The 115343-nt window shown below is 68.3% G+C and carries 113 protein-coding genes and 1 tRNA gene (1 of these 114 running past the window's edge); 46 read left to right on the top strand and 68 right to left on the bottom strand.

All coding sequences use genetic code 11. The features are described 5' to 3' along the window. Window positions 1–505, top strand: the 3' portion of a protein-coding gene (locus tag QH168_RS04470; RefSeq protein WP_280233119.1) for an SIMPL domain-containing protein. It extends 173 nt beyond the left edge of the window; 505 of the gene's 678 nt are visible here — the last part of the coding sequence; its start codon lies off the left edge, out of view; its stop codon occupies window positions 503–505. Window positions 506–635: 130 nt separating this feature from the next. Here QH168_RS04470 and QH168_RS04465 read toward each other — a convergent pair whose 3' ends face one another. Continuing rightward, complete coding sequence (locus QH168_RS04465) at window positions 636–2030, bottom strand: class I SAM-dependent RNA methyltransferase (protein WP_280233118.1); 1395 nt, start codon at window positions 2028–2030, stop codon at window positions 636–638. 28 nt (window positions 2031–2058) lie between these two features. Further along, the gene (locus QH168_RS04460; protein ID WP_280233117.1) at window positions 2059–4047 is read right to left on the bottom strand and encodes an APC family permease; all 1989 of its coding nucleotides are present in this window, start codon (window positions 4045–4047) and stop codon (window positions 2059–2061) included. Window positions 4048–4239: 192 nt separating this feature from the next. On the opposite strand from QH168_RS04460, the gene QH168_RS04455 reads away from it, so the two are divergent. Both QH168_RS04455 and QH168_RS04450 read left to right on the top strand, forming a co-directional pair. After that, complete coding sequence (locus QH168_RS04455; protein WP_280233116.1) at window positions 4240–4905, top strand: potassium channel family protein; 666 nt, start codon at window positions 4240–4242, stop codon at window positions 4903–4905. A 3-nt stretch (window positions 4906–4908) separates the two neighbouring features. Then, window positions 4909–5580, top strand: a complete 672-nt coding sequence (locus tag QH168_RS04450) for a potassium channel family protein (RefSeq protein ID WP_280233115.1) — start codon at window positions 4909–4911, stop codon at window positions 5578–5580. Between the two features lie 74 nt (window positions 5581–5654). Here the strand turns inward: QH168_RS04450 and QH168_RS04445 are convergent, their stop codons facing one another. The 3 genes from QH168_RS04445 to QH168_RS04435 all read right to left on the bottom strand — a co-directional run bounded on the left by QH168_RS04445 (window position 5655) and on the right by QH168_RS04435 (window position 7551). After that, on the bottom strand, window positions 5655–6290 hold the full coding sequence (locus QH168_RS04445) for a sigma-70 family RNA polymerase sigma factor (protein ID WP_280233114.1): 636 nt from the start codon (window positions 6288–6290) through the stop codon (window positions 5655–5657). A 127-nt stretch (window positions 6291–6417) separates the two neighbouring features. After that, entirely contained in the window at window positions 6418–7143 is a 726-nt protein-coding gene (locus QH168_RS04440) for a DUF3159 domain-containing protein (RefSeq protein WP_280233113.1), read from the bottom strand. Window positions 7144–7146: 3 nt separating this feature from the next. Further along, a complete protein-coding gene (locus QH168_RS04435; protein WP_280233112.1) occupies window positions 7147–7551 on the bottom strand; it encodes an OB-fold nucleic acid binding domain-containing protein in 405 nt (134 codons plus the stop codon). A gap of 124 nt (window positions 7552–7675) precedes the next feature. Between QH168_RS04435 and QH168_RS04430 the strand changes: the two genes are divergently transcribed. Further along, complete coding sequence (locus QH168_RS04430) at window positions 7676–8371, top strand: alpha/beta fold hydrolase (RefSeq protein ID WP_280233111.1); 696 nt, start codon at window positions 7676–7678, stop codon at window positions 8369–8371. 45 nt (window positions 8372–8416) lie between these two features. On the opposite strand, the gene QH168_RS04425 is transcribed toward QH168_RS04430, so the two are convergent. Next, window positions 8417–9373 (bottom strand): DUF3710 domain-containing protein, encoded by a 957-nt coding sequence (locus QH168_RS04425; protein WP_280233110.1) that lies wholly within the window; start codon window positions 9371–9373, stop codon window positions 8417–8419. A 4-nt stretch (window positions 9374–9377) separates the two neighbouring features. Further along, window positions 9378–9878 carry a dUTP diphosphatase gene (gene dut / locus QH168_RS04420; protein ID WP_280233109.1) on the bottom strand — a complete coding sequence of 167 codons (501 nt, stop codon included), beginning with the start codon at window positions 9876–9878 and terminating at the stop codon, window positions 9378–9380. Between the two features lie 73 nt (window positions 9879–9951). On the opposite strand from dut, the gene QH168_RS04415 reads away from it, so the two are divergent. Then, a complete protein-coding gene (locus QH168_RS04415; protein WP_280233108.1) occupies window positions 9952–10467 on the top strand; it encodes a DUF3093 domain-containing protein in 516 nt (171 codons plus the stop codon). An 87-nt stretch (window positions 10468–10554) separates the two neighbouring features. On the opposite strand, the gene QH168_RS04410 is transcribed toward QH168_RS04415, so the two are convergent. Further along, a complete protein-coding gene (locus QH168_RS04410) occupies window positions 10555–10857 on the bottom strand; it encodes a DUF4193 domain-containing protein (protein WP_163823125.1) in 303 nt (100 codons plus the stop codon). A 111-nt stretch (window positions 10858–10968) separates the two neighbouring features. After that, a complete protein-coding gene (locus QH168_RS04405; RefSeq protein WP_280233107.1) occupies window positions 10969–11247 on the bottom strand; it encodes a hypothetical protein in 279 nt (92 codons plus the stop codon). Between QH168_RS04405 and cei the strand changes: the two genes are divergently transcribed. Beyond that, complete coding sequence (gene cei / locus QH168_RS04400; RefSeq protein WP_280233106.1) at window positions 11231–11908, top strand: envelope integrity protein Cei; 678 nt, start codon at window positions 11231–11233, stop codon at window positions 11906–11908. The two genes, QH168_RS04405 and cei, sit on opposite strands and share 17 nt — an antisense overlap. A 10-nt stretch (window positions 11909–11918) precedes the next feature. On the opposite strand, the gene QH168_RS04395 is transcribed toward cei, so the two are convergent. Then, window positions 11919–12851, bottom strand: coding sequence for an inositol monophosphatase family protein (locus tag QH168_RS04395; RefSeq protein WP_280233105.1), 933 nt, complete (start codon window positions 12849–12851; stop codon window positions 11919–11921). 168 nt (window positions 12852–13019) lie between these two features. On the opposite strand from QH168_RS04395, the gene ppgK reads away from it, so the two are divergent. Then, a complete protein-coding gene (gene ppgK / locus QH168_RS04390; RefSeq protein WP_280233104.1) occupies window positions 13020–13778 on the top strand; it encodes a polyphosphate--glucose phosphotransferase in 759 nt (252 codons plus the stop codon). A 170-nt stretch (window positions 13779–13948) separates the two neighbouring features. Next, window positions 13949–15310 (top strand): RNA polymerase sigma factor, encoded by a 1362-nt coding sequence (locus QH168_RS04385; protein WP_280233102.1) that lies wholly within the window; start codon window positions 13949–13951, stop codon window positions 15308–15310. 67 nt (window positions 15311–15377) lie between these two features. Here QH168_RS04385 and QH168_RS04380 read toward each other — a convergent pair whose 3' ends face one another. From QH168_RS04380 to QH168_RS04350, 7 genes are all read right to left on the bottom strand, one after another. After that, complete coding sequence (locus QH168_RS04380) at window positions 15378–16154, bottom strand: MHYT domain-containing protein (RefSeq protein ID WP_280233101.1); 777 nt, start codon at window positions 16152–16154, stop codon at window positions 15378–15380. 398 nt (window positions 16155–16552) lie between these two features. Beyond that, window positions 16553–17374 carry an ethanolamine ammonia-lyase subunit EutC gene (gene eutC, locus QH168_RS04375; RefSeq protein ID WP_280233100.1) on the bottom strand — a complete coding sequence of 274 codons (822 nt, stop codon included), beginning with the start codon at window positions 17372–17374 and terminating at the stop codon, window positions 16553–16555. After that, on the bottom strand, window positions 17371–18795 hold the full coding sequence (locus tag QH168_RS04370) for an ethanolamine ammonia-lyase subunit EutB (protein ID WP_280233099.1): 1425 nt from the start codon (window positions 18793–18795) through the stop codon (window positions 17371–17373). Before QH168_RS04370 ends, eutC begins: the two co-directional genes overlap by 4 nt. Next, on the bottom strand, window positions 18792–20192 hold the full coding sequence (gene eat, locus QH168_RS04365; protein ID WP_280233098.1) for an ethanolamine permease: 1401 nt from the start codon (window positions 20190–20192) through the stop codon (window positions 18792–18794). The genes QH168_RS04370 and eat overlap by 4 nt, the downstream gene beginning before the upstream one ends. Window positions 20193–20276: 84 nt before the next feature. Then, the gene (locus QH168_RS04360; RefSeq protein ID WP_280233097.1) at window positions 20277–21455 is read right to left on the bottom strand and encodes a cation:proton antiporter; all 1179 of its coding nucleotides are present in this window, start codon (window positions 21453–21455) and stop codon (window positions 20277–20279) included. Between the two features lie 4 nt (window positions 21456–21459). Next, window positions 21460–21942, bottom strand: a complete 483-nt coding sequence (locus QH168_RS04355) for a cation:proton antiporter regulatory subunit (protein WP_280233095.1) — start codon at window positions 21940–21942, stop codon at window positions 21460–21462. 9 nt (window positions 21943–21951) lie between these two features. Beyond that, window positions 21952–22650, bottom strand: a complete 699-nt coding sequence (locus tag QH168_RS04350) for a GAP family protein (protein ID WP_280233094.1) — start codon at window positions 22648–22650, stop codon at window positions 21952–21954. 109 nt (window positions 22651–22759) lie between these two features. Here QH168_RS04350 and QH168_RS04345 point away from each other — a divergent pair, with 109 nt between their 5' ends. Together QH168_RS04345 and QH168_RS04340 are read left to right on the top strand one after the other, a co-directional pair. Then, window positions 22760–23980, top strand: a complete 1221-nt coding sequence (locus tag QH168_RS04345; protein ID WP_280233093.1) for a sensor histidine kinase — start codon at window positions 22760–22762, stop codon at window positions 23978–23980. After that, entirely contained in the window at window positions 23977–24624 is a 648-nt protein-coding gene (locus QH168_RS04340) for a response regulator transcription factor (protein WP_280233092.1), read from the top strand. Before QH168_RS04345 ends, QH168_RS04340 begins: the two co-directional genes overlap by 4 nt. Window positions 24625–24628: 4 nt before the next feature. On the opposite strand, the gene QH168_RS04335 is transcribed toward QH168_RS04340, so the two are convergent. After that, entirely contained in the window at window positions 24629–24988 is a 360-nt protein-coding gene (locus QH168_RS04335; protein WP_280233091.1) for a DUF952 domain-containing protein, read from the bottom strand. Between the two features lie 273 nt (window positions 24989–25261). Between QH168_RS04335 and QH168_RS04330 the strand changes: the two genes are divergently transcribed. Continuing rightward, window positions 25262–25456, top strand: a complete 195-nt coding sequence (locus QH168_RS04330) for a DUF7455 domain-containing protein (RefSeq protein ID WP_029903635.1) — start codon at window positions 25262–25264, stop codon at window positions 25454–25456. A gap of 97 nt (window positions 25457–25553) precedes the next feature. Here the strand turns inward: QH168_RS04330 and QH168_RS04325 are convergent, their stop codons facing one another. Beyond that, complete coding sequence (locus tag QH168_RS04325) at window positions 25554–26312, bottom strand: TetR/AcrR family transcriptional regulator C-terminal domain-containing protein (RefSeq protein ID WP_280233090.1); 759 nt, start codon at window positions 26310–26312, stop codon at window positions 25554–25556. Between the two features lie 132 nt (window positions 26313–26444). On the opposite strand from QH168_RS04325, the gene QH168_RS04320 reads away from it, so the two are divergent. Together QH168_RS04320 and QH168_RS04315 are read left to right on the top strand one after the other, a co-directional pair. After that, window positions 26445–28208 (top strand): DEAD/DEAH box helicase, encoded by a 1764-nt coding sequence (locus tag QH168_RS04320; RefSeq protein ID WP_280233089.1) that lies wholly within the window; start codon window positions 26445–26447, stop codon window positions 28206–28208. Continuing rightward, window positions 28208–28768, top strand: a complete 561-nt coding sequence (locus tag QH168_RS04315) for a hypothetical protein (protein ID WP_280233088.1) — start codon at window positions 28208–28210, stop codon at window positions 28766–28768. The genes QH168_RS04320 and QH168_RS04315 overlap by 1 nt, the downstream gene beginning before the upstream one ends. 272 nt (window positions 28769–29040) lie before the next feature. On the opposite strand, the gene QH168_RS04310 is transcribed toward QH168_RS04315, so the two are convergent. Then, complete coding sequence (locus QH168_RS04310; protein WP_280233087.1) at window positions 29041–29781, bottom strand: SDR family oxidoreductase; 741 nt, start codon at window positions 29779–29781, stop codon at window positions 29041–29043. Between the two features lie 105 nt (window positions 29782–29886). On the opposite strand from QH168_RS04310, the gene QH168_RS04305 reads away from it, so the two are divergent. Continuing rightward, window positions 29887–30501, top strand: coding sequence for a TetR/AcrR family transcriptional regulator (locus QH168_RS04305; protein ID WP_280233086.1), 615 nt, complete (start codon window positions 29887–29889; stop codon window positions 30499–30501). A gap of 12 nt (window positions 30502–30513) precedes the next feature. Here QH168_RS04305 and QH168_RS04300 read toward each other — a convergent pair whose 3' ends face one another. Next, a complete protein-coding gene (locus QH168_RS04300) occupies window positions 30514–32241 on the bottom strand; it encodes a DEAD/DEAH box helicase (protein WP_280233085.1) in 1728 nt (575 codons plus the stop codon). A 167-nt stretch (window positions 32242–32408) separates the two neighbouring features. Here QH168_RS04300 and QH168_RS04295 point away from each other — a divergent pair, with 167 nt between their 5' ends. Continuing rightward, window positions 32409–33542, top strand: a complete 1134-nt coding sequence (locus QH168_RS04295) for a YihY/virulence factor BrkB family protein (protein WP_280233083.1) — start codon at window positions 32409–32411, stop codon at window positions 33540–33542. Window positions 33543–33573: 31 nt separating this feature from the next. On the opposite strand, the gene QH168_RS04290 is transcribed toward QH168_RS04295, so the two are convergent. After that, a complete protein-coding gene (locus tag QH168_RS04290) occupies window positions 33574–33810 on the bottom strand; it encodes a DUF3039 domain-containing protein (RefSeq protein ID WP_280233082.1) in 237 nt (78 codons plus the stop codon). A gap of 144 nt (window positions 33811–33954) precedes the next feature. Between QH168_RS04290 and QH168_RS04285 the strand changes: the two genes are divergently transcribed. From QH168_RS04285 to QH168_RS04275, 3 genes are all read left to right on the top strand, one after another. Then, window positions 33955–34305, top strand: a complete 351-nt coding sequence (locus QH168_RS04285; RefSeq protein WP_280233152.1) for a DUF3099 domain-containing protein — start codon at window positions 33955–33957, stop codon at window positions 34303–34305. 67 nt (window positions 34306–34372) lie between these two features. Then, on the top strand, window positions 34373–35893 hold the full coding sequence (locus QH168_RS04280; RefSeq protein ID WP_280233081.1) for a DUF7059 domain-containing protein: 1521 nt from the start codon (window positions 34373–34375) through the stop codon (window positions 35891–35893). Window positions 35894–36077: 184 nt separating this feature from the next. Further along, entirely contained in the window at window positions 36078–37046 is a 969-nt protein-coding gene (locus tag QH168_RS04275) for a sigma-70 family RNA polymerase sigma factor (protein WP_280233080.1), read from the top strand. A 186-nt stretch (window positions 37047–37232) separates the two neighbouring features. Here the strand turns inward: QH168_RS04275 and QH168_RS04270 are convergent, their stop codons facing one another. Both QH168_RS04270 and QH168_RS04265 read right to left on the bottom strand, forming a co-directional pair. Continuing rightward, complete coding sequence (locus QH168_RS04270) at window positions 37233–39908, bottom strand: bifunctional GNAT family N-acetyltransferase/acetate--CoA ligase family protein (protein WP_280233078.1); 2676 nt, start codon at window positions 39906–39908, stop codon at window positions 37233–37235. Continuing rightward, window positions 39901–41169 carry an acetoin utilization protein AcuC gene (locus tag QH168_RS04265; RefSeq protein ID WP_280233077.1) on the bottom strand — a complete coding sequence of 423 codons (1269 nt, stop codon included), beginning with the start codon at window positions 41167–41169 and terminating at the stop codon, window positions 39901–39903. Before QH168_RS04265 ends, QH168_RS04270 begins: the two co-directional genes overlap by 8 nt. 186 nt (window positions 41170–41355) lie before the next feature. Here QH168_RS04265 and QH168_RS04260 point away from each other — a divergent pair, with 186 nt between their 5' ends. Then, complete coding sequence (locus QH168_RS04260) at window positions 41356–42042, top strand: metal-dependent transcriptional regulator (RefSeq protein WP_280233076.1); 687 nt, start codon at window positions 41356–41358, stop codon at window positions 42040–42042. A 3-nt stretch (window positions 42043–42045) separates the two neighbouring features. Beyond that, the gene (gene galE, locus QH168_RS04255) at window positions 42046–43026 is read left to right on the top strand and encodes a UDP-glucose 4-epimerase GalE (RefSeq protein ID WP_280233075.1); all 981 of its coding nucleotides are present in this window, start codon (window positions 42046–42048) and stop codon (window positions 43024–43026) included. Window positions 43027–43055: 29 nt separating this feature from the next. Here the strand turns inward: galE and QH168_RS04250 are convergent, their stop codons facing one another. Beyond that, window positions 43056–44300, bottom strand: coding sequence for a DUF4192 domain-containing protein (locus tag QH168_RS04250; RefSeq protein ID WP_280233074.1), 1245 nt, complete (start codon window positions 44298–44300; stop codon window positions 43056–43058). 588 nt (window positions 44301–44888) lie between these two features. Continuing rightward, complete coding sequence (locus tag QH168_RS04245; protein WP_280233073.1) at window positions 44889–45608, bottom strand: DUF5642 family protein; 720 nt, start codon at window positions 45606–45608, stop codon at window positions 44889–44891. Window positions 45609–45876: 268 nt separating this feature from the next. Here QH168_RS04245 and QH168_RS04240 point away from each other — a divergent pair, with 268 nt between their 5' ends. The 4 genes from QH168_RS04240 (at window position 45877) to speD (ending at window position 51805) form a co-directional block, all read left to right on the top strand. Then, window positions 45877–46836: a PAC2 family protein gene (locus QH168_RS04240; protein ID WP_280233072.1), complete on the top strand. Its 960-nt coding sequence runs from the start codon at window positions 45877–45879 to the stop codon at window positions 46834–46836. 42 nt (window positions 46837–46878) lie between these two features. Further along, the gene (locus tag QH168_RS04235; RefSeq protein ID WP_280233071.1) at window positions 46879–49377 is read left to right on the top strand and encodes a DEAD/DEAH box helicase; all 2499 of its coding nucleotides are present in this window, start codon (window positions 46879–46881) and stop codon (window positions 49375–49377) included. Between the two features lie 97 nt (window positions 49378–49474). Beyond that, window positions 49475–50587, top strand: coding sequence for a type III PLP-dependent enzyme (locus tag QH168_RS04230; protein ID WP_280233070.1), 1113 nt, complete (start codon window positions 49475–49477; stop codon window positions 50585–50587). A 9-nt stretch (window positions 50588–50596) separates the two neighbouring features. Further along, the gene (gene speD, locus QH168_RS04225; protein ID WP_280233069.1) at window positions 50597–51805 is read left to right on the top strand and encodes an adenosylmethionine decarboxylase; all 1209 of its coding nucleotides are present in this window, start codon (window positions 50597–50599) and stop codon (window positions 51803–51805) included. A 90-nt stretch (window positions 51806–51895) separates the two neighbouring features. Here speD and QH168_RS04220 read toward each other — a convergent pair whose 3' ends face one another. Further along, entirely contained in the window at window positions 51896–52804 is a 909-nt protein-coding gene (locus QH168_RS04220) for a hydrogen peroxide-inducible genes activator (RefSeq protein ID WP_280233068.1), read from the bottom strand. Between the two features lie 130 nt (window positions 52805–52934). Between QH168_RS04220 and QH168_RS04215 the strand changes: the two genes are divergently transcribed. From QH168_RS04215 to QH168_RS04205, 3 genes are all read left to right on the top strand, one after another. Beyond that, window positions 52935–53522, top strand: a complete 588-nt coding sequence (locus tag QH168_RS04215; RefSeq protein ID WP_280233067.1) for a peroxiredoxin — start codon at window positions 52935–52937, stop codon at window positions 53520–53522. 18 nt (window positions 53523–53540) lie between these two features. Beyond that, window positions 53541–54080 carry a carboxymuconolactone decarboxylase family protein gene (locus QH168_RS04210; RefSeq protein WP_280233066.1) on the top strand — a complete coding sequence of 180 codons (540 nt, stop codon included), beginning with the start codon at window positions 53541–53543 and terminating at the stop codon, window positions 54078–54080. 140 nt (window positions 54081–54220) lie between these two features. Beyond that, a complete protein-coding gene (locus QH168_RS04205) occupies window positions 54221–54895 on the top strand; it encodes a PhzF family phenazine biosynthesis protein (protein WP_280233065.1) in 675 nt (224 codons plus the stop codon). A gap of 15 nt (window positions 54896–54910) precedes the next feature. Here the strand turns inward: QH168_RS04205 and QH168_RS04200 are convergent, their stop codons facing one another. From QH168_RS04200 to QH168_RS04190, 3 genes are all read right to left on the bottom strand, one after another. Then, window positions 54911–55549 carry a DUF5134 domain-containing protein gene (locus tag QH168_RS04200; protein ID WP_280233064.1) on the bottom strand — a complete coding sequence of 213 codons (639 nt, stop codon included), beginning with the start codon at window positions 55547–55549 and terminating at the stop codon, window positions 54911–54913. A 168-nt stretch (window positions 55550–55717) separates the two neighbouring features. Further along, window positions 55718–56941: an aspartate aminotransferase family protein gene (locus tag QH168_RS04195; protein ID WP_280233062.1), complete on the bottom strand. Its 1224-nt coding sequence runs from the start codon at window positions 56939–56941 to the stop codon at window positions 55718–55720. Next, the gene (locus QH168_RS04190) at window positions 56941–57594 is read right to left on the bottom strand and encodes a Pr6Pr family membrane protein (RefSeq protein ID WP_280233061.1); all 654 of its coding nucleotides are present in this window, start codon (window positions 57592–57594) and stop codon (window positions 56941–56943) included. The genes QH168_RS04195 and QH168_RS04190 overlap by 1 nt, the downstream gene beginning before the upstream one ends. Window positions 57595–57818: 224 nt before the next feature. Between QH168_RS04190 and hrpA the strand changes: the two genes are divergently transcribed. After that, window positions 57819–62195, top strand: a complete 4377-nt coding sequence (gene hrpA / locus QH168_RS04185; protein ID WP_280233060.1) for an ATP-dependent RNA helicase HrpA — start codon at window positions 57819–57821, stop codon at window positions 62193–62195. 50 nt (window positions 62196–62245) lie between these two features. On the opposite strand, the gene nrdR is transcribed toward hrpA, so the two are convergent. The 3 genes from nrdR to QH168_RS04170 form a co-directional block, all read right to left on the bottom strand. Continuing rightward, window positions 62246–62716 (bottom strand): transcriptional regulator NrdR, encoded by a 471-nt coding sequence (gene nrdR, locus QH168_RS04180; protein ID WP_280233059.1) that lies wholly within the window; start codon window positions 62714–62716, stop codon window positions 62246–62248. A 207-nt stretch (window positions 62717–62923) separates the two neighbouring features. Then, the gene (locus tag QH168_RS04175; RefSeq protein WP_280233058.1) at window positions 62924–64183 is read right to left on the bottom strand and encodes a hypothetical protein; all 1260 of its coding nucleotides are present in this window, start codon (window positions 64181–64183) and stop codon (window positions 62924–62926) included. Between the two features lie 158 nt (window positions 64184–64341). After that, window positions 64342–64872 (bottom strand): hypothetical protein, encoded by a 531-nt coding sequence (locus tag QH168_RS04170; RefSeq protein WP_280233057.1) that lies wholly within the window; start codon window positions 64870–64872, stop codon window positions 64342–64344. Window positions 64873–65161: 289 nt separating this feature from the next. Between QH168_RS04170 and lexA the strand changes: the two genes are divergently transcribed. Continuing rightward, window positions 65162–65893, top strand: a complete 732-nt coding sequence (gene lexA, locus QH168_RS04165) for a transcriptional repressor LexA (protein ID WP_432421026.1) — start codon at window positions 65162–65164, stop codon at window positions 65891–65893. Between the two features lie 32 nt (window positions 65894–65925). Next, window positions 65926–66600 (top strand): histone deacetylase, encoded by a 675-nt coding sequence (locus QH168_RS04160; protein ID WP_280233056.1) that lies wholly within the window; start codon window positions 65926–65928, stop codon window positions 66598–66600. Between the two features lie 359 nt (window positions 66601–66959). Here QH168_RS04160 and QH168_RS04155 read toward each other — a convergent pair whose 3' ends face one another. Then, complete coding sequence (locus QH168_RS04155) at window positions 66960–67838, bottom strand: helix-turn-helix domain-containing protein (RefSeq protein ID WP_280233054.1); 879 nt, start codon at window positions 67836–67838, stop codon at window positions 66960–66962. 94 nt (window positions 67839–67932) lie between these two features. On the opposite strand from QH168_RS04155, the gene QH168_RS04150 reads away from it, so the two are divergent. Both QH168_RS04150 and QH168_RS04145 read left to right on the top strand, forming a co-directional pair. Beyond that, window positions 67933–68724, top strand: coding sequence for an SDR family oxidoreductase (locus QH168_RS04150; protein WP_280233053.1), 792 nt, complete (start codon window positions 67933–67935; stop codon window positions 68722–68724). Between the two features lie 10 nt (window positions 68725–68734). After that, the gene (locus tag QH168_RS04145) at window positions 68735–69817 is read left to right on the top strand and encodes an NAD(P)H-dependent amine dehydrogenase family protein (RefSeq protein ID WP_280233050.1); all 1083 of its coding nucleotides are present in this window, start codon (window positions 68735–68737) and stop codon (window positions 69815–69817) included. Window positions 69818–70164: 347 nt separating this feature from the next. Here QH168_RS04145 and QH168_RS04140 read toward each other — a convergent pair whose 3' ends face one another. The 7 genes from QH168_RS04140 to QH168_RS04110 all read right to left on the bottom strand — a co-directional run bounded on the left by QH168_RS04140 (window position 70165) and on the right by QH168_RS04110 (window position 77666). Further along, window positions 70165–71310 (bottom strand): acyl-CoA dehydrogenase family protein, encoded by a 1146-nt coding sequence (locus tag QH168_RS04140; protein WP_280233049.1) that lies wholly within the window; start codon window positions 71308–71310, stop codon window positions 70165–70167. A gap of 149 nt (window positions 71311–71459) precedes the next feature. Beyond that, on the bottom strand, window positions 71460–72449 hold the full coding sequence (locus tag QH168_RS04135) for a lysophospholipid acyltransferase family protein (RefSeq protein WP_280233048.1): 990 nt from the start codon (window positions 72447–72449) through the stop codon (window positions 71460–71462). 114 nt (window positions 72450–72563) lie between these two features. Then, the gene (hflX, locus tag QH168_RS04130; protein WP_280233150.1) at window positions 72564–74084 is read right to left on the bottom strand and encodes a GTPase HflX; all 1521 of its coding nucleotides are present in this window, start codon (window positions 74082–74084) and stop codon (window positions 72564–72566) included. Between the two features lie 88 nt (window positions 74085–74172). After that, entirely contained in the window at window positions 74173–75051 is an 879-nt protein-coding gene (gene dapF / locus QH168_RS04125; protein WP_280233149.1) for a diaminopimelate epimerase, read from the bottom strand. Window positions 75052–75115: 64 nt separating this feature from the next. After that, the gene (locus QH168_RS04120; RefSeq protein WP_280233047.1) at window positions 75116–75949 is read right to left on the bottom strand and encodes a TrmH family RNA methyltransferase; all 834 of its coding nucleotides are present in this window, start codon (window positions 75947–75949) and stop codon (window positions 75116–75118) included. Further along, a complete protein-coding gene (gene miaA / locus QH168_RS04115) occupies window positions 75946–76944 on the bottom strand; it encodes a tRNA (adenosine(37)-N6)-dimethylallyltransferase MiaA (protein WP_280233046.1) in 999 nt (332 codons plus the stop codon). The genes QH168_RS04120 and miaA overlap by 4 nt, the downstream gene beginning before the upstream one ends. Continuing rightward, window positions 76911–77666 (bottom strand): hypothetical protein, encoded by a 756-nt coding sequence (locus QH168_RS04110; RefSeq protein ID WP_280233045.1) that lies wholly within the window; start codon window positions 77664–77666, stop codon window positions 76911–76913. Before QH168_RS04110 ends, miaA begins: the two co-directional genes overlap by 34 nt. A 265-nt stretch (window positions 77667–77931) precedes the next feature. Between QH168_RS04110 and QH168_RS04105 the strand changes: the two genes are divergently transcribed. Then, complete coding sequence (locus QH168_RS04105; protein ID WP_280233044.1) at window positions 77932–79305, top strand: DUF349 domain-containing protein; 1374 nt, start codon at window positions 77932–77934, stop codon at window positions 79303–79305. A 99-nt stretch (window positions 79306–79404) separates the two neighbouring features. On the opposite strand, the gene QH168_RS04100 is transcribed toward QH168_RS04105, so the two are convergent. Then, the gene (locus QH168_RS04100) at window positions 79405–79992 is read right to left on the bottom strand and encodes an Rv2732c family membrane protein (RefSeq protein ID WP_280233148.1); all 588 of its coding nucleotides are present in this window, start codon (window positions 79990–79992) and stop codon (window positions 79405–79407) included. 263 nt (window positions 79993–80255) lie between these two features. Then, window positions 80256–81815, bottom strand: coding sequence for a tRNA (N6-isopentenyl adenosine(37)-C2)-methylthiotransferase MiaB (miaB, locus tag QH168_RS04095; RefSeq protein WP_280233043.1), 1560 nt, complete (start codon window positions 81813–81815; stop codon window positions 80256–80258). Between the two features lie 305 nt (window positions 81816–82120). Between miaB and QH168_RS04090 the strand changes: the two genes are divergently transcribed. From QH168_RS04090 to QH168_RS04075, 4 genes are all read left to right on the top strand, one after another. Then, window positions 82121–82849: an amino acid ABC transporter ATP-binding protein gene (locus tag QH168_RS04090; protein ID WP_280233147.1), complete on the top strand. Its 729-nt coding sequence runs from the start codon at window positions 82121–82123 to the stop codon at window positions 82847–82849. Between the two features lie 57 nt (window positions 82850–82906). After that, entirely contained in the window at window positions 82907–83746 is an 840-nt protein-coding gene (locus QH168_RS04085; RefSeq protein WP_280233041.1) for a glutamate ABC transporter substrate-binding protein, read from the top strand. 99 nt (window positions 83747–83845) lie between these two features. After that, on the top strand, window positions 83846–84526 hold the full coding sequence (locus tag QH168_RS04080; protein WP_280233040.1) for an amino acid ABC transporter permease: 681 nt from the start codon (window positions 83846–83848) through the stop codon (window positions 84524–84526). Next, the gene (locus tag QH168_RS04075) at window positions 84523–85422 is read left to right on the top strand and encodes an amino acid ABC transporter permease (RefSeq protein WP_280233038.1); all 900 of its coding nucleotides are present in this window, start codon (window positions 84523–84525) and stop codon (window positions 85420–85422) included. Before QH168_RS04080 ends, QH168_RS04075 begins: the two co-directional genes overlap by 4 nt. A 232-nt stretch (window positions 85423–85654) precedes the next feature. On the opposite strand, the gene recX is transcribed toward QH168_RS04075, so the two are convergent. The 4 genes from recX to QH168_RS04055 form a co-directional block, all read right to left on the bottom strand. Beyond that, complete coding sequence (gene recX / locus QH168_RS04070) at window positions 85655–86236, bottom strand: recombination regulator RecX (RefSeq protein WP_432421029.1); 582 nt, start codon at window positions 86234–86236, stop codon at window positions 85655–85657. A 370-nt stretch (window positions 86237–86606) separates the two neighbouring features. Further along, window positions 86607–87644 (bottom strand): recombinase RecA, encoded by a 1038-nt coding sequence (gene recA / locus QH168_RS04065; RefSeq protein ID WP_280233036.1) that lies wholly within the window; start codon window positions 87642–87644, stop codon window positions 86607–86609. A 130-nt stretch (window positions 87645–87774) separates the two neighbouring features. Continuing rightward, a complete protein-coding gene (locus QH168_RS04060) occupies window positions 87775–88224 on the bottom strand; it encodes a nuclear transport factor 2 family protein (RefSeq protein ID WP_280233035.1) in 450 nt (149 codons plus the stop codon). A 21-nt stretch (window positions 88225–88245) separates the two neighbouring features. Then, the gene (locus QH168_RS04055) at window positions 88246–88497 is read right to left on the bottom strand and encodes a pyridoxamine 5'-phosphate oxidase family protein (RefSeq protein WP_280233034.1); all 252 of its coding nucleotides are present in this window, start codon (window positions 88495–88497) and stop codon (window positions 88246–88248) included. Between the two features lie 153 nt (window positions 88498–88650). Here QH168_RS04055 and QH168_RS04050 point away from each other — a divergent pair, with 153 nt between their 5' ends. Further along, the gene (locus QH168_RS04050; protein ID WP_280233033.1) at window positions 88651–89163 is read left to right on the top strand and encodes a CGNR zinc finger domain-containing protein; all 513 of its coding nucleotides are present in this window, start codon (window positions 88651–88653) and stop codon (window positions 89161–89163) included. 164 nt (window positions 89164–89327) lie between these two features. On the opposite strand, the gene QH168_RS04045 is transcribed toward QH168_RS04050, so the two are convergent. The 4 genes from QH168_RS04045 to QH168_RS04030 form a co-directional block, all read right to left on the bottom strand. Continuing rightward, on the bottom strand, window positions 89328–89522 hold the full coding sequence (locus tag QH168_RS04045) for a DUF3046 domain-containing protein (protein WP_280233032.1): 195 nt from the start codon (window positions 89520–89522) through the stop codon (window positions 89328–89330). A 58-nt stretch (window positions 89523–89580) separates the two neighbouring features. Beyond that, entirely contained in the window at window positions 89581–90738 is a 1158-nt protein-coding gene (locus QH168_RS04040) for a glycosyltransferase (protein ID WP_280233031.1), read from the bottom strand. A gap of 45 nt (window positions 90739–90783) precedes the next feature. Further along, window positions 90784–91494, bottom strand: a complete 711-nt coding sequence (locus tag QH168_RS04035; RefSeq protein WP_280233030.1) for a PIG-L deacetylase family protein — start codon at window positions 91492–91494, stop codon at window positions 90784–90786. A gap of 86 nt (window positions 91495–91580) precedes the next feature. Continuing rightward, a complete protein-coding gene (locus tag QH168_RS04030; protein ID WP_036538118.1) occupies window positions 91581–91754 on the bottom strand; it encodes a hypothetical protein in 174 nt (57 codons plus the stop codon). 192 nt (window positions 91755–91946) lie between these two features. Here QH168_RS04030 and QH168_RS04025 point away from each other — a divergent pair, with 192 nt between their 5' ends. Then, the gene (locus QH168_RS04025) at window positions 91947–92474 is read left to right on the top strand and encodes an OsmC family protein (RefSeq protein ID WP_280233029.1); all 528 of its coding nucleotides are present in this window, start codon (window positions 91947–91949) and stop codon (window positions 92472–92474) included. Window positions 92475–92507: 33 nt separating this feature from the next. Here QH168_RS04025 and QH168_RS04020 read toward each other — a convergent pair whose 3' ends face one another. Then, the gene (locus QH168_RS04020; RefSeq protein ID WP_280233028.1) at window positions 92508–93194 is read right to left on the bottom strand and encodes a TetR/AcrR family transcriptional regulator; all 687 of its coding nucleotides are present in this window, start codon (window positions 93192–93194) and stop codon (window positions 92508–92510) included. A 135-nt stretch (window positions 93195–93329) separates the two neighbouring features. On the opposite strand from QH168_RS04020, the gene QH168_RS04015 reads away from it, so the two are divergent. Beyond that, window positions 93330–94475, top strand: coding sequence for an acyl-CoA dehydrogenase family protein (locus QH168_RS04015; protein ID WP_280233027.1), 1146 nt, complete (start codon window positions 93330–93332; stop codon window positions 94473–94475). Between the two features lie 68 nt (window positions 94476–94543). Here QH168_RS04015 and pspM read toward each other — a convergent pair whose 3' ends face one another. The 5 genes from pspM to pgsA form a co-directional block, all read right to left on the bottom strand. Then, on the bottom strand, window positions 94544–95419 hold the full coding sequence (pspM, locus tag QH168_RS04010) for a phage shock envelope stress response protein PspM (protein ID WP_280233026.1): 876 nt from the start codon (window positions 95417–95419) through the stop codon (window positions 94544–94546). Window positions 95420–95549: 130 nt separating this feature from the next. After that, window positions 95550–96383 carry a phage shock protein PspA gene (pspA, locus tag QH168_RS04005; protein ID WP_280233025.1) on the bottom strand — a complete coding sequence of 278 codons (834 nt, stop codon included), beginning with the start codon at window positions 96381–96383 and terminating at the stop codon, window positions 95550–95552. Between the two features lie 236 nt (window positions 96384–96619). Next, window positions 96620–97060, bottom strand: coding sequence for a helix-turn-helix domain-containing protein (locus QH168_RS04000; protein WP_280233024.1), 441 nt, complete (start codon window positions 97058–97060; stop codon window positions 96620–96622). Window positions 97061–97173: 113 nt separating this feature from the next. Further along, window positions 97174–97677, bottom strand: a complete 504-nt coding sequence (locus tag QH168_RS03995; RefSeq protein WP_280233023.1) for a CinA family protein — start codon at window positions 97675–97677, stop codon at window positions 97174–97176. Next, window positions 97674–98330 (bottom strand): CDP-diacylglycerol--glycerol-3-phosphate 3-phosphatidyltransferase, encoded by a 657-nt coding sequence (gene pgsA, locus QH168_RS03990; RefSeq protein WP_280233022.1) that lies wholly within the window; start codon window positions 98328–98330, stop codon window positions 97674–97676. Before pgsA ends, QH168_RS03995 begins: the two co-directional genes overlap by 4 nt. Window positions 98331–98572: 242 nt before the next feature. On the opposite strand from pgsA, the gene QH168_RS03985 reads away from it, so the two are divergent. Beyond that, window positions 98573–99055 (top strand): amino-acid N-acetyltransferase, encoded by a 483-nt coding sequence (locus QH168_RS03985; RefSeq protein WP_280233146.1) that lies wholly within the window; start codon window positions 98573–98575, stop codon window positions 99053–99055. Between the two features lie 37 nt (window positions 99056–99092). Beyond that, window positions 99093–99380 (top strand): YciI family protein, encoded by a 288-nt coding sequence (locus tag QH168_RS03980; protein WP_280233021.1) that lies wholly within the window; start codon window positions 99093–99095, stop codon window positions 99378–99380. Window positions 99381–99428: 48 nt separating this feature from the next. Here QH168_RS03980 and QH168_RS03975 read toward each other — a convergent pair whose 3' ends face one another. Continuing rightward, on the bottom strand, window positions 99429–100406 hold the full coding sequence (locus tag QH168_RS03975) for a TerC family protein (protein WP_280233020.1): 978 nt from the start codon (window positions 100404–100406) through the stop codon (window positions 99429–99431). Between the two features lie 655 nt (window positions 100407–101061). Between QH168_RS03975 and QH168_RS03970 the strand changes: the two genes are divergently transcribed. Then, a tRNA-Tyr gene (locus QH168_RS03970) sits at window positions 101062–101144 on the top strand. A 112-nt stretch (window positions 101145–101256) separates the two neighbouring features. On the opposite strand, the gene QH168_RS03965 is transcribed toward QH168_RS03970, so the two are convergent. The 3 genes from QH168_RS03965 to dapA form a co-directional block, all read right to left on the bottom strand. Next, complete coding sequence (locus QH168_RS03965; RefSeq protein WP_280233019.1) at window positions 101257–103881, bottom strand: DNA translocase FtsK; 2625 nt, start codon at window positions 103879–103881, stop codon at window positions 101257–101259. Window positions 103882–104103: 222 nt separating this feature from the next. Then, a complete protein-coding gene (locus QH168_RS03960) occupies window positions 104104–106116 on the bottom strand; it encodes a ribonuclease J (protein ID WP_280233018.1) in 2013 nt (670 codons plus the stop codon). Continuing rightward, complete coding sequence (gene dapA / locus QH168_RS03955) at window positions 106113–107036, bottom strand: 4-hydroxy-tetrahydrodipicolinate synthase (RefSeq protein ID WP_280233017.1); 924 nt, start codon at window positions 107034–107036, stop codon at window positions 106113–106115. The genes QH168_RS03960 and dapA overlap by 4 nt, the downstream gene beginning before the upstream one ends. 208 nt (window positions 107037–107244) lie before the next feature. Between dapA and QH168_RS03950 the strand changes: the two genes are divergently transcribed. Then, window positions 107245–107748 carry a hypothetical protein gene (locus tag QH168_RS03950; RefSeq protein WP_280233016.1) on the top strand — a complete coding sequence of 168 codons (504 nt, stop codon included), beginning with the start codon at window positions 107245–107247 and terminating at the stop codon, window positions 107746–107748. Window positions 107749–108038: 290 nt separating this feature from the next. Here QH168_RS03950 and QH168_RS03945 read toward each other — a convergent pair whose 3' ends face one another. The 7 genes from QH168_RS03945 to dapB all read right to left on the bottom strand — a co-directional run bounded on the left by QH168_RS03945 (window position 108039) and on the right by dapB (window position 114252). Next, window positions 108039–109250 (bottom strand): winged helix-turn-helix domain-containing protein, encoded by a 1212-nt coding sequence (locus QH168_RS03945; protein ID WP_280233014.1) that lies wholly within the window; start codon window positions 109248–109250, stop codon window positions 108039–108041. Between the two features lie 106 nt (window positions 109251–109356). After that, window positions 109357–110376 carry a hypothetical protein gene (locus tag QH168_RS03940; protein WP_280233013.1) on the bottom strand — a complete coding sequence of 340 codons (1020 nt, stop codon included), beginning with the start codon at window positions 110374–110376 and terminating at the stop codon, window positions 109357–109359. After that, complete coding sequence (locus QH168_RS03935) at window positions 110369–111691, bottom strand: ATP-binding protein (RefSeq protein WP_280233012.1); 1323 nt, start codon at window positions 111689–111691, stop codon at window positions 110369–110371. Before QH168_RS03935 ends, QH168_RS03940 begins: the two co-directional genes overlap by 8 nt. Then, the gene (locus tag QH168_RS03930) at window positions 111655–112356 is read right to left on the bottom strand and encodes a response regulator transcription factor (RefSeq protein WP_432421028.1); all 702 of its coding nucleotides are present in this window, start codon (window positions 112354–112356) and stop codon (window positions 111655–111657) included. The genes QH168_RS03935 and QH168_RS03930 overlap by 37 nt, the downstream gene beginning before the upstream one ends. Before the next feature lie 154 nt (window positions 112357–112510). Continuing rightward, entirely contained in the window at window positions 112511–112963 is a 453-nt protein-coding gene (locus tag QH168_RS03925; protein ID WP_280233011.1) for a flavodoxin family protein, read from the bottom strand. A gap of 24 nt (window positions 112964–112987) precedes the next feature. Further along, the gene (locus tag QH168_RS03920; RefSeq protein WP_280233144.1) at window positions 112988–113434 is read right to left on the bottom strand and encodes a hypothetical protein; all 447 of its coding nucleotides are present in this window, start codon (window positions 113432–113434) and stop codon (window positions 112988–112990) included. A gap of 65 nt (window positions 113435–113499) precedes the next feature. Further along, entirely contained in the window at window positions 113500–114252 is a 753-nt protein-coding gene (gene dapB / locus QH168_RS03915) for a 4-hydroxy-tetrahydrodipicolinate reductase (RefSeq protein ID WP_280233010.1), read from the bottom strand. A 243-nt stretch (window positions 114253–114495) separates the two neighbouring features. On the opposite strand from dapB, the gene QH168_RS03910 reads away from it, so the two are divergent. Then, window positions 114496–114891, top strand: coding sequence for a VOC family protein (locus QH168_RS03910; protein ID WP_280233143.1), 396 nt, complete (start codon window positions 114496–114498; stop codon window positions 114889–114891). Between the two features lie 98 nt (window positions 114892–114989). Then, window positions 114990–115343: DUF4440 domain-containing protein (locus QH168_RS03905; protein ID WP_280233009.1), on the top strand; the 354-nt coding region annotated here is incomplete at its 3' end.

Genomic DNA, 115343 nt, shown 5'->3' with positions numbered 1-115343 from the left:
GCTGCGTTCGGACGGCGTCGCGAGTGCCGATATCGCCACCAGCGGACTGTCGGTGCGCACCGAGACGGTCTGGGTGGAGGGCGGTGGCAACAAGATCACCGGCTATCTGGCGAGCACCTCGCTCACCGTCGCGCTGCGTGATATCGGCGACGAGGCCGATCCCGGTCCGGCCACCGTCATCGCGCACTGCGTCGACGCCGGCGGTGACGATGTCCGCCTCGGCGGTCTGGAACTGACCTTCGCCGATCAGGACACCCTGCTCACCGCCGCGCGCGATGCGGCATGGGACAACGCGAAGGCCAAGGCGCAGCAGTACGCCGACCGCGCCGAGCGCCCTCTCGGTGCGGTCGTGGAGATCACCGAGAACACCTCCGCCCCGGCACCGGTCCACCGCCCCCGGGCCCGCGGCGCCACCGAGATCGCCTATGCCGCCGCACCCGTCCCGGTGGAACTCGGTGAATCCGAGATCTCCGCCGACCTGCGCGTCACCTGGCAACTCGACTGATCCGCGGCGCATCCGGACCTCGATGGCATCGATCGGGGATCTGCCGCATCGATGCGGAACACGGCCCGGCACTGCCCGGACGGATCCCATCGACGCTGTATACGGCCGTCACCTATGCAGCTCCCGTCGCTCAACGCTCCAGCAGCGCGAGGCATTCGACGTGATGGGTCGCCGGGAACGCGTCGAAGGCACGTAGGGCGGTGAGTTCATAGCCCGCGGCGCGGTAGAGACCGAGGTCGCGAGCGAAGGAGGCGGGGTCGCAGCCGATGTGGACGATCCGGTCCGGCGCCGCCGCGGCGACCGCCCCGATGACGACTTTGCCCGCTCCGGCACGCGGCGGGTCGAGGACGACGACCTCCGGTGCCGCACCGGTGTGCTCGGCGACCCAGCGTTCCACGCGCCCGCCGCGCAGGTGCAGATGCGTCAGATCGGTCAGCGCGGCGGTGCCGTCGGCGACGGCGGTGCGAGCGGATTCGATCGCGCGCACCGCACCGGTCGGGCCCACCTGATCGGCCAGCCGCGCCGCGAAAACACCGACGCCGCTGTAGAGATCCCATGCGGTGGCACCCGGAGCGAGCGCCGACCACTGCGCGACCACATCGGAATAGCGTTGTGCGGCATCGCGATGCGCCTGCCAGAACCCGGTGGCCGACAGCTCCCAGCGACGGCCCGCCACATACTCCACGGCCCGCCCGCTGCCCTCGATCAGCCATTCGTCGCGCACCGCATGCGCCGCGGCACGATGTGCGGCGGCGCGTTGCCGTTCGGTATTGCGGGGGCCCGCCGCACCGCGGCGACCCCGCGGTCCACCGCCCTTGCCATGATGCGGCCGGTCTCCCGCGCGCCCGCGCCCCGGGCCCTCGCGTTCGCTGTCGCCGGTGTCGCCGCGCCGGTCGCGCCCCCGACCGGTGCCGGTGTCGACCGGTGGTGCCAACTCCACGATGTGGCGCACGCCGTCGCCGTCGACGGCGATCACCAGGTCCGCGCCGGGCGTCCACAACCGGTCCGCGATCCCGTCCAGCGCGCCCGGCACGGGTTGTGGGCAGCGCAGATCGGCGATCACCTCGGTGCTGCGATAGCGGTGCGCGCCCGCCCGGCCCGCCGCATCGACCGGTAGTCGCACCCGCGTCCGCCAGCCGCCGGTCGCGGTGCCCGCGTCGAGCGGTTCGACCGTGATCTCCCGATCGATACCGGCGATCCGGTGCAATTGCTCGGCCACCACCGATGCTTTGAGTCCGCGCTGCGCGGCGGGTGTGGCGTGTGAGAAATCGCAGCAGCCCGCCCCGCCGGGTCCCGATACCGGACAGGTGGCGGGTACTCGGTCCGCCGAGGCCTCCAGGATCTCGATCGCATCGGCTCGGCAGAACGAACCGCCCGCGTCCTCGGTGACCCGCGCACGTACCAGTTCGCCGGGAAGCCCGTGCCGGACGAACACCACCCGACCGTCGTGCCGCCCGACACAGAACCCGCCGTGGCCCGGCGGTCCCAGCCGTACCTCGAAGGTCTGCCCGCGCCAGTCGCTCATCCACGCCGTCCCGGTTCACGCATCGCACTCACGTCCGGTCGTCATAACCACGCCGTACCGCACCGGGCGCGTTGGTCACCCCGGCCGCTCTGGCCTTCGCGGAGGAACTCAGCTGCCACGGCACACTCGTCACCATCACACCCGGTTCGAACAGCAGCCTGCCCTTGAGCCGCAGCGCGCTCTGGTTGTGCAGCACCTGCTCCCACCAGTGACCGACGACGTACTCCGGGATGAACACGGTGACCACATCGCGCGGTGCGTCCTTGCGCACCCGCTTCACGTAGTCGAGCACGGGTTTGGTGATCTCACGGTAGGGCGATTCGATCACCTTGAGCGGCACGTTGATATCGCTGCGCTCCCATTCGCGCACCAGCGCCCTGGTATCGGGATCATCGACATTGACGGTGATCGCCTCCAGCGTGTCGGGCCGCGTGGCCCGCGCGTAGGCCAGCGCCCGACGGGTCGGCAGGTGCAGCCGCGAGACCAGCACGATCGAATGTGTCCGGCTCGGCAGCACACCGTCCCATTCGTGTTCGTCCAGTTCGCGGGCCACCGAATCGTAGTGCCGCCGAATCATCCTCATCACGATGAAGATGGCGACCATCACCGCGATGGCGATATAGGCGCCCGCAAAGAACTTGGTGATGATCACGATCACCAGCACCGCGCCCGTCAGCGACAGGCCGATGGCGTTGATCACCCGCGACCGCTTCATCCTGGAACGCTGCGCGGCATCGGTTTCGGTGCGCAGCAGCCGGGTCCAATGCCGCAGCATGCCGGTCTGGCTCAAGACGAACGAGACGAACACACCCACGATGTAGAGCTGGATCAGCTTGGTCACCTCGGCGCCGAACAGGACCACGAAGGCGATGGCGGCGCCGGACAGGAACAGGATGCCGTTGCTGAAGGCCAGCCGGTCGCCACGGGTGTGCAGCTGCCGCGGCAGATAACGGTCCTGGGCGAGCACCGAACCGAGTACCGGGAAACCGTTGAACGCGGTGTTCGCGGCCAGCACCAGGATCAGCGCCGTCACCACGGTCAGGAAGAAGAACCCGATCGGGAAACCTTCGAACACCGTCTCCGCGAGCTGGGCGATCAGCGTCTTCTGGTGGTAGTCGGCGGGCGCCCCGACCAGATGGTCGGGGTTGTGCGCGTAGACGATCCCGATCTTCTGCGCCAGCATGATGATGCCCATCAGCAGGGTGATCGAGATGACGCCGAGCATCAGCAGGGTGGTCGCGGCATTGCGCGACTTCGGTTTCCGGAACGCGGGCACACCGTTGCTGATGGCCTCCACACCCGTCAGCGCCGCACAGCCGGAGGAGAAGGCGCGTGCGATGAGGAACGCGAAGGCGATGCCGTACAGATGCTCGTCCTCGGCCTCGAGGCCGAAGGTCGCCGATTCGGCGGTCAGCTCCTCGCCGAAGACGTAGATGCGGATCAGACCCCAAGCGAGCATGAAGAACATGCCGATGATGAACGCGTAGGTGGGGATGGCGAACGTCTTGCCCGACTCGCGGACACCACGCAGATTCACCGCCGTGAGCAATGCGATCGCCACCACCGCGAACAGCACCTTGTGCGTGGCGACGAACGGAATCGCGGAACCGATATTGGAAGCCGCCGACGAGATCGAGACCGCGACGGTGAGCACATAATCCACCAGCAGCGCGCTGCCGACCGTCAGTCCGGCATTGGGGCCGAGATTGGTGGTGGCGACCTCGTAATCACCGCCACCGGACGGATAGGCGTGCACGTTCTGCCGATAGCTGGCGACCACGACCGCCATCACCACCGCTACCGCCACACCGACCCAGGGCGCGTACACGAACGCGGAGATCCCGGCCGCCGACAGCACGAGGAAGATCTCCTCGGGTGCGTAGGCGACCGACGACATGGCGTCGGAGGCGAAAATGGGCAGGGCGATTCGCTTCGGCAGCAAGGTATGACCGAGCGAATCGCTGCGGAACGGCCTGCCCAGCAGCATCCGCTTCGCCGCTGTCGTCAACTTGGACACTGGAGCGAGCATAGGCCCCGCCCCGTCGCTGTGCCCCGGGACGTCACGGTAGTTCCCCGGTTCGATGCGGTGCTGACATGTTTGATGTGACCTGGCGGGGGGAACGTGGGTCTGGGAACACGTGGCGAGTACGGTTCGATCCCGGACGGACGAACAGACCGGACGCCACGGTTCCAGGAACGAGGTTGCACGGTGTACGTAGTGATCATGGGGTGCGGACGCGTCGGTTCGTCGCTCGCGCGTGCCCTGGTCCGGATAGGTCACGAGGTCGCCGTGATCGATCGCGATCCGAGCGCGTTCCGGCGCCTCGGCCCGGACTTCCCCGGCGAGCGGGTGCTCGGCGTCGGATTCGATCGAGACGTGCTGACCCGCGCCGGAATCGAACGCGCGGGCGCGTTCGCCGCGGTGTCCTCCGGGGACAACTCCAACATCATCTCCGCGCGCGTGGCCAGGGAGATGTTCGGCGTCGAACGCGTGGTCGCGCGGATCTACGACGCCAAGCGCGCCGCCGTGTACGAACGGCTCGGCATCCCCACCATCGCCACGGTGCCGTGGACCACCGACCGGTTCCTGCACACCCTGATCGGCGATGCGGGCACCACCACCTGGCGCGACCCCACCGGCACGGTGGCCGTCGCCCAGCTCACCCTGCACGAGGATTGGTACGGGCGCACGGTGCGCGATCTCGAACGCACCGTCGGCGCCAGGGTGGCCTTCATCATCCGCTTCGGCCAGGGCGTACTACCGGAGAACAAGACCGTGGTGCAGGCCGAGGACATCATCTACGTGGCCGCCACATCCGGGTCGGTCGGCGAAGCCGTCGCCCTCGCCGGTAAGCCCCCAGCGAACGAGGACTGAGATATGAAGGTCGCCATTGCCGGGGCCGGAGCCGTCGGCCGATCCATCGCCAGGGAGCTGCTGCGCAACGGGCACCAGGTGATGCTGCTCGAACGCCAGCTCGACCACATCGACCCAGCGGCCATCCCGGACGCGATCTGGGTGCACGCCGACGCCTGCGAACTCGCCCTGCTCGAGGACGCCGGACTGGAAACCTATGAGGTCGTCATCGCCGCCACCGGCGACGACAAGGCCAATCTGGTGCACAGCCTGCTGGCCAAGACCGAGTTCGGGGTGCGCCGGGTCGTCGCGCGGGTCAACGATCCGCGCAACGAATGGCTCTTCGACGAATCGTGGGGGGTCGACGTCGCGGTATCGACACCGCGGTTGCTGGCCTCACTGGTGGAGGAGGCGGTCTCGGTCGGCGATCTGGTGCGGCTGATGACCCTGCGCCAGGGCCAGGCCAACCTGGTCGAGCTGACGCTGCCTCCGGACACCTCGCTCGCCGGTAAGCCCGTGCGCATGTTGAAGTTGCCGCGCGATACCGCGTTGGTGACGATCCTGCGCGGCGGACGCGTCATCGTGCCCGAGGCCGACGATCCGTTCGAGGGAGAGGACGAATTGCTGTTCGTCACCTCCCCCGAGGGCGAGGACGAGCTGCGAGCGGCGCTGGCCGCGCACGGCGCCAACGCCTGACGCAGACTTGCGCGCTGTGCCCGCATGGCCTACGTGGGGTGATGCTGCGCCACCGCCTCCGGCCCCACACCGCATCAGGCAGCAACCTTCAGCTCGGCGCGCAGTTTGTTCAGCGCCCGATGCTGCATCACCCGCACCACGCCGGGGCTGGTGCCGATGGCGTCGGCGGTCTCGGCCGCGGTCCAGCCGAGGATGATTCGCATCACCAGCACCTCCCGATGCACGGGTGCGAGCACCTCCATCAGCCGCCGGGTCTCGCGCTGACGTTCGGAGGCCAGCGCCCACTCCTCGGGACCGGCCGCCTGCGAGGCGGTATCGGGCAGCTCATCGGTGGGATAGGCCGGATGGGTCTGTGAGCGGCGGAAGGCATCGGCGACCTTGTTGGCCGCGATCCCGTAGACGAACGCCAGAAACGATTTGCCCTGATCCCGGTAGCGCGGGATGGCGTGCACGGTGGCCAGCAGGATCTCCTGCACGACGTCATCGGCGGTGACCTGCAAATGCGCGGTATTGCCCAGCCGGGACCGGCAGTAGCGATGCACCAGCGGGTGGATCAGGCGCAGGATATCGCTGACCGCACGAGAATCACCCGTGGCGGCGGGACCGATCAGCTTGTTCAGCTCGGCCGATACCCGGCGGCTCTCCGACAGGGCCGGATTGGTCTGCCTGCGTCGGGTGCGGGTGCTGGCGGTGATGTGCTCGGTAGCCAATTCGCCGGTCCTCTCAGCGATCGTTGCTGGTGATGAAACGATCGTCTGCCGAATGCGCGGCCGCGGCCAGGCACCCAAGGGTGGAGACCACCCCACCTTCGCGGCGAGTCGACGCCGACCCGCGCGATCAGGCCTTATCGGCCGCGGCTTCGCGGGTGACCGGCAGATGCCCGGCCCTGCGCACCGCCCAGACCGTCACGGCCAGCACCACCGCCGTCAGCGGCCAGCCCATCGCGATGCGGGCGACAGCGAGCCATCCCGTGTGATCGGTGTCGTAGAGATGCGACTGCACCAGGTATCGGGAACCGAACACCAGCACCCAGGCCAGCGTGGCGAGATCGTAGAGCCGCACCACCCGGCGGTCGGAGCGCCATTCGGTGCCGTGGCCGTTGAGCACACCCCAGATGACGCCGACCAGCGGCCACCGCAGCAGGATCGAGGCGAGGAACACACCGCCGTACACCAGGCTGGTGTAGATGCCGAACAGGAAGAACCCCTTGGCCTCCCCCATCCGGTAGGCGATGAAGGCGCAGATGCCTACGCCGATGAACCCGGAGATCGCCGGTTGCACCGGATCCCGCCGCACCAGCCGCCAGATCAGGATGGCGGCGGCGACACCGAGCGAGGCCCAGACCGCGACGGTCAGCCCGGCGACGGTGTTCACCGGGACGAAGACCAGGACCGGGAGGGTCGAATAGATCAAGCCGCTGAAACCACCGAGCTGTTCGAGCAGCGTCTGCTGGCGGGCGACCTCCGCATCGACCTCCGCACCGGCGGTGCCGTCGGGCGCAGGCCCCGGCGCGGTCGTGGTGAGATCGGCGGGCGTCGGTGCGTTCTCGTCGCTCGATGGCATACGTCAGTTGTTCCCGCGCAGTTCGTAGTAGGGGTTGTACATGACCTTGCGGCCGTCCCGGTCGCCCACGCGACCGCGGACCATGATCCGCCGCCCGGACTCGATACCGGGAATGCGTTTGCGCCCGATCCACACCAGGGTGATGGCATCGGTGCCGTCGTAGAACTCCGCCTGCACACTCGCGCCTGCGGACTGTGGGCACGCCTGCACACTACGGAGACGTCCCAGCATCGTCGCTTCGTCGCCGCGGCGACACTCCGATGCCCGGCAGGCTCCCGAGGCGTCGGCCGTTTCGGCCAGCTCCTCGGCGTCGAGCTGATCGATGTCCTCGGTCAGTCTGCGTCCGAGCCTGCGAAAATATCCCGAGGCGGGGTTCGAAGCCGCCCTTCTTCCTCCGAAGGAAGACATTGCTCGGTCTCCTGTAGAGCTGATGGACGTGGGTCGCACGACCATCTCGTTGTTCGCACGACCGTCTGCGGCCGTACAACGCCACTGTAGATGGGCAACCAGCGCACCGCTACGCTCGGTCCCGATGTTCGACTCACCCGCGCCCGCCGTCGTTGTCGGGCTCCCAGGTACCGGCTCCGACGCCCATTTCGCGCGGCGCGCGTTCGGCCCGGCGTGCGCCGAGCGCGGACTCGAACTGATCGCCGTCGAACCCGACCCGCGCGCGGTGGTCGAGAGCTATATCGCGGCGTTGGACGCCGCCGCGCGACGCGGTCCGGTACTGGCCGCGGGGATCTCGCTCGGCGCTGCCGTCGCCGTCGAGTGGGCCAGCGCGCGACCGGAGGCCGCGGCCGGGGTGCTGGCCGCGCTACCCGCGTGGACCGGACCGGATACCGGTGGCTGCCCCGCGGCCGCGAGCGCGGCGAGCACCGCCGCCGCCCTGCGCGCCGATGGTCTGGAGGAGGTCGTGGCGCGGATGCGGGCGGGTAGTCCGGCATGGCTCGGTGACGCGCTCGACCGCTCGTGGCGCGCACAATGGCCCGCGCTGCCCGAAGCGCTGGAGGAAGCGGCCGCCTATACATGGCCGGAGCCGCGGCGGCTGGAGACCCTGCGCACTCCGGTGGCGGTGGTCGGCGCGCTCGACGATCCGGTACACCCGTGGCCGGTGGCCCAGGAGTGGGCCCGGCTGATTCCCGAATCCGTGCTGGAAGAACTCACCCTCGACGAACTGGGTGCCGATCCGAGCCTTCTGGGACGACTCGGATCGGCCGCGTTCGGCTGAGTCCGGCGGGCGATACCCGCCGGACTCGTCGACGAGTGCTCCGGTTCAGTTGCGACCGAGCTGCTGCATGGCCGAACCGTCGGCCCCGCGGCGCGGCTGGTCGGGTGCAACCGGCCTGCCCATGCCCGGCGAGATTCCCGGCACCACACCCGGTGTGCCCTGCTGGGCGGCCAGCGCCTGCTGCTGGGCCGCGACGGCCTGCTGCTGCGCCTGCACCTGTTGCTGATGTGCGGCGGCGAGCTGATCGGCCAGCTCCTGCGGCAGCACCACGGGAAGGGGTTCGCGCACCGGCAGCGGATCGGTGCCGCGGCGGATCACCGTCTCACCGAGGATCGTCCGGGCCGCCGCCACCAGCGGGCTGTCGGCGTCCGCGGCGCCCGACGGGCCCGCCGCGACCAGCCGCACCATCCAGCGATAGCCATCGACACCGATGAAGCGCAGATCCGCGCCCTCGGTGACGGCGAACAGCTCCCGACCCCACGGCCCGGTCTCGATGGCGACCTTCGCACCGTCCTTGCGCAGCGAATCGGCCAGATCCGAGGCGACGGTGCGCCACTGGCCCGGCGATTTCGGCGCCGCATAGGCGGCCACGGTGATCCGGCCGTGGTCGGTGGCCAGATGCACGGCCTGCGGGGTGCCCTCCGGGGTCATCTCGACCTGGAGCTGCCCGCCCGGCGGCACCGGCAAGATCACCGAGCCGAGATCGAGCCGTTGTTCGGCGACGGCGTCGAGCAGCTCGGAGACGTCCTCGTAGTCATAGGGTCCGGTGCGTTGCTCGGCGTCGTCCTCGGCCGCCGCGTCGTCGGCCCGGTGGTAGCCGGAGTCCTCGTAGTCCTCGTCATAGTCCTCGTCGTCGGCGAGCGCCTCGGCGAAATCGTCGGAGTACTCGGGGTATTCGTCGGTGTCGTATTCGTCACCGTCGAACTCGGTGTACTCGTCGGATTCGTCGTAGCGGTCATCGTCGACGGGTCTGTCCCGGCGGACCTTCTTCTTCCCGAACATCGCGTCATTCCTCCTTGCCGGTCGCCGACGGCGCGGCGTCGACGGATGCGCTCAGACTCGCGTGTCCACCGCTGGAGCCGTAACCGCCCGCACCGCGCGTGGTTTCGTCCAGCCGGTCGACCTCGGCGAAATCCACCAGTTCCACGCGCTGCACCAGCAGCTGGGCGATCCGGTCACCGCGGCGCAGCTCGATGCGCGTACGCGGATCGTGGTTGATCAGGCACACCTTGATCTCGCCGCGATACCCCGCGTCGACGGTGCCGGGGGTGTTCACCACCGACAGTCCGGTCTTGGCGGCCAGCCCCGAACGCGGATGGATGAGGCCGACGGTGCCCACCGGGAGGGCGACCGCGATGCCGGTGCCGACCAGCACCCGCTCCCCCGGTTCCAGGATGACGTCCTCGGTGGTGCACAGGTCCACGCCCGCGTCGCCGGGATGGGCACGCGTGGGCACGGGGATGCCGGGATCGAGCCGCAGCAGAGGTATCGGTGAAAGGGCGCTCACGTAGCACGAGCCTACGCGTTTCCCGGTCGTACCTGTGCGGAGTCCCGGCGAGCCGCTGGCTTACTCTTGAGTTGTGTCCGACCAGCCCGTACCAGCCGATACCGAGCGCACGACCCGGCCGGGTCCGCCCGTCTACCGAGAGCGTCTGTGGGTACCGCTGTGGTGGTGGCCGGTGGCATTCGCCATCGCCGGTCTGCTGGCCGCGGAGATCCATATGGGCGCACCTGGCGTGCGGGCATGGCTGCCCTACGCACTGCTGTTCCCGGTGCCGGTGTGGGTGCTGCTGTGGTTGAGCAGACATCGGGTGGCCGTGGCCGCCGATGCGAACGGCGCACCGGAGCTGCGCGTGGATCGCGCGCATCTCCCGGTCGAATTCATCGCCCGCGCGGCCGAGGTGCCCGCGAGCGCGAAGAGCGCGGCGCTGGGTCGTCAGCTCGACCCCGCCGCCTATGTGCAACATCGCCCGTGGATCGGATCGATGGTGTTGCTTGTCCTGGACGACCCGGACGACCCGACTCCGTACTGGTTGATCAGTACGCGTCGGCCCGAACGGGTCCTGGCCGCGCTGGGGCTGTCGAGCGCGGACTGAGGTCCTCGCCCGACGGCGCGGTCTGCCGCCCCGACGACGGGAAGTGCGATCCCGGGTCGCGGGGCCGTGGCGTTATCGGGCGCGCGCTCAGGCCGCGCAGTCCATGCAGATCATCTGGCCGCCCTTATCGCTGGCCAGGCGGCTGCGGTGATGCACGAGGAAACAGCTCGAGCAGGTGAACTCGTCGGCCTGCTTCGGCACCACCCGTACCGTCAGTACTTCTTCGGACAAATCCGCGCCGGGAAGCTCGAACGACTCCGCGGTATCGGATTCGTCGATATCCACGACGGCGGACTGAGCCTCGTTGCGACGAGCCTTCAGCTCCTCCAGCGAATCCTCCGACACCTCGTCGGATTCGGTGCGCCTCGGTGCGTCATAGTCGGTTGCCATGTCGTCTTCCCCTCGTCCTTACTCCGTATATCCCGGATCGGCGCGGACATTCCTGTCGGTTGTCCACACCGCCCCGCCGGTGGCACACATCACACGTGTACCGGTCCCCTATCAGGGCAGATTCTGAGGTTCTGCACCGGATAGCAGTCGGACAACGCTGAACATGCCCTGCTTGTTCCCGCGACCAACCACCGATTTTCGGACCGGCGTTTCGATCTGGGCCGCCAGACAATAGCGGACCGCCGGAGAAAAGTCGCAATCAAAACACAGCCGAGTCGAAACCGTCGGGGAATCGACACCATCGACGTCACGGATCGAGACCAACGGCACGGCGGCTGCATGGATCGGCCGGACATTTTCGTAGAGTGTCCTGGTGGTTTCACTGATCACCGAAGGCAGCGCATCGGATTCACGGGGTCGACCCTTCATCCGACGGCGCCTACAGCCATGGCTCGTCCTGGTCGCGGTACTGGCCCTGATCTGCACGATCGTGTGGATCAAGGCGCTGACCACCGAAGACACCGACTACACGGCGATGGCGTGCAACTCGCCGAGCCCGGCCACCGAGCCGGGCGCCGAACCGCAGCCCGCCTTGGGTCAGCGCGTCGGTGCGAGCCGACTGGAGGATGTGGAACCGGCCGCCCTCGCCGACACCAAGGTGCGCGTACTCAACGCCAACAACCAGCGCGGGCAGGCCGCCCACGCCGCGGCCCAGCTCGGGGACCTCGGCTTCGGGAGTGTCCCGGGCGAGCCCTATGGCAACGATTCGGTATACGTCAACGGCGATCTGGAATGCATGGGCCAGATCCGCTTCGGTGTGGACGGCCGCCGGGCCGCCGCGGCCGTACAGCTGGCCGTGCCGTGCGCCGAACTGATCGAGGACAAACGCGCCGACGACACCGTCGACCTCGTCCTCGGTTCGCTGTTCCGCGATATCCAGCCCTCGAACGACGCCGAAGAGGTGCTGCGTTCGCTGAAGAACCCGGCCTCCGGCGCCACCCCCGCCCTCGATATCGAGCTGCTCGACGCGGCCAGACACGCTCGCTGCTGAGCGAAACCGCCTAGGGCTCGGGGATGGGCGCGCTCACCCCTAGCTCGTCCAGCAGGGCCAGCAGCTCCTCGGCGATCCCCGGCGCGGCCGCGACGACCAGCTCTCCCGCGGCGCCGCCGGTGGTTGCCGGTGGATGGATCACCCGGGCACCGGCCTCGGTGGCGATCAGCGCACCGGCGGCCCAGTCCCACGGATTGAGACCGTGTTCGTAGTGCGCGTCGACCCGGCCCTCGGCCACCATGCACAGATCCAGCGCCGCCGCCCCGATCCGCCGGATATCACGCACCCGCGGCAGCACCTCGGCCACCAGCGCGGCCTGGCGGGCACGCCGCGCCACGCCGTAACCGAATCCGGTCGCGACCAATGCCATGCGCACCGATTCCACCGGCGTGCAGCGCAGTGGATGCACCGAGCCGTCGGCGTCGACGCGTTCGGCGCCGAGCCCGAGGGCGGCACGGTAGGTCTGTGCGGCGGCGACGTCGACCACCGCGCCCGCGATCGACCGGCCCGCCCGCATGGCGGCCACCGATACGGCGTAGGCCGGTATCCCGTACAGGAAGTTGACGGTGCCGTCGATCGGATCGACCACCCAGACCACGGTGTCGTCGTCGGCGCGGCCGAGATCGCCGCCGCCCTCCTCACCGAGGATGTGATCGGCCGGCCGCAGCCGGGCCAGCATGGTCCGCACGACCTGTTCGGTCTCGGTGTCGACCACCGTCACCGGATCGGTCGGGGTGCTCTTGGTCCGCACGGCGCCTTCGACCTCGGTGGCGGCGGGTCCGAAGACCTGCGGTCTGCGGGCGCGCACATGCGCGGCGGCCGTCTCGGCCAGCTCGACCGCGACGCGGCGCAGCTCGGCCGCGTCGGACGGGGTGGTTTCGGGATCGTCGGTGGTCACGGCAGCGGAGCTGCGCGACGATATCGGTTCCGGCACGCACTCCATCGCACCACAGATCCTGCGAACCGCCCAGCGACCACCGGCCACTACTCTTGTCGTGCACGACACAATGCCGTCGTCGGGCACCCGTTCGCGCGCCCGCAGGCGGCCGCGATGCCCCGGTGCGGCGGCACGGAATCCGTACTGGCCAGGCACAGGGAACGAGGAACCGTCATGTCCGCTCGGGGGCACGCATTCGGGATCGATATCGGTGGCAGCGGCGTGAAGGGCGCCGCGGTGGATCTGGCCACCGGCGAACTCGTCCATCAGCGCATCAAGATCGCGACCCCGCAACCGGCGACGCCCCATGCGGTAGCCGAGACGGTCGCCGATCTGGTCGCCCAGGCGGGCTGGAAGGGCCCGGTGGGGATCACCCTGCCCTGCGTGGTGCTCGACGGTGCGGCGCGCACCGCCGCCAATGTGGACCCGGCCTGGATCGGCACCGACGCCACAACGCTGTTCAGCGCGGCGCTCGGCGGGCGCGAGGTGACCGTCCTCAACGACGCCGACGCCGCGGGGCTGGCCGAGGACCGCTACGGGGCGGCCAGGGACTTCGACGGCCTCGTGCTGCTGCTGACCTTCGGCACCGGTATCGGCTCGGCGCTGCTGTACGACGGCACCCTCGTACCCAACAGCGAGCTGGGCCATATCGAGATCGGCGGGATGGAGGCCGAGCATCGCGCCGCCGCATCGATCAAGGATCGCGACGGCCTGTCGTACCAGCAGTGGGCCAAGCAGGTGAGTACCGTGCTGATCGGCCTGGAGAACCTTTTCTGGCCGAAAGTGTTCGTCGCGGGCGGCGGGATCAGCCGGGATGCAGCGCAGTGGATACCCTTGCTGACCAACCGAACTCCGGTGATCGCGGCGAATTTGAAGAACACCGCGGGCATCGTCGGAGCGGCCATGGCCATCGATGCGGGGATCGCACCTTAGCGGTTCCCGGCATCGGAGGCGAGACCATGCGGGTCCGATCGTTACAATGGAACTGCCCGGCGGTGAGCCGGTGAAACCCGACCGGCGCTGGCCGGTGCAACCCGACAGACCGCTCCGCCGGAAATCTACTCTGGCGTGACGCCGCACGAGACCGTCACGAAAGGGCGTACGTGGTAGCCACGAATACCCGTCAGACCGCCGAATCGGCCGACGCCGACTCCGACGATGTAACCGAAGCACGGCCGGTTCGCAAGGCTGCCGCCAAGAAGGCTCCGGCGAAGAAGGCCGTCGCCAAGAAGGCTCCCGCCAAGAAGGCCGCGGCGAAGAAGGCACCGGCCAAGAAAGCCGGGGCCAAGAAGGCCGCGCCCAAGGGCAAGGACGGCGAGGAGCATCTCGACGACGAGTCGATGGATGTCGAGGATCTCGGTGATCTCGAAGTCTCCGAGGACGACCTGACCGACGAGGGCGAGGAACTGGTCGAAGAGGTCGCCGAGGAGACCGAGGAGGCGGCCGAGGAGCCGTCCGCCGCGGACAAGGCCTCCGGCGATTTCGTCTGGGACGAGGAGGAATCCGAGGCCCTGCGCCAGGCCCGCAAGGATGCCGAACTCACCGCCTCCGCCGACTCGGTGCGCGCCTATCTCAAGCAGATCGGCAAGGTCGCGCTGCTCAACGCCGAGGAGGAGGTCGAACTCGCCAAGCGGATCGAGGCCGGCCTGTTCGCGGCGGAGAAGATGCGCGAGTTCGCCGAGCAGGGCGAGAAACTGCCGGTGGCCACCCGCCGCGATTTCAACTGGATCATCCGCGACGGCAACCGCGCCAAGAACCATCTGCTCGAGGCCAACCTGCGCCTGGTGGTCTCGCTGGCCAAGCGCTACACCGGTCGCGGTATGGCGTTCCTGGATCTGATCCAGGAGGGCAACCTCGGCCTGATCCGCGCGGTGGAGAAGTTCGACTACACCAAGGGCTACAAGTTCTCCACGTACGCCACCTGGTGGATCCGGCAGGCCATCACCCGCGCCATGGCCGATCAGGCCCGCACCATCCGCATCCCGGTGCACATGGTCGAGGTCATCAACAAGCTCGGTCGCATCCAGCGCGAGCTGCTCCAGGACCTGGGCCGCGAGCCCACGCCGGAGGAGCTGGCCAAGGAAATGGACATCACGCCGGAGAAGGTGCTGGAGATCCAGCAGTACGCGCGTGAGCCCATCTCGCTGGACCAGACCATCGGCGACGAGGGCGACAGCCAGCTCGGCGATTTCATCGAGGACTCCGAGGCCGTCGTCGCGGTCGACGCGGTGAGCTTCACGCTGTTGCAGGATCAGTTGCAGTCGGTGCTGGAGACGCTGTCCGAACGTGAGGCGGGCGTGGTCCGGCTGCGCTTCGGCCTGACCGACGGCCAGCCGCGCACCCTCGACGAGATCGGCCAGGTCTACGGGGTCACCCGCGAACGCATCCGCCAGATCGAGTCCAAGACCATGAGCAAGCTGCGTCACCCGAGCCGCTCACAGGTCCTGCGCGACTACCTGGACTAGACCGTCCGATAGCGGCCCGCGTCTCGCCCTTCCGAGGGCGAGGCGCGGGCCGTTGTCGTTCGGTTGGTCACTCCCGGGTCGGCCAGTACTGGGCCGGGCGCCGCGGGCGGGTCGTGCGGGTCTCCGGTTCCCCGGCGTCGGTCATGGCCAGATGCAGCAGTAGTACGACCGTCAGCATGCTGACACCGACGGTCAGCGGTGTCAGCAGTTGTCCCGCGCCCGCGCCCGACGGTTGATGGGTATGCGCGACATCGTGCACGCGCATGGCGAACATGCCGGTGTAATGCATCCCCGACACCGCGACACCCATGACGGCGGCGGCGCCGACGGTCGCGAGAGTGCCGCGCACATGCAGGGTGAACCACAGTGCCGCGGTTGCGGCGATCACCGCGATCACCATGGACGCCAGGACGATCCAACCGTTGTAGGCGAGCGCGGCATCGGATTTCATCGCGTACATACCGCAGTAATGCATGGTGCCGACCCCCGCTCCGGTGATCGCACCGCCGATCAACAGGGCGCGCGGACCCCAGGTGCGCCGCTGCGCCACGCCGAGCCCGATCCACACCACCACCATGGCGATGAGCGCGCTGACCAGCGTTATCGGCACGTTGTAGCGAATCGAGGCGCCGTCGATGGTGAAGCCGAGCATGGCGATGAAGTGCATGACCCAGATGCCGGTACCGCCGATGGCGACGGCCGCCGCGACCATCCAACCGTCGCGCATCGACGCCGATCGCGCCCGCGCCATGCAGCGTAGCCCCAGCAATGACCCGGTGAACGACATGAGGTACGCGACGACGGGTGTGAGCCACCCATAGCTGAAGTGATCGATCGTGGGCACACGAGCTCCCTAGCTTGGCCTGACCCGAACCACGCCACGGCATGACCCGAGCCTTCGATGAACAAGGATCCGCAGGTAGGAAATTTACAGTACTAGTTTCCTTTTAAACAGGATGACGTTCGATCGAAGAAGGGACGGCCGAATACGGCAGAAGTCCGGCACAGCAGCAGGCCGACTCCCGCGATCCTGCACCCGCGGCCCACGAGAGATCTACCGTCTGTCCCACCCACGCCACCGGCAACTCATCGGCGTGCCCCGGCGGCGCTGCGTTTGTCGCTCGACACGTGACCACCGATCGCGGATGACCGCCTACGTGGCGGCACCCAGCCGAGAGCGACGATGCACCCGAAGGCAGCTGGTAGGCCGGAAGAGCGGACCGCCCGTCGCCGCTGGGGTGGTCAGTGTGGTGCGTCGGGGACGGCGGGGCGGTCGGCCGAGGGCAGGCCGGAGTCCGACAGGTCCTTCAGGTCCACACCCGAACGGCCCAATCGGCGCGCCCCGGCCACCAGTCCCGCGACGATTCGCGCGGCCTGCCGGTAGCCGAGTCCGTTCGGGCGGTGGATATTCGACACGCAGTTGCGGTCGGCGTCGGTGCGGCCGGGCCGCGGGTGGTGGGTCAGGTAGACGCCGAGGCTGTCGGCCACCGAGAGGCCGGGGCGTTCGCCGATGAGGACGAGCACCGTCGCCACGCCCATGGCGGCGGCGATGTGATCGCCGAGTGCGACACGGGCCTGGGTCGCGATCACCGGAGGCGCGAACGACGCGTGCGGCCCGAATTCGGCGATCAACGCGTCGACCATCGCCGGGCCGTGTGCGGTGAGCGCGCCGGGCGACAGCCCGTCCGCCAGGACGATCCCGATCTCGGCGGTAACGCTGCCGGGTGCGGCGGCATGAGCGTCGGTGAACGGCCACGGCTCGGCGGGTATTCGGCCCAGATCCGGGCGGCGCAGATATTCGGCACGATCGCGGGCCCGGCTGTGCACTCGCAGCGGCTCGCCGAGCCCGGCCGCGGCGAGCCGCTCATGTAGGGCGTCGACGTCCAACGCGGTGTGCACCGCGTCGCGGGCGGCCGCATGGGCCGCACGGAATTCGAGCACGCGCGTGGTGGGTAGGGCATTGCCGCTACGCCCCAGCCCGATGCGGGCCTGCGTGGTGGCGCGCAGTTCGGCCCAGAACCGTTGCTGGGGATCGGGATCCGACACCGGATGAGCTGCGCTCATCGCCGGGCTCCGGTCAGTGCGCGCAACGGTGAGTTCAGCGGCGGCACGGGCAGGACCCCGCCCCTGTCGTCGATCATGCCGAGCCGGTCCAGCCACGCCTCGAACTCAGGGGCCGGACGTAGACCCAGCACCTGACGTGCGTAGAGCGCGTCGTGGAAGCTCAGGCTCTGATAGCCGAGCATCACGTCATCGGCGCCGGGCACCGCGATCACGAACGCGCACCCGGCGGCGCCGAGCAGGGTGAGCAGGGCGTCCATATCGTCCTGATCGGCCTCGGCGTGGTTGGTATAGCAGACATCAACGCCCATCGGCAGGCCGAGCAACTTGCCACAGAAATGGTCCTCGAGACCCGCCCGGATGATCTGCTTGCCGTCGTACAGATACTCCGGGCCGATGAACCCGACCACAGTGTTCACCAGTAGCGGGTCCAGCTCCCTCGCGACGGCGTAGGCCCTGGTCTCCAGTGTCTGTTGATCCACCGGTCGCCCGCCGGTACCGAGATGGGCGCCCGCGGACAGCGCCGAACCCTGACCGGTTTCGAAATACATCACGTTGTCGCCGACCGTACCGCGACGCAAGGAGCGCCCGGCTTCATCGGCCTCACGCAACAGCGCGAGATTCACGCCGAAACCGGCATTGGCGCCCTCGGTGCCCGCGATGGACTGGAAGACCAGGTCCACCGGCGCACCCGCTTCGATCAAACCGATCGTGGTGGTGACGTGGGCCAGTACGCAGGACTGCGCCGGAATGTCGAAGCGGGTGCGGACGTCGTCGAGCAGGGCGAGCAGATCGGCGGCCGCGCGCGGTGAATCGGTGGCGGGGTTGATGCCGATCACCGCGTCACCGCAGCCGAGCAGCAGTCCGTCCAGCACGGCGGCGGCGACACCGCGGGGATCATCGGTGGGGTGATTGGGCTGCAATCTGGTGGCCAGCGTGCCCGGCTGCCCGATAGTGGTGCGGAAACCGGCGCGCACCCGCACCGCCGACGCCACGGCGATCAGATCCTGATTACGCATGATCTTGCTGACGGCAGCGACCATTTCCGGCGTCAAACCGGGCCCGACGGCCCGCAATGTCGCCGCCGGATCGGTGCCGCCCGCTCCCGACGCCACCCCGAGCAGCCAGTCCCGTAACCCGCCGACAGTGAGGTGCGCGATCGGCTGGAAGGCGTCCCGATCGTGGGTGTCGATGATGAGCCGGGTGATCTCGTCCGACTCGTAGGGCACCACCGGCTCGTTCAGGAAGACCGTCAGCGGCAGATCGGCCAGCGCCCACTGGGCGGCCGCCCGCTGCGCGTCGGTCTCGGCGGCGCAGCCCGCCAGCTCGTCACCGCTGCGGCGGGGAGTCGCCTTCGCCAGCACATCGACGAGGCCGTCGAAGCGATGGGTCACACCGTTCACTGTTGCCGTGTACCACGTCATTCGAGATCCCTTTCGGCGCGAGCCAGCACCGCGAACTCCTCATCCGGCGAACCCGCGACCAGACGGGTACGGCGGAATACACCGAAGTAGAGCATGAAGCCGCAGAACACGGCCAGTGTCCAGCCCGCGGCGACCGGATCCACCAGGAAGGTCGCGATCACCGCGGCCACCGCGACCACCAGCGCGAACGAAGTGGTCGCGATGCCGCCGGGGGTGCGATACGGGCGCGGCATCTCGGGCGCGCGCACGCGCAGCACGATATGGCTGACCATCATCAGCACATAGCTGACGGCCGCGCCGAAGACCGCCATGTTCAGCAGCATCGCGCCCTCGCCCGTCAATGACAGCACGAACCCGACGAGGCCCGGCACCACGAGGGCGAGCACCGGTGCCTTGCGTGCGTTGGTGACCGACAGTCCGGTCGGCAGATAGCCCGCGCGGGAGAGCGCGAAGGTCTGCCGGGAGTAGGCGTAGACGATCGAGAAGAACGAGGCCACCAGCCCGGCAAGCCCGATGTAGTTCACCACGGTCGCCGCGCCACCGCCCAGCGCCTCCACCAGCGGATTTCCCGATACCGACAGCGCTTGCGCACCGAGGGCACCGGTCGAGAGCACGAGCACGGTGGCACCGGTGACCATCAGTACCAGCATGCTGATGATGATGGCTTTCGGAACGTTGCGCTCCGGGTCGCGCGCCTCCTCCGCGGCCAGCGGAACGCCTTCGACGGCGAGGAAGAACCAGATCGCGAACGGCACCGCGGCCCAGATGCCGAAGACGCCGAACGGCAGGAATGCGGAACTGCCCACGGCCTCGGGGTCGGGCGCGATATCGGTCAGGTTCGCGGCGTCGAAGCGCCCCCACGCCGCGACCGCGAATACCACCAGGCCGAGCACGGCGATCGCGGTGATCACGAACATCGCCTTGAGTGCCTCACCGGCCCCGGTCGGATGGATGCCGATGAACAGCGCGTACACCGCGAGATACACCCACCAGCCGTCCGAGATTCCGAACAGATCCAGCGATTCGACGTAGGCACCGATGAAGGTGGCGATCGCCGCGGGCGCGATGGCGTATTCGAGCAGGATGGCGGTCCCGGTGGCGAATCCACCCCACGGGCCGAGGGCTCGGCGCGCGAAGGTGTATCCGCCGCCCGCCGCGGGCAGCGCCGCCGACAACTCGGCCATGCCGAGCACCATGGCCAGATACATCGCCGCGATCAGCACGGTCGCGATGAGCAGGCCACCGAATCCGCCTTCGGCCAGCCCGAAATTCCAACCGGAGTAATCACCGGAGATCACATAGCTGACCCCGAGCCCGGCCAGCAGCACCCAGCCCGCGGTACCGGCGCGCAGCGTGCGCTTGGCCAGATAGTCGTCGTTCGCGGTATCTATCGCCATAGTCGTACTCCCTCATCCCACCTCGATGGTCGGTTGACCAATTGTTGGGAGCGAATGTTGCCCGCAGGTGACTCGGTGTTACGACTACGCGCCGGGACGGTCGGACGCGACGGGTATCCGGTGGAGTACCGGCTCCACCACCCGCGCGACGACCGGTCCGACGACCGCCATGATCAGCACATAGGCCGAGGCCAGTGCGGCCAGTGTGCCGTCGATGGCGCCGGTGCTCACCGCGAGCCCGGCGATGACGATGGAGAATTCGCCGCGCGCGACCAGCGCCGCGCCCGCTCTGGCCCGGCCGAGGCGGCGGATGCCCTGTCGACGCGCACCCCACCAGCCGGTGGCGATCTTGGTGACCGTGGTGACCACCGCGAGCGCCACCGCCCAGCCCAGTACCGGCGGGATGGCGGTCGGATCGGTATTGAGCCCGAACGCGACGAAGAAGATCGCGGCGAACAGATCCCGCAGCGGTTCCAGCAGACGCACCGCCTCCCGCGCGGTCGAGCCGGAGATGGCGATGCCGAGCAGGAACGCGCCGACCGCCGCCGACACGTTCAGCGCCGAGGCCACGCCCGCCACCAGCAGCGCCGCGCCGAGCAGTTTCAGCAGGAACACCTCGCGGTCGGTGCTGTCGACCACCGCGGAGACGTAGCGTCCGTAGCGCAGGGTCACCACCAGCACGACGGTGATCGCGATCAGGGCCACCGCCAACGATTTCAGTCCGCTGGCGAAGCTCAGACCTGCCAGCACCGTGGTCAGCACCGGCAGATACACCGCCATCGTCAGATCCTCGAACACCAGGATCGACAGCACCACCGGAGTCTCACGGTTACCGAGCCGGCCCAGATCGCTGAGCACCTTCGCGGCGATGCCCGAGGACGAGATGTAGGTGATGCCACCGAGAGTCAGCGCGCCGACCGGCCCCCATCCGAGCAGCAGCGCCACCACCGCACCTGGTGTCGCATTGGCGACGATATCGAGCAGGCCGACCGGCCATGAGCGGCGCATCCCGGTGACCAGCTCGGCGGCGGTGTATTCCAGACCGAGCAGCAACAGCAGCAGCACCACACCGATCTCACCGGCGATATGTCCGAACTCGTTGGCGGCGCCGAGATTGATCAATCCCCCTTGACCGAAGGCGAGGCCACCGAGCAGATACAGCGGTATGGGCGAGAGCCCGAATCGGCCCGCCGCCCGGGCGAACATCCCGAGAGCGAACAACACCGCGCCCAGCTCGATGAGGGCGAGCGCGGTCGTGGCCACCGGATCAGCCGTGCGTGAGGATCTTCGCCGCCGCGTCCAGACCGTCGGGTGTCCCGACGACGACGAGAAGGTCACCGGCGGTGAAGGTGAAATCCGGCCCGGGCGAGGGGTGCAGCTGCCCGGCCCGCATCACCGCGACGATGGACACCTTGGTGCGGGTGCGCATCGCGGTTTCGCCGAGGGTGCGGCCGCCGTAGGGCGATTCGTCCGAGATCGGCAGCTGGCGGGTGGTGATGCCGGGCATATCGCGATGGTCGTCGTTGAGACTGGAGACCAGCTGGGGCGCACCGAGCAGATTGGCGAGCACGGCGGCCTCATCGGTGCTCAACGCCACCTGGGCGGCGCAGGCATCCGGGTCCTCGAGCTTGGACACGATCAGATCGATATCGCCGTCGCGATGAGCGACGACACCGATCCGGCGCCCGGACCGCACCTCGAAGTCTTTTCGCACGCCGATCCCGGGTAACGCAGTGACATCGACATTCACAAGTCCAGGCTAACCGCCCCCGAACAATCCGCCGAGCGCGCCACGGGCTACCACGATTCCGGCGATCGCCAGCGCCCATCCGGTGGCGCTGTCGGCATGGCGGGAGAGCCAGTCGTTCAGCCGGATGAGCAGCGGTTCCACCCGGCGATGGGCCAGATTCCGGGCCCCGATCAAGACCAGCGCGGGCGCCACCATGACCGCGCAGTAGCCGCCGAGGAGAGCCACCGATGACCCGGCGGGCAGATCACCGGCGACCAGCAGTCCGATCGCGGCCAGATACGGCACCATCGACAGCACTTCCACTGTGCCCGCGCTGACCGCCAGCACGGCGAGTCCCCGGCCCGAGGACTGGTTGCTCAGGGCGCGGTCGCGCCAGGCGGCGGTGCGATCGGCTTCGCCGCGTTCGCGTCGTTTCGCCGAATCGAACCGCCACGACACGGCGAACAACCCGATACCGAGCGCCAGCTGTGGCCACAGCACCCAGGGGCTGCCTGCCAGCTCACCGAACCTGGACAGGCCCGCCGACGCACCGAACAGCAGCGCCACGCCGACCAGGAAGTAGAACCCGGCGATGGCCGCCAGGTAGACGAGCATGCGTCGCAGCGGTGGCCGGTCGGGGGCGAGCAGCAACCACAGCGGGACGATGAGCGTGCCGATGGAGGTGCTGTCCACCAGGGCGAGCGCAGCCAGACTCAGTAGGAGCGTCACCGTCCGAGCATCGCGCGCACCGGTTCTCGCGCGCGTCGGTCGACGGTGGGACCGCGGCTCATCACTTCGGTGGACCCGGACCCGCCGGGGACTGTGCTGAGATGGGTGCGTGAAGTGGTGGGCGGCGTTATCGGCGATGGCGCAAGAGGCGCTGATCGTCACGTTCGTCTTCGTCGTCGGCGCGGCGCTGTACGGCTTCGGCCTCTATGCGATGACCTCGCACAGCTCCGAAACACCGCTGACGGTACGGATGGCGCTGCTGGCGCTGCTGTGCGCGACGAGCATGTGGCGACGCCGCAAACCGATGTTCGCCCTCGCGGCCGGTCTGGTCCCGCTGCTCATCGATTTCGCGCTCGGCCCGACGGTGCCCATCTGGATCGTCTACTCCGATCTCGTCTACGCGAGCGTGCTGTACGGGACCCGGCGCCAATCGCGGTTCGTGGTCGGCACGGTCATCGTGGTCTCGGTAATCGGCTCGGTGGCGGCTTTGATCATCACCGGTGAGTGGCGTGCCATGCTCATCGCCATCCTGGCCTCGTCGGCCTTCGCTGGCACGTCGATCTGGTGGGCGCTGACCGTGCGCGCACACAAGGAGACCGCGCAGGCCGAACGGGCGAAAGCGCGGGCGTTGGAACTGGTGGCCGAACTGGATCGCCGGGCCGCGGTCGCCGATGAACGCAAGACGATGGCCCGCGATCTGCACGATGTGATCGCCGGGCATCTGTCGGCCATCGCCATCCAATCCGAGGCCGCCCTCGGGCTGCTCTCGCGCCGCGACGACGACGATCCCGCCCTCGCCGGAGTGGTCGAATCCATCCGGTCCAACAGCGTCAGCGCGCTCCAGGAGATGCGGACCATGATCGGTTTGCTGCGCCGCGACGACGGCGCGGAGGATCTCGCCGCCCCGCGCGGTCTCGCGCAGCTGCCACTGTTGGTCGACGCCGCCCGCGCGGCCGGGAGCACCGTGCGGGTGCACGGTGAAGCCGATCGCGCCCCGCTGCCGAGCGCGGTCGACCAGGCCGCCTACCGGATCATCCAGGAAGCGCTGACCAACGCCATGAAGCACGCCCCCGGACAGGAGGTCGACATCGACATCGCCACCGACGCGACGACACTCATCGTCGCCATCCGCAATCCACTGCCGCCGCGGCCTGGTGCGAACGGCGCGTCCGCCGACCCGGCGGGTCTGTCGCACCGCGGTCTGGTGAACATGCGCGAACGCGCCGCGGCGCTCGGCGGTGAGTTCGCCGCCGGACCGGTCGCCCGGGTCTGGACGGTGCGGGCCGGACTGCCGACGGTCGTGGCCGCCGCCGGAGGTGAGCCGCGGTGACGATCCGGGTGCTGATCGCCGATGATCACAGCGCGATCCGTGCGGGCCTGCGCATGATCCTCGACGCGGCCGAGGGGATCGAGGTGGTCGGTGAGGCGGCCGACGGCGATGTGGCGGTCACCCAGGCCAGAGCGCTGCGCCCGGATGTCGTGCTGATGGATGTGCGCATGCCCGGCGTCGACGGCATCACCGCCACCGGCCGGATCACCGCGGACGGGCTGGCCAGAGTGCTCATCCTGACCACCTTCGACTTGGACGAGTACGTCTTCCGCACCTTGCGCGCGGGTGCCTCCGGCTTCGTGCTCAAGTCGGTGTCGGGGCAGGATCTGGTGGCCTCGGTGCGGGCGGTCGCGGCCGGCGACGGCGTGCTCGCGCCCGAGGTGACCCGCGCGGTGATCGCTGCCTTCGCCGCCGCTCCCGAGGCCGCTGCCGACAGCGCGCCCGACGGTCTGGCCGATCTGACCGAACGCGAACGCGAGGTACTGGCCTGCCTCGGCGAAGGGCTGTCCAACGCGCAGATCGCGGGACGGCTGTTCATCGGCGAGACCACGGTCAAGACGCATGTCTCGCGGGTGCTCACCAAGCTCGGCGTCCGCTCGCGGGTGCAGGCGGCCATCCTGGCCAGGGAGCTGCCCGGCGGGTAGCGGATCAGTGGTCGAGTTCGGCGAAACGTCCGTCGGGGCCGGGCCGGAAATCCTGTACCCCGACGACCGCGCTCGCGGGCAGCGGTCCGTACAGATGTGGGAATCGCAGATCAGGATCGTCGGACGGCACGCCCGGCTCCCATATCACCGGCGAGCCCAATCGGGCCGGGTCCAGCCGCAGCAGCACCAGATCGTCGCGGCCGCGGTAGAGGCGGTTTGCGGGCAGATGCACCTGCTGTGGTGTGGACAGGTGGATGAATCCCTCGATGTCGAGGGAGGTCGGCCGATGCGTACCGGCGTGCCTTGCTGTCAGCCATTCTGTGGCCGTGCAGATATGAACCAGAGTGTTGGTGTCGTAGGTCACGGGTAATCTCCCGGTAGACAACTGGATCGGCCTGTTCGAGTCGGTGATTCGCGTGGCTTCCCAGCCATGACCAGTGGGTTCGCGCAGAGCGAAAAGCGCTGGTCGTGTTAGGGAAAACACATTGATTCGCTTGCGGGAACAAAGCCCCCGTCCCGAACGTCTGACAGAGTAGTCATACCACTGCTGGGAAGTAGCGGTAGCGAGCCCGCGGAGTGACCACGGGCCCCACACCAGGTGAACGGTCTGTGTGCCGGGAGCCAGGACGGAGGAGTCATGCCAGGAACCCTGACAAGCACCCCACTGACCGCGGTCGATCGTTGCGACCGCTGCGGGGCGGCTGCCCGAGTGCGTGCCGTTCTGCCCGCAGGTGGAGAGTTGCTCTTCTGCCAGCACCACGCGAATGAACACATGGACAGGCTGCGTGAGTTGGAGGCCGTGATCGACACGGAATCCGCTCCCGCCCTCTGACCGCTCCTCGCGTCCGACACAACAGCATCGAACAACCGAATACCGCGCAATCCACAGCGGACGATCCGAAGGGTCGTCCGCTGTGGTGTGTCCGGGCTCAGGCGCTGCCGAGTATCCCGTCCAGTAGCGCGTCCAACCCGAATTCGAAGCCGCCGTCCGGATCGGCGGGCGCCTGGTACAGCTCCCCCACCGCCGCACCCACCCGCGACGCCAGCGGAAACGCCTGCTCGGACATGACCCGGGTCAACAGCGGGCCGTGCACCTCCCACCACCTGGCATCGCTCATCTCGGCCGCCTCCCGTGTGGCGGCGACCGCCATCCGGGCGTTGCCGGTGGCGAACTCGGTCAGCACCGCGATCGCCCGGTCCATCTCGACATCGGTCAGCCCGATCCCCTCTAGCGCCGCAAGCTGACGTTCATACCGACGCATCCGACCAGGCCCCAGCACCACCCGCCACGGCGAGACATCGAGCAGCCACGGGTGCGCGATCACCTCGGCGCGCACCTGCCGCGCCACCGCGGCCATCCGCGTGCGCGGCGGAGCGTCGACCGGCAGCGGTTCATCGGCGGCGGCGAGCGCGTCGACCATCAGCACGGTCAGCGCCCGCATGCTCGGCACATAGGTGTAGAGGCTCATCGGGCGCAATCCCAACGCACCGGCGACCGCGCGCACGGACAGTTTGGCCAGCCCGTCGCGGTCGGCCAGCGCGATGGCCGTGCGCACCACCTCGTCCACGCTGACCGTCTGTTTGGGGCCGCGGCCGCCGGGGCGGGGCGGAAGCTCATGTCGCCACAGCAGGGCGAGCAATGCCCCGGCCTCGTCGGCGGAGGCCTGCGATGCGTGCGGATCGGCCAACGAAAACTCCTCGTGCCAACGGCGGAACAATTCCGGTACCGTATGCGTTACCACAATACTCCGTACGCTATACGATGATTTGAGGGGTTCGCTCTGCCCAGCACACAGGCCACCTATCTGCCCGACCGCAATATGTTCGCGGTGTGGACCTGGACCGGTCACGGCCCGGGACGCCCACCGCGCGATCTCGGCGTCGCCGCGGTCCAGGCGCTGGCCATCCCCACCGGGACCGCCGCACAGGCCGCGGTCGGCAGTGCGACGGTCGAGGTCACCGATGTCGACTGCGCACTACTCGAACCTGCGGAGTTCGTCGCGGCCACCCTTCCCGACCCGGACGCATCGGTCACGGCCTGGCGGAAAGCACTGTCGTGCGCCGACCTCTCCGACGAGGTCGTGCCGCTCCCGCCGGCCGCGCACGCCCTGCCGAACGCGACAGCCACCGCGATCACCTCGGCACACCACGCGCTCACCGCATTCGCCGCGACGCAGGCGGTGGCCGCCGACCTGCGGCAATCACTGAAGGCCGAACTGCGCCCCTATCAGGCGCGCGGGGTGAGCTGGCTGCGCGCGACCACCGCCGATCACGGCGGCGCGATCCTGGCCGACGAGATGGGCCTTGGCAAGACCGTGCAGACCATCGGCCTGCTGCTCGGACGGGCCGACGGACCGCAGGTGGTGATCTGCCCGACCTCGCTGGTCGGCAACTGGGTGCACGAGATCCAGCGCTTCGCCCCCGGTCTGCACCCGATCGCCTGGCGGGGCGGGGATATCGCGGCCGAACCGGGGACGGTCGTGGTCACCGGCTATCCGACACTGCGGTTGCACGGCGCCGGGTTGCGCGAGATCCGGTGGGCCACCGCCGTCTTCGATGAGGCGCAGGCGCTGAAGAATCCGCGTACACGGGTGTCCAAGGCCGCCCGCGCCATCGACGCCGCCGCGACCGTCGCACTGACCGGCACACCGGTGGAGAACCATCTCGAGGAGTTGTGGGCCCTGCTGAACCTGGTCGCGCCACGGCTTTTCGGGCATCGCACCCAGTTCCGGCGGCGTTTCGTCCGTCCGATCCACGACGGGTCCACGACCGCCGCCGCCCGGCTGCGCGAGGCGATCGAGCCGGTGGTGCTGGCTCGCCGAAAGGATCAGGTCGCCGCCTCGCTTCCGGCCAAGATCCACACCGATCTGCTCTGCGATCTCACCAGCGAGCAGGAACAGCTCTACGATCAGCTGCTCGACCGGGCCATCGACGACGGTTTCGGACACGGCCTCCAGCGACAGAGCCGCATCCTGGCGGCACTGACCTCCCTCAAACAGGTGTGCAACCATCCGGGCCTGATCACCGGTGAGCTGGGCGAGCTGGCCGGCCGGTCCGGCAAGCTCGACCTGTGCACCGATATCGTCGCCAACAATCTCGATCTCGGCGCACCGACGCTGCTGTTCACCCAGTACCGCAAGACCGGTGAGCTGCTGGTCCGTCATCTGGCCGAACAGTTCGGGGTCGCGGCGCCGTTCTTCCACGGCGGATTGGATCAGTCCGAACGCGCGCAGATCGTCAGCGACTTCCAGTCCGTGGACGGGCCGCCGGTGCTGATCCTGAGCCTGCGCGCGGCGGGCACCGGGCTCACCCTCACCCGGGCCGCCGATGTCATCCATTTCGATCGCTGGTGGAATCCGGCGGTGGAAGCCCAGGCCTCGGACCGGGCGCATCGCATCGGGCAGACCCGGACCGTCACCGTCACCACGCTCACCTCCGGTACCACCGTCGAGGAACACATCGCCGCCATGCAGCGGCGTAAATCGGCGCTGACCGACCTCGCCGATGCGGCCGGTATCGCCGAACTGGCCCGCCTCGATGACGACCAGCTGATCGAGATCCTGCGCCGCAAACGGGAGAACTGATGGCCGATAACGAATTCGGATACACCCTGTGGGGCATGGACTTGGTACGCCTGGCCGAACCGCTGCGCCAGACCACACCCGACCCGCTGCTGCCGCGCGCACGCAGCATCGCCCGCAACAACGGCGTACAGACCACCGTCACCGGCCGCACCGTGCGCGCGCATATCCACCGGGGCGGCCAGGCCTCGGTGACGCATCTGGAAGTGGCGCCGATGCCACGCGTCACCATCGACGCGATCGCCGCGATCATCCCCGCCGACCCGGTCACGCTCACCGACGAGATGCACCGCGCCGTCGTCGCGGCGGGCATCGCCCCCGCACCCGTGCCGACAGCGGTGGACTGTTCGTGTCCGGCCCGTACGCAGCGGTGCGTTCACGTGCTTGCCGTCCTGTACGACCTGGCCCGCCGCGTCGACGAATCACCACGCCTGGCACTCGAGATCCAGGGATACTTCACCGTCACCGAGGCCACCGAGGCCGGGGAGTGCACCGGCGAACCAGCGCGCTGGGTTCTGATCAACACGCTCGTGGCGGCAGGGTGGTTCGACGCGCCGGACTGATTCTCCCCGCGAGCACCGGCGGCACAGCGAACCGCGCGAATCACGCAGGCCGCCGACATCGCCCTCGGCGCCCGCACGCAGCCCGCATTCGCCACCGATACCGGGTGAGCTCGGCCAGTGGCGTACTCGGACCCGGCCGACCGCCTCGCTGCCGCTGATTGCCGACGCCTGCCGGTCCTCGGCATCGCCGGACGGGTCGGCTACGCGACCACCAGCGCGTACCGCGTTCTGCCACGTTGTCGGCGCCCGTCCGGCCGCATCTCGCCGAGCGATCAGGCGTTGGTGCCGCCGTCGACGGTGAAGAACGCGCCGGAAATGCTGCGGCCGGCGGGACCGGCCAGGAAGGCGACGGTCGCCGCGATGTCCTGCGGAGCACCGAATCGGCCGAGCGCGCTGAAGGCGAGTTGTTCGGCGGCGTCCGGATCGTCGGCCGGGTTCATATCGGTGTCGGTGGGGCCGGGCTGCACCAGGTTGACGGTGATACCGCGCGGGCCGAGTTCGCGGGCGAGGGCTTTGGTGTAGCCGTTGAGCGCGGATTTGCTCAGGTTGTACAGGCTCAGCCCGCCGAACAGCGCCCGATCGGACAGGTTGGTGCCGATGCTGATGATGCGTCCGCCTTCGCCCATGTGGTCGAGCGCGGCCTGTCCGGCGACGAACGCGGCGCGCGCGTGCACGTTCAGGGCCTGATCGATCTCATCCAGCGTGAATTCCTGGTACGGCTTGGCGGGGAAGATGCCCGCATTGTTGACCAGGATGTCGAGTCCGCCCAATTCGGCGGCGGTGCGATGCACGGCGGCCACGACCGCGCCCGCGTCGGCGCTGTCGGCCTGTACCGCGATGGCCCGGCGGCCGAGCGCTTCGATCTCGGCGACCACGGCTTTGGCCCGGTCCTCGGCGTGCTGATAGGTCAGCGCCACATCGGCGCCCCTGACGGCCAGTTCCCGCGCGATGGCCGCGCCGATCCCGCGGCTGCCGCCGGTCACCAGTGCCACGGTCGCGTCCAGATCAGGCATGAACTCTCCTCCATTTACGTGTCGATCAGTACATAAATACCTAAGCGGACGGAACCGCCGGCGTCAAGAGGTATATTTAACGATCGACACAGAAAGGAATCGCCCGTGGCCGAACGAGGACGCCCTCGCGCTTTCGACCGCGACGTCGCCCTGCGGCGCGCCATGGAAGTGTTCTGGGAGCACGGATACGAGGGCTCGTCGATGACCGACCTCACCCGTGCGATGGGCATCAACTCCCCCAGCCTCTACGCGGCGTTCGGCAGCAAGGAAGACCTGTTCCGGGCGGCGATCGAACTCTACGGCCGCACCGAAGGCGCGCTCACCGCGCGCGCCCTGCGCGAAGAACCCACCGCACGCGCGGCGATCGAGGCGATGCTGTGCGATAACGCCGCGGCCTACACCGCACCGGACACACCGCACGGCTGCATGGTGGTGCTCGCAGGCTCCACCTACACCACCCGCACCGAGAGCATCCGCGAATTCCTCGTCGACAAACGCACCGAAACCAGCGCCGATCTTCGTGCGCGGCTCGACCGCGGCGTCGCCGATGGCGATCTCCCGGCCGATACCGATACCGCCGAGCTGGCCGCGTTCTACACGACTGTGCTCTACGGGCTGTCCATCCAGGCCCGCGACGGCGCGAGCCACGAGGAACTCATGCGCTCGATCCATCGCGCCATGGCGGCGTGGCCCGTGCCCGAGCGCTCCGCCGCCAGCTGATCGCGACCGAGTTCACATGCGGCGCAATGCCGCGATGCGCTCGCCCAGCTGATCGGCACTGGCCAACGCCGTCGGCGGGCCACCGCATTGGCGGCGCAATTCACCATGGATCACACCGTGCGGTTTGCCGGTCCGATGATGATGCATTGCCACCAGGCTGTTGAGTTCCCGGCGCAGCTCGCCGAGCTTATCGGCCGTCGCCACCCGCTCGGCCGCACCACCCACGGCGGGCGCAGGTTCGGGAATCGCCGCCACGGCCGTGCGTTCGGCGACCTGGCGGGCCTGTCGATCCCGCAACAGCGCACGCATCTGCTCGGCGTCGAGCAGACCGGGGATACCGAGATAGTCGGCTTCCTCGGCGCTACCCGCGAAGGTCGCGGTACCGAAGGAGGAACCGTCGTAGATCACCTGATCGAGTTCGGCGTCGGCGGCCAGCGCGACGAACGGTTTCTCGTCCTCGCCGGGCTCGTCCTTCTGCTTGTTGGCGTCGATGAGCAGTTCGTCGTCGAGGCCGTCGGACTGCCGATGCGGTTTGCCGATGACGTGGTCGCGCTGTAGTTCCAGCTGGGCGGCCAGATCGAGCAGTACCGGCACCGACGGCAGGAACACACTCGCGGTCTCCCCCGGCCTGCGCGCACGCACGAACCGGCCGATCGCCTGGGCGAAATACAGCGGGGTCGAGGCGCTGGTGGCGTAGACCCCGACCGCGAGTCGCGGCACGTCGACGCCCTCGGACACCATGCGCACCGCGACCATCCACGGCTGGGTCCCCGCGCTGAACTCGCCGATCCGGGCCGAGGAGGCGGGATCGTCGGACAGGACGAGCACCGGTGGCGTGCCGGTCAGATGTTCCAGCAGTTCCGCGTAGGCGCGGGCGCGTTCCTGATCGGTCGCGATCACCAGCCCGCCCGCGTCGGGCATACCGGAGGAGCGCAGCTGTCCGAGCCGCATATCGGCCGCCCGCAGCACCGCCGACATCCAGTCGCCCGACGGGTCGAGCGCGGTCCGCCATGCCCGCGCGGTCTGTTCGGCGTTCAGCGGCTCACCCAACCGTGCGGAATACTCCTCCCCCGCGCTGTCACGCCAATGCGCCTCACCGGAATAGGCGAGGAACACCACCGGACGGACGACGCCGTCGGCGAGCGCTTCGGAGTATCCGTAGGAGTGGTCGGCACGCGAGCGCGGGAAGCCGCCCTCATCGGGTTCGTAGGTGACGAACGGGATCTGGCTGTCATCGCTGCGGAACGGGGTTCCGGTGAGGGCGAGCCTGCGGGTGGCGTCGCCGAAGGCCTCGGCGGCGGCGTCGCCCCAGGTCTTGGCGTCGCCCGCATGGTGGATCTCGTCCAGGATCACCAGCGTGCGGCGATTCTCCGTGCGCACCCGATGCTTGAACGGGTGCGCGGCGACCTGCGCATAGGTGACCACGACGCCGTGATAGTCGCCGGAGGTGCCGCCGGTGCTGTTGGAGAACCGCGAATCCAGCGCGATCCCCGCGCGGGCCGCCGAGTGCGCCCACTGGTGCTTGAGGTGTTCGGTCGGTGCGACCACGGTGATCTGGTCGACGGTGCGATCGGCCAGCAACTCCGCGGCGACCCGTAGCGCGAAGGTGGTCTTACCCGCGCCAGGGGTCGCGACCGCGAGGAAGTCACGGGGTTTGGTCGCAAGGTATTTGGTGAGTGCGCGACGCTGCCAGGCGCGTAGCGCTCCTCCCGCCGCAGTGGCGCCACCCGAACCTGTCACGCAGAGAACACTAACGGGCGATCCCGGTATGTCGCCAAACCGACGCGACGGGCGCGACCGGCATCACAAACAGCGGCGCAGGTAACCGGCGGTTCACCTGCTGCCCACCGACACGACCTCCGCCCGGTCCAGCCGATCTCGCGCGGGTGCGCGATGCTTGTCACACCATGAGCAACCTGCCGGATACCCGCGCCGCCGCGGCCACCGCCTCGCGGCGCGCGGCCACGGCGGTGGCGCGGGCGGGCGGGCAGACCTGGCGGCTGGTGGCCCGGGTGGCGGTCAAGGCCTGGCAGGATTCGATCTTCGCCAAATCGGCGGCGGCCGCGTTCTGGCAGACGATGTCGCTGGCGCCGTTGCTGCTCGGTGTGCTCGGCAGCCTCGGCTATGTCGGTGGTCTGTTCGGCCCGGACACCGTCGAGATCGTCGAGTCCAAGATCCTGGCCTTCAGCCGGGATCTGTTCAATCCGACGGTGGTGCACGATCTCATCGAACCCACCGTCGGCGATGTGCTGGGCCGGGGCCGGGCGGCGTTCGTCTCGGTGGGTTTCGTGCTGTCACTGTGGGCCGGTTCCTCGGCGATGGCCACGTTCGTCGACGCAATCGTCGAGGCGCACGGGCAGCAGGACGCCAGGCATCCGGTCTGGCAGCGCATCTTCGCATTGCTGCTGTACGTGCAGTTCCTGGTGGCGGCGGTGTTCCTGCTGCCGGTGATCGCGCTCGGCCCGGTGTTGATCGGTCGCGCCCTGCCCGAGGGCTGGCGCGAGCCGGGTCTGCGGCTGATCGATGCGTTCTACTATCCGGGCGTCGGCCTGCTGCTGATCGTCGGACTGACCACGCTGTACAAACTGGCGCTGCACACCTCGCTGCCGTGGCATCGCCTCTTCGGCGGTGCGTTGGTGGCCGGTGTGTTCTTCATGGCGGCCAGTGAGGGCCTGCGGCGATACCTGGGATGGGTGACCCGCACCGGGGTCAGCTACGGCGCGCTCGCCACGCCGATCGCGTTCCTGCTGTTCACGTTCTTCCTCGCCTTCGCCGTCATCGTGGGCGCGGAGTTCAACGCGGCGGTGCAGGAGTTCTGGCCCGCACGCGCCACCCGGGTCGAACAGGTGAAGGCATGGCTGGCCGATCAGGTGCGCGGCGACGCCACGGAGCAGGAACCGGAGCCGACCGGCGCGTCGGCCGGTATCGAACCCGCGTGGGCGAAGGATCCACCCGGTCTACCGAGCGATGACACGCAGGCGCGAACCGGGCCGGTGGTGCGAGACGGCGCGCAGCCCTCGCCCACCGCGCCCGAACGATGACGGGCGCGCCGCGCGAGCCGGACCGGCGGTGTCAGTCGCCCTTGCGCAACTGCTCGTAGACCTTCTTGCAGTCGGGGCAGACCGGCGAGCCGGGCTTGGCCGAACGGGTCACCGGGAACACCTCGCCGCACAGGGCGACGACATGGGTGCCCATGACGGCGCTTTCGGCGATCTTGTCCTTCTTCACGTAGTGGAAGAACTTGGGGACGTCGTCGCCGGTCGTCTCGTCGGTGGTCGTATCCGGGCGAACCAGAGTGTCGGTACTCACGCCTCCATGATGCCGTATCCCGATCGCGGCGTCGTGACCACCGGGTGTGCGCCCCGCTGTCGACAGTGGAAGACTCGGGGTATGCAGCAGCACGGCGATTCTTCCGACAAGAGCGTCGGCCGTGACGACCCGACCGGCGCGCCGATGCCGCCCCGGCCCCGCCGTTCAGCCGGTTATTTCCCCGGTGACGATAAACATCCGGTCCTCATCACCGAGGCCGCGCCGTCGCTCGAGGACCAGCACCGCGCACGGGTCCGCCGCTACACGATCATCATGGCCTTCCGCATTCCGGCGCTGGTGCTGGCGGCGCTCGCCTACGGCGCATTCAGCAACGCGCTCATCTCGATCCTGATCATCGTCGCCTCGATTCCGCTGCCGTGGATCGCGGTGCTGATCGCCAATGATCGCCCGCCCCGCGACAAGAACGAACCCAGCCGCTGGGACCGGCAGCGCCCCGCGCTCGAATCGCGACCGCACAACGCCATCGACGGCTGAGCGATCGGCCGGACATTCCGGGGGTAGTGGAAGCGGTCGCAGGTGGGCGCGGTGGCAGAGTACCGATGTGCCTACCAATCGTTCGACCACCACGGGATCGCCGCTCACCGCTCTGTGCCCCGCGTTGCGGGCCGCGTTGATTCGGGTCGGCTACGACGCCGACACTCTGTTGGAGGTGCTCGGCGCCGAGGTCCACGCCGCGCTCGGGCGCTCCGAACCGGTGCCGGTCCGCCGCGCGGCGCGTGCGGCCGGTGAACTCGGCACGCTGATCCGCCTGCTGCTGCTCGGCGACGCGCTGCCGGAGCCCGAGGTGGCGGCGGCCCTCGCACCGGTGGATCTCGACCAGGCCGTGGCGGCGGGCCTGCTGGAACGCGATGGCGATCAGCTGCGGGCGGCACTGGATCTGCGGCCGCTGGATGCCGGTTCCGGCACCCGCTGGATCCTGTCCGACCTCGACGATTCGATGCGCAGACGCACCCTCACCGCCGACCACGTCCTCGGTGTCGGTCATGCGTCGCTGTCGCTGCTGCGCGCCACCCCGACCGGCCCGGTCGGCTCGGTGCTCGATCTCGGTACCGGATGTGGTGTCCAGGCCGTGCACGCCGCCTCCTATGCGGGGCGGATCACCGCCACCGATGTGAATCGCCGCGCGTTGTGGCTGGCCGAGGCCACCGCCGAACTCAACGAGCTGGATCTCGAACTGCTGGAAGGGTCCTGGTTCGAGCCGGTCGCCGGGCGTCGTTTCGACCAGGTGGTGGCCAATCCCCCGTTCGTGGTCGGACCGGCGCGAGTCGAGCACACCTACCGGGATTCCGGTCTCGCCCTCGACGGTGCGAGCGAGCTGGTGATCTCGCAGGCGCCGCAGCTGCTCGCACCGGGCGGCACGGCCGCGATGCTGGCCGCCTGGGTGCACGTCGACGGGCAGGACTGGCGCCAGCGCGTGTCCTCGTGGCTACCCGCCCATGGTGTCGATGCCTGGGTGGTGCAGCGCGATGTCGCCGACCCCGCGCTGTATGTGGGCACCTGGCTGCGTGACGCCGGTCTGGATCCACGTGAGCCGCAGGCCCAGCAGCGTGCCGAACAGTGGCTCGACGCCTTCACCGGCGCCGAGGTGGAGGGCATCGGGTTCGGATTCGTCTACCTGCGCGCCATCGACGGGCCCACCGAACTGCTGGCCGAGGACCTCACCCACGGCTTCGACGATCCGCTCGGCGAGGAGGCGACCCGGTATTTCGAACGCTCGGCCTGGTTGCGCGCGGTCGCCGCCGATAACGACCTCGCCTGGTCGACCCGTTTCACCGTCGACCCGGCGACAGCGCTGGAGCGGGTGTATCTGCCCGGCCAGCAAGGCTGGTCGCAGCAGGTGGCAAGGCTGCACCGCGGTGACGGACCGCGCTGGCAGCACGAGGTGGACGAGACGACGATCTCCCTGGTAGCGGGAATGCGGCCGGATGGGCTGCCGTTGCACGAACTGATCGAACTGCTGGCCATCGCCCATGGGGACGGCACCGTCACGCCCGAGTTCGCGGCGGAGGCGCTCGGGGTGGTGGCCGGACTGGTACGTCACGGGCTGATCCTGCCCGGGTAGCGCGCACGGCCGCGGCGGCCTCGTCGCGGGCCCGGCCGTCCCACCGCGGGGTGTTCTCAGGAACTTCTCAGCCGAACGTGGCGGAAACCGCAGTTCAGAAGCGGTTTACCGGCGCCCGGTCAGGGAACTTTCCCTATGTCGGGTCCGTTGATCGGAGTGAGACACCACCGACAGGAGGCAAGTCATGACAAGCCCCGCCACCACTCGAGTGCGCGCCAGCGATTCCGATCTCGACGCCCAGAGCCCCGCCGCCGACCTGGTACGCGTGTACCTGAACGGGATCGGCCGCACGGCACTGCTCACGGCGGCCGACGAGGTCGAGCTGGCCAAGCGCATCGAGGCGGGCCTCTATGCCCAGCACCTGCTGGAGACCGGCAAGCGATTGTCCGCCGCGCGTAAGCGCGATCTGGCCGTCATCGTTCGCGAAGGCCGCGCCGCACGCTCGCATCTGCTGGAAGCCAACCTGCGTCTGGTCGTGTCCCTCGCCAAGCGCTACACCGGGCGCGGTATGCCGCTGCTGGATCTCATCCAGGAGGGCAACCTCGGCCTGATCCGCGCGATGGAGAAGTTCGACTACGCCAAGGGCTTCAAGTTCTCGACCTACGCCACCTGGTGGATCCGGCAGGCCATCACCCGCGGTATGGCCGATCAGAGCCGCACCATCCGGCTGCCCGTCCATCTGGTCGAGCAGGTCAACAAGCTGGCCAGGATCAAACGTGAACTGCATCAGCAGCTCGGCCGCGAGGCCACCGACGCCGAACTGGCCAACGAATCCGGTATCCCGGTGGAGAAGATCGCCGATCTGCTCGACCACAGCCGCGATCCGGTGAGCCTGGACATGCCCGTCGGCAACGATGAGGAGGCCCCGCTCGGTGATTTCATCGAGGACTCCGAAGCCACCTCCGCGGAGAGCGCCGTCATCGCCGGTCTGCTGCATCACGACGTCCGCAGCGTCCTCGCGACACTCGACGAGCGTGAACAGCAGGTGATCCGGCTGCGCTTCGGCCTCGACGACGGCCAGCCGCGCACCCTCGATCAGATCGGCAAGCTGTTCGGCCTCTCGCGCGAGCGGGTGCGCCAGATCGAGCGCGAAGTGATGTCCAAACTGCGCAAGGGTGAGCGCGCCGACAGGCTGCGCGCCTACGCCAGCTGATCTCGCCGTGCCTCCGGGCACGAGCCGGACCATGGTGGCCACCGCGTCACCTTCCCGACGCCGACCGGTGCCCGTAGGCCCCGCCCCCTCCGGAGCGTACGAACCGGTCGGCGTAAACGTGTGCGGAGCCGACGGCCACGCCTGGTCGGCGTGCCGGGCAATTCACCTCGAACGCTGGCGCCCGGTTCACCCGAGCCGCCGTGGCCCGGTATCGAAACGACTGGGCTCCGGGCCGATTCTTGCTCGCGCATAAAGGATTTCGGCCGACGACGGCGAGGCCAGGACGGGATCGAAGGACAGTTCCCGCATCTGTGGCAGATCATCGAAGAGCGCCGAAATACGTTGCGCCAACTCGATCAACGCCGCCTTGTCCACCCGCGGACTGGCCGGAGTACCCGACAGCAGCGGTGCGGCGCGCGGTGCGTCGATCAGCGCGGCCGCCTCATCCGGCGACAGCGGCAGCGCACGATAGGCCCGGTCGCCGAGCATCTCGATGATCAACCCGGACAGGCCGAACTCGATCACCGAACCGAACGACGGATCGTCCTGCACCCGCAACACGCATCCGACGCCCTTGGTCGCCATCCGCTGAATGTGCAACGCCGGATCACCGCTGAGCGCAACCAGATCCGTATACGCCTGCCGCACCGCGTCGGGACGCCACAGATCCAATCGCACCCCGCTCAGATCGGGCCGCCGCCGCCACGCGTCACTGGTCGCCTTGGCCGCCACCGGATAGCCGAGTTCCTCGGCGACCGCCACCGCGGCATCGGCATCACGCACCTCCCGGAACTCCACCACCGAGATCCCGTAGCACTCCAGCAGCGCCACGGTCTCCAGATCGGTCAACCGGCGGCCACCGGTATCGGCCATCCAGCCCGCGACCAGCTCCGCGGCCCGCGCACTGTCGATACCGTCGGGCCGGACGACCGCCGAAACCGGCCGGTCACGCCACTGCGCGTACCGGTGCACCCGCGCCAACGCGCGCGCGGCCCGCTCGGGATCCGGGTACGACGGAATCGATCCGCGCACCGCCGAGGCACCACTGCCCCGCACCGCCAGCAGATTCGGAATCCCCTGCTCGGCAATGAAGGTGGTCAGAATCGGTTTGCCCGCCGCAGGTACCGCCGCCGCAGCCGACCGGATCGCGTCGGCGAACTCACCGGTCGGCAACGGCACCGGCGGCGCGAACACCACGATCACCGAATCGACCTCCTCCGAACGCAACTGCGCCGCCACCGCGTCGAGGTAGTCGCCCGGTGTTGCCTGCGGACCCAGGTCCACCGGTTCGCCGACCAGCAGCCCCTCACCGCGAGCGGCGTCCACCGCCAGCCAGCCCAACGCCGCGCTGTTACCGATCACCGCAAGCCGTGCGCCCACGGGCAGCGGCTGGTATCCGAGCAGCGCCGCACAGTCGAACAGCTCGGAAATCGAGTCGACCTGAACGATTCCGGCCTGTGCGAACAGGTCCCGCACGATCGAACGATCCATATCACCGGCCGGGTGGGCCCGTGCGCCCAGCCTGCCGCTGCTCACCGCGACGATCGGCTTGGTCCGCGCCACCCGACGCGCGATCCGCGAGAACTTGCGCGGATTACCGAAACTCTCCAGGTACAGCAGCACCACATCGGTGTCGGGGTCGGTGTCCCAGTACTGCAACAGGTCGTTACCGGACACATCGGCGCGGTTACCGGCCGATACGAAGGTCGACAGCCCGAGGTTGCGTGCCGCCGCCTCACCGAGGATCGCCGCACCCAACGGTCCGGACTGACAGAAGAATCCGATCCGTCCACGCCCCGGCAGCACCGGTGCCAGCGTGGCATTGAGCGCGATCGCGGGATCGGTGTTGGCGATACCGAGTGCGCTCGGCCCGACCACGCGCATACCGTGCCCGCGCGCGGCGGCGACCAGATCGCGTTCGGCGGCCATACCCGCGGCACCCGTCTCGCCGAATCCGGCGGTGAGCACGACAAGACCCTTGACCCCCTTGGCCATACAGTCGTCGAGCACCGAATCGATGGATTCGGCGGGCACCGCCACCACCGCGAGATCGACCTCATCGGGGATCTCGCGCACCGTGGCGTAAGCACGGACACCGCGCACCGAACTGCGTGCCGGATTCACCGGGAACACCGGCCCCTGGAACGCACCGGACAGCAGATTCGCCAGCACCGCGCCACCGACCCGTCCAGCACTCGGCGTGGCGCCGATAACCGCGATCGACCGTGGCGTCAGCAGATTCCCGACACTGCGTGCCTCCGAGGCCCGTTCCCGCGCATCACGCACCGACAGCAACGCCTCGGTCGGGTCGATGGCGAACTCCAGATGCAGGACCGACCCGTCCCTGCTGCGCTCCACCTGATAGCCCGCTTCCCGGAATACCGTCACCATCACGGTGTTCTCGGCCAGCACCTCGGCGACGAAGGTGTCGATCTCGTTCTCCGCCGCCGCACCGGCCAGGTGCTCCAACAGAATCGAGCCGAGACCGCGGCCCTGATGCCCATCGGCCACCACGAACGCCACCTCGGCCGCGCGGGGGCCGGTGCGATCGAGCAGTTCGTAACGCCCCACCGCGATGATCGATTCGCCCAGTTCGGCCACCAGCCCGACCCGATTGTGATGATCGACATGGGTGGATCGGTACAGATCCTTCGGCGAGATCCGCGGATAGGGCCCGAAATAGCGCAGATACCTGGTCCGATCCGAGAGCGCGGCATGGAATTGCTGCAACCGATCGGCGTCGTCGGGCGTTATCGGGCGCAGCCGCACCACGCCACCGTCGGAGGCCAACACATCGGCGAACCAGTGCTGCGGCGGTGGTGGCGGCACCGCGGGGGTATCCGGGGTATCGAACTCAGTCACGGGGATCCTCCGGGTCGAGGCCGAGCGGGCCGAAGCAGGCACGGCGAGTGGCGAGCACGGCGGTATCGATGGCGCGCTGAGCCCTGTCTACCCGCGCGTCGCCGGTTTCGGGAGTGCCGCCGGGGCCGTCCCAGGGGCGGAACGACACCTCCGCACCGTCCCCCATCGTGCGCGGCGGATCCACGCGCGGCGCCGCGGCACGCACCGTATCGATCCAGTCCTGCGGTATGGCGGTCTCCGGTGCGATATCGCGGTCGAGCGCGGCGGCGAGCAGATGCGTCCAGGCGCGCGGCACCACGCGGATCAGACCGTAACCCCCACCCCCGACTGCCAGCCAGCGCCCATCGGCATAGCGGTCGGCCAGCTCACGCATGGCCAGAAACGCCGCGCGCTGACCGTCGACGGTCAGCTCCAGATCCGCCAGCGGATCCTCGCGGTGGCTGTCGACCCCGCATTGACTGACCACGATCTGCGGCCGGAACGCCGCCACCGCGCCGGGGACCACCGCATGAAACCCACGTAGCCACTGCGCGTCCCGTGTACCAGGCAGCACCGGCAGGTTGACCGCGGTGCCCGCTCCCGCACCGCTGCCCGTCTCCTCGGGCCATCCGGTATTGGGCCACAACGTCGCCGGATGCTGATGGATCGAGACGGTGAGCACCCGCGGATCGGCGTAGAAGGCACGCTGTACGCCATCGCCGTGGTGGACGTCGACATCGAGATAGGCGATGCGGTCGAAACCGTGGTCGAGCAGCCAGGAGATGGCCACCGCCGCATCGTTGTAGACGCAGAACCCCGCCGCCGAGGCGGGCATCGCGTGATGCATACCACCACCGATGCTCACCGCCCGGCGGGTGCGCCCCTCGGCGATCTCACGGGCCGCGGCCAGCGTGCCGCCGACGATCACCGATGCGGCCCGATGCATTCCGGGAAACACCGGATTATCGGCCGAGCCCAGCCCGAACGGCGGCGCGACCGGTGGCTCACCGTGCGCCATCGGTGGCGCCACGGCGTGCTCGACGGCCTCCACGTATTCGGCGGTGTGGATGCGGAACAGATCCGCGGGGCCCGCCGCCGCCGGCTCGAGCAGTTCGACACCCTCCAGTACGCCGAGGCTGCGGGCCAGCGCCATGGTGTACGCCAACCGGGCCGGTTTCATCGGATGCTGCGGCGTCCAGGTGTAGTCGAGGAAATGGTCGGTCCACACGACCGTGCCCCCGTGCGCGGGGCCCGGATGTGCGCCGGACGCTGTGGTGGCCATGCTCCCAACGCTAGTGGGAAGCTGACGGCCCCGTTCAGCGTTCACATGCAGTAGAAATACATGCATGAGCGACCACGGCGGTATGCCGTGCGCCGACAGGGTTCCCGACGCGCGAGGCGTGGTGCCGCGGCGTGCGCGAAACGAGACGTCGCGTGGGTAGAATTCGTGCCGACGAAGGGGTAACAGGTGAAGGATCTGGTCGACACCACGGAGATGTACCTCCGTACCATCTACGACCTCGAGGAGGAGGGTGTGGTGCCCCTGCGCGCCCGCATCGCCGAGCGCCTCGAACAGAGCGGGCCGACGGTCAGCCAGACGGTCGCCAGGATGGAACGAGACGGTCTGCTGCTGGTGGCCGGTGACCGTCATCTCGAGCTGACCGACAAGGGCCGAAGCATGGCCGTCGCGGTCATGCGCAAACACCGGCTCGCCGAGCGGTTGCTGGTCGACATCATCGGGCTGGACTGGCAGAACGTGCACGCCGAGGCCTGCCGCTGGGAGCACGTGATGAGCGAGGACGTCGAACGCCGCCTCGTCGAGGTGCTCAACCACCCGACCACCTCCCCCTACGGCAACCCGATCCCCGGCCTCGACGAACTCGGTGTCACACCGATCGCCGCCGCCGACGAGAACCTGACCAGGCTCTCCGAGCTGCCGCACGGTCAGGTGCACGCGGTCGTGGTGCGCAGGCTCGCCGAGCACATCCAGACCGATCCCGAGGTCATCAACCGGTTGCGTGAGGCGGGTGTGGTGCCCGACGCCAGGGTCACCGTGGAGACCAGACCCGGTTCCGTGGTGATCACCGTGCCCGGCCACGACGGCTTCGAGCTGTCGGACGAAATGGCCCACGCCGTCCAGGTGAAGCTGGTCTGACGGGTGAGACTTCTGGTTACCGGCGGCGCCGGATACGTCGGTGGGGTGTGCGCACAGGTCCTGATCGAGGACGGCCACGAGGTGGTCGTGGTCGATGATTTGTCCACGGGCAATGCCGACGGTGTGCCCGCGGGCGCGCGTTTCGTCGAGGGCGATGTCGCCGAGGCCGCGCCGGATCTGCTGGCGTCCGAAAGTTTCGACGGTGTCCTGCATTTCGCCGCGCAATCGCTGGTGGGCGAATCGGTACAGCAGCCGGAGAAGTACTGGCACGGCAATGTGGTGACGACGCTGCGGCTGTTGGAGGCGATGCGCGCCACCGACACGCCGCGGCTGGTGTTCTCGTCCACGGCCGCGGTGTACGGCGAACCGGAACAGGTGCCGATCACCGAAGACGCCCCGGCCCGACCGACCAACCCGTACGGCGCCTCCAAACTGGCGATCGACCACGCCATCACCTCCTACGCTGTCGCGCACGGCCTCGCGGCCACCAGCCTCCGGTATTTCAATGTCGCGGGTGCCTACGGCGGACTCGGTGAGAACCGTGTGGTCGAGACCCATCTCATTCCGCTGGTGCTGCAAGTCGCGGCGGGGCATCGCAAATCCATCGCCGTATTCGGCACCGACTGGCCGACGCCCGACGGCACCGCCGTCCGGGACTACATCCATATCCGTGACCTCGCCGACGCCCATCTGCTCGCCCTTCGCACCTGTGAGGCGGGCACGCACCGGGTGTTCAACCTCGGTAGCGGAACCGGGTTCTCGGTGCGCGAAGTGATCTCGGCATGTGAACGGGTCACCGGGCTGCCCATCGCCGCCGTGGACTCGCCGCGTCGTGCGGGCGATCCCGCGGTGCTCATCGCCTCCAGCGATCGCGCCGTCGCCGAACTCGGTTGGCGGCCCGAACACAACGACCTCGACGAGATCGTCACCGACGCCTGGACTTTCCTGCGCGAGCTCGGGCCACGCGCCCACAGCGCGAAGTAGGCCCGTTCCGGCGCGTTCCCGAGGCCGCCTCATCGCACCGTGTCGAGGTCGATGCCGAGGTCGACGGCCGTCTCGCGGCCGCATGTGGTCAAGCGCTGGAGCCGGTCCGGGTGCATACCGGAACGGAGAGCGGTATCGAGCAACGCCGCCATCGGATGCGCGGGGTCGGCGTCCAGCGCCGCGGCCAGCGCGATCCCGGCGAAGGGCCCATCGCCGCGGGCATAGGCGTAATAGCCGAGCAGGGTGGCGGCTTCGGCCCGGTCGTGGCCGGACAGGGCGCGGGTCATCATCGCCCACAGCTGTTCGGCGGCGTCGGCGTGCTCGGTGCCCGCGAGCGCGAACATGGCGTCGCGGACGTGGCGATCCCGCAGTGCCGCAGCCAGTTCCGCGAGTTCCGTCGGTGACATCGGCGTGCCCGAGGCCACGTTCGCGATCTGCCAGAGCATGTATTCCACCGCGCGCCTGCGATACCCGATCCGATCACCGCCGCCCGATGCCGGGGTGAACCGCCGGTGGGCTCGCGCGAACGCCCGACCCATCTGCGCGCCGACCAGCTCACGCATCCTGGAATCCGCCGTCACCAGCGCGATCAGCTCCGATCGCGAGCGCATGATCTGGCGGCCGTGCAGCACATGACTGAGCGTGATCGGCGAGGCCGCGGGATCGGGCACCACACCGCGCCGATCCGCCCCGAGCACACTCCACCAGCCGTGGCCGGGTCCGATCGCCGGTACGGCCCACGCGCCGCACAGCGCGATCTCACGCCGGTCCAACCGCGCCGCCACCGCCGTGATCAGCCGATCGCGACCGATCACGCCGGGCTCGGGCTCGGTGCGGCGATCATCGATGACGGCGGCCAGCACGCCGACCACCCCGTCCTGTTCACAGACATCGGCTACCGTGGCCACGAGCGTCGCCCGGTCCGATGCCCGGGTGGACGGTGAGTCGAGATCGAAACGTGCCACCACATCGATCATCGCGCTGTCCGGATCCAGCGGTGCGGCCCGCAACACCGCCACCACCAGTGACCGCACCGGCACGAACCCGAGAAGCGCCGGGATACCGGCGAGGAACTCCCCCGGTTCCGCGAGCCTGATCTCCCCGAGCCGCATCTCGACCCGGCCGCCGTCCGGGTGGACGAGATCCTCCGCGCCACCGCCGTCCGCGGTGCCCGTGCCCTCGGGCCGGGCGCCACACTCGGCGTCGTCTCCATCCGCGCAGCGCAGAACACCGATATCGCGGGGAGGTGGGCACGTACCGGCGCGCCCGCTCACCGAGGACGTGTCCTCGGCACCGAGACCACTCGGTCCGATTCCGGCCGTGTCGAGTTCGGCCGTGGTCTCACCCGAGCCGACGGCGCGGGCAGCAGCGCAATCGGATACCTCGGCCCGACCCGACCTCGGCCCTGATGCGCTCCGCCACGGCGCCCATGGCCCGCAGGGTTCCTCGGCGGTTGTTCTCGACTGCCCGCTCGCGTCGGACCTGCGGCGTGTACTCGGGCAGGCAGCGACCGGACCGAGATCGACGGGAACGGCAGCGCGGCCGACGGCTGCACTGCCGGATTCTTGTCCGCCGCTGCCGCGATGGCACGCACCACACCCGCGGGGCCGACCCGCACCGGGCAGCGATCCGCGCGTTCCGCCGGGACCGGTGCGCGCACCCCGGTTTTCGGACTGATCGGCCGGTGCCACCGATCGCGGCGTGCGCGTGGTGCAGGTCTGCTCACACGCTGTGGGTTCGGAGGGTGTCGCGGGAGTCGTCATGACAGGCAGCTTGCACTGCGCGCTGGTCGAGCGAGGTGAGCACGACCTGGGCTTTCATCCGACCTGTGGATAACTCTTCCCTGTGGACAACTCCATGTTTCAGCTGGTCGCGACCTTGTTCACGGCGGTGTCGAACAGCTGTTGCAGCGCTGAGGTATCCGGTGTGGCATCGCTGAACGACATGTAGGTCACCGTGACCCGCACATCGCCGATCTGCGCGATCAGTGTGCTCATCGACTGGGTCAGACCGGCGCCGCCGACGTCGGGTGTCACCGTGCGCCGCAGGGCCATGGCATCGTCGGCGTCGACCTGTGGCGCCTGCGCCAACTCGGTGGTCACCGTGCCGGTCGCACCCGCGCGCGACACCCGGATCCGTTCGCACTGCCGGATCTGATCACGCAATCGCACCAGCGGCTGATCGGTGCGGGTCAGCTCGACGGTGAGGGTGGCGCGCGCGGCGTCGTCGGTCCCCACGGCCACGGCGAGCCGATCGGCACCCGGACGGGCTTCCGGTGGTGTGCATTCGGCGGGTTGCACACTCGCACCGGCGCCGACACCGTCCAGATCGCCCGCGGCCTGCCCCGCGGCCTCCGGCGGCAGCACCACCGCCGGATAACGGTCCGGAAACTCCCCCGGATCCGGGAGCAGCGTGGCCAGTGGGCCGGAAACCTGCCTGGTCACCGCGGTCGGTTCGGCCGAGGTCGGGTGACCCGACACGGTCGACCCGCAACCCGCCGTCACCAGCGCGGCGATCGCCAGCGCGCCGCCTGCCGCCGCGCGGCCGAGCGCGGTCCTGTGCGTCGAATTCGGCACGCCCACCCGCCCCACTCTGCCAAACTCGCCGAGCGGCCCGCCCCCGCCACGCCGACCGCCGCCCGCAGGGGTGTCGGATGCCCACGCCTCGGGAATTCCGGTGGCGTCGACGCTGTTGCCCCCACGTATGGGTCGATGTCCGGCCGTGCGCGTAGGAGTACATCGCCCATGGGGGACAATGGACTGTGGTACACCCGGCGACGCGGCCAACGGTGCGAGATACTTGCGCGCCGGTGTCGGCACGCCGGATGCGCCGCGCAGGAAGGAGTACGCGATGGACTACGAGTCGCGAATGTACGAACTGGAGTTCCCCGCTCCACAGCTGTCGTCCGACGACGGCTCGGGTCCGGTCTTGGTGCACGGACTCGAAGGCTTCACCGATGCCGGTCATGCCGTACGGCTGGCGACCACGCACCTGCGCGAGAGCCTGGAAAGCGAACTGGTCGCCTCGTTCGATGTGGACGAACTACTCGACTACCGGTCGCGGCGCCCGCTCATGACGTTCAAATCCGATCACTTCGCCGATTACGCCGAACCCGAACTGAACCTGTGGGCGCTGCGTGACACCGCGGGCACCCCGTTCCTACTGCTGTCGGGAATGGAACCGGATCTGCGCTGGGAGAAGTTCACCACCGCCGTGCGTCTGCTCGCCGAACAGCTCGGTGTGCGCCGCAGTATCGGTCTGAGCGCCATCCCGATGGCGATCCCGCATACCCGTCCGCTCGGGATCACCGCGCATTCCTCCGATCGCGACCTGATCGATGAGAACCAGCGCTGGCCGGGTGAATTGCAGGTGCCGGGCAGCGCCTCCTCGCTGCTGGAGTACCGGATGGCCCAGCACGGGCACGAATCGCTCGGTTTCTCGGTGCATGTGCCGCACTATCTGGCGCAGACCGCGTATCCGGAGGCCGCGCAGACGCTGCTCGAGCACGTCAGCGACAACGCGGGCCTGGAGATTCCGCTCGCCGCCCTCGGCGAGGCGGCGGCACGGGTGCGTGAACAGGTCAACGAGCACATCGCGGGCAATTCCGAGGTCGAGACGGTCGTGCACGCACTGGAACGCCAGTACGACACCTTCGTCTCCGCGCAGGAACGTCAGTCGAGCCTGCTGGTCGGCGATGGTGAACTGCCCAGCGGCGACGAACTCGGTGCCGAATTCGAGCGATTCCTCGCCGAACAGGGCGGCTACCAGGGCGAGGGCTTCGACCTCGGCGAGGGAGACGACCAGCGCTGACCTGGATCGGTACGGGAGCCGACGGCCCGTAGGGTTGTCGGGGTGGATCTGACCGAACTGCTCGAGATACCGGGAACCGACGCCGACGCGCTCTACGAGTCGTTCGGAACGTGGGCCGCCGAGCAGGGCACGCCGCTGTATCCCGCGCAGGACGAGGCGCTGCTGGAGCTGGCCTCGGAGTCCAACGTCATCCTGGCGACACCGACCGGCTCCGGGAAATCCCTGGTGGCGGTGGGTGCGCATCTGTTCGCTCTGACCCGCGGCCAGCGCACCTACTACACCGCGCCGATCAAGGCGCTGGTGAGCGAGAAGTTCTTCGCGCTCTGCGAGGTGTTCGGCGCCGAACGCGTCGGGATGGTCACCGGCGATGCGGCGGTCAACCCCGAGGCGCCGATCATCTGCGCGACCGCGGAGATCCTGGCCAATCTGGCGCTGCGTGAGGGCGCGGACGCCGATATCGGCCAGGTGGTGATGGACGAGTTCCATTTCTACGCCGATCCCGACCGCGGCTGGGCCTGGCAGGTGCCGCTGCTGGAATTGCCGCGCGCGCAGTTCCTGCTCATGTCGGCCACGCTCGGCGAGGTCGATTTCTTCGCCGCCGATCTGCACCGGCGCACCGGCCGCCCCACGGCTGTGGTCGCGGGTACCGAGCGTCCGGTGCCGTTGACCTTCTCCTATGCGCGCACCCCGGTGACCGAAACGCTCGAGGAACTGGTCACCACCCATCAGGCTCCGGTCTATGTCGTGCACTTCACCCAGGCCGCCGCGCTGGAACGCGCACAGGCGTTGACCAGCGTCAACTTCGCCAGCCGGGCGGAGAAGGACGCCATCGCCGAGGCGCTGGGCGGTTTCCGCTTCGCCACCGGTTTCGGCAAGACGCTCTCGCGCCTGATCCGGCACGGCATCGGTGTGCACCATGCCGGGATGCTGCCCAAGTACCGCAGGCTGGTGGAGAAACTCGCCCAGGACGGGCTGCTGAAGGTGGTGTGCGGCACCGATACTCTCGGCGTCGGGATCAACGTCCCGATCCGCACGGTGCTGCTCACCGGCCTCACCAAATACGACGGTGTACGGACCCGCAGGCTCAAGGCCCGTGAGTTCCATCAGATCGCCGGTCGGGCCGGACGCGCCGGATACGACACCATGGGCACCGTGGTGGTGCAGGCGCCCGACCACGAGGTGGAGAACACCCGGATGCTCGCCAAGGCCGGCGACGATCCGAAGAAGCTCCGCAAGGTGCAGCGACGCAAACCGCCGGAGGGGTTCGTGTCCTGGAGCGCGGAGACCTTCGACCGGTTGGTGGCCGCGCCGCCCGAGCCGATGGTGTCGCGGTTCGCGGTCACCAATTCGATGTTGCTCAATGTGATCGCCCGCCCCGGAAACTGTTTCGACGCCATGCGGCATCTGCTCGAAGACAATCACGAACCACGCCCCGCCCAGCGCAAACACATTGTGCGCGCCATCAGGCTGTATCGGGCGCTGCGCGATGCCGGTGTGGTGCAACAGCTTTCCGAACCGGATGCCTCGGGCCGCCGCGCCCGCCTCACGGTCGATCTGCAACGCGATTTCGCACTCGACCAACCGCTGTCACCGTTCGCACTGGCCGCTTTCGAACTGCTCGACGCCGACTCCCCCGGTTACACACTGGAGGTGGTCTCGCTCATCGAGTCCACCCTGGAGGACCCGCGCCAACTGCTGATGGCGCAGCAGCACAAGGCCAGGGGCGAGGCCGTCGCCGAGATGAAGGCCGAGGGCATCGACTACGACGAGCGGATGGAGCTGCTCGAGGAGGTCACCTGGCCCAAGCCACTGGCCGAACTCATCGAACCCGCCTTCGAGACCTACCGGGCGGGCCATCCGTGGGTATCGGAGTTCGCGCCGTCGCCGAAATCGGTGGTGCGCGACATGATCGAACGTTCGATGACCTTCGCCGAACTGATCTCCCACTATGAGCTGGCCCGCTCCGAGGGTGTGGTGCTGCGTTATCTGGCCGACGCCTACCGCGCACTGCGGCGCACCGTGCCGGAATCGGCGCGGACCGAGGAACTCGACGACATCACCGAATGGCTGGGCGAGCTGGTCCGGCAGGTGGATTCGAGCCTGCTCGACGAATGGGAGCAGCTGACCAGTCCCGGTGCCGAGGCCGACGCCGATCAGCTCGCGTTCGGCGCGGAAACCATCCGGCCGATCTCGGCCAATGAGCGCTCCTTCCGGGTGCTGGTGCGCAATGCCATGTTCCGCCGGGTGGAATTGGCCGCACTGCGCCGCTGGCAGGCGCTGGAGGACCTCGGCACCGGCCCGGACTGGCAGGCCGATCTGGAGCCCTATTTCGCCGAGTACGACTCGATCGGCACCGGTCCGGACGCACGCGGCCCGCAACTGTTCCGCGTCGAGACCCGGCCCGGGTTCTGGCACGTCCGCCAGACCCTCGACGATCCAGCGGGCGATCACGGCTGGGCCTTCGTCGGTGTGGTCGATCTGGCCGAGTCGGATGCCGCGGGCGAAGTGGTGTTCGACGAGGTCACGGTGACCGCCGGATGAGCTGGAACCGACCACCGGAACTCGGGGTTTGACGGATTCGATCCGGGGTACCGGCCGCTGATACTGTTCCTGCGCTGCCCGACCGAAAGATCCACCGATGCCCGAATCCCCGTACCTGATGCTCCGCCCGGAGCGCGTACGCGAGAACTATCGCGCCCTCGACGCCGCACTGATCCGGGCGGGGCGACGGGCACGGATCCGGTTCGCGGTGAAGGCCTGCCCGGTTCCCGAGATCCTGCGGATCCTCGACACCGAAGGCGCACAGTTCGATGTCGCCAGCGTCGGCGAGATCGCACTGTGTCTCGGGCTCGGCATCGCCGCTGGGCAGCTGTACTACGGCAATCCGATCAAGAAGGCCACCGATATCGCTCGCGCACACACGCTGGGGGTGCGCCGGTTCGCCTTCGACACCGAGGACGATCTGCTGCGGATCGCCGAGCACGCTCCCGGCGCCGAGGTCGAATGCCGATTCCTATCGGCGGCGCCGCCCTCACGCACGCCGTTCGGCACCAAATTCGGTTGTGCGCCGGTGGAGGCGCTGCGGCTGCTGGTGCGCGCCCGCGATCTCGGTCTCGTCGTGGCCGGACCCTACTTCCACGTCGGCTCACAGCAGCTGGACCCGCAGGCCTGGCGCATCGGTATCGAACAGGCCGCACGGATCGTCGAGGCATTGTCCGACAAGGACATTGCGGTGTCCTCGGTGAACATCGGCGGCGGTCTGCCGGTGTCCTACGCCGAACCCGCACCCGGTATCGACGAGATCGCGGCGGTCACGATCGGCTCGGCGGTGCGGTTGCTGCCCGAGACCGCCGAGCTGGTCGTGGAGCCGGGACGCGCCCTGGTGGCCACGGCCGGAGTCGTGCACGCCGAGGTGATGGGGGTGCGGATCGCGCCGGACGGGCGGCGCTGGGTGTATCTCGACATCGGCCGCTACAACGGTCTGGCCGAAACCGAGAACGAGTACATCGCTTACCGTTTCGCCACCGAACGCGACGGCGACCCCGTCGACGAGGCCGTGCTCGCCGGTCCGACCTGCGACGGCGACGATGTGCTCTACCAACGCACGCGGGTCCTGCTGCCGACCACATTGCGCGCCGGTGACCGTGTCCGGATTCTCGATACCGGCGCCTACACCGCGAGCTATTCGTCGGTGTCGTTCAACGGTTTCGCGCCCTTGGCCGTACATGTCGTGGGCGCCGAGGGAGAGTGAGAGGATTCCATGACAGCGGAATTCACCGGTTGGCATGTGCTGGCCGAGTTCGGCGGGGTCGATGCGGATCTCTGCAACGACCCGCAACGGCTCGAGCACGCGTTGCGGGAGTCGCTGGTGGGCGCCGGTGTCACCATCTGCGATGTCGTGCGTAAACAGTTCACCCCGCAGGGTGTGACCGTTCTCGCGCTGCTGGCGGAATCGCATGCCTCGATCCACACCTATCCCGAATCCGGTGACATCTTCGTCGACGTGTTCACCTGCGGCAGCATCGGCGCGAGCGCGGAGAAGACGGTCGAGCTGCTGCGGAACGCCTTGTCACCCAAGGATGTTCGGATGACCACTGTGCGCAGGGGCCGGGCCGGTCAACGCGTGGAGGAGCCGCTGGGCCCCGGTCTGACCCGCATCTGGGATCTGTCGGATGTCCTGGTGGACACCAGGACCGATTTCCAGCGTCTGCTCATCGCCCGGACCGCGCAGGGCATCGGCCTGTTCTCCGACAACGATCGCCAGTCCACCGAGTTCTCGCAGCTCACCTATCACGAGGCGATGATGGTTCCGGCGTTCGTACTGGCCGAGAAACTCGACAATGTGCTCATCATCGGGTCCGGTGAGGGCGTGGCCAGCCAGCTGTCGGTCGCCGCGGGCGCGACCAGGGTCGACCATGTCGATATCGACCGGGTGGCGGTGCAGTTGTGCGCCGAGCACCTGCCCTACGGGTACACGACCGGCGAATTGGCCGACGCCGTCGACGGTTCCGGCCCGATCCGGGTGCATTTCGCCGACGGCTGGGACTTCCTGACCGAGGCCGCCGCCGACGGTGTGCGCTATGACGTCATCGTGATCGACCTGCCCGACGAACGCGTCGAGGACGCGCAGCACAACCGCCTCTACGGGGCGGAGTTCCTCCAGCGATGTCGCGCGGTGCTGGCCCCCGGCGGTGTGCTCAGCGCACAGGCGGGCTGCGCGACCATGTGGCGCAATGAAACCCTCGAGCGTTCCTGGCGCCGCTTCCACGAACAGTTCGGCACCGTGGTCCATTACGGCAGCGATGAGCACGAATGGTCGTTCCTGTTCGGCCTGGTCGATCGCATCGACGATCCGGTACCAGGTATGACCGACCGCCTCACCACCCTGCCCTACCGCCCCGCCACCATCGACGCCCGCGCCCTGATACGCGGCGCGATCGAACCTTTCGCACTGCGCACCGCGGACTGACGGATTCGGCGCTCAGCCTGCGACGCGCGGCATGGGCTCGATACGATCGACCGTCCCGACGACGCTGCCGGGCGCTGCGCAACGGTCGGCTCAGGCGGGACGCTGGGTACGGATGATCTCGGCGAGGTAGGCGTAATCGTCGGCGCGCGCGGTCGATGCCCGGAAGACCAGGCCGAGGGTGCGACCGGGGGCCGGGTTCGCGAAGCGGGCCGTCTCCAGGGTGCCGCGACCGGTTTCGGCCGCCACGGCCATCTCCGGGATGAGGGTGATGCCGAGTCCGCCCGCCACGCACTGCACCACGGTCGCCAGTGATGCCGCACGGGTATCACCGACCGCGGCGGGATGAGCGTCGGCCGAGCGGCACAGCTCGAGGGTCTGGTCCCGCAGGCAGTGGCCCTCGTCCAGCAACAGCATGGGCAGCTCGTCCAGTGCGGCGGGTTCGATATCGATGCGTCCGGCCAGCTCGTGCTCACGCGGCAGCACCAGGACGAACTCCTCGGTGTACAGCGGGATTTCGACCAGGCCCGATGCGTCGGTGGGCAGGGCGAGCACCGCGACGTCGAGGATTCCGGTGCGCAACCCGTCGAGCAGGCGAGCGGTCTGATCTTCGATCACCTGCGGTACGAGCGCGGGTAGTTTGCGGCGCAGTGCCGGCAGCAGCGACGGCAGGATGTAGGGCGCGGCGGTCGGGATGATGCCCATGCGTAGCGTGCCGCCGAGGCCGTCGCCGGTCGCCGAGGCCAGGAATCGGTCGGCCGCCTCCAGCGTCGCCATCGCCTGCGGCAGCAATCGCATGCCCGCCGCGGTCACCAATACACGCCGGGTGCTGCGTTCGATCAGCTGCAACCCGAGGCCGTGTTCGAGCGCGGCCAATGCCTGCGATAACGTGGGCTGGCTCACATTGAGCCGGGCCGCAGCCGTGCCGAAATGCCGGTACTCCGCGATCGCGACGAACGCACGCAGCTGCGACAGGGTTGGCTGATAAGTCTGATCAGTCACGCCTATCAGTGTAGTGCGACCTATCACCTTTACCTTTTACCGGTTCTTGGGCAAGATCACAGACGAGCTTTTTTGCGCACCCGGCTGATCACTCGATCACGCCGGTTACCGACATGACGAGGAGATGAGCATGGCCCTGCTGACCATCGGCGACCAGTTCCCGGCGTACAACCTCACCGCGGTGATCGGCGGTGACCTGTCGAAGGTCGACGCTCAGCAGCCTGACGACTACTTCACCCAGATCACCAGCGACGACCATGCGGGCAAATGGCGGATCGTGTTCTTCTGGCCGAAGGACTTCACCTTCGTCTGCCCGACCGAGATCGCCGCGTTCGGCAAACTGAACGACGAGTTCGCCGACCGTGACGCCCAGGTGCTCGGCGCCTCGGTCGACAACGAGTTCGTGCACTTCCAGTGGCGGGCCCAGCACGAGGATCTCAAGACCCTCCCGTTCCCGATGCTGTCGGACCTCAAGCGCGAATTGGCCGCCGCCACCGGCGTTCTCAACGCCGACGGCGTCGCCGACCGCGCCACCTTCATCATCGACCCGAACAACGAGATCCAGTTCGTCTCGGTGACCGCCGGTTCGGTCGGCCGCAATGTCGACGAGGTGCTGCGCGTGCTCGACGCCTTGCAGTCCGATGAGCTGTGCGCCTGCAACTGGAAGAAGGGCGACCCGACCATCAACGCCGGCGAGCTGCTGGCCGCGAGCGTCTGATTTCGAGGTAGACACACCATGAGCATCGACAATCTGAAGAACTCACTACCCGAGTACGCCAAGGACCTCAAGCTCAACCTGTCCTCGATCGCGCGCACCACCGTGCTGAACGAACAGCAGCTGTGGGGCACCCTGCTGGCCACCGCGGCCGCGACCCGCTCGGCCACCACGCTGCGCGAGATCGCCGAGGAAGCCGCCGACACCCTGTCCGCGGAGGCCTACAACGCCGCGCTGGGCGCCGCGTCCATCATGGGTATGAACAATGTGTTCTACCGCGGCAAGGCATTCCTCGACGGCAAGTACGACGATCTGCGGGCCGGTCTGCGCATGCAGATCATCGGTACTCCCGGTGTCGACAAGGCCGATTTCGAGCTGTGGTCGTTCGCGGTGTCCTCGATCAACGGCTGCCAGCACTGCCTGGAGGCGCATGAGCACACCCTGCGCGAAGAGGGCGTCTCGCGTGAGGTGATCTTCGAGGCGCTGCGCGCGGCCGCGATCGTTGCCGGCGTCGGCCAGGCCGTGCAGTCCACCGAGGCCTTGGCCACGGCCACGGTCTGACCTGCACTCTCTGCCGATTCAATGGCCCCGACCCGAGCGGTCGGGGCCATTGTCGTCCAGTGATGTTTGCCAGCTATTTGCTGTGATGTATGACATGGAGGGTCCTACGGCAGCACCCGCGCCTAGTACGCTCGGCTGACATGGGCACACAGGCTGAAGTGTTGCGAGTGTTCACCGACCCGGCCGGACGATTCGGCAACCAGTTGGGTGTCGTGCGGGCCGCGGAAATCGAGCAGTCCCAACGACAAGCTCTCGCGTCCCGTCTCGGCTACAGCGAGACGGTATTCGTGGACGAACCGGTCGACGAGATCGCTCGCGTACGGATCTACACCCCCATGGTGGAGCTGCCGTTCGCCGGGCATCCATCGGTGGGCACCGGCTGGTGGCTGGCCGAGCACGGTCTGCCGGTCCACACCCTCGAGGTTCCGGCCGGACCGGTACCGGTCGAGCTGTCCGACGGCCTGGTCTGGGTCAAGGCGCGCGGTACCTGGGCACCGGATTTCGCCTTCCGTCAGCTCGAGCAGCCCGACGAACTCAGCATGGTCGACCCCGCCGATTTCACCGAGGGCTCGCATTATCTGTGGGCATGGACCGATGAGCACCGTGGTGCGCTGCGTTCGCGGATGTTCGCACCCGCTATGGGAATCACCGAGGACGAGGCCACCGGCGCGGCCGCGGTCGCGCTGACGGCGCTGCTGCGACGCGGCCTGGTCATCACCCAGGGGCAGGGCTCGCAGATCTTCACCGAATGGGATTCCGACGGCTGGGTCCGGCTCGGTGGGCGCGTGGTCGCCGATTCCATCGTCGACCTGTAGTCGGCGGGCGCCGGATCAGCCCGCTACCGCCGCCACCAGCATGTAGGCGGTACCGAGGTCCATGACGATATGCGGCACGAACCCGCCGGGATGCGCACCGGCGTGGGCGAGCCAGCGCGGAGGTCGTCCGGTGGCAGTGCATGCGAGCAGTACACCGGCGTCCACGACGAACAGCGCCGCCAACCCCATCGCGGGCATCACGGCAGGCCCGCCCGTATGCCCACTCGCGGTATGACCGGACATCGCGTACAGCATCACCGCGGCCGCGATCACGTGATATCCGAGCGCGCTCGCCCGCGCCACCGGCAGCGCCCGACCGTCGACATGCCACTCCACCACCCGGACCACCAGCAACATCGCGAAAGCGACCGTCATCGCGATCAGCACCCCACGCATCGCGTGCGCATGCGCCTGCACCGGGAACACCAGCATCGCCAGCATCACCGCGCACATGATCAGATGCGCCGCATCCGATTCCCGATCGTGCGCGCCGGTAAGACGTGCGACGGACGCCGGTCCACGGGCGGACGCGACGGAGGCCGCCGCCACGGGAACAGCACTCATCGCGCGTGCCGCGACGACCACCCCGGCCAGGAGGAACGCGACCACCACCGACCACCGCAATGCAGGATATTCGAGCACGAATTCCGCCATATCCCACCACCTTTCGCCGCAGCGACCGTGACGCCGCTCCTATGGTCGCATCGCGGCAGGCGGCCCGGCGCCTTTTACGATGGATTCCCGCGGCGGACTCGGCTGGACATGCAGACCCCCGGCGGCGCCGTGACACAGCACCTTCGGCCGGGCGAACCGTGGTAGGGATCAGCCGAGGGCGCGGGTGAATGCGGTGGCGAGTTCGGCGAGCTGAGTATCGGTGGTGACGAACGGCGGGGAGATCTGCAACGCGCCCGCTCCTGCCGCTCGTGACGAAACACCGTGGGTGCGCAACGCTTTGACCATGTCGGGAGCTTCGGCGGGATCGGCCAGCTGGATAGCGGCGACGGCGCCGAGACCGCTGCGGACCTCGGCGACCCGCGGATGGTCGGCCAGCGGCGAGAGATGATGGCGCAGGGCCGATTCCAGCTGCGCTGCGGCGGTGAGCAGGGATTCACGTTCGATGATGTCGAGATTGGCCATGGCCGCGGCGGCCGAACCGGCGTGACCACCATAGGTATAGCCGTGGCGCCACCACACACCGCCGGCGAAGAACGGTTCGGCCACCCGCGGCGCGATGAACACCGCGCCCATCGGCAGATAGCCGGAGGTGAGGCCCTTGGCGGTGGTCATCAGGTCCGGTTCGAGACCGAAACGGGTGGAGGCGAACCAGGATCCGCCGATGCGGCCGAAACCGGTGACCACCTCGTCGGCGACGAACAGGATGTCGTGATCGCGGCAGATGCGGCGCACCTCGTTCAGATAACCCTCGGGTGGCAGGTAGATCCCGCCCGCGCCGATGATCGGTTCACAGAAGAACGCGGCGATGCGGTCGGCGCCGAGGTCCTCGATCAGCGCCAGCAGCGCCTTGGCGTCATCCCATTCGACGGTGCGGGCATCGGCCATCAACTCGCCGTACCCCTCGCGGTTCGGCGTCAGCCCCGACAGCGCGGTGCCCGCGACGTGCATGCCGTGATAGGCGAGGCGGCGACCGACGATGATCGATTTGTCCGGCCTGCCGAGTTCATGCCAGTAGCGGCGGGCCAGTTTGGCCGCGGTATCGATCGAATCCGAGCCGCCGGAGGTGAAGAAGATCTTGCTGCCCGGCACCGGCGCCAGCGCGGCCAACCGTTCGGCCAGCTCCCGGGTGACGGGCGCGGCGAGATCACCGAAGTTGGAATAGTGGGCCAGCCGCGACAGCTGCTGCGCGACGGCGTCGGCGATCTCGCTGCGGCCGTGGCCGACATTGGCGAACCACAGTCCCGCGGTGGCGTCGAGGTAGCGGTTACCCGCCTCGTCCCAGATGTAGGCACCCTCACCCCGCGCCACGACAAAGGCACCGTCGCGTTCGACAGCGCCCATATCGGCGAAACCGTGCCACAGTGATCCCATCAGGCGCTCCTCGCTTCGGCGGATGTTCGCCGTCCATCCTGCCAGCGGCTCGCGAGCCCGCCGAGCGCGACGACGGCCACCGCCAGCAGCGCGAACACACCGGCGAGCACCACGAGACCGATGCCGAGCGAGATATAACCCTGTTCGCGGGGATCGAGGAACGGATACGGATACCAGTCCACGATCGGGCCGCGGATCAGCGAATACGCACCGTAGACCGCCGGGTAGATCAGCAGGGCGCCGAGCAGTCGTCCGGTGCGGCCGAGACTCACCGGCACCAGGACCCAGTCGAGCATCATCACCAGCGGCAGCAGCCGGTGCAGGATGTCGTTGATCCACCGGTCGGTGAGCATGACGTCGATATCGGCCAGCAATATCGCGTACACCACACCGGTGATGAGCAGATACAGCGCGCTCGCCCCGCGCACGGCCTGCCATCGGCGAGCACCGGGGTCGGCCAGCGCGCCGACCAGCAACACCACGACACCGAGCACATTCGACTGGATGGTGAAGTAGCTGAAGTAGTTGCTGGTGGAGAACCCGGATTCACCGATAGCGCGGATCGGTATCCAGGCCAGAGCGAGAACTCCCAGCACGCCGAACGCGAATCGCAGCACCCGGATCCACGCCGGTGTACCCCAGCTGGTGATCATGGCGCCGATCGTCGCATACCGGCCACCGGTGCAGCCGGCGAATCGCGGGCACACCACCGGCAACCGCGCCGTGCGAGCGTCCGCACGACCCCGGATATGTGAACTGGGCGACGCTCACCCCGGACTCGATCAGCGATACGCAGGGCATATGCCCCAGCGACCGCCGCGGCCGGCAGAAAATGCGGAGCCCTCGCCGGTGGGTGTCCATTAGGCTGGATACCGCAATGACCAGGACCGCAGCCAGCCCGCGTGAGCTTCGCACCCGCCTGGCCACTCTCACACTCCGCGACGAGCATCGGCTGCGCAGGCAGCTGGACCGGGCACGCGGCGGCGAACTCGGGCGCATCGAGACCGAGATCGCGGTGGCCGAGCAACGCATCGACAACCGTCGTGCGGCCGTACCCGAGATCCGTTATCCGCCGCAGTTGCCGGTCACCGCGCGACGCGAGGACATCGCCGCGGCCATCGCCGCCAACCAGGTCGTGATCGTGGCGGGCGAGACGGGCTCGGGCAAGACCACCCAGATCCCGAAGATCTGCCTGGAACTGGGTCGCGGTATCCGCGGCATGATCGGCCACACCCAACCACGCAGGCTCGCCGCCCGCGCGGTCGCCGAACGAATCGCCGAGGAACTGGGCACCGAACTCGGCGACGCCGTCGGCTATACGGTCCGATTCACCGATCAGGCCGCCGAGCACACCCTGGTCAAGCTGATGACCGACGGCATCCTGCTCGCGGAGATCCAACGCGACCGGCTGCTGCGCAACTACGACACGATCATCATCGACGAGGCCCATGAACGCAGCCTCAATATCGATTTCCTGCTCGGCTATCTCAAACAGCTACTCCCCCGCCGGCCCGATCTGAAGGTGATCATCACCTCCGCGACCATCGACCCGGAACTGTTCGCCCGTCATTTCGCCGATGCCGCCGGTACGCCCGCACCGATCGTCGAGGTCTCGGGCAGGTCCTATCCGGTCGAGATCCGTTATCGGCCGCTGGCGCTGGCGGTGCCGTCCGGCGAGGAGGACGAGGACGAGCGCGTCCTCGACCGCGATCCGGTGGACGCCATCGGTGACGCGGTCACCGAACTGTTCACCGAAGGCGACGGCGATGTGCTGGTGTTCCTGTCCGGTGAACGCGAGATCCGCGATACCGCCGACGTCCTGCGCGAGCTGAAACTGCCACGCACCGAGATCCTGCCGCTCTACGCCCGGCTCTCGGCCGCCGAACAGCATCGGGTGTTCGCCGCACACACCGGACGTCGGGTCGTGCTGGCCACCAATGTCGCCGAGACCTCGCTGACCGTGCCCGGCATCCGGTACGTGGTCGATCCGGGGACCGCGCGTATCTCCCGCTATTCGCTGCGGACCAAGGTGCAGCGGCTGCCCATCGAACCGGTGTCGCAGGCCTCCGCACGTCAGCGTTCCGGACGCTGTGGGCGCGTGGCCGACGGCATCTGCATCCGCCTCTACTCCGAGGACGATTTCGAATCCCGTCCCCTGTTCACCGATCCGGAGATCCTGCGCACCAATCTCGCGGCGGTGATCCTCCAGATGACGGCGCTCGGTCTGGGCGATATCGAGAAGTTCCCCTTCGTGGAGCCGCCCGATTCCCGCGCGATCCGCGACGGCATCGCATTGCTCGAAGAATTGGGCGCACTCGCCCCGCGGACCGCCACAGCGCCACAGGGCGGCGGCCGCGCCACGGCAACAGCCGAGGCGGCGCACCGGCCCGACACAGCGACAGACCGGCACCAGCCCGAGCGCGGAGCGGGTCGAACCGAACCGGATGCCCCGCCTGCGCGAGCGACCACAGCATCAGCGGATGCGGACATGCAGCCGGCCGATTCGGGCACGGCACCGGCGGACACGGGCACGACACCGGCAGACTCAGGCACGACAGCCGAGGGAGAGGCCCACCAGCGCGTCGATGCCGGTGCGCCCACCGACCGGTCGCCCGTGGACGCCAACGGTTCCCGTGGACGCAAGCGAGGCGCTCGCCGCCGCCCCGAGGACGACAACGGGTTATCGCTCACTCCGATCGGCCGCGAGATGGCTCGGCTACCGGTGGATCCGCGGATGGCGCGGATGCTGGTGGAAGCGCACCGCAACGGATGTCTCGGTGAGGTGCTGATCATCGTGGCGGCGTTGTCGATCCAGGATGTGCGCGAACGTCCGGCCGAGCACCAGCAGGCGGCCGACACCAAACATGCGCGGTTCGCCGTCGAGAACTCCGATTTCCTGGCGTATCTGCGGCTGTGGGACTACCTGTCCGGGCAGCGCAAATCGCTGTCGTCGAACCAGTTCCGGCGGATGTGTCGGGAGGAGTTCCTGCACTACCTGCGGATTCGGGAGTGGCAGGACCTGCACGGGCAGTTGCGCACCATCACCAAGGGGCTCGGCTGGTCGGCGCACGGCGAGCCCGCCCGAGCGGCTGAACCCGCCCGTGCGGTCGAACCGGCGCGCGCAGCGAAGCAACGCGGACGCGGCAAGGGTCAGAGCAAGCCCGTGACACCGGCGACCACGGTCGACGACGACGCCCTCCCCTGGGATATGACCGCGATCCACCAGGCCTTGCTGGCGGGCATGCTGTCCCATATCGGTGTCCGTGAGGCCGAATCGCGCGAATTCCTCGGTGCGCGCGGCGCCAAGTTCATGATCTTCCCCGGCTCGTCGCTGGCCAAGAAGCCGCCACGCTGGGTGATGGCCGCCGAACTGGTGGAGACCTCACGGTTGTGGGGCCGGATGGCGGCGAGGGTGGAACCGGAATGGGCCGAACGTCTCGCGGGCGATCTGGTGAAACGCACCTATTCCGAACCACATTGGTCGTCCAAACGGGGCGCCGCCCGCGCCTATGAACGCGTCACCCTCTACGGTGTGCCGCTGGTGACCCAGCGCCCGGTCGACTACGGGCGAATCGACCCGGTCATCTCCCGTGAGCTGTTCCTGCGCCATGCGCTCGTCCAGGGCGAATGGCAGACCACCCACGAGTTCTTCCACCGCAACCGGGAACTGCTCGACGATGTGGCCGATCTCGAACATCGTGCCCGCCGCCGCGACATCCTCGTCGACGACGAGGTGCTGTTCGAGTTCTACGACCGGCGCGTACCCGCCGATATCGTCTCCGTCCGCCATTTCGACCGCTGGTGGCGCACCACCAAACGCACCGATCCCACGCTGCTGGACTTCACCTCGGACACGGTCGTCAACGAGGGCGCGGCGGCGCTGAACCCGACCGATTTCCCCGACACCTGGCGCCAAGGCGAATTGAGTTTCCCGCTCACCTACCAATTCGAACCCGGTAACGAGGACGACGGCGTCACCGCGCGCATCCCGGTCGCGCAGCTGGCGCATGTGCGCGCGATGGGCTTCGACTGGCTGGTGCCCGGCATGCGCGACGAGCTGGCGACCGCGCTGATCAAGACGCTGCCCAAGAATCTGCGGCGAGCCGTGGTGCCCGCACCGGATTTCGCCGCCGCGGCCCTGGCCGCACTGACTCCGCGCGCCGAACCACTGCGCACCGGGCTGGCCCGCGAGTTGTCGCGGCTGGGTGCGGTGCCGATCGCGCCGAACGATCTGGATCCTGCCGCACTGCCGGATCATCTGCGGATGACCTTCGCCGCGGTCGACGATCGGGGCACGGTCCTCGCCCGTGACAAGAGCCTGGCGCGTTTGAAAACCGTGCTTGCCGAGCAGGTGTCGACATCGGTCGCCCGCGCCACCGCGGGTGCGGAGCGTGCGCCCGCGCTGGTGTGGACGGCGGAATCACTCGGCACGGTCGCGCCGACGGTGAAGCGTGAGGTCGCGGGACAGACCATCACCGGCTATCCGGCCCTCGTCCCCGAAGACGAGGGGGTCGCGGTGCGGGTGCTCAGTTCCCCGGCCGAGCAGGCGACGGCCATGCGGGCCGGTACCAGGGAACTGGTGCTGCGCGCCATCCCGACCTCACTGCGCACGGTGACCTCGGGCCTGTCCCCCGCCGACCGACTGGTGGTGAGCCAGAATCCCTACGGTTCACTCGACGCCCTCGTCGCCGACTGCCGTTCGGCCGCCGCCGATGAGCTGATCGCCGCGGCCGGTGGTCCGGTCCGCAGTCCCGAACAGTTCGACGCACTGGTGGCGACGGTGCGCCCGGAGCTGGCCGCCGCGGCCGCACGTATGGTCCGGCTGGTGGTGCCGGTGCTCACCGAAGCGCATCACGTGTCGACGGCATTGGCGAACACCGCCGAACGCGATATCGCCGACGATGTCCGCGATCAGCTCGCCGATCTGGTGTTCGACGGCTTCATCTCCGAATGGGGCAGCGTCCGGCTACGTGAACTACCGCGATACCTGCGGGCCGCGGTGGTGCGGCTGGAGGCCCTGCCCGGTTCGGCGGTGCGTGACCGACAGGGCATGGCCGAGATCGACGCGGTCCTCGCCGCCTACGATCGGCTGCTGGCCGGGCTGCCCGAACCGCGCCGCCGCGCACCCGAGGTGGCCGAGATCTGGTGGATGGTGGAGGAGCTGCGGGTCAGTCTGTTCGCCCAGAAGCTGGGCACCCCGTACCCGGTGTCGGCCAAGCGGATCCAGAAAGCGATCGGCGCGATCCGCCGGTAGGCGTGCGCCGCGCCACCGCACGCGGTGAACGTACCGACGCGGCGTGGCGTTCAGTCCGTGGAGCCGACGGCGGCGGCGCGGGCCTGGCGCATGCCCTGGATCTCGCGTTCGAAATCCTCGGCCGAGGTGAACGACCGGTAGACCGAGGCGAACCGCAGATACGCCACCTCGTCGAGGTCGCGGAGCGGGCCGAGGATGGCCAGTCCGACCTCATGGCTCGGGATCTCCGGGGAGCCCTTGGCCCGGACCGTGTCCTCGACCTGCTGTGCGAGCAGGTTCAGCGCGTCGTCGTCGACTTCGCGGCCCTGACAGGCGCGGCGCACGCCACGGATGACCTTTTCGCGACTGAACGGTTCGGTGACGCCGCTGCGCTTGACCACGGACAGGATCGCGGTTTCCACCGTGGTGAAACGGCGTCCACATTCCGGGCAGGAACGTCGGCGGCGGATCGCCGCGCCTTCGTCGGCCTCGCGCGAGTCGACCACCCGGGAGTCAGGGTGTCGGCAGTACGGGCAGTGCATCCGAGATCCTTCGTCGATGCGTACGCTCGCGTCCGGGCCGGTTGCCGATCGGGGCCAACCGTCCGGCGAGCGCGTGGGCCGGGGCGGTGCCCGGCATCGGGTACACCCGCGGTGAACTCGGGTATACCTCCATAGCACTTCGAGAATACCCGTGTGGGGTTGGATTCGGTTGCGCTCACCCCGCGATCACGCGGGCACCGCTCGAACTCAACCGGTCAGCTGCCACTGGCTCGTCATATCGGCGATCACCTCGGGTAGGCGTTGGAGCAGGCGACCGCGCGCCAGTTTGTCCCAGAACGGCTCGGCCAGCACGGCGGCCGCCAGTGGCGCATCGGATTTCATATCGATATGGCGTGGCACCAGATCGCCGGTGATGTAGGTCCAGCGGGCGTCGCGATCGGCCCAGTTCCAGTCCGGCAGCGGGGTGCGCAGCGATAGCGTCCGCGGCCCGGCCGTCGCGGTGACGGTGGCCGGGCGGAACACACCGGGTGCCCGCACACCGGGCACACCGGCCTTACCGGCCACGGTGCTGACGTAGGTGAGCACACGCCCCATTGCGCCGCGACCGGCGGCGGTGACGTCCCATTGGTCGGCGACGACGTGGTTCTGTTCCCGGTCGGTCATCCGGATCAGCGCGTCGATATATCCCGCCCGGGTACCGGCGGCCACCGAGTCCCAGGCGGTGCGCAGACCGTCGTCGAGGATTCCGGCGCGGTGCATCTCGTCGATGCCCGCCAGCCCCTGCGCGAGATAGGCCTCGTGCATCGGTACCAGGTCGACGAAGATGTGCTTCTGCATGGTCATCAGCCGGATCTGGTACCAGGCCAGATCGTCCACGGTCAGCTTCGGGCCCTCGGTGGCGAGCAGCCGGATATCGTCGGGCAGCCCGCGGACCAGTTCCTCTGGCGTGGTGCGCAGTATGTCGGCGACGGCGTTGCCCAGCTGATGAATTCCCGGCAGGTCGATCACCCGCCCGACATCGCTCATATCGAAGTATCCGGAGGCGAAGGAGCCACCAGCGATTCCGGCCAGGCCGGCCCACCAGAGTTCCGGGTGACCCGACGCCAGCCGCAGATAGTTCACATAGACCTGGTTGAAGGTGCGCTCGCCCGCGGCGGGCCCGCGACTCGGATCCCATGCCGCGAGGTCGATTCCGGCGTTGTCCACCGCGACGACCAGCCAGTACTGATGCAGCAGCGTCGCATAGCGGCGCGGCGGCACACCATCGGCTCTGGCCGCCTCCAGCGCGCGGCGCAGTGTCGGCTCGTCCAGCGGCAGGACCGGATTCAGCCCACCGCCCGTGGTGCCGTCGTCGTTGACGGCGGGCTGATCGAGGTAGGCGGCATAGGCCGGTGCGGCGTGCGCGACCGGCAGGCAGACGAATCCGACGATCAGGCAGAGGACGGTGGCGGTGGTTCTGGCGAGAAACCGGAGGCGGCGGTCTCCGGCGGTGTGCTGAGGCGTCATGCGGTCCCGGTTCGGTTGTCGGCGGCGTTGCCTGGATGTGTTCAGCACAGTAGCAACGTGTTTCAGTTGCCGATCAATATTTTCGGCCAGGCCTGCTGGCCGTTCCTCGATGCCCGCGCCCGCGCGGGGGCCGGCCGCCGCTGGGCGGTGGGGCGCATTCAGCGCGGCATATCGGACAGACCGCCCGCAGGCATCGGCGCCGGTTCGACCAGCGCCGGAGGGCCTGGATGCTGTTGCGGAGTCACGGCTTCCGCACGTAGGTGCGCGATACCGATGAGCACGGTGACCGCCACCGCACTCAGCAGCGCGGAGATCGCGAGCACGGCGAAACCGACCTGGGCGCGTTCCACCCGCTCCTCGGGCCGTGGCGCGTATCCCGACGGCGCGAGGCGGACCGGACGAGTGTCATAGCGGACCACACCGGCCCGCGGCCCGGCGGCGCGTGGGCGACGATCGACCGGGCGCTGAATGGCACTGCGGGTGGATCGCACACCACGGGCCGGGCGGAGACGAACCACCGCCGCGGATGCCCGCCCGCCGCCCGTTCGGCGGCCGGGCACCGACCCGCGCGCGGGCGCCTCCAGCCCCTCGCGCTCACGACGAACCGGACCGGGTCGCACGGTTGCGGACCTGCCTGCCTCCCCGTGTGCGGCTGTGGCCGTATCGATTTCGCTGATCGCTGTGCTCATCGGACAAACCTCCGTGGTGGTACCCCGTCGTTGCTGTCACCCGCCGCGGTTCGCGACGGACGGTCGCTCTACCAGCGGACTTGCCGCCCTGTCGATCCTCATTCGATCACATGTTCGAAAGAACTGATGTTCGATTTCTACCACGGCGCGCCGACAAAGTCAGTAGAAACGCCGGACATGCCTCGAACAGATGTTTGATACATCGCGCCGACCGGACTAGATTCGAACCACGACATCGACTCCGGTACGGCGCGGTCGAGCCGGGCACCGACACGAAAGGGCGGCAACGGTGAGCCAGAAAGACGGCACGGGCGACGGGAGCGGTCTCGGCACCGAAACAGCCGGGACCGGAACGGATCTCACCGTGCGTCAGCGGAAGGTGCTGGAGGTGATCCGCACCTCGGTGAGCGAACGCGGTTATCCGCCGAGCATCCGCGAGATCGGTGACGCGGTCGGACTCACCTCCACGTCCTCGGTGGCGCATCAGCTACGCACCCTGGAACGCAAGGGTTACCTGCGCCGCGATCCGAACCGTCCGCGCGCCGTGGATGTCCGCGGCCTGGACGAGGCGGTACGCGCGGTCACCAGCCTCGCCGCGGTGGGCGGCAGCGCCGATGCCGATGTCGCGGTCGATCCCGATCGGCCCACACCGACCTTCGTTCCGGTGCTCGGCCGGATCGCCGCCGGTGGCCCGATCCTGGCCGAACAGGCTGTCGAGGATGTCTTCCCCCTCCCCAAAGAGCTGGTGGGCGATGGTTCGCTGTTCCTGCTGAAGGTGGTCGGCGAGTCGATGGTCGACGCCGCGATCTGCGACGGCGACTGGGTGGTGGTCCGCCAGCAGAACGTCGCCGACAACGGCGATATCGTCGCCGCGATGATCGAGGGCGAGGCGACGGTGAAGACGTTCAAGCGTGCGGGCAAGGATGTCTGGCTGATGCCGCACAATCCGCATTTCGAACCGATCCCCGGTAACGACGCCCAGATCCTCGGCAAGGTCGTCACGGTCATCCGCAAGATCTGAGACGTCATGCCCAGCGTTGCGGCGGTCAGCTGATGTCGGCGGCTGCCGTCGGGACGCCGGGCACTGTCGACCCGGACCTGGTCTGGTACGCCAGTTACGGCTCCAATATGAACCCGCGACGCCTCGAGTGCTATCTGCGTGGCGGTGTGCCCGAGGGCGGGGTGATGACGCTGCCCGGCTGCCGGGACACCGCACCGCCCCGACGCTCGGTAGCGCTGCTATTGCCCGGGATGCTGTACTTCGCCACCGAATCCGCCGTCTGGACCGGCGGACGCGCCTTCTACGACCCCGATATCGCCGACCACACCGCCGCACACGCCTACCTGCTCACCGCCGCCCAGTTCAGCGATATCGCCGCACAGGAGATGTACCGCGCACCCGGCGCCGATCTGGACTTCTCGACCGCGCTCGGCGCGGGCCGCGCCCGCTTCGGTCCCGGCCGATACGAGACCCTCGTCTACGCCGGAACCCGCGACGGCTATCCCATCCTCACCTTCACCGCCCCCTGGGGATGCCGGGACGTCCCCGGTAATCCACCGGCTGCCGCCTATCTGCGCCACCTGGCCCACGGCCTGATCGCCTCCCACGGATGGACCGTCCGACGCACCGCCACCTACCTCGCCACCCGCCCCGGCGCAGCCGCGACCTGGACCACCGAATCCGTGATCGCAGTGCTGGACGACACTTCGCCCCGGCCACGCCCCTGACCACGGTCCGCTCGGCGAAACCAGGACGCGGCGCCGGTTCGAATCACATCGGTCGCGATCACGCCGATACTGGTGACCACCACATCGGCGATCGACGTCGCCCGGTCGACAGTGCGGGCCGAACAGACCCGTACCGATCACATTCACCAACGCGGCGCGGACCCGATCCGATCCAACACAGCACGGCTACCGGATCGAACACACATGGGAAGCCCCCCCCATCGGGCACCGATACAGTGCGCCGACCCCGATCGAACACAGCACGCCAACCCCAATCGGGCACCGACACAGCATGCCCACCCCGATCGACTACCGACACAGCACCCGCACAACGATCGAATGCGCCGGCGTCGCCGCGATCACCGGCCCTGGTCCCCCAACGCCGCCGAGATCGCCTCGGCGCCCGCGCGGATCGCGTCGATGTAGCCCGCCCGTTCGGTGCGGCCGACCGCGGCCCGCAACGGCCCGATCTGCACCTCGTACGGTGCGCTCACACCATCGAACACCGGCGCCGACAGATAGCTGACCGGCAGTGATTCCGTCGCATCGATATCGGCGTCGGTATAGGGCCTTGCGGTCAGCCGCGACAACTGCCGCAGCACCCGCGAGCGCAGTTGCGGCTGTAACACCTCGGCGCCGACGGCCCCCAGCAGATCGGCGAGGACATCGACCAGACCGGCATCGTCGGCGTCGGGCCGGAACATCGCGTAGCCATTGCGCTCGACGAACCGCAGCAATACCGGCGCTTCCCGGCGCCGCGGCCCGGAGACCGGCGCCAGCCAGGCGCGACGTTCGGCGTCGGTGCGCCACGGCATCACCGCGGCCCCGGCCGGATACGCCAGCGGAAGCGATTGGCCCACACTCAAACCCGGTACGACTCGACTGTCCGCATACTGTTTGGCCACCACCGTCAGCCGGTCGCTCTCGATCCGGCTGAGGGTCGCACCGCAACCCGCGGCCTCGGCCAACGCGGCCAGCTCGGCCAGCACCGCCGCGCCGGGAGCGCCGGGTGGAGCGGCCGACAACCGTGCCAGCGCAGCACCGGGCCGGTACCGGAGGTCACCGTCGCGGTGCACCCACTGCGCGGCGCTGAGTTCGGCGAGTACCGCGGTGACGGTGGCGCGGGCCAGTGACAATGATGCCGCGATCTCCGAGGCACTCAACGCCCGATCGGCCGCGGTGAGCAACTCGACCACCGCGATGACACGTCGCGTCGGCGGCGACCCCGCTACAGACATTGTCGACCCCTTGTCGCCCGGCACACAGCGCCCTACACTGCATCGACTATTCGCCGAATAATAGTTGAGTATTCGACACCGAGGAGGTGCGGCGATGATTCTGGACCGATTCCGGCTCGACGGCCGGGTAGCCGTGGTCACTGGGGCCGGACGCGGTCTCGGTGCGGCGATCGCGACCGGCTTCGCGGAAGCGGGCGCCGATGTGGTGATAGCGGCCCGGACCGAATCCGAACTGCGCGAGGTCGCCGACCGGATCGAGGCGATCGGGCGTCGCGCGCACATCGTGGTGTCCGATCTCGCCGATCCCGAAGCGACGGCGGCGCTGGCCGGGGCGGCCGTCGAACAATTCGGCCGCCTCGACACCGTGGTGAACAACGTGGGCGGCGCCATGCCGAAACCGCTGCTCGACACCAGCGCCGATGATCTGGCCGCGGCCTTCACCTTCAATGTCGGCACCGCGCACGCCCTGATCCGCGCCGCGGTGCCAAAGATCCTCGACACCGCGGGCACCGGCTCGATCATCAATGTGACCTCGACGATGGGCAGGTTGCCCGGTCGCGCGTTCGCCGCCTACGCCACCGCGAAAGCGGCACTCGCGCACTACACCCGCAACGCCGCACTCGATCTGTGCCCACGTATCCGGGTGAACGCGATCGCGCCGGGATCGATTCTCACCTCGGCGCTGGCGGTCGTCGCGGACAACGACGAGATGCGCACGCGACTCGAACGCGCCACCCCGATGCGGAGACTGGGCGATCCCGCCGATATCGCGTCGGCCGCACTGTTTCTCGCCTCCCCGGCGGGCGATTTCCTGACCGGCAAAGTACTCGAGGTCGACGGCGGCCTCATCGCACCGAATCTCGACATTCCCCTTCCCGATCTGTGAGGTGACGACGATGACCTATCGCGTAGTGCACTGGGGCACCGGCAATGTCGGGCGACACGCGCTCGCCGGAGTGCTCGACGATCCACGGCTCGAACTCGTCGGCGTGCGGGTCTCGGGACCGGACAAGGACGGCCGCGACGCGGGCGAGCTGGTCGGCGCGCCCGCAACCGGCATCCTCGCCACCACCGATATCGAGCGCGTCCTTGCGCTGAAGCCCGACTGCGTCGTCTACACCGCCATGACCGACAACCGGCTCGTCGAGGCGCTGGAGGACCTGCGGATACTGCTCGCGGCGGGGATCAATGTGGTGGCGAGCGCACCGGTGTTCTTGCAGTATCCGTGGGATGTCGTCCCGGACGAGCTGCTCGTGCCGGTGGAAAAGGCTGCCGTCACGGGCAATTCGTCGCTGTTCGTCAACGGGATCGACCCCGGTTTCGCCAACGATCTGCTGCCACTGGCACTGATGGGCACCTGTCGGCGCATCGATCAGGTGCGCTGTATGGAGATCGTCGACTATTCGACCTACGACAATCCGGCCGTGATGTTCGACATCATGGGCTTCGGCAAGCCGATGGACGAGACTCCCCTGCTGCTGCAACCCGGCGTGCTGGCACTGGCCTGGGGCAGCGTGGTGCGACAGCTCGCGGCGGGCCTGGATCTGGAACTCGATGCGGTCACCCAGACCTATGAGCGCGTCCCGGCGCCGGAGACGTTCGAGATCGACTCGGGCACCATCGAGAAGGGCACCGCCGCCGGTCTGCGCTTCGAGGTGCGCGGCATGGTGGGCGAGCGCGCCGTCACCGTGCTCGAACACATCACTCGTCTGCGCGCCGATATCGCCCCGGACTGGCCGCATCCGGCCCGCGCGGGCGGCTCGTACCGGGTCGAGGTCACCGGCGAGCCCCACTACACGCTCGACCTGGCCATGTTCAGCGATCACGGCGATCACAACCACGCCAGTCTGGTCGGCACGGCGATGCGCCTGGTCAACGCCATACCGGCGGTCGTCGCGGCGCCACCGGGCATTCGCACCACGCTCGACCTGCCGCTGATCACCGGAGCCGGACTCGCGACACGCGGACCGCAAGGCTGAAGACTTCGGCCGGTTCATGACATCGGCCCGAGGCTCGGCGATCCACGCCCCGATACTGCGCCGCGCAGCACACCGTGACGAGCGTCCCCACGCGAGGTCCGCGCCCTCTACGTTGGTGGTGTCGTGAACGAGGCGCGGCGCACTGGACCCGATAACGAAGTACTCGTCGACGCCTTGTGTGCGCCGGTGACCTCGGCCATCCTCACAGCCGCGGCCCTACGGAACGGGCAGCGGGTCCTCGACGTCGGATGCGGATCGGGGACCCTGTCGGCCCGCATACGAGGGCCGGGGCCACCGGATTCCGGCGGGCCTAGCCACCCGTATGCGGCGCAGGCGTCGAATCGGACTCAGGCCAGTTTCAGGCTGCGGCCGATGATCTCCTTCATGATCTCGGTGGTGCCGCCGTAGATGGTCTGGATGCGAGCGTCCATGTACGCCTTGGCGATCGGGTATTCCTTCATATAGCCGTAGCCGCCGTGCAGTTGCAGGCAGCGGTTGATGAGGTCGAGCTGCTCCTCGGTACTCCACCACTTCGCCATGGCGGCATCCTCGACCGAGAGCTTCTCCGCATTCAGGTCCTCGATGAACCGGTCGACCATGATGCGCACCGCCGTCGTCTTGGTGGCCAGCTCGGCCAGTACGAAGCGAGTGTTCTGGAGCGCTCCGATCGGCTTACCGAAAGCCTTGCGGTCGCGCACGTACTGGACCGTCATCTCCAGGCAGGCCTCCATCGCGGCGGCGGCCATCACGGCGATCGACATACGCTCCTGCGGCAGGTTCTGCATCAGATGGATGAAGCCCATCCCCTCGGTGCCGAGCAGGTTGGCCGCGGGCACCCGCACATCGCTGAAGCTCAGCTCGGCGGTGTCCTGCGCCTTGAGGCCGATCTTGTCGAGATTGCGGCCACGCTCGAAACCGGGCATACCGCGCTCGACGACGAGCAGGCTGAAGCCCATCGCGCCCTTATCGGGGTCGGTCTGGGCGACCACGATGACGATATCGGCGTTGACGCCATTGGTGATGAAGGTCTTCGAGCCATTGAGCACCCAGTCGTCGCCATCGCGCACCGCGCGGGTCTTGATGCCCTGGAGATCCGACCCGGTGCCCGGCTCGGTCATGGCGATCGCGGTGATGATCTCACCGGAACAGAATCCGGGCAGCCACCGCTGCTTCTGCTCCTCATTGGCCAGCTCCAGCAGATACGGCGCGACGACATCGTTGTGCAGCGAGAAGCCGAGACCGGAGTACTGGCCGCGCACCGTTTCCTCGGTGATCACCGTGTTGTAGCGAAAGTCCTTCACCCCACCGCCGCCGTACTCCTCCGGCACGGCCATGCCGAGGAATCCCTGCTTACCCGCCTCGATCCACGCGGACCGGTCGACGATGCCCTGCTCTTCCCATGTCGCGTGGTTCGGCGCGACGTGAGTGTCGAGAAACTTGCGGAACGACTCCCGGAACAGGTCGTGCTCGGGTTCGAACAGTGTGCGCTCCACACCAACCTCCTAGTGACCACACGAACCGGCCCGCACCGGTCCGTCGTTGTCACCCACCGTACCCGGAATGAGAATGGCTGTTCACTTCACTCCCCGAATTCGCCGCCTCACCTGCTCGAGTAGCAGCGTCGACCATGATCAGAGGAGATTCACGACAAACGAAACCGCCGCAGCCGGTCGATGGCGCCGGTGGTGAATGCGGCCAGATCACCGCGCACCCGCCCGGTGAGGGTGCGTCCGGCATCGCGGTCGCGTTCGGCGAACAGGAACCGCAACTCCTCCTCCAACCCCTTGCGCACCACCGCGCGCAACTCCACGGCCGCGGCGCCGAGATCGGGGGCATCGCGCCACGGTGCCGGATCGATCGGTGCACCCGCGGCGAAGTAGAACCGTTCCGGCCGAGGCAGCGGCGTAAGGCCGATGCCGCGCACCAGCGGTGGGGTGAGTTCGCGGTTGATCCCGAGGGCCTCGACCGCCCACCGCAGTGGTCGCAGTACCGGATGGTCACCATCGACGACGATGTCGTAGGCGTCGTCCACCCCGATCATCGCCACCGGCACGATGGGCGCGCCCGCCTCGATCGCCATCCGGGCGAATCCGGTACGGCCCTCCCATTTCAGGTGGTACTTCTCGTTCTTGCGGCGCACCGCCTCCCGCCCGCCACCGGGGAAGACCATCACGGCCTCACCGCGTTCGAGCAGGGCCAGGCAGTTGCGGCGGGTACCGCGCACCGAACCGTAGTGGTGCAGCAGGTGCCGCACGCCGGGCACCGCGATGAGTACGTTCTCCGCGAGCCCGCGGATCAGTCTGCCGCGCCGATGCAATACCTCCGGCAGCAGCAGCGGTGCATCGATGCCGCCGAGCAGATTGTGGTTGCCGACCAGCAGCACGGGGCCTTCGGCGGGGATGTTCTCCAGCCCGTAGAACCGCGGGCTGGTCCACGCGCGCAGCGGTGCGAGCAAGGTCTCGATGATGCGCAGATCGGTACCGCTCAACGAGACCGACAGCGGCGCACCGTCGCTGAGCACGGCGGTCTCGGGTGGTGCGCCGGCGCCCCCTGGCACCGGCCCGACGGTCTCCGGCGGAGTGCCGGTCGGCCGATCACCGGAATCGGCCGAACCGGAACGGTCGTGCGACATGAACCCTCCTGATGTCGATTCGATGACGATAACGCAACGAAATCGACTGTGTCGCATCGGATATGCGGTCAGCGCTGACCTGCGACGTTGTTCATCCGCCGGACGTCGGGTCGATTACGACGCGGGCAGGTCGTCGGTGGCGGTACCCGCGTGTGCGTACTCCGCCAGCGCCGCCGCCAAGGCCTGCGGCACCCGCGCATGCACCCTCGTCCCCGATTCCTCGTGGCTGGAGCTGTCGATCCGGCCGTCGGCGTGGATGCGAGCCAGCAGGTCACCGCGGGTGTAGGGCAGCAGCACGCTGATCTCGACATCGAGTCCGCCGAGCACTTCGGCCAGCCGATCGCGCAGTGCCTCGATCCCGGTGCCCTTGTGCGCGGAGACGAACTCCGCCCCTGGCAGCAGGGCGCGCAGGCGGGTCAGCTCGACCGGGTCGATGGCGTCGATCTTGTTGACCACCAGCAGTTCCGGCGGTGCGGGCGTCCCCGATTCGCGGATCACGTCGGTGACGACCTCGCGCACGGCCTTGATCTGCTCGGCGGGCAGCGCATCCGAGCCGTCCACCACGTGCAGGAGCAGATCGGCGCCGGTGACCTCTTCCAGGGTGGAGCGGAAGGCTTCGACCAGCTGGGTGGGCAGATGCCGCACGAAACCGACGGTGTCGGTGAACACGACCTCGCGGCCGTCATCGAGTTCGGCGCGGCGGGTGGTCGGGTCCAGGGTGGCGAACAGCGCGTCCTGCACCAGTACGCCGGAGCCGGTGAGCGCGTTCATCAGGCTGGATTTGCCGGCGTTGGTGTAGCCGACGATCGCGACCGACGGGATGCCGCTCGAGGTGCGCCGCGCGCGCATGGTGTCGCGCGCGGTCTTCATCTCCCGGATCTCGCGGCGCAGCTTGGCCATCCGCTCACGGATGCGGCGCCGATCGGTCTCGATCTTGGTCTCACCGGGACCACGCAGACCCACACCGCCATTGCTGCCCGCCCGGCCACCGGCCTGACGTGACATCGACTCACCCCAGCCGCGCAGTCTGGGCAGCATGTACTCCATCTGCGCCAGCGCGACCTGCGCCTTGCCCTCACGGGAGGTGGCGTGCTGGGCGAAGATGTCCAGGATCAGGGCGGTGCGGTCGATCACCTTGACCTTGACGACCTTCTCCAGCGCGGTGAGCTGCGCGGGGGTCAGTTCACCGTCGCAGATCACGGTGTCGGCGCCGCTGCCGAGCACCACCGAGCGCAGTTCCTCGGCCTTGCCGGAACCGATGTAGGTGGCCGGATCGGGCCGGTCGCGGCGCTGGATCAGGGCCTCGAGCACCTCCGAACCCGCGGTTTCGGCGAGTGCGGCGAGTTCGGCCATGCTGGCGTCGGCGCGTGCGGCGCTGCCCTCGGTCCATACACCGACCAGCACGACCCGTTCGAGTCGCAGCTGCCGGTATTCGACTTCGGTGATGTCGGTGAGTTCGGTGGACAGCCCGGCGACTCGGCGCAGCGCGCTGCGTTCCTCGAGCTGGAGTTCACCGGCGGTGGGCTCGGGCGCCCAGCCGCCTCGGCGGGGGTTGTCGGCGCGACGATCGGTGTCGTCGAATTCGACGCCGTCGTTCTCGTCGGCGCCGTCGAACAGATCAATACCGTTGGTCATATCGAAAGACTCTGAATTCCTCATACACCATCCATGCTGCCACGAAATCCCAGCGCATCGCATGTGGATATTCGCCGGGCGGGTTCGATCACCGCGGCTGCCACCAGTCGGCGGCGATCCGTCCGGTCGCCACCAGCACCGATGGTCCGCGCAGCCACGCACGGCCGCCCTCGAGTCCCACCGATACTTCGCCGCCGGGAACCCGAACGATCACCTCACCGGTATCCTGCGTGATCCGGAAACCACTCGCGGCCAGGGCTGCGGCCGCGGCCGCCACCGTGCCCGTACCGCAGGACCTGGTTTCGCCGACCCCGCGTTCGTAGACCCGCATATCGACCGCACCTCCCTCGAGCGCGGTGACGATCTCGATGTTCACCCCGTGCGGGAACAGCTCGGGGTCGTAGCCGGGGGCCACCGTGAGATCGAGCGCGGCGAGCCCATCGGCGGTCAGCTCCGGGGCAACGCAGGCCAGATGCGGATTGCCGACGTCGATGCCTGTTCCGGGATAGGCCGCACCGGCCACTGTGGCGGTCGAGGCGCCGAGTTCGCGGACCTCGCCCATGCTCACAGTGACCTCACCGTGCACCGCACCGGCCGCATGCACCGTCACCGGGCGGGCGCCCGCGCGGCTGCCGACGACGAACGATTCGCGCGATTCCAGCCCGAACGCGGCGAGATAGTGCGCGAACACGCGGACGCCGTTACCGCACATCTCGGCGATCGAACCGTCGGCATTGCGGTAGTCCATGAACCAGTCGTCGGCGCCGACGCCGACCGGCAGTTCGGGCAGCACTCCCCCATCGCGCAATGCACCGGCTCGCGCGACCCGCAGCACCCCGTCGGCACCGAGGCCGCGCTGCCGATCGCACAGCGCGGCGATCCGCTCGGTGGTGAGCTCGAGGTGCACCTCGGGGTCGGGCAGCACCACGAAATCATTCTGGGTGCCGTGGCCCTTGGTGAACTCGATGCTGTCGGTATCTGGCACGTGCTGGCTGCCTCTCGTCATCGCGAGCGTCGGGGGAAGGTGACGGTCATCTGGCAAACGTCCGGCGCTGCCGGGAAATTTCGTACAGTGCGACGGCACCGGCCGAAGGCGCGCCGAGCGAGCTGGCGGTCCCGCCCATGGGGATGTCGACGATATCGTCGCAGGCCTGCGCCCAGCCCGCGCTCATCCCGGTGGTCTCGTTGCCGACGACCAGGATCGTGGCCTCGGTGAAATCGTGATCGAACACCGCGTGCGAGCCTCCTTCGTCGGTGCCGACGATGCGGGTGGGGATACCTCGGTGCACCTGTTGATCACGGAATTCGATGATCTGGGCGGGCCCTGCCGCGCGCAGCACCGGCACCGCGAACAGGGAGCCGGTGGAGGCCCGCACCGCCTGCGGGTCGTACTGATCGGCGCCGTGTCCGGTGACGATCACCGCATCCGCGCCGAACGCGTCCGCCGAGCGGATCAGCGTGCCGAGGTTGCCGGGCGAGTTCGGGCGATCGAACACCACCACCACCGGTGCGTCACCGGGATCACCGGGTGCGAAGGTCTCCAGTTCGATGGTGCGCGATTCGGCGACCGCGACGACCTCGGGCACGGTGCCGGACTTCTCGCCCAGCTCGGCCATCAGTTCCGGTACCAGCCCGACCTGCGGTATCTCGCTGGTCTCCAGCAGGTCCCGCGCCCAGTTCGACAGCTCCGGTGTGCCGAGCCGGTAGAGGAGGGTCTCCAATGGCCAGTCGTTGGCGAGGGCCTGGGTGATCGGACGCACGCCCTGCACCAGGAACCGGCGGTCGCGATGCCGTTTGGTGCGATTGTTCAGATACGCCTGCCATACCTGCACCGAGGCGTTGCGGGTGCTGATGCGTCGGGTCACTGCGGGGTCCGCTCCTCGAGGTCGGTGCCGATGTCTGGCTCGGCGGTCGCGAGCAGCGTGGCGACTGTAGCGGCAAGGGCGGGATCGGCGCCGTCCACCCAGCGCAACCGCCGATCACGCCGGAACCAGGAACGCTGCCGACGCACATAGCGCCTGGTCCCGATGAAAGTCCGTTCCTTGGCGTGGGCCAGATCGTATTCGCCGTCCAGACAGGCGAGAACCTGGGCGTATCCGATGGCTCGGCGAGCCGTCTGGCCGCTGCGTAGACCGCGATCGACGAGGCCGCGCACCTCATCGACCAGCCCGGTGTCGAACATCAGGTCCGTACGACGGGCGATGCGGTCGTCGAGTTCGGCGGTATCGCGGTCGACGCCGATGATGACGGTCCCCCAGCGTGGTCGGCCGATGACCGGCGCGGACGCCGCGAACGGCCGCCCGGTGAGTTCCACGACCTCGAGCGCGCGCACCATCCGCCTGCCGTCGGTCGGCAGGATGGTCGCCGCCGCGGCCGGATCGGCGGCGCGCAATGCCTCGTGCACCGCGACCACACCCCGTTCGGCCAGCAATGCCTCCCAGCGGGCCCGGACGGTCGGATCGGTGGCGGGGAAATCCCACTGATCCAGCAGCGCCTGGACATACATCATCGATCCGCCGACGATCACCGGTGTGCGGCCGCGGGCCATGATCGCCTCGACGTCGGCGGACGCGGCGGCCTGATAGGCGGCGACGGTCGCGGTCTCGGTCACCTCGAGCACATCGAGCTGATGATGCGGGATACCGCGTCGCTGCTGCGGCGCCAGCTTGGCCGTGCCGATGTCCATACCGCGATACAGCTGCATCGCGTCGATATTGACGATTTCACCGTCGAGGTGTTCGGCCAGGTCCAATGCGAGATCGGATTTGCCGGTGGCGGTCGGGCCGACCACCGCGATCGGTGTGGTGGCCACCGGGATGTCGGCGCTCACCGCTGCCCCACTCCGGTGTCCGGGCGCCATACGCTCACCTGATAGCCCACACCGAATGGTGCGTCCTGATAACGGGTATCGACAGCGGGATCGGTCGCGTCGGCGGCGAACACACCGGCCAGCATCTGGTAGGCGGCCCGCCCCTGGAGGCCCACCTCGGCGCATTCGGCCGGGTCCAGCGCGAGCAGGCCGCCGCGGTCGCCCGCGCTCAACGCGTTCTCCAGCACGGCTTGGCGGTCGGCGGCGCGTGGATGGAAGTAGCCGGGCGCGGATGTGGACAAGGTGGTGGCTCCGTCGGCGACGACGAGCACCCCGTGCGGTCGCGGATCGGCGTCCAGTTCGGCGCGCAGTTTCGCACCCAGCTCCGCGCATCGATCGACCGGACTGTCGGCGGCCACGATCCAGGCGTCGGCGACCGCGTCCGGCGCGACCTGTTCGCGCAGCCACGCCGCGATCAGCACCGGAAGCGGTAGCTCGGGATCGGCGCCGGTCGTGGCCGGTCCGGTGCCGGTGAACGCGACGGCACGATCCACCCCGAAACCACGGAAGGAGCCGACCGTCTCCGGTCCGGCCACCCGGTCGCATGCGCCGACGCCGAGCACGGTCCAGTGCGAGGTCACCGCCGCCAGCTCACCGACGGCGGCCAGCGTCGCCGCACGCACCTCGGCGACCGCCGCACCCGCGGTGAGGCCACCGCACAGCTCGGGAACCAGGATCGGCGGCGACGGAACGAGGGCCGCTAGACAGAACACGTCGTCAACGGTAGTCGCCCGCCGGAACGGCCCAGCGGCCCACCAGTCCCGGTGCGCGGGCGCGGGTTCGAGTGTCTCTGCCGGAAATCGGGCCGCAATTGCTAGTGTTCGAGGTACTCCAACCCAGGTCATCGCGGGTCGGGGTCCGTGGTGCCACACCGCGGTGCATGGTCGATCGATGTGGTTTCTAGGGCTCGGACCGGGTTCAATGGGATGAGCTAGGGCGTAACCAGGCAGCCGTGACGCGCGGCAGGGACGAGGAGCAATGACCGACAGCAACGGAACCGCGAAACCCGGCCCCGGCACCACCCCGCGACCGTCCGGAACGCCGAAACCCGGCGGCACTCCCCACCCGAAACCGCACGCCGTCAAACCACCGCCCGGCGCGTCGCACGAGCATCCGCATCCGGTCATCGTCCCCACGGTCACCGACCCCAGCGAATGGGGCCGCGTCGACGAGGACGGCACCGCCTGGGTCAAGACCGCCGATGGTGAACGCGAGGTCGGCTCCTGGCAGGCGGGCGATGCCGCCGAGGGCCTTGCCCATTTCGGCCGCCGCTTCGACGATCTGGCCACCGAGGTCGCGCTGCTGGAAGCCCGGCTGGCCGCGGGTGCCGATGCCCGCAAGACCAAGGCCGCGGCGCTGACCATCGCCGAATCGCTGCCCACCGCCGCCGTCATCGGTGATATCGAGGGCCTGGCGCGACGGTTGCAGGCCATCGCCGAGCATTCGGAGGAAGCGGCCGCGCACGCCAAGGAGGAGAAGGAGCGCGCCAGGCACGAACACACCGAGCGCAAGGAGGCGTTGGCCGCGGAGGCCGAGCGCATCGCCGCCGAATCCACCCAGTGGAAGGCCGCCGGTGATCGGCTGCGCGAGATCCTCGATGAGTGGAAGTCCATCCGCGGGGTGGACCGCAAGGTCGACGACGCGCTGTGGAAGCGGTACTCGAAGGCACGCGAGGCGTTCAATCGCCGTCGCGGCGCCCATTTCGCCGAACTCGATCGGGAACGCGCCGCCGCCAAGACCCGCAAGGAGGATCTGTGCGCGCGGGCCGAGGAGCTGTCCGGTTCCACCGATTGGGCGGGCACCGCCGCGGTGTTCCGCGATCTGCTCACCGAATGGAAGGCCGCCGGACGCGCGCCGCGTGAAGCCGACGAGGCACTGTGGCGGCGATTCAAGAGCGCCCAGGACGTGTTCTTCGCCGCCCGTAATGCCGCGGCCTCCGAACGAGACGCGGAGTTCGAGCAGAACGCCACCGCCAAGGAGGAGCTGCTCGCCGCCTACGCCCATATCGATCCCGCGCACGGTCTCGACGGCGCCCGCGCGGCACTGCGTGAACTCCAGGACAAATGGGACGCCATCGGCAAGGTGCCGCGTGAGCGGATGCAGGAGCTGGAAGGCAAGCTGCGCACCATCGAGAAGCGGGTCCGCGAGGCTGCCGACGCGCAGTGGCGGCGCACCGATCCCGAGGCCATGGCGCGGGCCGCGCAGTTCCGCGAGCGCGTCGCGCAGTTCGAGGAGCAGGCCGCCAAGGCCACCGCGGCCGGGAAGACCCGCGATGCGGAGAAGGCGCTCGAGCAGGCCAAACAGTGGCGGGAATGGGCCGAAGCGGCCGAAGGTGCGGTCAGTAACCGCTGACCTGTCGTAGACGAGACGAAGGCGCACCCGGCATCGGCCGGGTGCGCCTTCTCGTGGTGCAGTCGTTCGGTGGACTATGCGTCCGGCGCCCAATCGCAGTCAGGAGTCGCTGTCGCCGCGCAACCTGCGCCGGTCCCGGTCCTCCTCGGCGGCGGCTGCGATGCGCCGCTGCTCCTCGGCGGCCAGCTGCAATGCGGTGCGGCTCCAGACGACCCGAACCCAGTGGAAGGTCAGCACGACCGCGGCGATGGTGCCGACCACCAGGCCGATACCGGGTCCCGCACCCACATAGTTGTTCAGGCCCGGTGTCTGCCGATGCCAGATCGAGAACACACCGAACGCGCTGGCGATCGCCGAACCGGCGACCGCGATCCACGCCAGCACCCAGCGCCGGGTCATCAGCGCCAGCAGCGAGAATCCGATACCGAACACCACGACGAACCAGACGAAGATGCGGGAGGGCAGACCGATGTGCTCGGTCACCGCGGCCTCCGAGAACAGCAGCACATCGAACCCGCGGGCGGCACCGGCATGCGGCAGCACCAGCGACACCAGCAGCGCGAACACCGCGAGGGCGACGACCATCGCGCGCACACCGGGGTCGATCTCACCGGCGATCCGGCGTTCGACCGCGTCCAGATCGTCGCGGAACTGTTCGAAATCGTCGGTCTGCTCCACCGAGCTCACGGAGTCCTCGTTTCCTTCGGCTGTGTTGTCGGGTTCGGGTGGCACGGGCTGTTCCGCACCGCTATCGCGGGATTCGGCCGAGCCTGATCGAGCGGGGGCGCCACCGCTGGACTCGTCTTCCGTGCGGCGACCTGCGGCGCCGTCGGTGGACGCGGTGCCGGAGCTGGCATCCGATGTGGCCGGGCCGTCGGCCGCGGATGGCTGGTCGTCGGGGCGGGACCTGCCGTCGTCCTGTGGGTCACCGGGTTCGTGGTGCGGCTCGCTCATGTCCCGCATCCGGTGGCGCAGCCAGCGGCGGCGACCGGTTCCGGTGCGGGTGCGCCGATGCGCGGCAGGCCGAGGCCGACGCCGATGGGCTCGGTCTTGGGCGTGGTGCCGCGTTCGTGGGCATCGCCCGCGCGGGTGCGCCGATGGGTGCGCAGCGGTGCGTCGGCGATCAGATGATGCGGCGCGGCGCCGGTGATATCGACGGTGACGATGTCGCCGGGCCGGATCCGCTCCGCCGATTCCGGCCGGAAATGCACCAGCCGTCCGTCACGGGCCCGGCCGCTCATCCGTGCGGTCGCGGCGTTCTTCTTCCCCGCGCCGTCGGCGACGAGCAGCTCCACCTCGGTGCCGATGAGCGCGCGATTGGCGGCGAGGGACACCTCTTCCTGCACTGCGATCAGCCGGTCGTAGCGATCCTGCACGACCTGTTTGGGCAGCTGATCGGGCATATCCGCAGCCGGGGTACCGGGACGCTTGGAGTACTGGAAAGTGAACGCGCTGGTGAATCGCGCCTGCCGGACCACCTCGAGGGTCTGCTCGAAATCCTCCTCGGTCTCGCCGGGGAAGCCGACGATGATGTCGGTGGTGATCGCCGCATGCGGCATCGCCGCGCGGACCTTCTCGATGATGCCGAGGAAGCGGGCCTGCCGGTAGGAGCGGCGCATCGCCTTGAGCACCCGGTCCGAACCCGACTGCAACGGCATATGCAGCTGCGGGCAGACATTGGGGGTCTGCGCCATCGCCTCGATCACATCGTCGGTGAACTCGGCCGGATGCGGTGAGGTGAACCGGACCCGCTCCAATCCGTCGATGCCACCGCAGGCGCGCAACAGTTTGGCGAAGGCGCCGCGGTCGCGCGGCTGCTCGGGATCGGCGAACGAGGCGCCGTAGGAGTTGACGTTCTGGCCGAGCAGGGTCACTTCCAGTACACCCTGATCGACCAGGGCCTGTACCTCGGCGAGCACATCGCCGGGACGGCGGTCGACTTCTTTACCGCGTAGCGCGGGCACGATGCAGAAGGTGCAGGTGTTGTTGCAGCCGACCGAGATCGACACCCAGCCCGCATAGGCCGACTCCCGTTTGGCGGGCAGCGTCGACGGGAAGGCCTCCAGCGATTCCAGGATCTCCACCTGGGCCTCGTCGTTGTGCCTGGCGCGCTCCAGCAGCACCGGCAGCGATCCGATGTTGTGGGTGCCGAACACCACGTCGACCCACGGCGCCTTGCGCACGACGGTATCGCGGTCCTTCTGCGCCAGGCAGCCGCCGACGGCGATCTGCATCCCCGGCCGTTCGGCCTTGATCGGCGCGAGATGGCCGAGGGTGCCGTAGAGCTTGTTGTCGGCGTTCTCGCGTACCGCGCAGGTATTGAACACCACCAGGTCGGCCGTCTGTCCCGAGGCGGCCCGCACATAACCCGCATCCTCGAGCAGGCCGGACAAGCGCTCGGAATCGTGCACGTTCATCTGGCAGCCGAAGGTGCGGACCTCGTAACTGCGTGCGCCCGACTCCGCCGGGACCAGGGCGGGATGCGCTACTGCCTGTCCGATCGAATCCACCCGTCCAGGGTACGGGCTGCCCTGTGCCGGGTTCGCGCCGCATCGACCCCCGCGCGGCCGTCGTGCCGCAGGTCACCGGCGGATGCCGCGGGCGTCGGGAGATCCGGGCGGACCCGCGGGCGGCACGAACCCCCGCAGCTGGCCGCCAGGTTACGGCGACATGTCGATTCGGCGCGGCGACTCGGTGTGTCACGGAAAGACGCGCAAATCCGTGATTTCCGCTTAAGGTCAGGACCATGACCGACGCCACCGACGCGCCCGGAACGACCGGGGACGCCGACAGCGGGGACGCCACGGCGCCACCGATGATCTCGATGCGCAACGTCAATAAGCACTTCGGTGCTCTGCACGTCTTGCGTGATATCAACCTCGAGGTGCCCAAAGGGCAGGTCGTGATCGTGTTGGGCCCGTCAGGGTCCGGCAAATCGACGCTGTGCCGCACCATCAATCGGCTCGAGCCGATCGACACCGGCGATATCGCCGTCGACGGTGTGCCGCTGCCCGCCGAGGGCCGCGGCCTGGCCGCGCTGCGCGCCGATGTCGGCATGGTGTTCCAGTCGTTCAACCTGTTCGCGCACAAGACGATCCTCGAGAACGTCATGCTGGCGCCGATGAAGGTGCGCAAGATCAAGAAAGACGGCGCCCGCACCAAGGCCATGGAGCTACTCGAGCGGGTCGGCATCGCCAACCAGGCCGACAAGTACCCGGCGCAACTGTCGGGTGGTCAGCAGCAGCGCGTCGCCATCGCGCGCGCATTGGCGATGAATCCCAAGGTGATGCTGTTCGACGAGCCGACCTCCGCGCTCGACCCCGAGATGGTCAACGAGGTCCTCGAAGTCATGGTGTCGCTGGCCAAAGAAGGGATGACCATGCTGGTGGTCACCCATGAGATGGGCTTCGCCCGCAAAGCAGGAAACCGGGTGCTGTTCATGGCAGACGGTCAAGTGGTCGAGGACGCCGCGCCGGAAGCGTTCTTCACCACCCCGAAGTCCGATCGGGCCAAGGACTTCCTCGGCAAAATTCTCAGTCACTGAGCTGCCGAGCCGCCCACCGACCACCATCGAAAACCGAATGAGGGAAGAAGGAACTCGATGAGGATCAACCGTGCGCTCCGTCTCGGAGTCGGGGCCATCGCCCTGGCTCTGGCCGCCGCCACCACTGCGGGCTGCGGTAGCGGAGACGACAAATCCGCTCTCGACCACGCCAAGGAAGGCAAGCTGACCATCGGCATCAAATTCGATCAGCCGGGTCTCGGTCAGCGCAATACCGACGGCACCTACAGCGGCTTCGATGTCGAGGTGGCCCGCTATGTCGCGGCCAAGCTCGGCGTGCAACCCGACGGGATCACCTTCAAGGAGGCTCCGTCGGCGCAGCGCGAAACGCTGATCGAGAACGGTCAGGTCGATTTCATCGTCGCCACCTATTCGATCACCGATCAGCGCAAGGAGAAGGTCGATTTCGCCGGGCCATACTACATCGCGGGCCAGAGCCTGCTGGTGAACGCGGGCAATACCGATATCACCGGTCCGGACACGATCACAGGTCAGACGGTGTGCTCGGTCAAGGGTTCCACCCCGGCCCAGAACATCGAGAAGAACTTCCCCGATACGCAGTTGCAGACCTACGACACCTACTCGCTGTGCCTCGAGGGTCTCAACAGTGGCGCGGTCGGTGCGATGACCACCGACGACATCATCCTCGCCGGTTACGCCGCGCAGACGCCGGGCCGCTACAAGCTGGTCGGTGAGCGGTTCACCACCGAGAACTACGGGATCGGCCTGAAGAAGGGCGATCAGGAAAGCCGCGACAAGATCAACGACGCGATCGAGGCGATGATCGCCGAAGGCGCCTGGGACAAGGCCTTCCAGGATTCGGTCGGCCGCGCGGCTGGCTACCCCACGCCGCCCGCCCCGCAGGTGGACCGGTACTGATCCGATGATCGATCGCGGTGGGCGTCGTCATGCGCCCACCGCTCGGTCATCCGATCGCCGGTCCTTTCCTCATTTCACGATCGGAGGCGCGCACCCACCGTGTTCGATTTGATCTCTGAGTACGACTCCCAACTGCTCGACGCGTTCTGGGTCACCATCAAGCTGACCGTGTTCTCCGCGATCGGCGCGCTGGTGCTCGGCACCATCGTCGCCGCCATGCGGGTCTCACCGGTCCCGGTGGCGCGCTGGGTCGGCACGTTCTACGTCACCGTGTTCCGTAATACGCCGCTGACGCTGATCCTGGTGTTCTGCTCCATCGGCCTGTATTCGACGCTGCGCGTCAAACTGGCCGCCGAAGGACCCGACTCGCTGGCGGAGAACAACTTCCGGTGGGCGGTCGTCGGCCTGAGCGTCTACACCGCGGCCTTCGTCTGCGAGTCCTTGCGCGCGGGCATCAACACGGTGCCGCTCGGCCAGTCGGAGGCGGGCCGCTCGCTGGGCCTCGGTTTCCTCCAGAACCTGCGACTGATCGTGTTGCCGCAGGCCTTCCGTTCGGTGATCGCGCCACTGGGCAGTGTGCTGATCGCGTTGACGAAGAACTCGACCGTGGCCTCCGCCATCGGCGTGGCCGAGGCCTCGTTCCTGATGGCCAAGATGCTCGACACCGAGGCCGCGCTGCTGGCGATCGGTGCGATCTTCGCGCTCGGCTTCGTCATCCTGACCCTGCCGATGGGCTTGCTGTTCGGCTACATCGCCAAACGATTCGAGGTGGCCCGATGAGCCGCGAACCGTCGGTTCTGTTCGATGCGCCCGGTCCCGCGGCGCGGGTGCGCAACATCATCTATTCGGTGATCGTGCTCGCCGTGGTGATCCTGGCGGGGTGGTTCGTCTACCGCGGCTTCGACGAGCAGGGGCAGTTCGACGCCGACAAGTGGAAGCCGTTCCTCGAGGCGGACGTCTGGACGACCTATCTGCTGCCCGGTCTGCGCGGCACGATTGTTGCCGCGGTGCTGTCCATCGTCTTCGCGATGGTGCTCGGCATGATCTTCGGTATCGCCCGGCTCTCGGATCACCGTTCGGTGCGCTGGGTCGCCGGTGCGGTCGTCGAGATCGCACGCGCGATTCCGGTGCTGATCCTGATGATCTTCCTGTTCGCGCTGTACTCCGAGTACAACGTGTTCGAATCGGAGTATCTGGCGCTCGGTGCGGTGGTCACCGCGCTGACCATCTACAACGGGTCGGTCATCGCGGAGATCGTACGAGCCGGTATCCGCTCGCTGCCCAAGGGCCAGACCGAGGCCGCAGCGGCGCTCGGCATGCGCAAGGGCCAGCTGATGCGCCTGGTGCTGCTCCCACAGGCCATCACCGCCATGCTGCCCGCGCTGATCTCGCAGATGGTCGTGGCGTTGAAGGACTCGGCGCTCGGTTACGTCATCACCTACGAAGAGGTGGTCCGCAACGGTTTGCAGCTCGGCGCCGCCAACTCCAACACCATCCCCGCATTGATCGTGGTCGCCATCATCATGATCCTGCTGAACATGACCCTGTCCCAGGTCGCCACCTGGCTCGAACGCCGCCTACGCTCCCGCCGCCGCAAGGGCGGCGGCACCGTAGTGGCCGCCGACTCGGTGATCACCGACGCCGCCCCCGGAGTCGACATCACCAAGGCCCCATAGCCGGCACCCTATTCGGCGCACAGGTCGCGAGTCGCGACCTGTGCGCCGATCGCCTTTCCGCCCGGCAGTTTCGATCGCAATCCGCTGATCGCGAGGTCGTGTCCGCGCCGCTCGAATGCCACCATCCTCGCTTCTGCGACCCTCATATTCACACTCTCGAGGTAATCGGTCGCTGCCATCGCAGCCGCCGTATAGCCGCGAAATGCCCCACTACGCAGCGGCTACGACTAGGTCAATCGGTTGGGGGTTCGGAGGAGCATCGGCCTTCGGCTGCGGTGTCGAGTTCGGTTTTGACGACCGTGTAGGCGGTGGATGGGTTGTAGCCTCTGCGGGCGAGCATGGCGACGAGGCGGCGGATGGCCTTGTCGCGGTCGAGGTTCGCGGGCATGGTGCGGAGTTTGCGGCGGACGAGTTCGGTGGCGCGGGCGTGTTCGTCGTCGGTGGTGACGGCGGCGAGGGCGGGGGCTGCGTCGTCTCGAGATACGCCTTTGCGGCGTAGTTCCTGGGCCAGTGCTTGACGGCCTTTGCCGGAGTAGGTGTGCCGGGACTGCACCCACTGCTGGGCGAAGGCGGCGTCGTCGATGAGGCCGACCTCGGTGAGCCGGTCGAGGGCTTGTTCGCTCACTTCGGCGGTGTATCCCTTGGCGGCCAATCGTTGGGCGAGTTCGGCCCGGCTGCGGGCGCGGACGGCCAGCAGCCGCAGGCACGCGTCTTTCGCCTGCTCGACCGTGCCGCCCGGCTCGCGCTCCGCCTGTGCGCCGTCGACTCTCGTGGCACCGGTGTCGTCACCTTCCGATCGCGCCGCTGGCGAGATGTCCGACGCTCGGGAACGACCACCTCGCCGCCGGCCCCGCGGTGCGGCACTGTCCGACGTATCCCGTGCACCGTCATCGTCGGAGAAGTGCCCACCTCGACCCCGCCTGGAGAACTCGGTCGAGCCTGTCCGCTGCGGATCGGACCTGCCCGACCGAGTTCCCAGTACACCCGCATCGGCCGAACCACCATCGGCCGCGCGGGTCCGTCCCGGTTTCTGGCCGTCCGGCCGGAGACCGGTGGTCTCAGCGATGTCGACGCCGAGGCGCGCCAGCTGCCGTCGCATATCGGCGACCGGATCAGCCGACGCCTCCGGCGCCGCATCTGCCTGCGAAGTGACTTCCCGCGAGGTGAAGCGGGTGCGCCGTGGATCAGAAATCGGCGGGGACCTCTTCGCTCGCCGTCACATCGGCGCCGATGCCGAGTTTCTCCTTGATCTTCTTCTCGATCTCGTCGCGGACGTCGATGTTGTCCAGCAGGAACTTACGGGCGTTCTCCTTACCCTGCCCCAGCTGATCTCCTTCATAGGTGTACCAGGAACCGGATTTGCGGATGAAGCCCTGCTCGACACCCATATCGATGAGCGAGCCCTCCTTGGAGATGCCGTGTCCGTAGAGGATGTCGAACTCGGCCTGCTTGAACGGCGGCGACACCTTGTTCTTGACGACCTTCACCCGAGTGCGGTTGCCGACCGCATCGCTGCCGTCCTTGAGGGTCTCGATACGCCGCACGTCCAGGCGCACCGAGGCGTAGAACTTCAGCGCCTTACCACCGGTGGTGGTCTCCGGTGAGCCGAACATGACGCCGATCTTTTCGCGCAGCTGGTTGATGAAGATGGCGGTGGTGCCGGAATTGTTCAGCGCGCTGGTCATTTTGCGCAGCGCCTGGCTCATCAGCCGGGCCTGGAGGCCGACGTGGCTGTCGCCCATCTCGCCTTCGATTTCCGCACGCGGTACCAGCGCGGCGACGGAGTCGATGACGATGATGTCGATGGCGCCGGAGCGGACCAGCATATCGGCGATTTCCAGGGCCTGCTCACCGGTATCGGGCTGGGAGACCAGCAGCGCGTCGGTGTCGACGCCGAGCTTGCGGGCGTAGTCCGGGTCGAGCGCGTGCTCGGCGTCGATGAACGCCGCGACACCGCCCGCGGCCTGGGCGTTGGCCACCGCGTGCAGGGCGACGGTGGTCTTACCCGAGGCTTCCGGGCCGTAGATCTCCACCACACGCCCGCGCGGCAGGCCACCGATGCCGAGGGCCACGTCCAGCGCGATCGAGCCGGTGGGGATCACCGACACCGGCTGCCGGGCCTCCTCGCCGAGCCGCATCACCGCGCCCTTGCCGAAGCTCTTCTCCACCTGAGCCAGGGCGAGCTCGAGCGCCTTGTCGCGGTCGTACGCCTGTGGTGCCATGTCCTGATCCCCTTTTCGCCGGGTGAGTCTCGTTCTGTGGTTGGCGCCCACATTAGAGGGCGGCACCGACAAGTTCTGGCGACCAGATTAGACGAACAGGTGTTCGAGTCAAGCGACGCGCCCTACGCGGCTACCACTGCGGCAAGGTGGCCCGATCCCCCGCCGCGCGCGGACCGAAGATGCGCCGATCGGATTCGTCGATGCGGACGTCGTTGATGCTCGCCTCCCGGCGTGCCATCAGGCCGTCCGCGGCGAACCCCCACTGTTCGTTGCCGTAACTACGCCACCACCGGCCGGCGTCGTCGTGCCATTCGTACTGGAACCGGACGGCGATCCGGTGGCCGTCGAACGCCCACAGGTCCTTACGCAGCGCGTAGCCGTTCTCCGTCGCCCACTTGCGGGTGAGGAACTCGATGATGGCCGCGCGGCCGGTGAAGTATTCGTCACGGTTACGCCATACCGAGTCGGGCGTATAGGCGGCCGCGACGCGTTCGGGATCCCGAGTGTTCCAGGCGTTTTCGGCGGCGAGCACCTTCGCCTCGGCGGTGGTGCGATCGAATGGGGGCAGTGGAGGTCGCATGAGCTGCCTTTCGGAAGTCGGTCAAGGATTGACGGGTGAGAGTTCGGCGGGCCCCCAGCGCAGCGGACCCGCCGCGGAGGCGTCGACCTCGGTGATGGCGAATTCGATCGAGCACTCGGCGCCCGCCGCGCGCGACTCCCACACCAGCTCCGCGGTGCCGGTGAGCTGGAGGCTCCCGCCGGTGGACCAGTTCGGGACGAGGATGCCGCAGCGTGGATTCACCGCGATCCCGACGTGTCCGGCGGTGAGCTGGGGCGCGATGGCGGTGGTCATGATCCCTCCTCAGGGAATGCCAAACCCTCTTATCAGGTTTGACTGGTTAGACCCTAGGGATAGTCGACCAGCGATGTCAACCGGTGAAATACTTTCAACGGTTAAAAGGAGGTCGCCGCCGTGATCGTGCGTAGCGAACCGTTACCCTCAGGCATGCTCGATCCACGCCCTCACCTCGGTGAACCGTTGGCCTTGGATCTGTTGAACACCCGATGGATCGACAATGGCCCGCAGGATCTGCTCACCGACACGGCAGGTCTGCGCATCTGGCTGAATTCGGCGGGACTGAGCGAACACGCCGCCGACGACGCCACACTCACCGCCGTACTCGCCGCCCGCTCAGCCATCTACGACGTGGTGCGACACGACAACCGGACAGCACTGAACGAGGTGCTCGAACACGGACGGATCCGCCGCGCACTCGCCGAGACCGGCCCCGCCGACCTCCCCGAAATACCCGATCCGGCCTGGCAGCCCGGCTGGCTGGCCGCCGACGACCTACTGCGCCTGCTGGCGAAGGCCCCCGACCGCATCCGTCAATGCGACCACCCCGACTGTGTGCTGTTCTTCTTCGACACCTCGAAGAACGGCACCCGGCGATGGCACTCCATGGCCTCCTGCGGCAACCGCGCCAAGGCCGCACGCCACTACGCGAAGAAGAGTTGAGAACACACGGCCGGGATCAGAACAGCCCGTCGAGCAACCGGTAGTGGACGAAGCCCGCACCACCGCTCAGCCCTCATGAGCATCCGACCATTCCGGTGATCCGCCGAGCAGGGCGGCCATCCGCGGCGGTAGCGGCCCGTCGTCGCGAATCGATGCGGAACCGCTCACCACCGGGCGCGGGGGACGTCGAATTCGGCGCACAGGGCACGCCAGACGTCGCGGGGGTCGATACCGGCTTCGATGGCGGCGGCGCCGGTACGGCCGCCGAGGGACAGGATCACATGGTCGGCGAGCAAGGCGTCACCGCGGGACACACCGAACTCGGTGTGCAACAGCTCCTGGAATTCGGTCAATCGCACCGTGTCGAAGATACCCGCGCGCCGCCGCCACGGCAGCCGGGCCCGGTGGGGCCGATTCCTACCGGGCGGCGGCGAGGAGGGTGTGACACAGTTCGATCGGGTCGGTCACCACCGTCCGGCCCGCCGCGGCCTCGGCCGCCGCGACCGCAAAACCCGGTTCCGCCAGCACCCGCTGCACGGCCGCGCGGACGGCATCGGCGGTCAGCGGACGCACCAGCAGCGAACTGCCATGGCGCACTGCACGATTGGCGAGCTCCCACTGGTCGCCACCGCCGGGAACCGTCACCACGGGAACTCCGGCCGACAGCGCTTTCGCGAGCAGTCCGTGTCCCCCACCGCCGACGACCACCGAGGCGTGCCGGAGCAGTTCGTCCTGGCGGCCGAGGCCGGCGGTGGCCCAGGGCGGCAGATCGGCGGGCGGTTCGTCCAGCATCGACACCGCCACCCGGACACCGGTTCCGTCCAGTCCCGCGAGCACCGTCTCCACCATTCCGGCGACCCCGGTATGCGCGGTGGAGGGCGCCACCATCACCAGCGGCCCGTCACCGGGCGGCGGCTCGAGTATCGCGTCGGTCGGCTCCCACAGCAGCGGTCCGATCAGATGCGCGATGTCCGGCCAATCCGGACGCGGCACCTCCAACGCGGGCAGCGTCGCGATCAGCCGGGCGATCGGCCCCGGATCCTGCCCCGGCAGCCCGACACTTTCCCGCGCCCGCGCCCGCTGCCGCCGTCCCTGTTCGATGGCACGCGCGGTCATGGTGCGCAAGACACCGTCGCGCACCCGGCCGCGCAGCCCGACACCAGGTGCGAGGCCACTACCGATGGGCGGCAACGCCTTCGACGGTAGATACAGCGGATGCGGTGACAGTTCGACCCAGGGCACACCGAGCCGTTCGGCCGCCATCCCGCCGCCCGCGGTCAGCACATCGGAGACCACCAGTTCCGGCAGCATGGCGCCGAGTTCGGGCAGGATCTCGGTCGAGATGTGCGCGGCGCGTTCATGGATGCGCTGCCCGGCGTCGCGATCGTCATCGGTGGAGCGCGGCGCGAGCCCCTTGAGCCTGCGCACCCCGATCCCCGCCGCGCGAGCGGCGTCGAACCAGCGCGGTCCGGTGAACAGCACCGGTTCGTCACCGGCGGCGGCGAAGCGCGAACACAGCGCGATAGCGGGGAACGCGTGACCCGGGTCCGGGCCAGCGATGACGGCTACTCGCATCCGCCCAGCCTGCCACACCGGTCATCGACCACGACGGCCCCTGGCTCAGCCGCGAAAGTAGAACAGCTCGAATCCCACCGCGCGCTCGGCGGGGAAGCCGTCCTTGGGTGCGGTGGCCATATCGATCACAGCGCGCGCCTGCTCCACGATCGGCTCGTCACTCAACGCCGCCAGATAGCGGCCGTGCTCGGCCAGCGAGGCCACGGCCTTGTCGATGGTGTCGGTGACGTCGACGGCATGGGTCATCTTCGGTCCGGCCACCGCCGCCCAGCGCGGCGTCCACGGTTCCAGCTCCGCCAGCTCGCGGAAGATCCATTCATTGCCCGCATCGGAGATCGCGTCCAGCGCGGCCCGCCCGACGGCACGGTGATCAGCGCTGTTGGCGTATCCCGGCGCCCAGGTATCGCCGAAGTTGAACAGCACCACCATCTCCGGACGATGCCGCCGGATCGCCCCGGCGAGATCGCGACGCAGCGCCAGAGTCTCCTCGACGCGGCCGTCCGGGTAGCCGAGGAACTCGACCTCGCTCACCCCGACCACGGCGGCCGAGGCGATCTCCTCACCCTCGCGCAGCGGACCGGCGTCCGCGGGCACCATCCCGGCGATACCGGCCTCACCCGAGGTGGCAAGAACATAACGGATGTCCTTGCCCTGGCCGGTCCAGCGCGCCACGGCCGCGGCGGTGCCGTATTCGATGTCGTCGGGATGCGCGACGATGACCAAGCCGCGCTGCCAGTCCTCGGGTAACTGCTCCATACCCGCCATTCAAACACGCGGGCCGAGATGGCAACGGGCCGTGCGCCATCCACGTCGGATGACACACGGCCGGGGCCGTACAGACGTCAGAGTTTGCTCACGGTGTTGTTGTCCGAACCCGACACCGCCTTGTAGAGCAGGTAGAGGCCGAACACCACGGCGCTGATCACCAGGATCGGGAACAGACCTTTGATCAACGCGCCGATGACGGCCAGCGCGATCCAGACGACGGCGACCACACCGATGATCTTCCACAGCATTTTCGTGCCTCCCAGCGATTCGTTGTCCCTTCGAGCATGGCACCGACTCAGCGATAAATCACCAGGTGAAGGCCGATATCGGGGTGAAGTTCAGGGTTCACCCCTAGCCACGGAGCATGGTCGGGTCAGTAGTCAGAATCAGCCCGAGCGCAATGGTCGTCCGCCGCGCGGGCCGGTCCTACCGTCGCGATCATGACGACTTCCCCGGCGACCACCGCCACCCCGCTCAACGACATCACCGCAGCCACCACCGCCGCCGTCGCCGAGGATCCGCGCAACGCCCAAGTGGTGTTCCGCGCGTCCGCGACACCGCAGGGTCGGGTGGCGAGTGCGATCACGTTGCGCAGCCACACCCTGGTGGTGGACGAGCCGCCGACGCTCGGTGGTGCCGATACCGCCGCCAATCCGGTCGAGGTGTACCTGGCGGCGCTGCTGTCGTGCCAGGTGGTGACCTACCGGTTCTGGGCCCAGCGGCTCGGCATCGCCATCGATGAACTCCGCCTGACCGCCGAGGGCGATCTGGATGTTCGTGGCTTCTTCGGCCTCGACGACTCGGTGCGGCCGGGCTTCCAGGAGGTTCGGGTGACGGTGCGAGTCAGCGGGCCCGAGACCGACCAGCGCTACACCGAACTCCAGCAGGCGGTCGAGGCGCACTGCCCGGTGCTCGATCTGACCACTGGCAATACCCCGGTGCATTCCACGCTCGAGATCACACACTGATCCCCGCCGGGCCGCCGAGCCCGAAGCAAAACGTCAGCCCGATTCGACGCGCACCCGGTGCAGCGGCGCGTCCGGATCGAGCGTGACGCCGATCGCCCGCAAATGGTGATCGATCAGCAGCCAGGCCTGCGTGGTGAGTAGTTCGACCAGATCCTCGCGTGAGGTCTCCCGGTAGGTGAGCCACCACTGCACGGTGGCGTCGGTGAGGCCGAGCAAGGCCACCACCAGGCGGTCGGCGGCGACCGGATCGGCGTCGAAGCGCGGTATGTAGCGGGCGGCGGCCGCGGAGATCTCCGTGGCGAACGCGCTGCCGCCGATCCGCGGATCGTCCTTGCCGCGACGGTAGTTGCGTCCCAGCAGGAACCGGTACAGGTTCGGGTGTTCGCCCGCCCAGCCGACGTGTTCGACGATCGGCGCCCTGATGATGTCGAGCGGGGTGCCGTCGACGCCGAGCCCGGCGCGGATCCGTTCGGTGATCTCCAGATGTGCCCGTTTGGCCACCGCCCGGTCGAGTTCTTCCTTGCTCGCGAAATGGCGGTAGAAGTGGGTGCGGTTCAATCCGGCGCGGTCGGCGATCTGGCCGGTCAGCGCATCGGGACCGTATTCGGCGATCGCGGCGACGGCGGCGTCGACGATCGCGGCGCGCCGTTCGTCACGCGCCGTCGCGCTCGATCCGGACCGCCGCGATTCGGCGGTATCGGTCCATCGCTGTCGTTCCACGTCGCGCCACGCTATCGGAGGTAGGGCCCGCATCCGGTGGTGGGGCTTGTCACATCGGCCGGTGTGGGACACACTGTACCCGTTATTCCCGGTAACGAATACTGCCCCGGGGACCGCTCAACGGGAGGACACCCGATGACCACCTACCGGTCGTGTTGGATGAACGAGGATCTCGACGCGCTGCGCGAACTGGCGCGGGCCTTCTTCGAGAAGGAGGTCGCGCCCAATGTCGACAAGTACATCGAGCAGCACCATGTCGACCGCGACCTGTGGAACAAAGCCGGTGAACTCGGTCTGCTGTGCCTGTCGATCCCGGAGGAGTACGGCGGCGGTGGCGGCACCTTCGCCCATGAGGCCGTGCTGATCGAGGAGCAGGCCCGCGTCGTCGATACCGCCTGGGGGCAGAGCCTGCACAACGGGATCGTCGCGCACTACCTGCTCGCCTACGGCACCGAGGAGCAGAAGCAGCAGTGGCTGCCGAAGATGGCCAGCGGTGAGGTGGTCGGCGCCATCGCGATGACCGAGCCGGGTACCGGGTCGGATCTACAGAACGTCAAGGCCAAGGCGGTGCGCGACGGTGACGAGTACATCGTCAACGGATCGAAGACCTTCATCACCAACGGCGCGCAGGCCGACCTGATCATCGTGGTGGTCAAGACCGACACCAGCCAGGGCGCCTCCGGTATCAGCCTGGTACTGGTCGAGGCCGATCGACCCGGTTTCCGGCGCGGCCGGGTGCTCGACAAGATCGGCCAGAAGGGCCAGGACACCTCCGAACTGTTCTTCGAGGACGTGCGCATCCCGGTGAGCAATCTGCTCGGCACCACCGAGGGGCAGGGTTTCATCCAGTTGATGCAGCAGCTGCCGCAGGAACGGCTCATCATCGCCGTCGGTTCGGTGGCGGGCATGGAGGTCGCGCTCGAGCACACACTGCGCTACACCAAGGAGCGTGAGGCGTTCGGCCGCTCGGTGTTCGGTTTCCAGAACACCAAGTTCAAGCTCGCCGAGGTCGCTACCGAGGCCAAGATCGCCCGCGTGTTCACCGATGACTGCATCGCCAAGCACATCGTGGGCGAACTCGATATCCCCACCGTCGCGATGGCCAAGTGGTGGACCACCGAACGCGCCATGTCGGTGGCCAGCGAATGTCTGCAACTGCATGGTGGTTACGGCTATATGACCGAGTACCCCATCTCCCGCATGTGGGTCGACAACCGCGTGCAGATGATCTACGCGGGCACCAACGAGATCATGAAGGAAATCATCGCCCGCTCCCTCTGAGCAGGTCATCAGCGAAACAGTCGGCCCCGGAGCGCACGCTCCCGGGGCCGACCGCTGTTCGGCGACGGTCAGCGACCGTGCGGAGGCAGCGGAGCGGGGGCCTGTCGGTCGGCGATTTCGGTAAGGGCCTGGGCCCAGCCGTCGAGGCGGTCGGCGGCGTGCTGGAGTTCGGCGACGATGCCGTTGAACTGGTAGGCCACCACCGCGCTGTCCGGCACGGCGAGGACGCGGCCCGCCGCGGCGACCAGCTGTTCGTATTCGGCCACACCGGATGCGAGGCGGTCGAGGGCGGCACCGGCATTCCCGGTGAGCGCGGTCGCTGCCGCCGGGTTGGTGGGGCCGACGGTGGCCGCGGCGCGTTCCATTGCGACGATATCGGCGGCGAGGGCATGTAATGCCGCGGCGCCGGAGCGCGCGGTATCGAGCAGATCGTCGAGTTCGTCGGGTGGTAGCCGATGTGAGCGGGCGATCTGCGCGGCGAGATCGTGCATGGCGCGCTCGGCCCGCACCAATCGCAGGATCGGCGCGCGGGCGCCCGACCGCACACCGGGAGCTTTACGTGCGATGAACGCCGCCTGCGGTAGGGGCTTGCCGCGCAACCGCAGATAGCGGCGGGCGCTGAGCGCGGTGCCGGTGACCAGGGCCACCGCACCACCCCCGACCACGACAACGGCCCATGCGGGGGCCGAGATCACCACCAGCCCAACAGTTCCCACCGTGGTGAGACCGGAGACGGTACCGAGCTGCATACTGCGCCTGCGGGCACGACGACGTTTACGCAGCTCGCGTTCACGTGGATCGGCCCAGCGCCGCACCGCTCCGAGGGCGTGCTCGCCCGCTTCGCGCAGCGTATCCGGCAGGTTGGCGGCCTGTATGGCCCCGAAGGGCGGCGTTTGTGTGATGTTCGTGCCGCCGACGCGGCCGCGTGATTGCTTGCGGCTCATGTCCATCCTTCCGCCGACGCCACCGCGGCCGTCGCACCGGACGGCCGGTATCCGGGGCGGGTGCGGGCGCCCACCGGTCTACCGGACGCCCGCACACTCGCCACCATCGTTGTTCCTCGCGTCCAACCCGCTACTGCTGTGCGGTCTGGCCCTTGTTCATCTGCGGCTGCGGCTGGGCCGGATCGGCCTGTGCCTGCGCCGGGTTGATCGCCGGTGCGGCGCCGCCCGAGGGCAGCGCGTCGCCGCGCATCGAGGCACGGATCTGTTCGAGCTTGCTGTGCCCGGCCATCTGGATGCTGGCCTGCTGCACCTCGAGCATCCGCCCCTGCACCGTGTTCTGCGCCAGTTCGGCCGAACCGAGCGCGGTGGCGTAACGGCGTTCGATCTTCTCGCGCACCGCGTCGAGGCTCGGGGTGGAACCGGGCGCCGACAGCGTGGAGTCCATCTGCTGCAACGAGGCGCTGACCTGCTCCTGCATCTTGGCCTGCTCGAGCTGGCTGAGCAGCTTGGTGCGCTCGGCGACCTTCTGCTGCAAGAGCATGGCGTTCTGCTCGACCGCCTTCTTGGCCTGCGCGGCGGCCTGCAACGACTGATCGTGGAGCACCTTCAGGTCTTCGACCGACTGCTCGGCGGTGACCAGCTGGGCAGCGAACGCCTCGGCGGCGTTGGTGTACTGGATCGCCTTCTCGGTATCGCCCGCCGCGGTGGCCTGATCGGCCAGCATCACGGCCTGACGGGCATTGGCGTTGAGCTTCTCGACCTCGTCGAGCTGCCGGTTCAGCTTCATCTCCAGCTGACGCTGGTTGCCGATGACCGACGCGGCCTGCTGTGAGAGGGCCTGATGCTGGCGCTGGGCTTCCTCGATAGCCTGCTGGATCTGGACCTTCGGATCCGCGTGCTCTTCGATCTTCGAATCGAAGAGGGCCATCATGTACTTCCAGGCCTTGACGAACGGATTAGCCATCGATTGATCCCGCCTCCATCTGCTGCGCCGCTGTGCGCGACTCCAGTGCGCGACCGTCACGCACCCGATATATGCCTATCCTCCACCATGTGGCCCTGGTTCGGACCGAGCCCGCGAGGATGCGGGGGCTCGACCCGTTCGGCCACCTATGACGAATCTATCCGTTCTTGCGGGTGGGCCGCAGCGTTGCCACGGCCCATCCCGGATTTCGGGCTCATGCGTCCCCGATTCCCGGCTCACGCACTCCGCACCAGAACCAGCGTGTCCGAGCGTGGCGCGGGGATGACGATCCTGGTGTCACCGTCGATGTGTGGGCGGGCACCGGCCACCGACATCGTGGCCACGGCGGATTCGGACTCGGCGGCCGCCTCGACAGGTTCCGCCGCGCGCTCGGCGCCGTCCGGCTCGGGCAGGGCCTCGGCCGCGACCGGCTCACGCGCATCGTCGACGCCGGCCATGATCGTGCTCACATCCCACAGCACCCGCGACAACGGAACATCGAGGGCTTCGCAGATCGCGGCCAGCAGCTCGCTGGAGGCCTCCTTGCGGCCGCGTTCGACCTCGGACAGGTAGCCGAGACTCACCCGTGCGGACGTGGACACCTCCCGCAGGGTCCGCCGCTGGGCGAGACGCGCACGCCGCAGACTGTCACCGATCGCTTCTCGCAGCAGCGCCATCTCGGTCTCCTAACTCCCTGTTTCCAGGCCGTCGGCGCATATACGCCGTTCTTTCTGGCACAACGTTCCGGCGCGCCCGGTTGGTTCCCGAGCGAGGCATCTCGCCCGCGAACTCAGTCCGAGGCCGCCGGTCCGCGCACGCAGCGCAGGAGTTCGGCGACCGCGGTCCGCGTCGCACCGAGTCTGATGTTCCACCGGTCGCCGGACAGTTTCAACCGCATCACCTCGGTATGGCCCGGCCCGGCCAGCCCGAGGAACACCGTTCCCACCGGATATCCGCCCTGCCGATCCGGTCCCGCGACACCGGTGAGCCCGACGCCCCAGTCGGCGCCGCAGCGGGTACGGGCGCCGACAGCGAGCTGTTCGGCGGTACTCGCGGCCACCGGACCCTCGTTCGCGAGCACCTCGGCGCCCACACCGGCCAGGCTGTGTTTGAGGTCGGTGGCATACACCACCAGGCCGCCGCGCAGCACCACGCTGGCACCGGGGACGCCCGCGATGGTGGCGCTGAGCAGGCCAGCGGTCAGTGATTCGGCCGTGGCCACGGTCTGACCGGCCGCCGTCAGCGCGGCCACCAGTTCCGCGGCGGGCACGCCGACGGTGAGCGGATCGGTCATGTGGGACGGGTGCGGGCCGATCCGGCGAACCAGACGCGCGCCGCCTGCCCGACGTAGTCGAGTCCGGTGGCGACGGTCAGCACCAGCGCCACCCACATCAGCGCCATCCCCGCGGTGGCGAACCCGCCCGCGAGCGGCAGCACGAGCACCGCGATCGCCAGCGATTGCACCAGAGTTTTCAGTTTGCCGCCCCGACCGGCCGGGATCACGCCGCGGCGCACCACGATCAACCGCAACAGCGTCACCCCCAGTTCCCGCCCGCAGATCACGATCGTCATCCACCAGGCCAGATCACCGAGCACGGACAGTCCGATCAGGGCGGAGCCGATCAGCGCCTTGTCCGCGATGGGGTCGGCCAGTTTGCCGAAGTCGGTGACCAGACCGTATTTGCGGGCCAATTGCCCGTCGAACCGGTCGGTGATGGCGGCCAACCCGAACAGCGCGGCCGCGGTGATCCGCCAGCCGGTGTCGTGCCCGCCGCCGGCGAACAGCGCGAGGACGAACAGCGGGACCAGGGCGATCCTGGCCATGGTCAGCACATTGGCGATGTTCAGCAGCGGAACGGCGGGTTCGGCGGGCGGTGGCACCAGGCTCGGGCGCAGCGGCGCGGGGCCGGACCAACCGCGATCCATTTCATCGGGTTGCACGCTCATGGCCGCCTCTCGGTCCAGTCGCGCTGCCCGGCGCGATGCGTTGAGCGGTACGACTGGGTGTGCGGCACATCTCCAGACTATCGGTAGCGGGGCCGACTACTGTGCACCCCATGACCTCACGGGGACCACTGAGTGGTTCGACCAGCGACGCACCCGCCGTGGTGCCCGCCGATCCGGCAGACGCGGCACTGTCGACCGCGCCAGCCACCGCATCGGCAGGCGCCCCTGATCGTGTTCCGACCATGCGCCGCGCCCGAACCTCCGACGTCCCCGCGATCAAAGCCCTGGTGGACGTCTATGCGGGCCGGATCCTACTGGAGAAGAATCTGGTCAACCTGTACGAGGCGGTGCAGGAATTCTGGGTGGCCGAACTGGACGGCCGGGTGGTCGGCTGCGGCGCACTGCACGTGCTGTGGGCCGACCTCGGCGAGGTCCGCACGGTCGCGGTCCATCCGGACGTCAAAGGCCACGGTGTGGGCAAGCTCATCGTGCGGCAACTGCTCGAAGTGGCCAGGGAGCTGGAACTGAGCCGGGTGTTCGTGCTGACCTTCGAGGTGGAGTTCTTCTCCCGGCACGGGTTCGTCGAGATCGACGGGACGCCGGTGACCGCCGAGGTGTACGCCGAGATGTGCCGCTCCTACGACACCGGTGTCGCCGAATTCCTCGACCTCAGCTACGTCAAGCCGAACACCCTCGGCAATACCCGGATGCTGCTCACCCTCTGAGCGGTCCGCACCACCCTTCGACAGAAAGCGATCGATCGTGCCGCTGTTCGCCGTCCACTACACCTACACCACCGAGACCGTCCCCGGCCGCGATGAGCACCGCCCCACGCATCGCGCCTGGCTGGCCGACCGACTCGCGGAGGGCACCCTGCTGACCAGCGGACCGTATCCCGACGGTTCGGGCGCGCTGCTGGTGTTCCGGGCCGATGACGAGGCCGCGCTGCGGAAGCTGCTGGCCGAGGATCCGTTCGCCGGGCAGCACCTGATCACCGACGTGAAGGTGAACGAATGGCTGCCCATCTTCGGAGCGATGAGCGACGCATGAGCCCGGTGGCGCCGGTCGGAACACCGGACCGGCGCCACCGGGTTGCCGCTACTTTGCCGACTGTTTGGTGCGCAGCAGACTGGCCACGGTCGCCACCACCAGGATGCCGATGATCACCGTCAGCGAGAACGCGGTGGAGATCTCCGGCACCGTGACGTGTTCGCCACCGTTGATGAACGGCAGCGTGTTCTCGTGCAGGGCGTGCAGCACCAGCTTCACCCCGATGAACGCCAGGATCGCCGACAGGCCGTAGGACAGGTACACCAACCGGTCGAGCAGGCCACCGATCAGGAAGTACAGCTGCCGCAGGCCCATCAGCGCGAACGCGTTGGCCACGAACACGATGTAGGGCTGTTCGGTCAGGCCGTAGATGGCCGGGATCGAGTCGAGCGCGAAGAGCAGATCGGCGAATCCGATCGCCAGGAGGGCCAGCAGCATCGGAGTGACGACGCGACGGCCGTTCACCCTGGTCAGCAGCTTGTCACCGTCGTATTCATCGGTGGTCGGCACCAGCCGTTTGGTGAGCGCGACGATACGACTGTCGCGCTTCTCCTCCTGTTCGACCTCATGCCCACTCTCGCGCAGCAGTTTGACCGCGGTGTAGACCAGGAACAGGCCGAACAGGTAGAACACCCAGCTGAAGGCGCTGATCGCGGCGGCGCCGACGGCGATGAAGATACCGCGCATCACCAGCGCGACCACGATGCCGATCAACAAGACTTTCTGCTGGTAGATCCGCGGCACCGCGAAGGTCGACATGATGATCAGGAAGACGAACAGGTTGTCGACCGAGAGCGCCTTCTCGGTGACGAAACCGGCGTAGTACTCCCCGGCATACGTCCCGCCCCACTTCCAGGCGATGAAACCACCGAATGCCAGCGCCAGACCGATGTAGACCGCCGACCAGAAGCCGGACTCCCGGAAGGTCGGCTCGTGCGGTGTGCGTACGTGGGCGAAGAAGTCGAAGACGAACAAGCCGAGGATCACCGCGATGGTGATCCCCCACTCCAGCGCGGTCACCTGCATGGTGCGCTCCGATCGGCAGTAAGCATCATGGCGTCAATCATGCCCGATTTGCCTGATTTGCTCGGCTTGCGGGTTGGTTGCTCACCATGATTTCACATCCACCGGTGGTCACCGCGCCGTGAGGGCCATCCCGCTTGTGGGTCCGCCCTCGGCCGCCGACCGAGGACCGGTCCGTCGACCATCGGGGCCGTGGCCGAGGCCCACGCGGTCGACACCGACGAACCTCGGTGACGCACGGGTGCGCACTCACCGCCGCGGTCGGCGGATGGGCAAAGCGTCAGCAGCAACCGAGCACGGTGGCACGATTCGGAAATCCCGCACAAGCGGCGACAAACAATTCGGAGACGAAAAAGGCTTTTCCCGAACATTATTCGGGTGCTACTTTGGTAACCGTCATCGAAACAACCGACACACCAACACTTCCGGCGAAAGGCTCGAGCCATGAACGCGCAGCGCATTCACGAGCGGCAGTTGTGCCGACTCGGCGTCGCACGTCCGCTCGGTAGCTTCCGCATGCCCGAGGCCTCGCTGTATGCCGATCGGCGCGCCCGGAGCGGCCCCTAGCTCGATCCACGCGATCCAGCAGGGCCATTCCAGGCGATGAAGCCAGGAATGGCCTTTTTTTTCGTGTGCCCATGAAAGCACGCGAAAAGACGGCAGTATGCCCGAGTGGACGAAAGGGCCTGACTGTAAATCAGGTGCATTACGCCATCGGAGGTTCGAATCCTCCTGCTGCCACCCATTCCTGCCCACGGAAAGCCTCGACGGAGGTCACTCCTCGTCCGATCCCGCACGCCTCACGACAGTGCGGATCGGCCAGAGCAAACCTACCGAACCGCAACCCGCCGAATCAGTCCTCCGACTCCTCGGGCGCCTCGTCCCCACCGCCGCGAATCGACCACAGCAGCCCATCGAGTTCATCCGGTTTCACCAGCACATCGCGCGCCTTCGACCCCTCGCTCGGGCCGACGACATTGCGCGTCTCCATCAGATCCATCAGGCGACCGGCCTTCGCGAACCCGACCCGCAGCTTGCGTTGCAGCATCGAGGTGGAACCGAACTGTGAGGTGACCACCAACTCCACCGCCTGCACGAACAGGTCCAGATCGTCGCCGATATCGGGGTCGACATCCTTCTTCTCCCCCGCCTTGGCCGCCGTCACGCCCTCGGTGTACTCGGGTTCGGCCTGATTCTTGGTGAACTCGACGACGGCGTGGATCTCTTCATCACTGATGTAGGCGCCCTGCAACCGGGTCGGTTTACCGGCCCCCATCGGCAGGAACAGGCCGTCACCCATACCGATGAGCTTCTCCGCACCCGGCTGATCCAGGATGACGCGCGAATCGGTCAGCGAGGAGGTCGCGAACGCGAGCCGCGAAGGCACATTGGTCTTGATCAGGCCCGTCACCACATCGACCGACGGACGCTGCGTCGCCAGCACCAGATGAATGCCCGCGGCGCGCGCCTTCTGGGTGATCCGCACGATAGCGTCCTCGACGTCACGCGGTGCGGTCATCATCAGATCGGCGAGTTCGTCCACGATGGCCAGGATGTAGGGGTAGGGGCGGTAGACGCGTTCGCTGCCCAACGGTGCGGTGATCGCGCCCGACTTCACCTTCTTGTTGAAATCGTCGATATGGCGGACCTTGTTGGCCTGCATGTCCTGATACCGCTGTTCCATCTCTTCCACCAGCCAGGCCAGCGCCGCGGCCGCCTTCTTCGGCTGGGTGATGATGGGGGTGATCAGATGCGGAATGCCCTCGTAGGGGGTCAGTTCCACCATCTTCGGGTCGATCAGGATCATCCTGACCTCCTCCGGGGTGGCCCGCTGCAACAGCGACACCAGCATCGAGTTCACGAAGCTCGACTTACCGGAACCGGTGGAACCCGCCACCAGCAGATGCGGCATCTTGGCCAGATTCGCCGACAGGAACTCACCCTCGATGTTCTTACCGAGGCCGATCACCAGCGGGTGGTGGTCGTTTCGGGTGGAGGGCGCCTTGAGGACATCGGCCAGGCGCACCAGTTCCCGATCGGAGTTGGGCACCTCGATGCCCACCGCCGATTTGCCCGGGATCGGTGCGAGCAGGCGGACGTTCTCGGTGGCGACCGCATAGGCGATATTGCGGGCCAGCGCGGTGATCTTCTCGACCTTCACACCGGGGCCGAGTTCCACCTCGTAGCGGGTGACCGTCGGTCCGCGGACGAAGCCGGTGACGGCGGCGTCGATCTTGAACTGCACCAGCACCTCGGTGATCGCCTCGATCATCGATTCGTTGGCGGCGCTGCGCTTCTTGGGCGGTTCACCATCGGTGAGCAGGTTCATCGGCGGCAGCGTGTAATCGCCCTCGATGACCCGGTCGGTGACGAACTCCGGTTCCTTCGGCGGCGGCGGGGTCTGATCCACCGCCTTCGCCGGTTTCGGTTTCGGCTTGGGCTTCGGCGGCTCGGCCCGCGCCTGTTCGGCGATCGGTTTGGCATCGCGCAGCGGTGGTTCGCCCAGCGCCTCGGTGACGGCATCGGACCCGGCGAACTCGTCGGTCGGATAGTTCTCGGCCGGGGTCCGGCCACGACGCCGGGAACCGCCACGCGAGAGCGGGAATCCATCGGCGTCGTAGCCGCCGGACGCGAATTCGGGGTCGTAGTCGTCGTATTCGTCGCCGCCGCTGGCAGTGCCGAAATAGTGCCGGAACAGCTCGGGCACTTCCCGGACGGTGATCCCGGTGACCAACAACAGACCGAAGACGATGGCCAGCAACAGAATCGGCACCGACAACCACGCGGTCAGCCCATCGGTGAGCGGGCCACCGACCACGAACCCGACGAATCCGGCCGCGCGCGAACGTCCGTGCGCGTCGGTCGGCGCGCCCGCGGCGATATGCCAGAGTCCGAGCAGCGGCAGCCCGATGAGCAGTCCGCCGAGTACCAGGCGGGGACGGATCTCCGGATGCGGTTCGGTGCGCATCAACACCAGCGCGATGCCCGCGGCCACGAACGGCAGGGCGGCCGAGGCCGAGCCGGAGACCGCGCGGATGGCGTCTTCGACGAAATGTCCGATCGGTCCGCCCGCCGAGAGCCAGACGGCGGCGGCGATCACGCCGCTGAGCGCGATCAGACCGAGGGCGATCCCATCGCGACGGTGGCCGTGCTCGATCTCGCCGGCGCGGCTCAGGGTGCGGGTGGTGGCGCCGAGGCCACGCGCGAGCATGTTCCAGCCGCTGCTGATCCCGCGTCCGAGGACGGCCAGCGGCGCGGTATCGGATCGACGCCGGGCAGGTTTACGACCGGCCGCCTTGACCCGTCCGGCGGAGGCGCGGCCGCGGGCCGCCGTGGTGCGGCCGCGGGCGGCGGAACCGGTGCGAGTGGTCGAACGAGATGGGTTCGTAGCCGAACGCGAGGAGGCCGCAGTTGTCCGCCCCCGAGCCGATCCCGCCCGCGCACGTGTCGTCGTGGTGCTGCGGGACTTACCTGCCATGAACTCAGGCTAGCCGTAAACGCACCATCAGGACCATCCGCAACACTGGTATCGCCTGTAACTTCTCCGAAGGCGCGGGGCGAATGCCCAGGTGATGAGTCCTCATCATGCACCGGGTTGCGGCGCGGAACACGCCGACACACCGCGTCCGTCGCCGCCTCGACAGCGAAAAACCCGCCGGACGACGAGGCATCCGGCGGGTTCGGCGAGTGCGTGCCGGTCTCAGACCCCGATGACGGTCGGCACGATCATCGGCCGGCGCCGATAGGTATCGGCCACCCAGCGGCCAACCACCCGGCGCACGCCCTGCGCGATGCGATGGGTGTCGGTGATGCCTTCACCGGCCAGGCGCAGCAGCTCGGACTCGACCAGCTGCGCGGCCTCCGACAGTGCGGTGGGATCGTCGGAGAACCCGCGACCGCTCACCTCCGGTGGGCTCACCGCCTTACCGGTGGTCTCGTCGATCGCGACGGTGATGGCGATGAAGCCACCCTCGCCGAGGACGAGGCGGTCCGACAGCGTGGATTCGCCGACGTCGCCGACCGAGAGCCCGTCGACGTAGACGTGCCCGACCGGCACCCGGCCGACGATCGAGGCGATGCCGTCGACCAGATCCACCACCACGCCGTCCTCGGCGAGCACCACGCGATCCTCCGGGACGCCGGTGGCCACCGCGAGGGCGGCGTTGGCGCGCAGATGCCGCCATTCACCGTGTACGGGCATGGCATTGGTGGGTCGCACCGCGTTGTACAGGTAGAGCAGCTCGCCCGCCGACGCGTGGCCGGAGACGTGCACCTTCGCGCTCTGCTGGGTGATCACCGAGGCGCCGAGCCGGGCCAGACCGTTGACCACGGCGAAGACCGAGTTCTCGTTGCCGGGGATCAGCGAGGAGGCCAGCACCACCAGATCGTCGGCCCTGATATTGATCTGGCGGTGGTCGCCGCGCGCCATCCGGGACAGCGCCGACAGCGGCTCGCCCTGCGATCCGGTGGAGATCAGCACCAGCTTGTCGCTGGGCAGGGTCGCGGCCTGATCGAGTTCGACGACGATACCGTCCGGCACCGTCAGATAGCCGAGATCTTGCGCGATCTGCATATTGCGGACCATCGACCGTCCGACGAAACAGATCCGGCGACCGTACTTCTGGGCCACATCGACGACCTGCTGGATGCGGTGCACATGGCTGGCGAAGGAGGCGACGATCACCCGGCCCTTGGCCTTGCCGATCACCGTGTCGAGCACGCCGCCGATCTCGCGTTCGGGGGTGACGAAACCGGGCACTTCGGCGTTGGTGGAGTCGACCAGGAACAGGTCGACGCCTTCGTCGCCGAGGCGGGAGAATCCGGCCAGGTCGGTGAGCCTGCCGTCGAGCGGCAGCTGGTCCAGCTTGATGTCACCGGTATGCAGCGCCACGCCCGCCGGGGTGCGGATCGCGACGGCGATGGCATCCGGGATCGAATGGTTGACGGCGAAGTATTCGCAGCCGAACGGACCGTGCGTGGTGTGCTGGCCCTCGGTGACCTCCACCAGTTTCGGATGCTGGCGGTGTTCGCGGCATTTCGCCGCGACGAGTGCGAGGGTGAATCTGGAGCCGACGACCGGGATGTCGGGGCGCAGCCGCAGCAGGAACGGCACCGCACCGATGTGGTCCTCGTGACCGTGGGTGAGCACGACCGCGACCACATCGTCCATCCGATCCTCGATCGGGCGGAAGTCGGGCAGGATCAGATCGACGCCGGGCTGCTGATCCTCGGGGAACAGCACACCACAGTCGACGATGAGCAGTTTGCCGCCGTACTCGAAAACGGTCATGTTCCGGCCGATTTCGCCGATACCGCCGAGCGCGAAGACCCGAAGGCCGTTACGCGGTGCCTTCGGCGGCGTGCCGAGCCGATCCTGCGGCGCGACGGCGGCACGCGGATCCGGTGGCGGCGCGGACTGATCGCCCCGACCACGGCCACCCTGACGGGACCGCCCGCCCTGCTTACGCGAGCCGGACTGACCACCACGGGATTCGGCGGGCGCGGCCGATTTCGCGGGCGCGGCGGACGCTTTCGCGGCAGCCTTCTTCGTCGGCGCCGCCGCGGCGGGTTGCTCGACCTCACTCGGCGCAGAAAGCGTTGCGTCAGCGGGCTTTTCCGGCGCAGGCGCGGGCGGCTGCGGGGGGCGCGGTTCGGCGGGACCGGCACCGCGGCTGGCGGTACGACGGGGACGACGGCCTAGCGGGGCCGTCATCCGAGCACTCCGGCGGCCCTGAGGTCGGCGCTGAGCAGATCGCACTGATCGGGGCCGGGCATGAGCTGCGGCAATCGCGGTTCACCGACCTCGATACCGAGCAGGCGCAGGCTCGCCTTGGACATCGCGACACCGCCGAGGCGGGCCATCGCGGCGTTCAACGGCACCAGCCCGGCATTGATCTCGCGGGCCCGCACCACATCGCCGGAGGTGTAGGCGTCCACGAGTTCACGCAGGCGTTCCGGCACGAGATGACCGATGACACTGATGAATCCGGTCGCACCGATCGACAGCCACGGCAGGTTCAGCGTGTCGTCGCCGGAGTAGAAGTCGAGGCCGGTGGTGGCGATGAGTTCGGCACCGGCGTTGAGATCGCCCTTGGCGTCCTTGACCGCGACGATACGCGGATGCTCGGCCAGTCGGCGGATGGTGTCGGAGGCGATCGGCACGATCGAACGCGGCGGAATGTCGTAGAGCGTCACCGGCAGATCGGTGGCATCGGCGACCGCGGTGAAATGCGCGATCAAGCCTTCCTGGGTGGGCCGCGAGTAGTACGGCGTCACCACCAGCAAACCATGAGCACCCGCGCGCTGGGCGTTGCGCGCCAGCTCCACCGAATGCGCGGTGTCGTAGGTGCCCGCACCGGCGATCACCGTGGCGCGCGAGCCGACGGCGTCGACGACGGCGCGCAGCAGATCGGCCTTCTCCGATTCGGTGGTGGTCGGCGATTCACCGGTGGTGCCGGAGATCGCGAGCAGATCGACACCGCGGTCGACCAGGCGCGCGGCCAGCGCGACACCGGCGTCGACATCGAGCTTGCCCTCGGCACTGAAGGGGGTCACCATCGCGACGCCGACCGTGCCGGAGGCACGCAGTCGGGTCGGATCGCCAGCGCTGCCCGGCTCCGGGTGGTTACGCATGATGCCGCCTCGGGGCCTGCGCCTCGCACCGCGGTGTCGGCGTCGATTCACCGTTCGTCATGGTCAGAAAGGCTACCCGGTCCGGGACACACCCTCGACACCCTCGTCGCCGTTCGGAGACGTCGGGCACATGATACCCGTCTCATAGCGTCATGGTGACGTCATATTCACCCTTGAATGACATCACCAATGGCGTCACACTGGTGCCATGGATCTGGACAAATACACCGCCCGATTGCGTGCGGATCTGGTCGCGGCAGCGGCCCTCGGCGATGAGAAGACCCAGGCCACGGCTGCCGCCCTGGCCGCGGCCGTGGAGAGTTCGACTCGGCTGGTACTGCTGTCGGCCCTGTCCGATATGGCCGCGGAGGTGAGCACCGCGCTCGGAGACCGAACCGTGCACGTCTCGGTGGACGGCGCTGACGCCACCGTCGACGTGCGCAAGAACGCCGCCGCGGAATCCGAGCACCCGACCATCGAGGACATGACCGGCGATATCAGCCGGGTCACGCTGCGTCTGGTGGAGCAGGTGAAAGCGCGCGCCGAGGAGGCCGCGGCACAGAGTGGGCAATCGTTGAACTCGTGGATGTCGGGGGTGGTGTCGGGCGCGCTGCGAGACCAGATGCGCGGATACGGCAGCAGCCCCAAACGCGATACCGGCGGCTACCCGCGCGACACCGGTTCCGCGCGCGACACCGATAACCCCGCCTGAGTCCGCGTCGATCCGTCGATGCTGTCGGCCACGCGGTCTCATCTTCCGAGCCCCTTGCACCGTCGTCACGCCGGGGATCGCCCCGATTCGAGCGCAGGGAACCCGCACCGCTGGCCGCCGTCACCAGCATGACCGTGGTGCTGTACGGCCACCGGTTCCAGCCCACGAGGACCATCGAGCCGAGTGCCCCGTCGGTGCAGCCGTAGAGTTCGACCGCCTCCCGGAATCTGCGACGAGCCGTCTACTGCACGGGCCCGCACTCGGCTCACGAAGCGTCGACTCGCCCGGCGTCAGCTCACCGCGCGCAGTAGCGGCATGAGGTCGCCGCGATCGCCGAGGACGATGTCATCGAGGGCCAACCAGTCGGCCATCTCCCGCAGCGCCACCGACATGGCCTGCGCCGTCCGCGTGTCGCAGCGGCCGGGTTCGGCGAACGCGGCCGGGACCAGCAGTCGGCCGGTGCCGCGTTCGGCGCGCAGGTCCACGCGTCCGACGAGTTCGCCGTCCAGCAGGAAGGGGAACACGTAGTAGCCGTGCACCCGCTTGGGTTCGGGGGTGTAGATCTCGATCCGGTAGTGGAAGCCGAAGATCCGTTCGGTGCGGGCGCGGAAGAAGATCAGCGGGTCGAACGGGCACAGCAGGGCGGCGCCGTCGAGCTTGCGTGGGGTCACCGCACCGGAGCGCAGGTAGGCGGGTGCGCCCCATTCGGCGACCTCGACCGGTGTCAGCTCGCCCGCGTCGACGAGTTCGGCGATGGCGGGCCTGGTCTGCGCACTGCCCAGCCGGTAGTAGTCACGCAGGTCGGGTTCGGTGGCGACTCCCAGCGCGGTGGCCGCGCGCAGCACCAGTTCCCGGATGGCCTCCGGCTCGGGCACCGACCGGGCGAACACCTCGGCGGGCAGTACCCGCTCGGCCAGGTCGTAGTGGCGGGCGAAGCCGACTCGGCGGCCCACCGACAGCTCACCGGCGGCGAAGAGTTGTTCGCAGATCATCTTGGTGTCGCTGAGGTTCCACCAAGAACCCGGCGGGCGTGGTTTGTCCAGCTCCAGATGACGTTCCACCTCTCCGGCGCTGGCCGCACCGACCTCGGCGATGACATCGAGGATGTCCTTGCCCAGCGTCGGATTGCGCTCGAGCACCGCCCGCGCACCACCCCAGCGGCCGTGCCGGTAACGCTCCATGCGCCAGCGCATCAACGGCCAGTCCTCGACCGGGATCAGCGCCGCCTCGTGCGCCCAGTACTCGACCAGGGCGCGCGGGCGCCGGGTGCCGGTGTGCCAGGTGGCTTCGTCGAGCAGTGCGCGATCGTAGCCGCCGATCCGGCTGAACACGGGCGCGTAATGCGCGCGGACCACCGCCGAGACCGAATCCAATTGCAGCAGTTGAGTTCTGCCCAGCACGCCGAGCACGGTCCGTCGGGTCGTCTTCGCAGGCTTCGGCCGACCGAAGCCCTGTGCCGCCAGCACCGTTCGGCGGGCCACCGCCGCACTCATCGTCCGCATACCCGCACCCTGCCATGGAGGTACGACAGATACCGACCGTGCGTGCCTGTCGCCGGACGACGTCGGGCGCTCATCCTCCGTCGTCCACCACCGACGCCGGTCGCGATCAAGTGGAGACGGACACCGCACCCGATAGATCGATTTCCGTCCGCCGATCCTGCTCCGGTGCGTTCGCCAGCACGGTCGCGAGGATGCGGCGACCGGTCGGCAGGATGCGCACGGTGACCGATCCCGCGTTGGCCGCGTCCAACTCCCTGGTGGCCGCCTCGATGACGCGGCGGCGCACCGAACGCGGCACCCCGTCGAAGCCGCCGTCGTCGAGCAACACCACCTCGACGCCGCGCGAGCGCGCACCCCGCGCGGCGCTGTTGAGTTCGTCGGTGGCGAGTTGGGGCGCGCGCAGCCCGTCACGCAGTTCGGCCTCCAGCAACCGGCATTGCTCCCGTTCGAAAGGGGTGAGTTCCACGCCGTCGGCGATACGTTCCAGGATCGGCCGCGCCACCTTGTCCAGCCGGGCCAGCTGACGGTCGCGCTCACCGTTCTCGGCCGCCATGGTGGCCTCGGCGGCCGCACGCATGGTGGCCTCTTCACGCAGTAGCCGCAGTGAACGCTGGGTGGGCCGCATGATCAGCGCGCACACCGACACTCCCGCAACGGTCGCCACCGGCACGATCGAGCCGACGATCACCCCCGCAGACAGTCCGGCGACAGCGCCGACGACGGCGACCACCGCGGCCACCCCCGCGACACCGAGCCATGCCGCGCCCATTCGGCCGCGCAGCACGAGCACCGCCAGCACATACGACGACGCGAACGCCGTCCACACCTGGCTGGACGCGTGTTCCGGCAGGCCGAAAGTGGTCAGCGCCGTCGCCAGCGGCCCGGCGATGACGATGTAGGTGGTGGCCTGCCACGGCAGCGGATCCACCGGGATCATCAGCACCATCCCACCGGCCACCACCAGCAGTACGAGGGCGGCCGTGGCGGGTACGACGGCCACCTCGGCGAAGTTGCGCACCATGTACAGCACGATGGTCACTTCCAGGATGGCGAGAAACAGCCAGCCCGCGGGGCCGCGCAGGCCGAGTAGATCGCGCAATCCGAAGTCCGTGCTCGTCTCAGCCATCGCCACCCCACACCAACGTGACCGTGGTGCCGTGACCCGGCTGCGATTCCACGAATCCGGCGCCACCGGCGAGCTGACGCATCCGGCCGAGAATGCTGACCGAGATACCGAGCCGGTCCACCGGCACCAGGTTCTGATCGAATCCGGCGCCGTCATCGCGCATCTCGGTGCGGATACCGCCGGCGCTGACCGTCACGGTGACGCTACGGTGCACCTCCCGGCCCGGCACCGTGGCATGGCGCAGACTGTTGCGTGCGGCCTCGGCCAGCGCGGCGGCGATCGTGCTCGCGGCAGTCACCGGCAGCCGCAGATCATCGAATCCCGCGGTGCGCCGTGCGGTGAATTCGATGCCAGGGTTCACCTCGTGCACCGCCGAACGCAGGAAGCCGATGGCCGACTGCGCGTCGAGATGGTCCGGATCGGTACTCGTGGCACGTGATTCGTCGAGTTGTTCCATGGTGCGTTCGGCCTGACGGCGCAGTACCGGCGATTCGGTGCCGCCCCGCGAGGCGTCCAACAGAGTCGACAGCACCGCATCGTGGATCAGTGCGGCGAATCGGGCCCGTTCCCGGTCACGGGCCGCGGCGCCCGCGACGGCGGCGGCCCGGCTGCTCGCCACCTCCGACTCCCGGTCTACCCGAGCGCCGGCGGCCCTGGCGTAGACCACGCACCACAGGAACAGCGCGCACAGCCCAGCCGCACGTGCGAAATCGCCCGCCGTCGTCAAGGGCGAAACATCCGGCACCACGAAAAGATTCACCACGGCCGACAGTGCCGATCCGACGAACAGATAGCCGATCGCGGGCCCGGTGGGCCAGGCCAGCGCGGCGGCGAGCACGCCGAGGGCGAGCACGCGATAGACCCAGACCGAGCCGACGGCCTCGGTGGGCTGGGAGTAGGCCAGCAGGATCACCACCATCGCCGCCAGGAAGCTGATCGCCGCGGCGCCACTGACCAGGCGAATGGTGCGGGGCCGGGCGCCGATCGATACGAGAGCGAGCACCGGGAACATGCCGAAGGCCAGCACGACCGCGGTGATCGTGGAACTCAGGGCGATATCGCGGCTCTGATCGGCGATCTCCGGCAGTTCGACCAGTGCGGCGATCACCCCGGCCAGGCCGACGACCAGGCCGAATCGGCGCAGGATGCGTTCGGAGGCGCCGTCGGCGGCCGTATCGCGTGACGCCGAGGCCAGACCGCGCCACCATCGGGTCGCGCGCACTCGGTCGAGCGGGGTGGCGGGCGTGGTCGGCGGTGTCTCCAGCACGCCGGACGCGATCACGGGCGAGGATGCCGCTCGGGGACCGGCAGCCATCCGTCCTCCACCGCACGCTTGTACAGATCCGTCTTGGTCGGTGCGGGCCGACCCGCATCGGAGTACTTCTGCCGGATCCGGCCCAGATAGTCGTTGACGGTCTGTTCCGACAACCCGGTCAGCCGCGCCACCCGCGACGCCTTCTCCCCCGACGCGTAGAGGGTGAGCACTTCTTCCTGGCGCGGGCTCAATCCCACGCTGGACAGCTGCGGGTCGCCGTCGATGGCGGCGGCCCAATCGGTGGTGACGACCTGTTCACCGGAGGCGGCGCGGCGCACCGCGGCCACCACCGTCGGCACATCCTCGGATTTGCGCACCACCCCGAGCACACCGGCGCGCGCGGCCGAACGCACCAGGAAGGCATTGTCGGCACCGGTGAACACCAACACCTCCATACCGCGCTCCCGCAGCGCACGCACATTGTCCTCGGGGGTGGATCCATCAGCGAGACGCAGATCCAGCACCACCAGATCCACCGGATCGGCCACCGCGGGATCGGCCAGCAGCTCGGCGACCGTACCCGCGGTCGCCACCAGGTCGAGATCGGGATGTGGCGCGAGCATCGCCGCCAAGCCGATCGCCACCGACTCGTGGTCCTCGACCAGCCCTATCCGGCGTGGTGCGTTCGCAACCCCTTCGGCCGACATCACCTCGACAACTCCCATCCCGAGCAACCCGGCCCACCGCGGACCGCCCAATTGGTACTCCCAGCAGTATGCCCGCCGAACCCACACATGGTCAGCCACCAATAATCGGGGGCGCGTCGAGAGCGGTGCCGCTCAGGATCGACGTTCATCGGAGGACGCGATCACCACGGGCTCATTCCATGAGCTGAGCGGCCACGGTTGCGCCGAGTTCCCAGCACGCTTCGAGATCTTCTTTGGTCGGCTTGCCCGAAACCACCACGTAGTCGGCGGCTTTCACCCAGCCCAGCCCGGTGGTGATGGAGGTGACGGCCTTCTCCGCTCCTTCGGTGCCTTCGTTGCCGTGGAGGTAGAGACCGAACGGGCGGCTGCGGGTCGAGTCGAGGCAGGGGTAGTAGATGACGTCGAATGCGTGTTTGAGGGCGCCGCTCATGTAGCCGAGGTTGGCCGGGGTGCCGAGTAGGTAGGCGTCGGCGGCCAGGACGTCGGTCGGCGAGACGGCGAGGGCTGCTCGGCGGACGACTTCTACGCCTTCGATTTCGGGGGCGGTCGCACCGGAGACCACGGACTCGAACATCGCCTGGGTGAACGGTGACGGGGTGTGGTGGATGATCAGGAGGCGCGGCACGTCGATGAGGGTAGCTCGGGGTGGTTATCGCCCGTGTTGCTCGCGTTCGTGTCGTTCCAGTTCCACCGCGCGGCGCATGGTGGCTCTGGCTCGGCCGCGGTCGCCCGCGTAGTCGTAGGCGCGGGCGAGGCGGTAGGAGACGCGCCAGTCGTCGGGGTCGGCTTCCCATTCCTGTTTGACCTTCAGGAACAGCTCGTCGGCGGCGGCGCGCTCGATTCGGCCCGATGGGCGCCGCGGGAGTTCCGAGACGTCCAGTTCGAGGTCTTCGTCGTGGATGCGTCGGGCCAGATGCTGGTGCGCGAGGGCGGCGCGGACGGTGGCGTACACGATCCAGACACCGAGCAACGGCAGGATCAGCACACCGATCCCGATGGCGACGGCGGCGACCTCACCGGAACCGATCAGGCCGATCGCGATCCGGCCGAGCAGCAGGAAGTAGAAGATCAGCACCAGTACGAGCACCGCCACCATGGCGATGATCTTGACGACGTCCCGGCTCGGCCCCGCGCCGGCCGGTTCGGTCGGATCCTCGGCGCTCACAGGTCGAGCAGCGGATCGAGCCCGACGGTGAGTCCGGGACGGTCGGCGATACGCCGGACTCCGAGCAGCACACCGGGTGCGAAGGAGGACCGGTCGATCGAATCGTGCCGAATGGTCAGCGTCTCGCCCTGGGTACCGAACAGCACCTCCTGATGCGCGACGAGCCCGGCCAGGCGCACCGAATGCACCCGCACACCGTCGACGTCGGCGCCGCGCGCGCCCTCGAGTTCGGTGCTGGTGGCGTCGGGGCTGCGGCCGACACCCGCCTGCTGCCTGGCCTCGGCGATCAGCCCGGCGGTGCGGTAGGCGGTGCCCGAGGGCGCATCGGCCTTGTTCGGATGATGCAGCTCGATGACCTCGACGGATTCGAAGAACCGCGCCGCCTGCTCGGCGAACCGCATCGACAGCACCGCACCGATCGCGAAGTTCGGTGCGATCAGCACACCGACCTGCGGTTTTCCGGCCAACCAGCCGCGTACTTCGTCGAGGCGGGCCGCGTCGAAGCCGGTGGTGCCGACGACAGCGTGGATACCGTGTTCGACGAGGAACTTCAGGTTGCCCATCACCACGTCGGGGTGGGTGAAGTCGACCACGACCTGGGTGCCGGTCTCCAGGAACTGCGCCAGCGGATCACCCTTGTCGACGCTCGCGACCAGCTCCAGATCGGCGGCGGCCTCGACCGCCGCGCAGATCGCCTGTCCGACCTTGCCCTGCGCGCCGAGCACACCCACCCGAATCGGTGCGGTCACGATTGATCTCCCTACTTCTCGTCCGGATCTTGTCCGCCGAGCCTAACGTTCGGACGCGGCGCGGTCGGCGCGCCCACCTGCGGGCCCGGTCACATTCGCGCGATGCGGCCGTGCCGCAATCGAAATCGGGGGGTTGGCAGTGGTACGGAACCGACGCTAATGTGGCTTCTCGTGACGGTGCTCCCGTTGGCCGCCTTGTACCGAGCCCGGGGTCGGGACCGTCACTACTCGAGGAGAAATCCCCTGTCAGTACAGTTCAATCACACCATTGTCGGATGCAAGGACAATCGGGTTTCCGCCGAATTCTGGGCGGACATTCTGGGTGTGGACATCGGAACCGAATGGGGTCCGTTCATTCCGGTCACCACCGGTAACGGCGTCGCGTTCGATTTCGCGAATGTTCCACCGCACATCACCGACATCCAGCCCCAGCATTACGCGTTCCTGGTATCGGAGGCCGAGTTCGACGCGGCCTACGACAAGATCCAGCGCTACGGGCTGGAGTACTGGGCCGACCCGCGCCAGCAGGACGCGGGGCAGATCAACCACAATGACGGTGGTCGAGGCATCTACTTCCTCGACCCCAGCGGGCACTATCTGGAGCTGATCACCGTCCCGTACGGCGGCTGGCCGCAGTAACCCTTCCGGGAGCCCGGGGTTGTGCGTACGGCACACCCCGGGCTCCCCCGTCGCCGCCGCAGCACACGGTTCGACCGTTGAAACGAAATGGACCACCGATGAACGCCGACCTACGCGACGCAGTGATCGACCTACACGCAGATCTGGCCGAATGGCTCGGATCAGCGGCCTCCGATTCGGTATTCGAACGATTCGCGTCGGCCCAACACGACTCCTTCTCGATGGTGACCACCTCGGGTGAGAAATTGCGTCGCGAGGAATTACTCGCCGGACTCCGCGGCGCGCGCAATGCGCAATCGGATCTGCGTATCGACATCACCGAATTCGAGATCCTGACCGAGAAATCGGATCTGGCGGTGGTGCGCTTCCTGGGATCGCCCCCCCACCCCCGAGCGACCACGCATACTAGGGGGTCGGCCCGTCAGGTGACCGCCGGTATGGCCATCTACGAC

Source organism: Nocardia cyriacigeorgica, from assembly GCF_029868385.1.
Taxonomy (GTDB): domain Bacteria; phylum Actinomycetota; class Actinomycetes; order Mycobacteriales; family Mycobacteriaceae; genus Nocardia; species Nocardia cyriacigeorgica_F.
The sequence above is the reverse complement of the archived record's forward strand: the minus strand, read 5'-3'. Positions and strand labels throughout refer to the sequence as shown.

Bases quoted from the DNA above. Each gene is read 5' to 3' on its own strand.
- QH168_RS04465 (WP_280233118.1), bottom strand. From the start codon at position 2,030: ATGAGCGACTGGCGCGGGCAGACCTTCGAGGTACGGCTGGGACCGCCG.
- QH168_RS04320 (WP_280233089.1), top strand. From the start codon at position 26,445: ATGTTCGCGGTGTGGACCTGGACCGGTCACGGCCCGGGACGCCCACCG.
- QH168_RS03995 (WP_280233023.1), bottom strand. From the start codon at position 97,677: ATGACCGATCCGCTCACCGTCGGCGTGCCCGCCGCGGAACTGGTGGCC.
- QH168_RS03960 (WP_280233018.1), bottom strand. From the start codon at position 106,116: ATGACGGCCCCGCTAGGCCGTCGTCCCCGTCGTACCGCCAGCCGCGGT.
- QH168_RS03975 (WP_280233020.1), bottom strand. From the start codon at position 100,406: ATGCAGGTGACCGCGCTGGAGTGGGGGATCACCATCGCGGTGATCCTC.
- QH168_RS04175 (WP_280233058.1), bottom strand. From the start codon at position 64,183: ATGACGCCTCAGCACACCGCCGGAGACCGCCGCCTCCGGTTTCTCGCC.
- QH168_RS03920 (WP_280233144.1), bottom strand. From the start codon at position 113,434: ATGGTGGCGGTGCTCGTACTGGTGCTGATCTTCTACTTCCTGCTGCTC.
- QH168_RS04425 (WP_280233110.1), bottom strand. From the start codon at position 9,373: ATGTTCGGGAAGAAGAAGGTCCGCCGGGACAGACCCGTCGACGATGAC.
- hrpA (WP_280233060.1), top strand. From the start codon at position 57,819: ATGACCAGGACCGCAGCCAGCCCGCGTGAGCTTCGCACCCGCCTGGCC.
- QH168_RS04090 (WP_280233147.1), top strand. From the start codon at position 82,121: ATGATCTCGATGCGCAACGTCAATAAGCACTTCGGTGCTCTGCACGTC.
- QH168_RS04285 (WP_280233152.1), top strand. From the start codon at position 33,955: ATGCCGCCCCGGCCCCGCCGTTCAGCCGGTTATTTCCCCGGTGACGAT.
- QH168_RS04315 (WP_280233088.1), top strand. From the start codon at position 28,208: ATGGCCGATAACGAATTCGGATACACCCTGTGGGGCATGGACTTGGTA.
- QH168_RS04230 (WP_280233070.1), top strand. From the start codon at position 49,475: ATGCCCGAATCCCCGTACCTGATGCTCCGCCCGGAGCGCGTACGCGAG.
- QH168_RS04145 (WP_280233050.1), top strand. From the start codon at position 68,735: ATGACCTATCGCGTAGTGCACTGGGGCACCGGCAATGTCGGGCGACAC.
- QH168_RS04075 (WP_280233038.1), top strand. From the start codon at position 84,523: ATGAGCCGCGAACCGTCGGTTCTGTTCGATGCGCCCGGTCCCGCGGCG.
- QH168_RS04150 (WP_280233053.1), top strand. From the start codon at position 67,933: ATGATTCTGGACCGATTCCGGCTCGACGGCCGGGTAGCCGTGGTCACT.
- QH168_RS04015 (WP_280233027.1), top strand. From the start codon at position 93,330: ATGACCACCTACCGGTCGTGTTGGATGAACGAGGATCTCGACGCGCTG.
- QH168_RS03930 (WP_432421028.1), bottom strand. From the start codon at position 112,356: ATGGGAGTTGTCGAGGTGATGTCGGCCGAAGGGGTTGCGAACGCACCA.
- QH168_RS04025 (WP_280233029.1), top strand. From the start codon at position 91,947: ATGACGACTTCCCCGGCGACCACCGCCACCCCGCTCAACGACATCACC.
- QH168_RS04295 (WP_280233083.1), top strand. From the start codon at position 32,409: ATGAGCAACCTGCCGGATACCCGCGCCGCCGCGGCCACCGCCTCGCGG.
- QH168_RS03965 (WP_280233019.1), bottom strand. From the start codon at position 103,881: ATGGCAGGTAAGTCCCGCAGCACCACGACGACACGTGCGCGGGCGGGA.
- QH168_RS04275 (WP_280233080.1), top strand. From the start codon at position 36,078: ATGACAAGCCCCGCCACCACTCGAGTGCGCGCCAGCGATTCCGATCTC.
- QH168_RS04440 (WP_280233113.1), bottom strand. From the start codon at position 7,143: ATGCCATCGAGCGACGAGAACGCACCGACGCCCGCCGATCTCACCACG.
- QH168_RS04170 (WP_280233057.1), bottom strand. From the start codon at position 64,872: ATGAGCACAGCGATCAGCGAAATCGATACGGCCACAGCCGCACACGGG.
- QH168_RS04055 (WP_280233034.1), bottom strand. From the start codon at position 88,497: ATGACCACCGCCATCGCGCCCCAGCTCACCGCCGGACACGTCGGGATC.
- recA (WP_280233036.1), bottom strand. From the start codon at position 87,644: ATGGCACCACAGGCGTACGACCGCGACAAGGCGCTCGAGCTCGCCCTG.
- pspM (WP_280233026.1), bottom strand. From the start codon at position 95,419: ATGAGCCGCAAGCAATCACGCGGCCGCGTCGGCGGCACGAACATCACA.
- QH168_RS04370 (WP_280233099.1), bottom strand. From the start codon at position 18,795: ATGACGTGGTACACGGCAACAGTGAACGGTGTGACCCATCGCTTCGAC.
- QH168_RS03945 (WP_280233014.1), bottom strand. From the start codon at position 109,250: ATGCGGACGATGAGTGCGGCGGTGGCCCGCCGAACGGTGCTGGCGGCA.
- QH168_RS04155 (WP_280233054.1), bottom strand. From the start codon at position 67,838: ATGTCTGTAGCGGGGTCGCCGCCGACGCGACGTGTCATCGCGGTGGTC.
- QH168_RS04035 (WP_280233030.1), bottom strand. From the start codon at position 91,494: ATGGAGCAGTTACCCGAGGACTGGCAGCGCGGCTTGGTCATCGTCGCG.
- QH168_RS04085 (WP_280233041.1), top strand. From the start codon at position 82,907: ATGAGGATCAACCGTGCGCTCCGTCTCGGAGTCGGGGCCATCGCCCTG.
- pgsA (WP_280233022.1), bottom strand. From the start codon at position 98,330: ATGAGCGTGCAACCCGATGAAATGGATCGCGGTTGGTCCGGCCCCGCG.
- miaA (WP_280233046.1), bottom strand. From the start codon at position 76,944: ATGGCGCCCGGACACCGGAGTGGGGCAGCGGTGAGCGCCGACATCCCG.
- QH168_RS04050 (WP_280233033.1), top strand. From the start codon at position 88,651: ATGCTCGATCCACGCCCTCACCTCGGTGAACCGTTGGCCTTGGATCTG.
- QH168_RS04240 (WP_280233072.1), top strand. From the start codon at position 45,877: ATGGACTACGAGTCGCGAATGTACGAACTGGAGTTCCCCGCTCCACAG.
- QH168_RS04200 (WP_280233064.1), bottom strand. From the start codon at position 55,549: ATGGCGGAATTCGTGCTCGAATATCCTGCATTGCGGTGGTCGGTGGTG.
- QH168_RS04060 (WP_280233035.1), bottom strand. From the start codon at position 88,224: ATGCGACCTCCACTGCCCCCATTCGATCGCACCACCGCCGAGGCGAAG.
- QH168_RS04190 (WP_280233061.1), bottom strand. From the start codon at position 57,594: ATGATCACCAGCTGGGGTACACCGGCGTGGATCCGGGTGCTGCGATTC.
- QH168_RS04430 (WP_280233111.1), top strand. From the start codon at position 7,676: ATGTTCGACTCACCCGCGCCCGCCGTCGTTGTCGGGCTCCCAGGTACC.
- QH168_RS04395 (WP_280233105.1), bottom strand. From the start codon at position 12,851: ATGGAGTGCGTGCCGGAACCGATATCGTCGCGCAGCTCCGCTGCCGTG.
- QH168_RS04265 (WP_280233077.1), bottom strand. From the start codon at position 41,169: ATGGCCACCACAGCGTCCGGCGCACATCCGGGCCCCGCGCACGGGGGC.
- eutC (WP_280233100.1), bottom strand. From the start codon at position 17,374: ATGAGCGCAGCTCATCCGGTGTCGGATCCCGATCCCCAGCAACGGTTC.
- QH168_RS04160 (WP_280233056.1), top strand. From the start codon at position 65,926: ATGTCGGCGGCTGCCGTCGGGACGCCGGGCACTGTCGACCCGGACCTG.
- QH168_RS04435 (WP_280233112.1), bottom strand. From the start codon at position 7,551: ATGTCTTCCTTCGGAGGAAGAAGGGCGGCTTCGAACCCCGCCTCGGGA.
- hflX (WP_280233150.1), bottom strand. From the start codon at position 74,084: ATGACCAACGGTATTGATCTGTTCGACGGCGCCGACGAGAACGACGGC.
- nrdR (WP_280233059.1), bottom strand. From the start codon at position 62,716: ATGCACTGCCCGTACTGCCGACACCCTGACTCCCGGGTGGTCGACTCG.
- QH168_RS04040 (WP_280233031.1), bottom strand. From the start codon at position 90,738: ATGCGAGTAGCCGTCATCGCTGGCCCGGACCCGGGTCACGCGTTCCCC.
- QH168_RS03985 (WP_280233146.1), top strand. From the start codon at position 98,573: ATGCGCCGCGCCCGAACCTCCGACGTCCCCGCGATCAAAGCCCTGGTG.
- QH168_RS04210 (WP_280233066.1), top strand. From the start codon at position 53,541: ATGAGCATCGACAATCTGAAGAACTCACTACCCGAGTACGCCAAGGAC.
- QH168_RS04330 (WP_029903635.1), top strand. From the start codon at position 25,262: ATGCCAGGAACCCTGACAAGCACCCCACTGACCGCGGTCGATCGTTGC.
- dapA (WP_280233017.1), bottom strand. From the start codon at position 107,036: ATGCGTAACCACCCGGAGCCGGGCAGCGCTGGCGATCCGACCCGACTG.
- QH168_RS04205 (WP_280233065.1), top strand. From the start codon at position 54,221: ATGGGCACACAGGCTGAAGTGTTGCGAGTGTTCACCGACCCGGCCGGA.
- QH168_RS04310 (WP_280233087.1), bottom strand. From the start codon at position 29,781: ATGCCTGATCTGGACGCGACCGTGGCACTGGTGACCGGCGGCAGCCGC.
- QH168_RS04135 (WP_280233048.1), bottom strand. From the start codon at position 72,449: ATGTCGCACGACCGTTCCGGTTCGGCCGATTCCGGTGATCGGCCGACC.
- QH168_RS03950 (WP_280233016.1), top strand. From the start codon at position 107,245: ATGGATCTGGACAAATACACCGCCCGATTGCGTGCGGATCTGGTCGCG.
- QH168_RS04450 (WP_280233115.1), top strand. From the start codon at position 4,909: ATGAAGGTCGCCATTGCCGGGGCCGGAGCCGTCGGCCGATCCATCGCC.
- eat (WP_280233098.1), bottom strand. From the start codon at position 20,192: ATGGCGATAGATACCGCGAACGACGACTATCTGGCCAAGCGCACGCTG.
- QH168_RS04195 (WP_280233062.1), bottom strand. From the start codon at position 56,941: ATGGGATCACTGTGGCACGGTTTCGCCGATATGGGCGCTGTCGAACGC.
- QH168_RS03940 (WP_280233013.1), bottom strand. From the start codon at position 110,376: ATGGCTGAGACGAGCACGGACTTCGGATTGCGCGATCTACTCGGCCTG.
- pspA (WP_280233025.1), bottom strand. From the start codon at position 96,383: ATGGCTAATCCGTTCGTCAAGGCCTGGAAGTACATGATGGCCCTCTTC.
- QH168_RS04215 (WP_280233067.1), top strand. From the start codon at position 52,935: ATGGCCCTGCTGACCATCGGCGACCAGTTCCCGGCGTACAACCTCACC.
- QH168_RS04410 (WP_163823125.1), bottom strand. From the start codon at position 10,857: ATGGCAACCGACTATGACGCACCGAGGCGCACCGAATCCGACGAGGTG.
- QH168_RS04000 (WP_280233024.1), bottom strand. From the start codon at position 97,060: ATGGCGCTGCTGCGAGAAGCGATCGGTGACAGTCTGCGGCGTGCGCGT.
- QH168_RS04030 (WP_036538118.1), bottom strand. From the start codon at position 91,754: ATGCTGTGGAAGATCATCGGTGTGGTCGCCGTCGTCTGGATCGCGCTG.
- QH168_RS04105 (WP_280233044.1), top strand. From the start codon at position 77,932: ATGACCGACAGCAACGGAACCGCGAAACCCGGCCCCGGCACCACCCCG.
- speD (WP_280233069.1), top strand. From the start codon at position 50,597: ATGACAGCGGAATTCACCGGTTGGCATGTGCTGGCCGAGTTCGGCGGG.
- QH168_RS03935 (WP_280233012.1), bottom strand. From the start codon at position 111,691: ATGGCTGCCGGTCCCCGAGCGGCATCCTCGCCCGTGATCGCGTCCGGC.
- ppgK (WP_280233104.1), top strand. From the start codon at position 13,020: ATGTCCGCTCGGGGGCACGCATTCGGGATCGATATCGGTGGCAGCGGC.